Genomic DNA, 115,343 nt, shown 5'->3' with positions numbered 1-115,343 from the left:
GGCTTCCTGCCGGTGGCGACGTCACGATTGAAACCCATGGTTACCTCGTCTTTCGAGAACTCGTTGTGTTGTCCTGTCCGGGCCCTGCTCAGGGCGTGGAAGTCGGCCTCGGTGTACGCGTCGATCCGCGGCGTGCGCCTAGAACATGGCCAGACCGCCGGTCACCGGCAGGATGGCGCCGGTGATGTTCCTGGCGCGTTCGGAGGCGAGGAAGGCGACGGCTTCGCCAATGTCCTCGGGTGTCTGACCGCGGCGGAGGGGGATGCTCTGTTCGTTCTTGCGCCACACCGCCGGGTCGAGCGTGTCCCAGATGGCGGTCCTCACGATGCCGGGGCAGACCGCGTTCACGTTCACGTTGAAGGGGCCCAGCTCGAGGGCCATGACCTGGGTGATCATGATCGCGGCCGCTTTGGTGGCGTTGTAGGTCAGGTACTCCTCGACGGCCTGGTGGCCGGCGAAGGAGCTGATGTTGACGATCTTTCCGGAACCCTGCTGCTTGAAGTGGATGCCGGCTGCCTGGGCGGCGAAGAAGAGGCCTCGCTGATTGATGCTGTTCAGCCGGTCCCACTCCTCCTCGGTGATCTTGTCGAAGGGCATCTGGGCCGCGACTCCGGCGTTGTTGACGAGAATGTCGAACCCGCCGAACTCCCGGACCGCCGCGTCGATCACGGTCGCCGTACTGGCCGCGTCCGACACGTCCTGCCGTACGGCGAGCGCACGTCCGCCGTGCGCACGGATCCCCTCGGCGGCCGACCGCACTCGGCTGTCGTCGATGTCGGTGAGAACGACGGCGGCACCGTGGTCCGCGAGCGTTTGCGCGATGCCTTTTCCGATGCCCTGTGCGGCACCGGTGATCACCGCCACCTTGTTGGTGAGGTCGTTGAGATCGGCCATGACTGGCCTCCTTGCCAGGCGGGGGACCGTGCGGGCACGGGCGGGTGCAGCACGGAAGTGACATGGTGTTGCCGGGTGCGTACCGGCTCACGTCGCCGGCGCGGCGACGCTCGGAGGGCGCCCGGACGTTATCCGCGGGCGGGATCGCCGGCGCGCTCGCCGGCTGCGTGATGGACGCGGGCGTCGGCGGTGCCGAGTCGGAGACCGGCCAGGTATCCGAACGTGATGATGGGGCCAAGGGTGCCTCCCGCGCCCGGGTAGCCCTGCCCGGTGGGCGAGGCGGCGGCGTTGCCGACGGCGTAGAGGCCCTCGATCACGGCGCCGCGGGCGTTCAGCACCCGGCCGTGGGTGTCGGTGAGGGGGCCTCCCTTGGTGTCCAGCAGGCCGGGGCCGAGGATCGTCGCGTACAGGCGGGTGTTGAGGTTGAGGCGCCTGAGCAGGGGGTTGGGGCCGTCACCGTCGCCGAAGCGGGAGCTGACGTAGCGTTCGAAGCGGCTCTCGCCCCGGTGGAAGTCGGTGTCCGCGCCGGCGTCGGCCAGGTCGCCGAAGCGGTCGAGCGTCGCCTTCAACTCGGTGACGAAGCCGTCGTGGAGCCGACCGTGCCCGACGTGCGCGCCGAGGGTCTGCAGACGGTCGTCGACGGCCGCGGCCAGTTCCTCCAGGGAGTCACCGGGCACGACCCAGTAGGCACTGTCGATGTCCACGGGAATCGGGTTACCGAGCCGGTCGATGGCCCAGCGGTCGGCGACCTCCTGGTCCCAGATGGTGATGAGCGGGAAGTTCGCGTAACGAAGCGTCTCGGGATCCCAGGCCGCCATGACCCGTGCGGCTTCGTTGTAGGGAGCCTTCTCGTTCAGCACGCGCCGACCGGAACAGTTCACGGAGAGCAGCCCGTCGCCGAGTGTGTAGAAGGAGCAGAAGACGTCCTGCGGATCCTTCAGGAGCCTTTCCACCACGACGGGACCGCACCAACCCTGGTTCATGTTGGCGAACCGCGCTCCCAGTTCGCCCGCGAGAGCGATGAAGTCCCCGGTGTTGGTCGGGGCGGCACAGCCTCCGATGTAGGGACCGTCGAGGTACTGGAGTCGCAGGTCGGCATTGTGGGTGAAGCCTCCCGTGGCGAAGACGACTCCGACCCGGGCGTGGATGTGCAGCCGGTGCCCGTCCTCGGTCTCCGCCACCACGCCGACGACCCGCCCGCGGTCCAGGATCGTGTCGACGACCCGGTGGCCGGTGAGCAGGCGGACGCCCAGACGTTCGGCTGCGGCGACGAAGTCGTCGATCAGCAGCCGGCCGCCTTCGGCTCCGCCCATGGAGCGTGAGTGGTAGAGCCCGCGGCCCTGGGGTGTGAGGTTCTCCGGGACCTTTTCGAGGTAGTCGTACAGGCCGTTGGACGCCTGTGCCAGGTGCAAGGCGTCAAGTGTCTCCAGTTCCTCGTGTGCCTGGGCGCCGTGGTCGTAGAACGCGGCCAGGCCGTCGAACTCCCATTCCGGCAGGCCGAGAGTGGGCGAATGAGGGTCGTACAGCGCGGGACGGCCGATCCTGGCGAGGTATCGGAGGGCTGCTGTCCGGTCATCGGCCACTCCTTGCTCCCGCAGGAACTTGTTGTTGGGGATCCATACCCCTCCGGCCGACTTCCTGGTGGTGCCTCCGAATCGAGCGGCTCGTTCGAGAACGAGTACCGAGCGACCGTGACTGGCTGCGGTGACGGCAGCAGACAGACCTCCCGCACCACTGCCGGCGACGACCACGTCGATGTCCACGTCGTACTGAAGCGGGCGGCTCTCAACATTCAGCATGGTGCTCCTAGCCCAAGCCTGTGTCACGCATGGCGGACATTTCTACTCATATCGTCGATGAACATGTGTGGGCGGCTCCGGTTCTGGCGGTGCACAGGCATTCCGGTGGCGACTCCGAAGTGGAGCGGACGTCGATGAGCTCGGACTGAACCATCCGGTACTCGTGCGTGAGGAGAAGCTGGAGATCCTCCACGCCGAGCGCCTCGGCTGCCCGGCCCGCGATGGAGGACATGGCTTCCCGGCCCTGATGCTCGCTGTTGAAGACAAGCGCGATGACGCCGTCGGGAGCCTCGCTCGGAGCGCTCAGGTGTTCCCGCGTAAGCATCGGGACGGCCATGTCGCGCAACAGGTGCCGTTCGTCCAGCAGGCCCGGCAGTTCCAGGGGGCGAAGGGCGAGCTCGTACTCCAGTAGCGCGGCGAAGTCGTTCGGCGCCGAGGTGGCCAGGTCGGCGTCGCCGCTGGATCGGTAACAGGTCTCGACGACCCCGGCGACCGGGAACGCCGACTCTCCTGTGCTCGCGGTGGCGACGACGTGGTCTGGGCGTAGTGCTCCAGGCCCGGCATGCGCTTGACGATGTCGGCGTGATCGGTCCTCCAGCGCCGACTGAAGGCCGACGGCCACAGCGACGAGTTGCGTTGGAGGAGGGTGATGCGGTGAAGCACGATCGCGACCTTCCGGTAAGTGCAGCGAGCTCGGGAGAACAACCCCGAGAGCCGCCCGGCTCTGTGCACTATGTGCATCGTGTTTCGCCATATTTACACTGGGCTTGCGTGCTGGCAACCCCCGTGTGGCACGAAAGCTCGGTGCGGGGGAGTGAGGAGGAGCTACCTCGCAAGCGCTGAGTAAAGTGCGTGCATGAGCACTCCACCTGCCGATCTGTCCCCCTCGCCCGCGGAGGAGGAAGAGCCGACCAACTCGCGCAACGTCGGCTCGAAGACGCTGGCCAGGGGGCTGCGTGCACTGGAGTTCGTCGCCGGGTCGGAGGGCGGTGCGACCATCCAGGAGCTGGCCGCGGAGCTTCAGGTCCATCGGACGATTGCCTATCGCGTTCTGGCGACGCTGGAGGATTTCAAACTCGTCTTCAAGGACCCCGAGGGGCGGTACCGGGCCGGAGCCGGACTCAGCGCCCTGGCGCATCAGGTTCAGCGCGGTCTCCGCGAGACTCTGGAGCCGTATCTGCGTGACCTCGCCCGTGAGCTGCAGGCAACGGTGGCTCTGTTGGTCGCGGAGGGGGATGAGGCCGTGGCGGTCTCCGTCGTCGAACCGCCCTACTCGTCGTATCACCTGGCCTTCCGGACCGGCAGCCGGCACCCTCTCGACCGGGGTGCCGCGGGTCACGCCCTGCGTGCGGCGATGGAGCGGTCGGTCGGCGAGCCGGAGATCGTCACCAAGGCCCGCGGCGACGGCTACGCCAGCACATGGGGAGAGGTCGAGCCCGGCGCCTACGGCGTCGCCATCCCCCTCCGTCGCGGAGTGGGGCTGCCGGCGGCCTGCGTCAACCTCATCACCAATCGCGCCGAGGTGGCAGAGCGGGCCATCCCCGTCCTCCTGGCGAAGGCCGAGGAAATCAACGCCAGCCTTTCCTGAGTCCGTCTTCAGTCGGCGCCACCGTCGCCACGCCGCGCCCATTCTCTTCACGCGATCATCCGCCGCCTCCCGCAGCTGTCACTGCGGGAGGCGGTTCGCTTTCCAGCCCTCGGACCAGCTTGACACCCACATCCATCGCTGTTCACATAGTGCTATTAAGCGTGTAGATAGTGTTCCTCGGGGTTCCCCACGCCAGCGGCCCCGACCTTTCGAAGGACCGATGGTCATGGCACATCGTGGATACGACAGCGTCTGGTCCGACCTGCAGCAGGTGGAGTTCAGTCAGGGATTCCTGCAGGCCGGCCCCTACCGCACGCGGTACCTGCACACGGGCGACGACTCGAAGCCCCTTCTGCTGCTCCTGCACGGCATCACGGGGCACGCCGAGGCTTACGTCCGCAATCTCCGCAGCCACGGAGAGCACTTCAACACGTACGCCCTCGACTTCATCGGCCATGGCTACTCGTCCAAGCCGGACCACCCCTTGGAAATCAGGCACTACCTGGACCAGATCCAGCACGTTCTGGACACTCTCGGCGCCGAACGGGCCTACTTCTCGGGCGAGTCGCTGGGCGGCTGGGTCACGGCACGGATGGCGCAGCAGCACCCGGACCGTGTGGAGCGCATCGTGCTCAACACGATGGGTGGAACCATGGCGAACCCCAAGGTGATGGAGCGGCTGTACACCCTTTCCATGGAAGCGGCCGAGGACCCGTCATGGGACAGGGTGCGCGCCCGCCTGGAATGGCTGATGGCCGACCCGATCATGGTGACCGACGACCTGATCCGCACCCGTCAGGCCATCTTCGAGCAGCCCGACTGGAAGGCGGCCTGCGAGATGAACATGGCTCTGCAGAACCTGGAGGTCCGCAAGCGCAACATGATCTCCGACGATGATCTGCGCTCCATCGCCGCGGATGCCCTGGTGATCTGGACGACCAAGGATCCCTCCGGTCCCGTCGACGAGGGGCGGCGTATCGCCCAGCTCATTCCGAAGGGACGGCTGGCCGTCATCGAGAACGCCGGGCACTGGCCGCAGTACGAGCAGACGGACGAGTTCGACCGCATTCACCTCGATTTCCTGCTGGGCGGCTGATCGATGCGCGGCATGGCGAAGGGAGGAGGGACTCTCGTGAGCAGCAGGGTGGACACCGACGTCCTCGTGATCGGAGCAGGCCCGGTCGGACTCACGCTCGCGAACCTGCTCGGGGGCTATGGACAGCGGGTCACCGTGGTCGAAGCCCGCGCGGAACTCATCGACTACCCGCGAGGTGTGGGGCTGGACGACGAGTCCTTCCGCACCATCCAGACGATGGGCCTCGTCGACGAGATCGGCCGGCACACGGTCCCGCACCACATCATGCGCCTGGTCAACGGCAAGGGGCAGGTGCTGGTGACCAACGATCCGGCCACCGAGGAGTTCGGCTGGCCGCGCAAGAGCGGATTCGTACAGCCTCTGGTCGACAGGGAGCTGCTCGCGGGCCTCGACCGCTTCGACACCGTCGACGTCCGCTTCAGGCACCAGCTGGAGGACCTGACCGAGGGCGACGACCACGTCGTGGCGACCGTCCGCGCGGGCGGGCCCGGCGAGGACAGCGCCCTGCATCAGCTCAGGGCCCGGTACGTCGTGGGCTGCGAGGGCGGACGTTCCTTCACCCGCAACTGGATGGGCGTCGGCTTCGAGGGCAAGTCCCCCTCGACCCGCTGGCTCGTCATCGATGTCGACAACGATCCGCTGGGCACTCCCAACGTCTACCTCGGAGCCGATCCGAAGCGCCCCTACGTGTCCATCGGCCTCCCGCACGCCATTCGGCGCTGGGAGTTCATGCTCTTCGACCATGAACCCGCCGAGTTGGTCGACGACCCTTCCTTCATGGCCCGACTGCTCGCCGACCACGTCCCCGACCCGTCGCGACTGGACGTCATCGGCCAACGTGTCTTCACCCATCACGGCCGTATCGCCGGCAGCTTCCGCAAGGGTCGTGTCCTGATCGCCGGCGACGCGGCCCATCTGATGCCGGTCTGGCTCGGGCAGGGATGGAACTCCGGCATCCGCGACGCCACCAACCTGGCCTGGAAACTCACCTCCGTCCTGCGGGGGCAGGCTTCTCCGGCACTGCTCGACACCTACGACGTGGAACGCAGGAATCACGCGCAGGCCATGATCGACCTGAACCTGACCGCGGGCTCGATCATGAAGTCCGACCGCAAGGCCGCCACGGTCCGCGACGCGGCGGCCGCCGTGCTGAACCTGGTGCCGTCGGCCAAGAGCTACTTCACAGACATGCGTTTCAAGCCGATGCCGCGCTACGACCGCGGGGTGGTTGTCGACGTCACGAGCCGCACACCCGGCCGGGCGGCCGAGCGCATTGCGCGCAAGCTGCTCCCCATGGTCGACGCCCCCGACGACAGGTCGCCCGTGGGCACCCAGTTCATCCAGCCCCGGGTGAACACCCAGGACGGCCCCGGTCTCCTCCTCGACGACGTACTCGGCCCGTGGTGGACCATCGCCGCCTGGGGCAACAGCCCCGCCCGCCTGCTGAGCCCCGACGACCTGGAGCGGGTACGCGAACTCGGCGCCACCCTGGCGTGCTTCGTCCCCGAAAGACAGCGCGCCTGGGCCGAGAAGGAATACACGGACGCTTCGGTCCCGGTCGTGGTGGTAGGAGACGCGGACGGTTCCGTCAAGCGGTGGTTCGACAATCGGCCGGTCGGAGTGCTCTTCCTGCGCCCGGACCGGTTCGTGGCCGCGGCGTGCCTCGCGCAGGAGGCGTCCGCCGCTTTCGCCAGTGCGCTGACGGCCATGTCCTTCAGCCAGCGGGAGGTCTGACTGTGTCCGTTGCCCTGGTGTGCATGTCGCACAGCCCTCTGCTCGAGTTCGGTGAACCGCCGGCGGATGTCCGCGAAGCCGTCGACAGAGCCTTCGCCGACGCACGGGACTTCGTCAAGGACTTCGACCCCACCCTGGTCGTCTCGTTCGCACCCGACCACTACAACGGCTTCTTCTACGAACTCATGCCGCCGTTCTGCATCGGCTACGCCGCCCACGCTGTCGGCGACTACGACACCCGGTCCGGCCCTCTGGACGTTCCCGCCGACCGTGCCGAGGCACTGGCCCAGCATGTGCTCGACCAGGACATCGACATGGCGATCTCCCGCCGTATGGAGATCGACCACGGAGCGGTCCAGCCACTGGAGATCCTCTTCGGTGGGATCGATGAGCGGCCTGTCATCCCGGTCTTCGTCAACGGCGTGGCCCGGCCTTTCACCTCCATGCGCCGCGTCCGCCGTATGGGAGAGGCCGTCGGCAGCCACCTGCGCGAGCTGTCCGAGCGGGTTCTGGTGATCGGTTCCGGCGGGCTGTCCCACGATCCGCCGGTGCCGCAGTGGGCGTCGGCGACGCCGGCGCAGCGGGACATGCTGCTGAACGGCCGGCACCCGACGGCCGCCGCCCGGGCCGCGCGTCAGCAACGCGTGATCGACACCGCGAAGCAGTTCGCCCGCGGCGAGGCGGGCATCAAGGATCTCAACCCGCGGTGGGACGAGCGGTTCCTCGACATCTGTGGCTCGGGCGACCTGAGTCCCTGTGACGTGCTCACTCCCGATGCCATGGCGGCCGATGCCGGCAACTCCGCGCACGAGGTACGGACCTGGCTCGCCGCCTTCGCCGCACTTGGCGCCGCCGGCCCTTACGAGGTCACCTCGCGCTTCTACCGCCCCATCCCTGAATACATCGCCGGATTCGGGGTGATGACGGCACGCGGGAGCCAGTGACCGCACGGACTCTTCCCGGTCGGGCCGTTCGGCCCGTCCGGGCTCAGGCGACGGTGGACGGCCGAGGGCTCATCCTCGTTCTCACGCTGTGCGAGACGACGAGTTCTCCTGAGTCGAGTTGCCCTGTGACCCGCCGCTGGGGCGGAAAGTGACCGACTTGCCGGAGAAGCGAGCGCTGAGTCCGCTCGCCGTGGGGGTGACCGAGCGCAGGTGCAGGCCCTCGGGGATGTTCCGTAGCTGGATCGGCTTCTCGAAGATCTTGTCGAGCAGCGCTTGGGTGGTGGCCAGTGCGCCGCCCGTGACCTCGAAGTCCTTGAAGGCGACACGGTTGCCGGAGACCGCCGAGACGGTGGCCGTCACGGTGACCTCGCTGCCAAGGGGGAGCGGGACGCTCGCATTGATCCGGCCCGGGCGGGTGCCCTGGGAGACCTCCAGGCCGATGGCGTGGGCCACGTCCGTGTACGACAGGTAGGCGGTCGCCTCCGCCGAGTGTGCCAGTGCCTCGGTGTCGTCGTCGGGCTTCGACAGTCCGTCCAGTGCGAGGTCGAGTCGGGAGACCGGAAGTGGGCGGTCGGGTCCGTCGGCGGGTATGTCGTGCGCGGTGATGTCCACGTGCCGCAGGGTGCCGGAGGCCAGTTGGGCCAGCACGGGGAAGCCGCGGACGTGGACCTCGGGCCGTTCGGGTGTGTCCATGCCCTGCTGGAATGCCTTCGCCGTGCGCGACTCCACGCGGGCCGTCGCGACCCGGTCGACCACGAGGGGCACGAGGGTCAGCGCGACCAGGACGACGCCGACGACGACCGGCCGTCGGGCTCTGCGGGGCGCCGCGGGTGGCTCGAATGACGCGTACGGGACGTCGTCGTCCTCATATCCGTACCGGGGCTGGCGCATGAGACTCCTTCAGAGGGGTGACTGTGCCCGGCGCCGTGCAGACGCTGGACCGTGGAAGCTGCGTCGTCCTGGTCGACGCCTGCGGCGATCAGCGCGGCGGTGGCGGTGCCGGTGCCGTCGTCGGCCCAGGTTCCGGAGTTGACGCTGTCCAGGAGTGCCAGCAGGTGTGCTTCGAGGGCTCTGCTGAGGGGGCCAGGCGGAACGCTGGTGTGGAAGACGCCCTGCCGCTGGCCGCGGGCGAGGATCCCGGCGACCGTGTCGCGGGCGGGGGAGAGGAGTTCGCTCACCCGATCGGCCCCCAGATCCCGGCAGGCGAGGGCGATGAGTGTGCGGTAGCGATCGCCGACAGGCCACAGGGTAAGGACGAAGCGCGCCAGGGCACTCGCCGGGTCGGGGGACGGCGTTCTCCCGACGGTGACCGCGAGGCGTATCGCTTCCGCCGCGTCCGCGGCGAGTCCCTCGATGAGCGCGGCCCGACCGGCGAAGTGCATGTAGACGGTGCGACGTGCCACGCCGGCGGCCTGGGCGATGTCGGCGAGGCTGCTGTCGGGGTTGCGGCCCAGTTCTTGCCGGGCCGCTTCCAGGATGCGGGTGCGGGTTGCACGCGTTGGGCGACGCTGTGGCGCGTACGGGGCTGGTCGGCTGGTCACGTCGGCACCTCTGGCGTGGAGCGGGCGGGGGTCCCCGAGATATTTGCACAGTAGTGAGCAATAAACTAGCCTACTCATCGATGTGCAATTAACTCGTCCTCGGGAGTCCCGATGCCTTTGATCACCACCACGCCCGTCGAGAAGATGACCGGGTCCTACCCCCGGCGCTGGTGGGCTCTGATCGTCCTCTGCCTGAGCCTGTTGATCGTGGTCATGGCGAACACCTCGCTGATCGTGGCGGCGCCCGACATGACTACGGACCTGGGCCTGTCCAGCAGTGACCTGCAGTGGGTCATCGACGGCTACACCGTCCCGTACGCCGCGCTGATGCTGGTGCTGGGCTCGATCGGCGACAAGTACAGCCGCCGCGGCGCGCTCGTCGCCGGGCTGGTGATCTTCGCGGGCGGCTCGGTGATGGGCAGCCTGGTCGACGAGACCGTACTGGTCATCACGGCCCGCGCGATCATGGGTGCGGGCGCCGCCGTCGTCATGCCCGCCACGCTGTCCCTACTGGTCGCGACCTTCCCCAAGAGCGAGCGGACCCGGGCCATCACGGCCTGGACCGCCACCTCCGGTCTCGCCATCGCCGTGGGCCCGCTGGTCGCCGGGTGGCTGCTGGAGGACCACGCGTGGGGCTCGACCTTCCTGATCAACGTCCCCATCGCGGTCGTCGCCGTCATCGGCGCGCTGGTCCTGATCCCGCCGTCCAAGGCCGAGGGCATGGGCCGGATCGACTACGTGGGCGGTCTGCTCTCCATCATTTCCGTCGGCTGCCTGGTGTACGCGACCATCGAGGGCCCGCACTTCGGCTGGGGCACCGGCCCGATCGCCGCCGCGGTGGTCGCCGGTTTCGGCCTGGTCGCCTTCGTCGCCTGGGAGCTGCGTCACCCGCACCCCATGCTGGACGTGCGCAAGTTCAGGCTGCGCCCCTTCAGCGGGGCGATGCTCGCGGTGCTGTTCTTCTTCTTCGGTACCTTCGGCGCGATCTACTACTCCACCCAGTACCTGCAGTTCGTCCTCGGCTACGACGCCCTGGCAACCGGCGTACGCCTGCTGCCGCTGGCCGGTGCCGTCTTCCTCGGCGCCGCGGTGACCGGGCAGCTGACCCCGAAGCTGGGCATGAAGCCGATGGTCGTGGCCGGCATGCTGATCGGCACCACCGGCGTCTTCCTGCTCACTCAGGTCGACAAGAGCTCCACGTACACCGACTTCCTGACACCGATGATGCTGCTCGGCTTCGCGATCGGCCTGAGCGTGTCCCCGGCCACCGACACCATCATGGGCTCCTTCCCCGAGTCCGAACTCGGCGTCGGCGGTGGCGCCAACGACACCTCCATGGAGCTCGGCGGCTCCCTCGGCATCGCGATCCTCGGCTCGCTGCTGGGCACGGCCTACCAGGACAAGCTGACCGACCTGGTCGGCGGACAGCTCCCGGCCGACGCGCTGGAGACCGCCAAGGAATCCGTGGGCGGCGGCCTTGCGGTCGCCGAGCAGCTCGCGAAGACCCCCTCGACGGGTGCCCAGCAGGCGCAGGCCCTGGTGGACGCTGTGAATGAGTCCTTCGCGCACAGCGTCGCGCACACCAGCCTCATCGGCGGCATCATCATGGCCGCCGGGACGCTGATCGTCCTCGCCGTCCTGCCGGGGCGCACGCGCGCCGGAAAGCCTGTTCAGGAGGATGCGGTGGAGGCGGAGGCGGAGGCGGAGGCGGAGGCGGAGCGCGCGGGCGTCGTCTGAGGCTCCCGGCGGGACGGTTCAGGAGGAGGCCGCCCGCCGTGGATCCGCCGTAGTTCTCCATCCCAGGACGGTCGTGCCTGAGCGGCGCACGGCCGGGGGCGGTGCCGGGAGGGACAGTCGGCACCGCCCCTCTTCCGGTCCTCAGCCGAGGTCGGGCAACGGGCCCCGAGCGACCTCGCGGGTGCGGCTGACCGGCGGTGCCCAGGACCAGGGCGATGTCGACCCTCGGGCCGCCCGACACGCGCAGCACCATCTTGGCGAGGTTCGAGGCGGCCTCGTCACCGTCGAGGTCGTGGCGGGAGAACCTCAGCTCTGCCAGGGACAGCTGAGTGCCGTCGAGGGTGGAGAGGGCGGCGATGGGTTCGAGGGCCGGTGAAGCGGTCGGGACGATCCCGACCTTGAGATTGCCCAGGGCTCGAGCGGCGACGCCGTTGTCCGAGCGGGACATGTTCGAGGCAGCGGCGTCGCAGGACCTGCACGAGTTCCGGGCGTGGCTCGGGAATCCGAGTGCTGAGCGGGATGCCTGCCGCGCCGAGTTCCGCCGGGTCGTTGAGCCCGGCCAGAGGCGCTGTCAGGCGGTCAGGGTCATCCCCCGCGCTTGGCTGCCATACGGGTGGCCGCTTCGTAGACCAACTCCGCATGCAGCTCGAACATCGCCACGAGGTCGACGGCGTCGCCGTTGACCTCCCGTTGGACGAAGAGGCCGTCTGCTCCGGCGACGGCATAGATGGAGAGCGTGCGTACGGCGTCCTCGTTCAGGTCGGGGACCAGGACCTCGATCACCTCGGAGATCTTCCGGCGGGCGATGTCGCGGACCTGGAGGAACACCGTCCGGCCCCGGGGCTCGGTGGGTCGGCGCTCCAGGGCGAGCATGAGGCCCAAGCGCAGGAAGTCCGGTGCGTCGACGAGCGACTTCGCCACGTTCGCCGCCATGCTCGTGACCCGCTCCAGCGCCGTGCCCGTTTCTTCCCCCGGCAGCTCGACGGCGGTGAGCCACGTTTCGAAGCTGCGCTCGATGACGGCGGCGATCAGGTCGTCCTTGTCCTTGAAGTGCCAGTAGATCGAGCTCGCGGGCAGCCCGCACTTGGCGCTGACCGCCGCGATCGAGGTGCCCTCGTACCCGCGCTCACCGGCGATCTCCACCGCGGCGTCGAGGATTCGCTGTCGCGACTCCACCCCGTTCGCGCGCTTCCTGCGCTCCATCTGCGGCCTGGTCATCGAATCCGTCCTTCCTCATCCAGCCCTTGACCTCGTCGTGCGGCCACTTTACCGTAGCGATGATTCCAATTGGAGTAAACGCTACAACAAGAGCCGACGCAGTTCAGGGACGACAAGTGAGGTGGCCTGGTGAGCGGTATCCGTGCCAGGGGCAGAGCCGAAGACGAGGCGTATGACGTAGCCGTGATCGGCTACGGGCCTACAGGAGTGACCGCGGCGAACCTGCTGGGGGCGATGGGCCTCAGGGTCGTCGTACTCGAGCGCGACGCCGAGATCTTCTCCCGGGCCCGGGCGATCTCCACGGACGAGGAGGTCATGCGGATCTGGCAGCGCGCCGATCTGGCCGAGCGGCTGAAGCTGGACATGCTGGCCGAGCGGCCGCTGGACTTCGTCGACGCGAAGGGCCGTGCTTTCATCAGCGCTCACCCGAGCCCGCGCGGCCATGGCCATCCGCCGCAGATGTTCATCTATCAGCCGGCGCTGGAACAGGTCCTGCGAGAGGGGGTCGGCCGCTACCCGAACGTGGAGATACTGCTGCGGCACGAGTGCCTGCGGCTGCGACAGGACGGCGGCGGGGTCGAGCTCACGGTGGTGGGTGCAGACGATTCGGTACGACGGCTGCACGCGAAGTACGTCATCGCTGCCGACGGTGGCTCCAGCCTCACCCGTGCCCAGCTCAACATCGGCTACGAGGGCAAGACGTACGAGGACCGCTGGGTGGTCATCGACACCCAGATGCTGAAGCCCTGGCCGGACCACGACCGGCTGCGCTTCCGCTGCGACCCGGCCCGGCCGGCGGTGGACTGCCCGACCCCGCTCGGTCACCACCGCTGGGAGTTTCCGATCCTGCCCGGCGACGACGAGACGTACCTGACCACCGACGAGGCCATCTACTCGATGGTGTCCCGGTACGGGATCGGCCGGGACCAGATCAAGATCCTGCGGGCCACCGTCTACAGCCACCACGTCCGCTTCGCCGCCCGCTTCCGCATGGGCCGCGTCTTCCTCGCCGGCGACGCTGCCCACGCGATGCCGCCGTGGATCGGCCAGGGCATGGCCGCTGGCGTGCGCGACGTGGCCAACCTGTGCTGGAAACTGGCCGCCGTACTGCGCGGCGAACTGCCCGAGACGGTGCTGGACAGCTACGAGGCCGAACGTAAGCCGCACGTCAAGGAGATCACCAAGCGTGCGGTGTTCGTCGGCCGGATCATCACCGAACGGCGCCTCCCGGTCACCCGGCTCCGCAACACCGCACTACGTGCCCTCAACCGCATACCGGGCTTCAGCAACTGGCTCCAGGACTCCAACTGGATACCCGTCGCCCACTACGCCGACGGCTTCCAGGCCCGCCCCCGCACCAAGGCGTCCGGCCACCAGCTCCCCCAGCCCTGGGTGACCGGCGCCGACGGCGAACGCCTACGGCTGGACGACGTACTCGGCGGCCGCTGGCTGCTCCTGCACGCCCGCTCGGCGGTACCCCAGCCCTCGTGGGACCGCGCCGGTGTTCCCTCGCTGACCGTCACGCCCGCCGGCTCCGAGCCGGCCGAGGGCACGGTCGTCGACAGCGAGGGCGTGCTGCTGCCCTGGATGGCCGAGCACCGCGTGGCCACCCTCGCACTGCGCCCGGACGCCTACGTCTACGCAGCCGCACCCGCCGGCGCCCCACTCCCGCCGGCTCCCGCCGGCTTCGCCCCGGCGCCGCGCGCGACCGCTTCGATCGCCCTGTAAGGACTGCCATGACCACGCACACCGAACTGCCGTCGATGCAGGAGTCCATGCTCGACGTCGCCGGTAAGAAGATCTTCGTCGCGGAGACGGGAGAGGGCCCGCCCGTCCTGCTGCTGCACGGCGGCGGCCCTGGTGCCTCCGGCGTCTCCAACTACCACCGCAACATCGCGGAGTTGGCCAAGGAGTACCGGGTCATCGTGCCCGACCTGCCCGGCTACGGACGCAGCACCAAGGGTGTCGACGGCGCCGACCCCTTCGGGTACCTGGCCGACACGATCCGCGGCCTGCTCGACGCACTCGGCCTGGACAAGGCCCACATGGTCGGCAACTCCTACGGCGGCGCCTGCGCTCTGCGCCTCGCCCTGGACACTCCCGACCGGGTCGACCGCATGGTCCTCATGGGCCCCGGCGGTATCGGCACCACGCGCGCGCTGCCCACCCCGGGCCTCAACAGCCTGCTCAACTACTACTCCGGGGACGGACCTTCCCAGCTGAAGCTGGAGAAGTTCATCCGCAACTACCTGGTCTTCAACGCCGCCGATGTGCCGGACAGTGTCATCGACGCGCGCTATCGCGACAGCATCGATCCGGAGGTCGTCGCGGCTCCGCCGCTGAGGCGCCCGAAGTCCCTGCGCGCCTTGTGGAAGATGGACTTCACCCGCGACGCCCGGCTGTCCCGGCTGCCCGTGCCGACCCTGGTGCTCTGGGGCGCTGCGGACAAGGTCAACCGGCCCGCGGGCGGACGCATGCTGTCCGAGCGGATGCCCAACTGCGATCTGTACGAGGTCGCCAACACCGGTCACTGGGTCCAGTTCGAACGCGCCGAGCTGTTCAACCGGCTGTGTGCCGACTTCCTGGCAGGCCGCCGATGAATCCCACCGCCTCGGTCTTCGGTGCCGTCCACCTCGGCTACCTCGTTATCGAGACCAACCGCTTCGCCGACTGGCGCCGTTTCGGCACCGACGCCATCGGCATGCACCACGACGACCTCGACGCCGGCCTGATGCGGTTCCGTCTCGACGACCAGGAGTGCCGCTTCCTGCTCCGGCGCGGCCCGGCCGAGGACGTCGTCGCCACCGGCTGGCACCTCGACGACCACTCGACCTTCGAGCAGATCGAGGCCCGTATACGCGCCCACGGCGTACCCGTCGTCGAAGGCACTCCGGAGGAGGCCGCCCTGCGGGGCGTCGAGCGCCTGCTGCGATTCCCCGGCCCCAAGGGCATCACGCAGGAGATCTACACGACGCCCGTGAAGTCGGTCGAACCTCTGCGGATGCTCGCGTCCGGATGGGTTACTGGTGACTCCGGCATGGGCCACATCGCCATCACCTCCACCAAGCCCACTCAGCTGCGGGGCTACTTCAACACCGTCTTCGACGCCCGCCTGACCGACTACATCGACGAGACGATCAGCGGCGTCAAACTCAAGATCCGCTTCCTGCGGGTCAACGAACGCCACCACTCCATCGCGATCGCCGCCGTCCGGGGCCTGCCGATCGACCCGATACGCACCCGGGTTCAGCACCTCAACATCCAGGCCGCGTCTCTCGACGACGTGGCGCAGAGCTATCAGCGGGTGTGCGAACTCGGCTTCGACATGGCTCTGTCCGTCGGCCAGCACACCAACGACAAGGAACTGTCCTACTACGCCCGTACCCCCTCGGGCTTCGAGTGGGAGGTGGGCTGGAACCCGATCGTCATCGACGAGTCCACGTGGGAACCCACCACCCACCAGGGCATCAGCATCTGGGGCCACACCCCGGTCGGCCGGACCATCGTGGACAAACTCGACCAGTTCCGGCTCGGCGCTCTCTCCCTCGCCCGCCAGGAGAACACCGTCCCGGCCCTCAGCGGTGCCGGTATCCCCGACGACTGACGGTGCCTGCGTACGGACCGGTGTCGGCGCCGGTCCGGATCGGCGCGTGCGGGGCACTTCCTCTTGCCCGGCGTCACTCTGCCTGCCTGGCGCGCCGCGCTGCGCTGCTGAACAGCGTCTTAACTGGCTGCTTGCTGAGGGGCTGCCCGCGGCTGGGCTTCCGCGCTGTCAACGACGAAACCATCGGCGGGGGCATGTCGGCCATCACGATGACGATCACCTCGAGGATCCGCAGCAACAATCGCCCTGGCCCGCTCACGTAGGTCGACGTCATCGACGACTTGGTGCTCTCGCGCTGCTGTCCCGGGGGATCAACTTGCGGCTCAACGGCAGCGGTGAGCCCCGGCCGAGCGTCGGCCGGGGCTCACTTCCCTGTCGCCCGCGATCAGGATATGCTCCCCGTCCGCGCCACCAGGTCGAGGGCGATGTCGGTGATCATGTCCTCCTGGCCGCCGACCATGCCGCGCTGGCCGACCTCGACGAGGATGCTGCGGGTGTCCAGGCCGTACCGCGCGGCGGCGGTTTCGGCGTGGCGCAGGAAGCTGGAGTAGACGCCCGCGTAGCCGAGGCTGAGGGTCTCGCGGTCCACCCGCACCTCGCGGTCCTGGAGCGGTCGTACGAGGTCGTCGGCGGCGTCCATGAGCGGGAACAGATCGCAGGCGTGCTGCCAGCCCATCAGGTCGGCGACCGCGACGAACGCCTCCAGCGGACAGTTGCCCGCCCCCGCGCCCTGCCCCGCGAGCGAGGCATCGACCCGTACGGCGCCGCTCTCCACGGCGACCACGCTGTTGGCGACGCCGAGGGCGAGGTTGTGGTGGGCGTGGATGCCGAGCTCGGTGGCCGGGTCCAGGACATCCCGGTAGGCGCGGAAGCGGTCGCGGACGCCGTCCATGGTGAGGCGGCCGCCGGAGTCGGTGACGTAGACGCAGTGGGCGCCGTAGGACTCCATCAGCTTGGCTTGGCGGGCGAGTTCGGCGGGTTCGGCCAGGTGGGACATCATCAGGAAGCCGGCGACGTCCATGCCCAGGTCGCGGGCGGCGGCGATGTGCTGGGCGGAGATGTCGGCCTCGGTGCAGTGGGTGGCGACCCGCACCGAGCGGATGCCCAAGGCGTGGGCCTGCCTGAGGTCGTGCAGGGTGCCGATGCCGGGCAGCAGCAGGGTGGTGGGCGCGGCGTGCTGAGTGGCGTCCACCACCGCCTCGATCCACTCCCAGTCGGTGTGGGCGCCCACGCCGTAGTTGATGCTGGAGCCGGACAGTCCGTCGCCGTGGGCGATCTCGATCGCGGCCACGCCGGCGGCGTCCAGGGCGGCGGCGATGGCGCGGGCCTGGTCGACGGTGTAGCGGTGGCGGACGGCGTGCATGCCGTCCCGCAGGGTGACGTCCTGGACGTAGAGAGCGGTTCCGGTGCCGGTCATCGTGCGGCCCTCTCGGTGGAGCGGTGGGCGGCCATGCGTTCGGCGGTGCGCAGCGCGGCCGAGGTCATGATGTCGAGGTTTCCGGCGTAGGCCGGCAGGTAGTGGGCGGCGCCCTCGACCTCCAGGAAGACCGACACCTTCAGCGCCTCGTCGGTGCCGGGAGCGAGAGTGCGCAGCGGGTCGTCCGCCGCCACCCGGTCGAACTGCACCTTCTGCTTGAGCCGGTAGCCGGGCACGTACGCCTGGACCCTTCCGACCATCTCCGCAATGGACGCGGTGACGGCCTCGGTGGCGCAGTCGGACACCAGGCAGTGCACCGTGTCCCGCATGATCAGGGGCGGCTCGGCCGGGTTGAGCACGATGATCGCCTTGCCGCGCGCGGCGCCGCCGACCTGCTCGATGGCCGACGAGGTGGTCTCGGTGAACTCGTCGATGTTCGCCCGGGTGCCGGGTCCGGCCGAGCGGGAGGCAATGGACGCGACGATCTCGCCGTAGTGGACCGGGGTGACCGCGTTCACGGCGGCGACGATCGGGATGGTGGCCTGGCCGCCGCAGGTGACCATGTTGACGTTCGGGGCGTCGAGGTGGGCGTCGCCGTTGACGGGCGGGACGACGTAGGGGCCGAGGGCGGCGGGGGTGAGGTCGACGAGGGTGCGGCCCAGCGGGCGGAGCACGTCCTCGTGGTGGCGGTGGGCGCCGGCCGAGGTCGCGTCGAAGACGATCTCGACGTCGGCGAATTCGTCCAGGGCCACCAGGCCCTCGACACCGTCGTGGGTGGTGGCCACCTTCAGGCGGCGGGCACGGGCCAGCCCGTCGGAGTCCGGGTCGATACCGGCCATCGCGGCGATCTCCAGGCTCTCGGAGAGCCGCAGGATCTTGATCAAGAGGTCGGTGCCGATGTTGCCGGAGCCGATGACGCCGACCTTGGTCCTGCTGCTCACTGGTCGTCTCCTTCTGCCGCGACTGTTGTCGTGGCGTCTTTGGCGAATCCGACGCGTACGGAGCCCAGCTCGGATATGTGGGCCTCGAAGTAGTCACCAGGGGTGGCGGGGGCCATCGGGCCCAGCGCCCCGGTCAGCACCACATCGCCCGCGCGCAGCGGGTCGCCCCGCTCGGCGAGCGCGGAGGCCAGCCAGACCGCCGCGTTGAGGGGGCTGCCGAGGCAGGCGGCACCGGTGCCCTCGGAGACGGCTGCCCCGTTGCGGGCCATGGTCATCGTCACGGCGCTGAGGTTGACCCTGGTGAGGGGTACGGGCGTGGCGCCCAGGACGTACAGACCGCAGGAGGCGTTGTCGGCCACCGTGTCGACGAGGGAGATGTCCCAGTTCGCGATACGGCTGTCGACGATCTCCAGCGCGGGCAGCGCGAAGTCGACCGCTCGCAGAAGGTCGACGACCGTGCACTCCCGGTGCGGAAGATCGCGACCGAGGACGAGAGCGACCTCGGCCTCCACCTTGGGTTGCAGCAGCCGCCCGACCGGCACCTCGCCGCCGTAGGGCACGGCCATGTCCGCGAACAGCGCGCCGAAGTCGGGCTGGTCCACACCGAGTTGACGCTGCACGGCAGGCGAGGTCAGGCCGATCTTGCGGCCGACGATCCGTCGTCCGGCGTCCAGGCCGCGCCGGACGTTCAGCTGCTGCACGGCGTACGCGGTCTCCAGGTCGCCGCCTTCGTCGAGCAGGGTCCGCACCGGTGGGCAGGCGACCCCGGTGCGGGTGGCCTCCGCTAGGATGTCGGCGGCCTTGACCACGGCCGGTGGAACGGCGTCCGGACGGACGCTGTCGAGCACGGTCGACACGGGATACCTCCAGAGGGGGGAGTGGCGGTCCGGGCGCGGGCCCCGGTACAGGTACCGATATAGACAGCTCGCCGTTGATGGGACAACATTTGTTCCGTGGCACGGAACATTGTCGGCGGCAGCATGCTGGAAAAGGCCGCACTCATCCTTGAATCCTTCAGTCCGAGTGGCGGGACGTACCGCCTGTCGGAACTTTCGGAGCGTACGGGCCTTCCCAAGCCGACCGTGCATCGGCTGGCGGCGGACCTGGTCCGGCTGGGCTGGCTGGAGCGCTCGGGCGCCCAGTACCGGCTCGGCGCGAAGCTCTTCGAACTCGGCTCACTCGTCCCGCACCGGCTGGATCTGCGGGAGACTGCCCTGCCCTTCCTCCAGGACCTGTTCGAGGCCACTCGCGAGACCGTCCACCTCGGCGTCCGCGAGGGACTGGACGTGGTCTACCTCGAACGTATCCACGGCCACGAGGCCCTGCAACTGCCCTCACGCATCGGCGGCAGCCTGCCCCTGACTTGCACCGGCGTTGGCAAGGCCCTGCTGGCCTTCTCCGGCGCCGAGCTGACCGAGGAGGTGCTGTCCCGCCCGCTGCCCAGCCTCACGCCATACTCCATCACCGACCCGGCCCGCCTGCGCATGGCCCTGGAGAAGACCCAGGTCTCCGGCCTCGCCTACGAGGAACAGGAGGCCGCCCTCGGCGTCAGCTGCATCGCCGCCCCCGTCTTCGCTGGCGACGCCACGGTCGCCGCCCTCTCGGTGGCCGTCCCCCGCACCCGCTTCAGCCCCGCCCAACTCGCCCCCGCCGTACGGACGGCGGCCCTGGGCCTGTCCCGTGTGCTGCGCGGGGGCGGCTGATCGAACTGGGGTGTATCGACGACCAGTAGAAGGAGAGGACCGGCGTGGTGTTCGGGGCGTCAGTGAGCAGGCCGGTGTCGCCGCACCACCGCTGCGTCAGCGTTTGTCCGGCCGTCTGCGGGGCCTGCGTCGGCACCGGGTGCCTTGCCGGCTGGTGCTATGGACGTGGACACCGGACTCGCGCTGCTGCGCGAGGTCCTCGCCCAGGTGCCGACCTCGTTAAAGCCCTTTGCGCCGTCTCCGCACGAAATCCGCTCTCAGGCGTCGTCCGAGGCGCCGGCCAGAACTCCCCGCGCGAACCGTGACCTCCCGAACCCCGGCCGCAGCGGCGACGAGCCTGATCCCGCCATGTCCCAGCGGCCGAGCCTCCGCCTCTGTGGCCAGCCGACGTTGGCGCTCCCCCAGATGCGGCAACAACGCCTGAAAGCTCGCAACCACGACCGCCTCGGTACCCTCCAGACTCCCGACACCGCAGCAGCGATCCCCGGAGTCGGAAGCGGGACGTGTTTCCCGGCAAGTCCTTAGCCCCGCCCAACTCGGCCCGCCATATGGGGGGGGGCTGACCGCGCCAGGCGTATTGATCACGAGCGTCGTTGACACTGGCTGGGGCTTGATCATGACGAAGACCTCCGGTGCGCTTCGCGCCCACCCGGCAGCAAGCCATACGACATGAAGGCGGATGTGCTTGCACACGTGCCGGATCGGTGGTGACGAGGCAGGTCAGGACGTCTTTCGTCCTTGCTCTGGGCGTTGAGTATCCAGATGTCGCTGCAGCGGACTGTGAGCACCGTCATTTAGATAATTGCTCGCATGTGTGCAAGTGTGGTCTCGCTGCTCCAGTTGAAAGGGATAGTGCGGTGCCGATATTCGTCACGTGCACACGCGGAAGGCGATTCACCCAGGTGTGCCGTCCTTGTTGCGCTGAGAGCCTCGGCCGCCGGGGGCGGTCCCTGTCCCATGCCGGGCGGATGACGCTATTGCACAGGTCGAGGGGCAGATGCCTCGGCTGGGTCCGAGGCCGCGGGGGCAACGGTGTGCTGCGGCCGCACCGCGCCGATGGTGCTTCGGTACGTCGTCCACACGATTGCCGGGGAAAGTGAACATGGTTGTCCCGACCAGTGTGATATCCGGAGCGGGGAATTTGCCCGTGGCCTTGACCCCTTTCGTGGGCCGGAAGCGTGAGGTCGCCGAGGTCCGGCATGCGGTGGCCACGGCGCGGCTGCTGACCCTGACCGGGGTGGGTGGGATGGGCAAGACCCGGCTGGCCCTGGAGGTGGCTGCGGAGTTCTGCGAGGAGTTCGCGGACGGGGTGTGGGTCGTGGACCTGGCCCCGGTGCGGGTGTCGTCGGCGGTGGCTGATGCGGTGGCGGCCGCGCTGGGGGTGCCGGACACGGGCACCCGGCCCGTCCTGGAGCAGCTCGCGGGATATCTCGCCGGGCGGCAAGCGCTGATCGTGCTGGACAACTGCGAGCATCTCGTCGACGCCTGCGCTGAGTTGGCGATGCTTTTGCTGTCGGCCGCCGCAGGGCTGCGCATGGTGGCGACCAGTCGGCAGACGCTGGGTATCACCGGCGAGCATGTCTTCGACGTGCCCCCGCTGGCCCCGGACGAGGCGGTCGAGCTCCTGCAGGCCAGGACGTCAGCCGTCCGGCCGGAGTTCCGGGTGACCGACGCGAACCGGGCACAGGTTTTCCGGCTGTGCGCCGATCTGGACGGGTTGCCGCTGGCCATCGAGCTGGCCTCGGCCCGGCTGCGCACCCTCACCGTCGATCAGGTGGCGGACCGGCTGGAGGACCGGTTCACGCTGCTCACCAATGGCTGCCGGATCGCGCCGCCACGGCAGCGCACACTGCGCGCGCTGGTCGACTGGAGCTGGGAGCTGTGCTCTCCCGTCGAGCGGCTGCTGTGGAACCGTCTGTCGGTCTTCGCCGGGACCTTCGGCCTGGACGCGGCCGAGGAGGTCTGCGCGGGCGAGGGTATCGAAGCGTACGAGGTGCTGGACCTCCTGGACCGGCTGGTCGCCCAGTCTGTGGTGCTGATCGGTGAGGTCGAGGGGCTGCCGCGCTACCGGCTGCTGGAGACCGTCCGGCAGTACGGACGGGAGCGACTCGCCGCGTCCGGAGGAGAGGAGAAGCGGCTGCGGCGGCATCGCGACTTCGTCCTCGCCCTTGCCGAGCGCGTCGACAAGGGCTGGTACGGCCCCGGACAGGTCGAGAACCTGACCAGGCTACGCGCCGAGCATGGCAACCTGCTGGTCGCTCTGGACTGTGATGCCGACCCCCAGGCCAGGCTCAGGCTGGCCGCCGCGCTGGCCTTCCACTGGTGCGTCGGCGGCTTCCTCGGCGAGGGGCGCCGTCAGTTCGACCGGGCTCTGGCGGGGGCGTTCGAGCCTACTCAGGTTCGGGCCCGCGCTCTGGTGTGCGCTGCCTGGGTGGCGCTGTCGCAAGGCGATCTGGCCGTGGCCGATCAGTGGCTGGACGAGGCCGACGAGATCGGCGAGCAGCTGGGCGACCCGGCCCTGCTGGCCGACGTGAGGGGCTTTCGCGGGGTGTCGGCGCACTTCCGGGGGCAGGTGGGGGAAGCCATGACCCGGTACGAGGGCACGCTGGCCACCCTGACTGCGCTGGGCGACGAGCGTGGAGCGGCCGGCTGGCTGCTCGCGCTGGCCTGCCTCCAGGCTTATGTCGGGGATCCGCGTGCGGCGGAGACCGGCCGGCACCTGATCACCGCCGCCGAGGCGACCGGGGAGCGGTGGGGACGCGCGCAGGTGCTGCTGGCACTGGGCTTCGACGCCTGGCAGCGGGATGACCAGGAGGAGACCAGGGCACGCGCCCGGGCCGCACTGGAGAGTATGCGGGGCTTCAACGATCACTCGGCGGTCGCGAGGATGCTGGAGGTGCTCGCCTGGGCCACCGCCTCGGCGGGCGACCGTGAGCAGGCCGCCCGGCTCCTGGGCACCGCGGGCACCATGTGGCGGGACGCCGGCACCGCCATCACCGCGTTCGACCCGCGGATGGCCGAGCACCACACGCGCTGCGAGGCAGAGGTCATCGCCGCCCTGGGCCCGGCCGCGTACGAGAAGGCGTTCGCGGAAGGCGGCATGCACGACAGCCCCGACCGGGCCATCGCCTTTGCCCTGGATCCCCACGCATACGCCCACGCCAACTCCGACACCAGCCCGGTTGCCCTGAACCCCCTGACCCGCCGCGAGCGGGAGGTCGCCGCACTCGTGGCCAAGGGCATGAGCAACCGGCAGATGGGCTCCGCACTCGGCCGCTCTCCGCGCACGATCGAGGGCCACGTCGAAAATATCCTGGCCAAGCTGGAATTCGGCTCCCGCGCACAGATCGCGTCTTGGTGGACAGCGAACCAGCCGCTCACCCCGTAGGACAACCCCGTAGAACCACGCGGTTTCAAAGCGGGCCCCGCCGCGTAGAAGTACGCATGGTCCAGGGGCCGGTCCCGCGCTGATCCTTTCCCCGATGGCGCACTTCCCAGCGGACAAAGGAACCCACATGACCAGCACGAAGCAGGGTGGACTCTCCCGTAGATCATTTCTCGGCGCTGCGGCAGTGGTCAGCGCGGTGGTCGGCGCCGGCCTCGGCGCGATGATCGGTGCCGCTCCCAGCGCCGTCGCCGCCGCCGGCGCGGACTTCACCTGGAAGATCACCCACGAGGCCGACCAGGACGTGGAGAACTACGTCAAGATGCTCAAGGCGATCCGCCAGGCGACCAGCTCCCACCAGATCGATCCGCCGAACGGCCGTACCGTCTACGTCACCGATGAGGCAGGCACCAACGCCTTCACTACCGTCGACATACACCCCAGCGAGGGCGGGAACTTCGTCCGGCTGTTCCTGCGCCGGTCGGACGTCTATCTCATGGGCTGGCGCGTCGGCTCCACGGACAGTGACGGCACTGTCCACTTGGGCAGCATCTTCACGCTGGACGCGAATGTGCAGCTGCCGGGATCGATCCGGACCACCACCGCTACCGCAGAGGCGAACACGGACCCCCGGTACGAGGGGCTGGAGAACTACAGTGCCCTGGCGCAGCAAGGCGCCAGCCGCACCAACCTGCACATCAGCCCTTCCAGCCTCGAAGGTGCTGTGAACAGGCTCATTCAAGGTCGGGGTACGGGCGCGAACGCGACCGCCACCGCAGCTGCGGCGATCCTTCAGATAATCGTGGCGCTCGCCGAAGCTGCCCGGTTCCGGGTTCAGGCGGTCCAGACCGTGCAGGCGTGGCTCGTCGGCAGTGACTTCGTCCTCAGCCCAACACACATCGCGCACCACAACTTCTGGGCCACTCTGAGCAACACAGTGATCGCCATGTGGCTCGGCGGTGCCATCCTCCTCTCACCGGAACTCGAGGTCGGCACCGTCGTCTACCTGGTCATCGCGGACATCGCGCAGAACGTCATGTTGGCCCACCACTCGGGCCTGCACAGCAAGGACGCCGGCGGCAAACTCGAGGTGGGGAAGACGTTTCTCGTCGCGGGCGACAGCTCCGGCGATTTCGAAACCGTGCAGGCCGCGATCGACGCTGTTCCCAAGGATGACGCCGGGTACCAGATCTTCATCGACAAGGGTTTTTACAACGAGGCCATCAGCGTCGGGTCGCACCAGACCTGGCTGACGATGAAGGGGGTCAGCGGCGACGCCAAGGAGGTCGTCATCTCGCACAATGCGGCCCACGGGATGATCAACCCGGCGACCGGCTTGCAGTACGGCACCCAGGGCAGCGCCACGGCGACCTTCACTGCGCCCGACCTACGCGTCCAGGACCTCACGATCCAGAACACGTTCGACCCCGCGTACCAAACGGAGATCGATCCCTTCGAGACCCAGGCCGTAGCGTTGGCCGCCATGGGTGACCGGCAGATCTACAGCAACATCCGACTCCTCGGCCGCCAGGACACCCTGCTCGTCAAGGCGCCGACCGCCACCGACCAGGTCCGGCAGTACTTCGTCGCCAGTTACATCGAGGGCTCGATCGACTTCATCTTCGGCAACGCCACGGCGGTGATCGACCGGTCCAAGATCGCCATGCAGAACTGGGTCGGCGGGACGGTGCTGGCGCCGAACACCGACTGGCGGAAGAAGTACGGCATCCTGATCACGCACAGCGAGATCTTCACCAACGGTGTTCCGGAGAAGACGATGTATCTCGGCCGGCCGTGGCACAACGTGCAGGAGGCCTGGCCCCAGGCGCTGGTCCGCGACACCGTGATCCACTCGGGCATCAAGTCCGAGCAGCCCTGGACCAACATGGTCCCTGAGTACCCCTGGGACTGGGCCCGGTTCAAGGAGTACAACAACACCGGAGCGGGGGCCGGTACCGGCACGAACGCCCCGAAACTGACCGCCACCGAGGCGGCCGACTACACCGCCCAGAAGTACCTGGCCGGCACTGACGGCTGGAACCCAGTCTTCTGACCGCGGCCCTCGCGGCACGGTGAAGCGACGGCGGGGCCGGGACAGCACGACTTGTCCCGGCCCCGGCACCAGGTTCCAAGGTGTGCCGACAGGCAGCCCATGGCTACTCTTGCGGCATGACGACGTCTCTGATCACGGAGACGGAGGTGGCCCCACTCCTTCGGTAGGAGAAGGATGGCTGCGCGATCCGTTCAGGCCGGAAGAGCCAGGCGGCGATGATCTTGCGCCCGATGCCAGTCGCGGCATCTTGTTGCCATCACGTCTGTCCGGAGCCGAACCCCAGCTCCAGGGGCAGGAGTTGCCAGGCTATGCCGCTGTGGAACACGTACAGGATGCCCTGCAGACACAGCCGATCCGGCACCGGCCGCGGGCCCGGCAACTTCTCGGGCCAGGGCGGCGGCAGCGACTCGATCAGCGCCCACAAGTCGTCCTCCACGATCCACAGCCGAGAACTCACACCCTCCCGAACCGTCACATCAGTTACGCCCGACCAGGGCGCCTCTAGCGAGCTCGTAGTGGGCGTACGCCGTGCCATGGTTGGGGAAGTCGCGTGGGACGCATTTCCAGGGGATTTCCGTGCGATTGACGTAGAGGAGCGCGTCGGAGACGTCGCGCAGTTCGCCCGACGCCGGTTTGTCGGTGGGTCTGCGGTCAAGCCGGGCTTGTCTCCGAGCCGTCAAGTCGGCTCGGTCAAGGCCCATCGGGCGTCGGACAGGTCGCTGGGATACGGCTTCCGGTGACTCACGGCACAGCGTGATCATGGACGTATCGGAGGGCTCCGTTCCACTGCCCCTCGGGCGTTTCTGCGCCCGGATCCGAAGCCACAATCACCGGAGGCTCGCTCACGTCGGTCGACGTCCGTCGACGACTTGGCGCTCTCGCGCTACTGGCCCAGAGGAATCGGCTTCCGGCTTACCTGGCAGCGGTGAGCCCCGGCCGGGCGTCGACCGAGGCTCACTTCTTTGCCGCGCCTCGTCGGTGCCGGGAGCGAGGGTGCGCAGCGGGTCGTCCGCCGCCACGCGCTCGGAGTGCACCTTCTGCTTGAGCCGGTAGCCGGGCACGTACGCCTGGACCCTTCCGACCATCTCCGCAATGGACGCGGTGACGGCCTCGGTGGCGCAGTCGGCGACCAGGCAGTGCACGGTGTCCCGCATGATCAGGGGCGGCTCGGCCGGGTTGAGCACGATGATCGCCTTGCCGCGCGCGGTGCCGCCGACCTTCTCGATGGCCGAGGACGTGGTCTCGGTGAACTTGTGGATGTTGGCCCGGGTGCCGGGGTCCGCGGAGTGGGAGGCGACGATCTCGCCGTAGTGGACCGGGGTGACCGCGTTCACGGCGGCGACGATCGGGATGGTGGCCTGTCCGCCGCAGGTTGCCATGTTGACGTTCGGGGCGTCGAGGCGATCCTCACCCTTGACCGACGGGACTTACGTGCCATACGTCCTCTGGGCCGGCACAAGGCGTTCCGGGTCCTGCCCGACGACCTGCCGCTGAGACGAAGGCTTTCGGGTGCGAAGTGCCCACTGCAGAAATGGACTTCGGCAGCAGCTCACCTGCGTGGATCCTTTGGGGCGAGGCGTTCGAGTTCGGCGGAGGTGGAGTTCAGCAACTCGTTCCACGCCTGCTCGAACTTCTGCACGCCCTCGTCTTCCAGGAGCTGGACGACGTAGTCGTAGTCGATGCCGACGGCAGCCAGCGCGTCGAGCTCGGCCTTCGCCTGCTCGTACGTGTTCCGGATGGTGTCGCCGGTGACTTCACCGTGGTCGCCGGTGGCGGTCAGGGTTGCCTCGGGCATGGTGTTGACGGTGCCGGGGGCGACCAGTTCGGTGACGTACATGGTGTCGGGGTAGGCCGGGTCCTTCACGCCGGTGGAGGCCCACAGGGGGCGCTGCCTGTGCCGCCGTGGTTCTCCAGTGCGGTCCAGCGGTCGGAGGAGAAGACCTCCTCGTACGTCTGGTAGGCGAGCCGGGCGTTGGCGAGGGCGGCCTTGCCCTTGAGGGCCAGGGCCTCGTCGGTGCCGGTCTTCTCCAGCCGCTTGTCGATCTCGGTGTCCACGCGGGAGACGAAGAAGGAGGCGACCGAGCGGATCCGGGACAGGTCCAGGCCCGCCGCCTTGGCCGTCTCCAGGCCGGTGAGGTAGGCGTTCATGACCTCGCGGTAGCGGTCGAGGGAGAAGATCAGGGTGACGTTGACGCTGATGCCCCGGCCGGTGGTCTCGGCGATCGCCGGGAGACCGGCCCGGGTCGCCGGGATCTTGATCAAGGTGTTGGGACGGTCGACCAGCCAGGCGAGCTGCTTGGCCTCGGCGACGGTGGCACGGGTGTTGTGGGCCAGGCGCGGGTCGACCTCGATGGAGACCCGGCCGTCCTGACCGCCTGTGGCGTCGTACACCGAGCGCAGCACGTCCGCCGCGTCGCGTACGTCGGCCGTGGTGATCATGCGGATCGCCTCGTCGACGGTGACTCCGCGCGCCGCGAGCTCGGCGAGCTGCTGCTCGTAGCCTCCCCCACTCTCGGCTTCGCTCGAGCGGGGGTACCCCCATCCGCCGGAAATGGCCTTCTGGAAGATCGAGGGGTTGGTGATGACACCCACGACGTGCTTCCGGAGGATCAGCTCGCCAGGTTGCCGGAGGCGATCCGCCCGCGGGAAAGGTCGTCGAGCCAGATCGCGACGCCTCCTTCGGAGAGTCACTCGAGTGCGTCGTCTGTCGTTGGAGTCGTATCTCCTCGTAGTCGTGTGCGTCGTCGGATACGGCGTCCCCGTGCGCCGGGTCCGACGCATGCGTCCACGACACCACGGTCATACGGCGGGCGCGGGGGCCGGGTTGCCGTAGTAGGCGTCGGGGCCGTGCTTGCGGGTGTAGTGGCGGTTCAGCAGGTGTGGGGGCGGCGGGGGGCTGGTGGGGGCCAGGGCGAAGGTGTGCAGGGCGATGTCGGCGACGGCTTCGCAGATGATGGCGTGTTCGAGGGACTTGCGGGCGGTGGCGCCCCAGGTGAAGGGGCCGTGGCCCGCCACCAGTGCCGCGGGCACCTCGACGGCCTTCTGGTCGTCCTCCTCGAGCATGTCCACGATGACGCGGCCGGTGTTGTACTCGTAGTCCTTGGCGCACTGTTCGGCGGTCAGGTCGGGGGTGCTGGGGATGGGGCCGTTGAAGGTGTCGGCGTGGGTGGTGCCCAGGACGGGGATCTCACGGCGGGCCTGGGCGAAGGCGACGGCGTGGGTGGAGTGGGTGTGGGTGACGCCGCCGATGGAGGGGAAGGCGAGGTAGAGGCAGCGGTGGGTCTCGGTGTCGGTGGAGGGCCGCAGGTCGCCTCCGACGACCTTTCCGTCGGAGAGGCGTACGGTCACCAGATGGTCGAGGGCGAGGTCGTCGTAGGGGACGCCGGAGGGCTTGATGACGAAGACCCCCGCCTCGCGGTCGACGCCACTGACGTTGCCCCAGGTGAGCGTGGCCAGGCCGACCTGGGGGATGGCCAGGTTGGCGTCCAGTACCTCTTGCCGCAGGCCGTCGCGGACTCGTGCGGTCACTGGTCGTTCTCCTTACGTGAGCAGACAGGTCGTCACAGGGCCTGGGCGAGGCGGTGGTAGGCGGCGTTCCAGCGGACTTCCTTGGTGAACTGGTCGATGCTGGTGTTCTCGTCGATGGTGAGCAGCTCGACGCCGGTCATGGCGGCGTAGTCGGTGAGGGTTTCGAGGTCGACGGCGGAGCTGAGCACGGTGTGGTGCGGGGCGCCGGCGAGCAGCCAGCTCTCGGCGGACTCCGCGAGAGAGGGGCGCGGCTTCCAGACCGCCCGCGCCACCGGCAGACGCCGCAGCGGCTCGCTGGGGGTGATGACGTCCACGGCGTTCGCGGTGAGCCGGAAGCGGTCGCCGAGGTCGGAGAGGCCGACGACGACGGCGGGACCCTCGGCGGCGTCGAAGACCAGGCGGACGGGGTCCTCACGGCCGCCGATGGAGAGGGGGTGGATCTCGCAGCGGGGGCGGGCGGCGGCGATGGAAGGGCAGACCTCCAGCATGTGGGCGCCGAGGACGCGGGGGGTGCCGGGGCCGAGGTGGTAGGTGTAGTCCTCCATGAAGCTGGTGCCGCCGGGGAGGCCGGTCCCCATGACCTTCATTGTGCGCAGCAGGGCGGAGGTCTTCCAGTCGCCTTCGCCGCCGAAGCCGTAGCCGTCGGCCATCAGGCGCTGCACGGCGAGGCCGGGGAGTTGGCGCAGGCCGCCGAGGTCTTCGAAGTTGGTGGTGAAGGCGGTGAAGCCGCCCTCGGTGAGGAAGGCGCGCAGGCCGAGTTCGAGACGGGCCGCGTACAGCAGGGAGTCGTGGCGGATGTTGCCGGGGCGCAGCGCGGACGCCATGTCGTACGACGCGATGTATACGTCGGCGAGTTCGGCGGCGGCCTTGTCCTCGACGTCGTCGACGACGGCGACCAGGTCGTTGACGGCGTAGGTGTTGACGGAGAAGCCGAAGCGGAGCTGGGCTTCCACCTTGTCGCCCTCGGTGACGGCGACGTCGCGCATGTTGTCGCCGAAGCGCGCCAGGCGCAGGCTGCGCGCAGTGTGGCGGCCGACGGCGGCGCGCGCCCAGGCCGCGATGCGCCTAACGACGCGGGGGTCGGTGGCGTGACCGGCGACGATCTTGCGGTCGACGCCCACACGGGACTCGATGTGGCCGAACTCGCGGTCGCCGTGGGCGGCCTGGTTGAGGTTCATGAAGTCCATGTCGATGCTCGGCCAGGGCAGCGACAGGTTGTACTGGGTGTGCAGGTGCAGCAGGGGCCGGTCCAGGGCGCTGAGTCCGGCGATCCACATCTTGGCGGGGGAGAAGGTGTGCATCCACACGATCACGCCCACGCAGGTTTCGGAGGCGCTGGCTTCCTGGCACATTCTTCGGATGGAGTCGGCGTCGGCGAGGACCGGCTTCCACACGATGCGGACCGGGACCTTGCCGGGGCGGCCGAGGGTCTCGGAGATGTTCCTCGACTGCTCGGCGACCTGACGCAGGACGTCGTCGCCGTACAGGCCCTGGCTGCCGGTGAGGAACCAGATCTCGTGGCCGGGGTAGGGCGTGGTGGTCGTTTCCATGGGAGTTTTCCTGTTCAGGAGTGGACGGCAGTTTCGGCGCGCAGGCCGCGCAGGCGGTGCATGACCTCGTTCGCGCCACGGCCGAAGTAGTCGTGCAGAAGCCGGTACTCGGCGTACAGACGGTCGTAGGCCGCGGCCCGCTCGGGGTCGGGCAGGTAGACGCCCGGACGGGCCTTGCCCATGGCCTGGGCGGCAGCCCGGATGTCCGGGTACGCGCCGGCGGCGACCGCGGCGTGCATGGCCGCGCCCAGAGCCGGACCCTGCGCGGAGTCGATGACGCCGAGGGGGAGACGGGTGACGTCGGCGTAGATCTGCATCAGCAGCGCGTTCTTCATCAGGCCGCCCGCGATGATGAGCTCCTTCACCGGCACACCGGAGGTCTCGAACGCCTCGATGATGGTGCGGGTGCCGAACGCGGTCGCTTCAAGCAGCGCCCGGTACACGTCCTCGGGGCTCGTGGCCAGTGTCAGGCCCACCAGGACGCCGCTGAGGTCGTGGTCGACCAGGACGGAGCGGTTGCCACTGTGCCAGTCGAGGGCGATCAGTCCGTGCTCGCCGATCGCCTGCTCCGCCGCCAGGGCGGTGAGGTGTTCGTGCGCGTCGCGTCCCAGGGCGGCGGCTTCCTCGGCGTACGACGTGGGGAACCCGGTGCGCACGAACCAGCCGAAGATGTCGCCGACGCCGCTCTGCCCGGCCTCGTAGCCCCACAGGCCCGGTAGGATGCCGCCGTCGACGACCCCGCACATGCCCGGGACCTCGGCCCACTGGTCGGAGCTCATGACGTGGCAGGTGGAGGTGCCCATGATGGCCACCATCCGACCTGGCTCGACCGCGGTGGCCGCGGGCGCGGTGACATGCGCGTCGACGTTGCCGACGCAGACGGCGATGCCTTCCGGCAGGCCCGTCCACGCCGCCGCCTCGGCCGTCAATCTCCCTGCGGGGTCGCCGAGTTGGCCGATCGGCTGGTCCACCTTCTCCGCCACGAAGTCCGCGAAACCGGGGTTGAGCGCGGCCAGATAGTCGGGAGAGGGATAGGTGCCGTCCTGGTACTGGCCCTTGTATCCGGCAGTGCAGGCGTTGCGGACGTACGTGCCGCACAGCCGCCACACGATCCAGTCCGCCACCTCCACCCACCGCTCAGTGCGGTGGTAGAGCTCCGGATCCTCCTCCAGCAGCTGCAGCCCCTTGGCGAACTCCCACTCCGAGGAGATCTTCCCGCCGTACCGCTTCAGCCACGGCTCCGCGCGCTCCTCGGCGAGAGCCGTGATGCGGTCGGCCTGGGCCTGGGCGGCGTGGTGGCGCCACAGCTTCACGTAGGCGTGCGGGCGGCCGCCGTACTCGGGGAGTTCACACAGCGGGGTGCCGTCGGCCAGCGTCGGCACCATCGTGCAGGCGGTGAAGTCCGTACCGATGCCGATGACCTGCTCCGGCCGTACGCCGGCCCGGGCCAGGGCCTCGGGTACGGCGATCCGCAGGACGTCGATGTAGTCCGAGGGCACCTGCAGCGCCCAGTCGGGCGGCAGCGGCGTCCCGTCGGGCAGCGCCCGGTCGAGGACGGCGTGCGTGTAGGGGTGCTCGGCGGAAGCCACTTCGGTGCCGTCGGCGACGCGGACCACCACGGCCCGTCCGGAAAGCGTCCCGTAGTCGACTCCGATGACGTAGGTGCCGGGAGAGGTGTGTTCGCTGTGCTCGGCGTTCACCACCGGGCCGCCCTTCTGATCGAGATCTCGTGCGTTGTTCGAAGCCATGGATGAGGTGGGGAGGGAAGGCTGTGGCAAGAGGGGCGGGCGTGGACTGGCTCAGGCTCCGCCCGGCGGCGACGTCAGCCGTTGATGTCGCGGCGGTTACCCGTCGAGACCGGGGGTCCATGGAGGAGCCGCTGCAGGTGCCTCGCCTGTGTGGTCGACGTGTCCGCCATGTCGTCGCCGACCGCCGCTGTCCTCGCGAGGGGGGCGTCCGCGGTCGCGTGGGTGGTGACGGCCGAGGTGTGGTGCCCGGGACGCGCAAGTCGTGCTGGGGGAGGCTGCCGTTGCCCGACGAGCGCGGCGGCGATGCGGTTGTCGCCCGACGACGGGAGAGTGCTGCTCGCGGTGGAGGCATGGGGTGAGTCGCTGATGCCGACGGCCATCCGCTGCCCCCTGGAGGGCGCGGCGCGGCTGCCGCGGTGAATGTGACCGGTCACGGACATGGGAGGATTGTGAGCGGTCACAGCGTGGGCGTCAAGAGAGCGTGACCCGGGCTCTGCGCCTCGAACACATCCATCGGTGCGGCACACTCCTCACTCGCTGAGCGGTCCCCGGGGTAGACCCGACCGGGACGGCCGACGGGGCCACTCCGAGGCGCCGCGCCGCCGGTACATGGAGGTGGGGCCTGGTGCGGGGCACGTCCTCTCGGGTGACGACCACGTCGAACGCGTCGCGCAGCCCGATGCTGTGGGTGGGGCAGCACGGAGGCCGCCCGGGAGCTGGACGCGACCGCGAGCGGCAGACCGCGCCGCTTCGCGTCCGCCACCAGCAGCCGTACGCCGGCGAAAAAGACTGGTCGCCGTCGGCGAGACCCTGGTCGAGAGCCTGGCCGCAGCCACGCGGCTTCTGGTCGTGCACGGTCGTCACGGTGACCTCGTCGGCCCGCTCCCCTTTGACCTTCCGGGCGGACTCTGCGACCAGTTCGCTCACTTCGGCCCCGGAACCGTCGTTGACCAGGATCAAAGTGTGTCCGGCTCGACGATCAGCCCCAGCGACTTCAGGAACAGTGAGAAAACGCTCTGGGCCTGGAACATGGGCACGATGACTCCCTGCAGCGCCCCTGCGCGGCCGTGTCGGCCAGGCAGGGGCTGTGGAGGAGTCGGCCCGGCGCCAAGAGAATTCCCGGCGCCGAACCCGTGGATCGATTGCCGCGACCCGCTACTGCGGGACGATGCGGAACTGCTGGTTGCTGCTGGTGCTGCCGCTCCACTGGCCGAGGTCGGAACCGCTGGTGGTTCGGTTCAAACCGTCGGCGTACAGCCCCGTCGCGCGGTTCTTGAGGCGAACGTACGAGCCCGCCGTCACCTCCATCCAGTCCTGGGACGTGGCACTGCTGTCGGTCGTCTGACCGGCGGTGGCGCCGTTGGCGGTGGCTCCCAGGCCGTCGAGGAACAGCCCGGTGGCATGGTTCTTGAGGCGGATGTAGCTGCCGTCGGGGACGATCGACCACTCCTGGTTCGTGGTCGAGCCCAGCGGCCACTGTCCGACGGCGGAGCCGCTGGTCGTGCGCCCGCCGCCGTCGATCATCAGCCCGGTCGACCGGTTCGCCAGCTTGATGTACGAGGTGCCGCTGCCGGCGATGGCGGAGGAGACCTGGATCCTGTCGATGTTGGGGGCGTAGGCCGAGCTGTTGCCGAACTTGATGGTGTTCGAGCCGGCGGTCAGGTTCACGTCGACGGTGGTGGTCCAGTAGTTGGTCCAGCCGCGGGTGTTGCGGAAGTACACGCGCTGCGGGGTGCCGCCGTTTACCGTGATGTCCGCGTAGCGGTTGATGATGTTGTAGTCGTTGCCGCCGTCGCCGCGGTTGTCGCCGTTGGCATAGCTGACGACCAGGCGGTGCAGGCCGGAGGACGCCGCGGTGACGTTGTTGAACTGCAGGGTGTTGGCCGCGCCGTTGCCGAGCATGTCGACGTACTTGCCGCCGGAGGCCGTGGTACCGGACTCGATCGCGGCTGTGCCGGCGAGGGTGTTGGCCGTGTCCTCCGCCTCGTAGCTCGCGGTCGTGCCGGACGTCGAGTGGGTCACGTCGATGGAGTCGACGCTGATGTTGTCGCTGTTGTCAGTGGTGTAGGCGCCGTAGTTGATCCGGTTGATGCCCTGGGAGAGGTACATCGTGACCGTCTTGGTGGCGAAGGTGTTCCAGTTCGCCGTGCCCGGCAGGGCGAGGTCGGTCAGTTTGGAGCCGTTCACCGTGACGCGGGTGCTGCGGTCGGTGGGGGCGCCAGTGTGCGGACCGGCCGAGTAGCGGAGGGTGACGTCGTAGTAGCCGTTGTTGGGGGCGGAGACGACGAAGTTGGTGCTCGCGTTGCTCGAGTTCAGGTACCCGTCCACGAAGTACGTGCCGGTGTAGCCCGTGTTGGAGCCGTAGGTCACCCGGGCGCTGCCGCTGAGATCCGCGTTCTCCGCCTGGTACCGGGTCGGCACGTCCGCCGAGGAGAGGCTGGTGGCGGGAGTGATGGTCATCTGGTAGGCGGACGTCGCGCTCATGCCCGGAACGGTCACGGTGATCTTGCCGTCGGTGACCGGGAAGTCACCCTCCAGCACAACCGCGGGTCGGCCCGCCGCGTCCTCCGTGCCGGTGCTGGCCGTGGCCTGGACGACGGCGTGGACGGTGCTGCCGAAGCCCGAGGTGGCGCCGAAGCCCTGGACGGTGACGTCCGTGTCGCCCGACGCGCCGCCGAAGATGACCCGGGACTGCTTCTTCGCGGCGTCGAGCGTCGCGATGCCCTGGAGCGCGCCGTTCTGGGTCGGCGGCGTGACGGTGACGGTCCTGCCCGTCATCTCGCCGTACCAGTTGTACAGCCACCACGCGCCAGTCGGCTCGTTGTTGCGGGTCGTCAGGCCGTTGAGCGTGCCCTCGGTGACCCAGTACGCCAGGTCACCGCTCACCTTGGTGTTCTCCAGCCGGGTCATCCACTGGATGAGCTGCCCGGGGATGCCGAGGTCACCCGTGGCGCGGGTGTACTCGTTGATGACGATCGGGATCTTGGAGAGGCCGAGGCTGGTCTCCACACCACGCCAGTGGTTGTAGTGGTTGTAGTAGTCGGTGAAGAAGTTGTTCTGGAGCTCGTGCCAGGTGACGACGTCCGGGACGACGTTGTTCGCCTTGGCGTACGTCAGGAAGTCGGCCATCGTCTGGTTGTCGTAGACGCTGAAGCCCGGGCCGGCGATCTTGGCTGTCGGGTCCGACGCGCGGATGCGGTTGTAGACCGTCTTCCAGTCGTCGAAGAACTTCGCCTTCGTCGTGGCGTTGGTGAACATCCCGCCGTACCAGATCCAGTCCGGCTCGTTGAACGGGACGTACACGTACTTGCCGTAGTTGGGGTCGGCCTTCACGGCGGCGACCATGTCGTCGACCTTGCCGAGGTAGTCTGTCAGGCCCTGGTTCTCATAGGGCCAGTACCGGTAGATGTCCTGCATGTAGATCTGGATCTCCTTGGCACCTGCGTTCAGGTACTGCGGAGCCACATCGAACACGTCGCCACTGGGGTGCTGCAGACCGCCCTGCGGCTTCTGCGCGGCCTGCTGCGGGTGCAGTGGCTGGAGCACGTTGTCGGTCGTGACGCCCGGGTTGCCCAGACCGTAGAGGAAACCCGACGCGCCGTGCGCGATGTCGCCGGTGTCCTGCGACAGGTCAACCGTCAGCTGGGCGTTGGCCGCGTAGCTCGTACTGGGGAACAGCGCTCCGCCGACCGCGAGCGCGACGGACAGTAGTCCGATGGTGATTCTGCGACTCATGCTTGTGAACCTTTCCGGCCGCTGGCTGATCGGCCGACGGAGGCCGCTCCCGAGCCGGGAACGCCGCGACGTTCGACCCTGCGGGCCCTGTTCGCCGCCGACAGGACATGGAGGGTCTCCTCATGTCCGTGCCTCGCTTCTCTGGGAACCCTCACCGCCGCCTAGACCGACGATGAAGGAGCTTGCGGAGCGCCTCCCCCGGTGCTCCTGCACGCGGCGGCGCCCGGCGATGAGCCCCGGCTCCGGAAAGACGGGTGTCCGGGTTACATCAGGGGCGCCAGTTGTGACCGCTCTCATGTACGGGAGGAGTGTGAGCGGTCACAACGGTGGTGCGCAAGAGTGTCGCCGAAAAACGGTCGGTGACTACACCCGTGGGAGGGCCTGACCCGAGGGGGTGGCGCTTCCCGAACAGGGGCACGGGAGCCAGTCACGCCGAACGGCGTTCGACTGGAGTGGGACCGCGGACTGCAGGGCGCGCGGGGAAGGTGCCGGCGGGGTCGATCTGCCGTTCGGGTCGGTGGCTTCGGTGGCTTCGGTGGCTTCGGTGGCTTCGGTGGGGTTGGTGGGCTTCGCACCGCGGTCTCCGTGCGCGCGGCTGTCTCCGGGCATGCGGCGCTCTCGGCCGCCTGGAGTCCTCGTCGCCGGAGGAGGCGACGTCTCGCCGGCAGAGGGGGCGGCTTGGGCGTCGTCGAGAGAGGCTGGAGTTGGGCGAGGCCGAGAGTGGGCGCAGTCGGGTGAGTCAGGGAAAACGGCGCTGGCGGCGGGGCGCCGTCGCCGCTCTCCCTGCACCGCTCTCCCCGCGTCGCGGACCGCCGTCGCCGTTTCGCAACCTGAGCCAGGCATGAACGCGCGGAGGGTCGAAGGGGCCTCCCCGGGGACATCAACCCGACTACCGGGCAAGTCAGTTGTGCGATTTCCAGGCCGTGGCGGACAGGGGCGCCGGACATCCGGGGCAGTCGCCACCATCGGCGGGTGTTCAGAAAATCTTCACTTCTCACTTGCGTGATGACGCCGAGACTGCTCAGACTACCGGCACGTGACCGGTCACAATGTGACTGAAACAACCGCGAAACTTGTTCCCCCCCTCTTGTGCGGCGGTGGAGGGGCGCTAAAACTGACCCCACGCCTGTGACCGGTCACACCATCCAGCCAGGCAAACCGGACTAGGGAGAACTCGTGCTCAAGACCCGCTCATTCCCAGCGGCGGCGGCCACGCTGACGGCCACCGCCCTCCTGCTCACCGCCTGCGGGGGCGGCTCCACCTCGGACAGCGGTTCGTCGAGTGGATCTCCCAAGACGGTCACCCAGGCCGAGTTCGACAAGGCGATGTCCACGCCGACGAACCTCACCTTCTGGACGTGGGTGCCGGACATCGACAAGGAGATCGCCCTCTTCGAGAAGAAGTACCCGGCGATCAAGGTGAAGGCGGTCAACATCGGCTCCAGCACCGATCAGTACAAGGCGATGCGCACCTCGCTGCGCGCCGGCAAGGGTGCCCCGGACGTCGCCCAGGTGGAGTACCAGTTCCTGAGCAGCTTCACCCTGACGAAGAACCTGCTTGACCTGTCGCCGTACCACGGCATCAAGGATATGAAGAGCGAGTTCCCGACCTGGGTCTGGAACCAGGTGAGCTCCGACGGTGCGGTCTACGCCGTTCCGCAGGACACGGCCCCGATGGGCATGATCTACCGCAACGACATCCTCGCCAAGTACGGCATCAAGACGCCGACGACCTGGGAGGAGTTCGCCACCGCGGCGAAGACGCTCCACGAGAAGAACCCCAAGGCCTACATCACCAACCTGCCGGGCAGCGACCCCGGCCAGTTCGTGGGTCTGCTGTGGCAGAACGGCGCCAACCCCTTCGGCTTCGACGGCAAGAAGACCGTCACCATCGATCTCGACAGCCCCGAGGTCACTCAGGTCGTGGACTACTGGCAGAAGCTGATCCAGGCGGGCGAGGTCTCCACCGACGCCGACTTCAACGACCAGTGGTACAAGGGCCTGTCCAGCGGCAAGTATGCCTCGTGGCTCGCGGCCGCGTGGGGCCGTACGTTCCTCGAGGGGGCGGCCAAGACCACCTCTGGGAAGTGGCGGACGACGGAACTGCCGCAGTGGAACGCCGGTGACCACGCGACCGGCAACTGGGGCGGCTCGACCAACGCCGTGATGAACACCACCAAGAACCCCATCGCCGCCGCCGAGCTCGCTCGATACATCAACGTCGAGGAGGAGCCCGCGAACCTGTTCGTCACGAAGCAGCAGTTCTTCCCGTCCAAGACGAGCATCCTGAACAGCAGCGAGTTCGCCGACGCGAAGTCCGACTTCTATGGCGGCCAGCAGGCCAACAAGACCTTCGTCGACGCGTCCCAGAACGTGACCACCTCCTTCGGCTGGCTGCCCTTCATGGACTACGCGTACACGACCTTCAACGACACGCTCGGCAAGGCCATCGCCGACAAGGGCGACATGGAGGCAGGTCTGAAGGCTTGGCAGGAGAAGCTCGTCGCCTACGCCAAGCAGCAGGGGTTGACCGTCAAGTGAGTTCTCTCCCGTCCTCCGCGGTGCCGGTGCCCAGCGCGCCGGCGCCGCGGCGAGCGCGCCGCTCCTCCGCGGCCCGGCGCCAGCACACGGCGGCCTACCTGCTCGTCGCACCGTTCATGGTGATCTTCATCGCCATGATGGTGATCCCGCTGTGCTATGCCGCCTACCTGTCGCTCTTCCGTGAGCAGTTGATCGGCGGCACGACCTTCGTGGGCCTGGACAACTACGGGCGCGCCTTCGGCGACAGCGCCTTGGCGCAGGGGCTGCTGAGGGTCGGGCTCTACCTCGTCATCCAGGTCCCGGTCATGCTGGGTGCGGCGCTGCTGTTCGCGCTCGCCCTGGATTCCGGCAAGCTCTACCTGCAACGTCTCGTCCGCCTGTCGATCTTCCTGCCCTACGCGATTCCCGGCGTCGTCGCCACCCTCATGTGGGGATACCTGTACGGTCACGACTTCGGCCCCTTCGCCCAGATCGCCAGGGCGCTGTCGCTGCCCGTGCCGCCCTTCCTATCGCAGTCCTGGATGCTGGGTTCAATCATGAACATCACCACCTGGGCGTTCGTGGGATACAACATGATCATCATGTTCGCGGCGCTGCAGGCGGTCCCGACAGAGATGTACGAGGCAGCCAGGCTCGACGGCGCCGGCGAGTTCCGCATCGCCTGGCACATCAAGATCCCGTCCATCCGCAACGCGATCGTCCTCACGCTGATCTTCTCGATCATCGGAAGCTTCCAGCTCTTCAACGAGCCACAGCTTCTGCAGAAGCTGGCGCCCAACTCGATCGACTCCGCCTTTACACCGAACCTCTACGCCTACAACCTGGCCTTCACCAGCCAGGACATCAACTACGCGGCGGCGGTGGCCTTCCTCCTGGCGGGTGCCATCGCCATCACGTCCTACGCCGTCCAGCTCACCCAGCAGCGTCGGGAGCGCCGCCGATGACCGCTCTGACACCTTCCCCCGCAACCTCGACGGCACCCGCCTCCCGCAAGGCGCGAGGTAACCGTCCCCGCCGCAGCCCCCTGCTGACCGTGCTCGTTCTGCTGACGCTGCCGTACTTCCTCCTTCCGCTGTTCTGGCTCATCGTGTCGTCGACGAAGACCAACGGTGAGCTGTTCTCGACGTTCGGCCTGTGGTTCAGCGACTTCCACCTGTGGTCGAACGTGGTGGACGTCTTCACCGCTCAGGACGGCATCTTCTGGACCTGGAGCGGCAACACCATCCTCTACGCGGTCGTCAGCGCGGTGGGGGCGTCCGTCCTGGCGACCGCCGCCGGCTACGCGTTCGCGAAGTACGACTTCCCGGGCGGGAAGGCCCTCTTCTCCGTCGTCCTCGGGTCCATCATGGTGCCGACCACGGCGCTGGCGATCCCCACCTACCTCGTCTTCGCGCAGGTGAACCTGACGGACACCCGCTGGGCGGTCATCCTGCCGAGCCTCGTCAGCCCGTTCGGTGTCTACCTCATGCGCGTCTACGCAGCCGACACGATCGACAGCCAGATGCTGGAGGCCGCCCGTGTCGACGGCGCGAGTGAGATGCGGATCTTCTTCTCCGTGGCGCTGCGCCTCCTGGTGCCCGGCGCGGTCACGGTGCTGCTGTTCACGCTCGTCGCCACGTGGAACAACTACTTCCTGCCGCTCATCATGCTGCGGTCGAACGACCTGCTGCCGCTGACCGTGGGACTGGCGCAGTGGCAGACGGCCGCCAGCGGCCAGTCGGGAGCGCAGGCGCTGTTCTCGCGGGTCATCACGGGGTCGTTCATCTCGGTCCTGCCGCTGATGGCCGCGTTCCTCTATCTGCAGAAGTACTGGCAGTCGGGCCTGACCAGCGGAGGAGTCAAGGGATGAGCAGCGAACCGCAGGCGTCGAGCACGCCCCCCGGGCTGCCTGAGCACGTCCTGTTCGGCGCGGCCTACTACCCGGAGTACTCGCCGAACCGGAGCGTCGACACCGATCTCGACCTCATGGCCGAGGCCGGGATGAACGTCGTCCGGGTCGGCGAGTCGGTGTGGTCGACGTGGGAGCCCGAGGACGGCCGCTTCGAACTGGACTGGCTCCAGGAGGTGTTCGATGGCTGCCAGGCGCGGAACATGTCCGTGATCCTCGGCACGCCGACGTACGCGGTGCCGATGTGGCTGGCGCGCAAGCACCCCGACATCGCCGCCGAGCAGCCGGACGGGCGCCGGGTGCCCTGGGGCGGCCGCCAGGAGATGGACCTTACGCATCCCGCGTACCGGTTCCACGCCGAGCGCGTCATCCGCGCGGTCATCGGCAGGTACGCCTCCCACCCGGCCCTGATCGGCTACCAGGTCGACAACGAACCGGGCCTGCGCCTGCTGCACAACCCGGGCGTCGTCGAGGCGTTCACGGAGGAACTGCGCAAGACCTACGGCGATGTCGACACCCTGAACGAGGAGTGGGGGCTGGCGCACTGGTCCCACTGCCTGTCGGGCTGGGAGGACCTCTGGGCGCCGCACGGCAACCTGCACCCCCAGTACGACCAGGCGTGGCGCGCCTTCCAGACGCGGCTGGTGAACGACTTCATCGCCTGGCAGGCCGGCATCGTGCGGGAGGTGGCCACCGCCGCGGGGCGCGCCGACCAGTTCGTCATGACCTGCGTCGCCTACGACGTCCCCGCCGTCGACGACCTGGCGGTCAACCGCCCGCTGGACGTCGCCGGTGGCAACCCGTACTACCCCATGCAGGACCATCTGGCGCTGCCCGCGCCGGACGAGCTGCCCGACACGGCGTGGATGGTGACGGGCACCTGGAACCTCATCCACCTCGCCGACCGCATGTACGCCTCGAAGCGGGCCCCCTTCCTGGTCACCGAGACCAACGCCGGCGCCACCGGCGACTCCTCGGTCAACCTCCCCGCCTGGGACGGCCAGTGGCGCCAGGCGGCCTGGGCGATGGTCGCGCGCGGCGCACAGATGATCGAGTACTGGCAGTGGCACTCGATGCACACCGGCATCGAGATGCACTACGCCGGAGTCCTCCCGCACGACATGCGCCCGGGCCGCGTCTACGCCGAAGTGGCGCGGATCGGCGCCGAGTTCCACCGCGCGGGCGGCGCCGTGGCGGCGCTGCGCCCGGACGCCGACGTCGGTCTGCTGTACTCCGTGCCGTCCAAGTGGGCGCTCGCCTTCCAGCCTCCCTGGACGCCGCCCGGGCCGTACTCCTTCTTCACCAGAGTCGAGCGGGCGTACGACCGCATGGTGGGGACGTGGGCGCGCGGCGCGTTCGACGCGGCCCTCAGCAGCCGGGTCGTCCACGAGCGCCAGGTGCTCCCCGACGGCGACAACCCGGCCCAGAACACGGAAGGCCAGGATCCCGCGGCCCTCGCACAGGAGCTGCCGGTCCTGCTCGTCCCCGCGCTGTACGCCGCGAGCGACCGTCTGCTGGACTGGCTGGTGTCCTACGCCGAGGCCGGCGGCCACCTGCTGGTCGGTGTACGCACCGGCTACGCCGACGAGTTCGCCCGGGCCCGCTCGGAGGTCAAGCCGGGGCGCCTGGCGGATGCGGCGGGAGTCTCCTACCAGGAGTCCTCCAACCTCGACTCACCCGTGCCGCTCCGTGCGGGACCGGAGCCGAGGGGTCTGCCGGCACTGGAGTTGCCCGAGGGCGCCACCGGGAAGGCGTGGGCCGACTGCCTGGAACCGTGCGCGGAGAACGGCGCGGACGCGCTGGTCTCCTACCTCCACCCGCACTTCGGCCGTTTCGCGGCCGTCACCACGCGGGCGCACGGCGCGGGCCGCATCACCGTCGTGGGCACCGAGCCCGATCCGGCCACCGGCGCGGCGCTCGTCGACTGGGCGGTGCGGGTCGCCGGTGCGGCGAGGCCGGACCACCGGGCGACGCCGTCGGCACGCCGGTGGGGCGGACCCGGGTCCGTCCGTGTCAGCTCCGCGGTCGCGCGGGACGGGGCGCGGGTGCACATCGTCCACAACTGGTCCTGGGACCCGGCGACCGTCACCGTCCCCACCGCGATGCGTGACCTGTTGTCGCCCCGGAGCTACTCGGCCGGCGATTGCGTCGAACTCGGACCGTGGGACGTCCAGGTGCTCGCCGAGACGAGCCAGGGGCCGACCTTCCGCGGCTGAAGCAACGGGGCTTGCACAACGGGCGTCGCCCCGGCGGTGACGTCCCGTTTGCGTCCTGCCCCACCCATGGGTTCCAGGGGTGGGGCAGGGGCCGTTTACGGGGCCCACCGACTTCACGGCGGTGGCATGTCCGGCCGGGAGCCGTTCGAGAGCCCCCGGGACACAGGGGTGGACTTCATCCGTTCCAGTCCGTCGAGTGGCGGCCGCACGCGGTGTTCCGGGCGGGGATGCAACCGCTCCCGCAGCCTGCGGCGGTCCCGGGGGAAGGACGAAACACCTCGTCAGGTGGGCGACGCACCAACGGGTTCACACGGCGGCGCCCGCTGAGCTTTCGCGGATGATCAGGTCCGTGCCGGCGAAGGTCGGAGCGAGAGGCTGGAAGCCACTCTCCAACTGGCTGCGCAGGAGACCGAAGGCATCGCGGCCCAGGCCCTGGAAGTCCATGCGGACCGTGCTCAGTGCCGGCGTGAGGAATTCCGCGTGCGGGGCGTCGTCGAAACCGATGACGCTGACGTCTTCCGGGACCGACCGTCCGGCGTGGTGCAGGGCGCGCAGCACGCCCAGCGCGAGGTCGTCGTTGCCGCACAGGATCGCGGTGACGTCCGGGGCGTCGGCCAACCTTCGGCCCTCCTCGTAGCCGGCCTGCGCGCCCCAGCCCTTCCCGCCGTGCGGCTCGGGCGGGGTGATGCCGGCCGCCTCCAGGGCCGCACGCCAGCCCTGGGCACGCGGCCCCTCCGAGCGCCGGGTGCCCACCGACGTGGGGATCGCGACGTAGTGGACGGTCCGGTGTCCGAGCTGAAGCAGGTACTCCGTGGCGGCGCGGGCCGCCTCGCGGTCATCGGCCCACACGGCCGGCCGGGGAGGGGTCCGGCCGTGTGGGGGCGCTTCGACGACCGCGGCACACGGCACATCCGCCGGGATACGGCGCAGTGCCGAAGCGGCGAGCTGGTCGAAGCCGATGACCATCAGACCGCCGCCTCCGGCTACGGCCGAGGAGACCGCGCGGTCGAGGTCGTCGTCGGGCGTGAGCACCTTCACGCCCAGGGAGTAGCCCGCGGCGCGGGCCGCTTCCTCCAGACCCTGCAGGGTGGTGGCGTAGCCGTAGAGGGTCGTGTTGGACGTCAGGACGGTGATGGACCGGGTCACGCCGCTGGCCAGGGCGAACGCGGTGGCGTTGCGCCGGAATCCCAGCGTCTCGATGGCCGCCTCGACCCGCTTGCGTGTCTCCTTGCGGACGTTCGGATGCCCGTTGATGACCCTCGAGACGGTCTGGTAGGAGACGCCCGCCGCCTGAGCGACGTCTCGAATACTGGCGGCCTTGCGCGGTCCCTGTTCAGGGTCTGGCTCATCACCGGGGCTTGTGTGACCGATCACATCCATGTAAGGATTGTGAGCGGTCACAACACTGCCCGTCAAGAGATGGGAGTTGGCGTCGTCCGGCATTTATAGCAGGGACACGCAATGCGCTGTGGGGTGCGGCATCGGGCGAATGCCGGCGCGAGACCCGCGGAACGCCGCGAACGAGCGGAACACCCGCGAAAGACCCGCGAGAGATCGCACCCCCTGGAAGGGATATCGCGTTGATTACCGCTGTCGAAGCAGCTGAGAAGTCTCTTCTCTGGTCCCACGACGTCCTCGGGCTGCACGCCGTCGCGGATTCCAGCGGGGCGGTCAGGCTGGGGGCACCAGGCCAGAACTGGGACTCCTTGCTCCCCCTCGTCGAGGTCACCGCGACCGGCCATGGCCGCATATGGTCAGGGGAACGTTTCATCGACAGCGCCATCGGCGAGCGCCTGGCCTACCGCAGCCACGAGACGGCCGCGGACGGCGACTGGCAGCGCACGACCATCCGGCTGGCGGACCCTGTGACCGGCCTGGCCGCCGACATCGCGCTGTGGACCTGTCCTGGCGCGGGCTTCCTCCGCTCGCAGGTGCGCCTGGTCAACGAGGGGACCGCCCCCCTGCGGCTGGAGGGTGTGTCGACGCTGACGCTCGGCGGCATCCTGGACGGCCAGGGCGCGCTCGACGGCCTGACCCTCCACTGGGCGGACAACGACTGGCTTGCCGAGTGCCGTTGGCGGCAGGCTCCCTTCCGCGACCACGTCGTCCCGCTGAGCCGGTCCGCCCACGGCCACGAAGGACGCGGCTGCTTCGAGCGGTTCTCGCAGGGAAGCTGGTCCACGGGGCGGCATCTGCCGATGGCTGCGCTCACCGACCGGGCGGGCCGCGCCTGGCTCTGGCAGATCGAGTCCAGCGCGGGCTGGCGCTACGAGACCGGCGAACGGGAAGGCGCCGCCTACCTCGCCCTCTTCGGCCCCGACGACGCCCACCACCAGTGGCACCAGACCCTCGCGCCGGGCGAGGAGTTCACCACCGTCCCGGCCGTCCTCGTCGGGACCGAGGCCGGCGGCCTGGACGCCGCGTTCGGCGAACTCACCGCCTACCGCCGCCGTATGCGCCGTAGCCACCCGGACCACACGGCGCTCCCGGTGATCTACAACGACTACATGAACACCCTGATGGGCGACCCCACCACCGACAAGCTGCTGCCGCTCATCGCGGCGGCGGGGGCCGCCGGTGCCGAGGTCTTCGTCATCGACGCCGGCTGGTACGACGACGATGCCCAGGGCTGGTGGGACGCCGTCGGTGCCTGGGAGGCCTCCGACAGCCGCTTTCCCGGCGGCATCCAGCAGGTCCTGGACGCCATCAGGAACCACGGGATGACCCCGGGACTGTGGCTGGAGCCGGAAGTGATCGGCGTGCGCAGCCCGTTGGCTCGCAGCCTGCCGGCGGAGGCGTTCTTCCGCCGGGGCGGCGTCCGCGTCACCGAGCACGGCCGCCACCACTTGGACCTGCGCCACCCGGCGGCCCGCGCCCACCTCGACCGGGTCGTCGACCGGATCGTGGGCGAGTGGGGGGTGGGATACATCAAGTTCGACTACAACATCAACATCGGCCCCGGCACGGAGAACGGTACCGAGAGCGCGGGCGCCGGCCTGCTCGGACACCACCGCGCCCACCTCGACTGGCTCTCCTCCCTCCTCGACCGGCACCCCGGCCTCATCCTGGAGAACTGCGCGTCGGGCGGACTGCGCATGGACTACGCGCAACTCGCGGTTGTCCAGTTGCAGTCCACCAGCGACCAGCAGGACCCCCTGCGTTATCCGCCCATCGCGGCGGCGGCCGCCACTGCGGCCACCCCCGAGCAGGCCGCCGTATGGGCGTACCCTCAGCCGCAGTTCAGCCCCGACGAGATCGCCTTCACCCTCGTCGGCGCGCTGCCGAACCGTGTCCACCTCTCCGGGTTCCTCGACCGCATGAACCCGGAGCAGTTCTCACTTGTCCGCTCCGGCATCTCCGCCTACAAGGCCATCCGCGCGGAGATCCCCGAGAGCCTGCCCTTCTGGCCGCTCGGGCTTCCCTCGTGGGAGGACACCTGGATCGCCTCCGGCCTGCGCGGCCAGGCCGCCAGCTGGCTCGCACTGTGGCGACGCGAGCCGGCCGCCGACGAGCGAGCGGAAGTTCCGCGTCTAATGAACCAGCGCAGATCCGACGACGCCACCCGCACGCTCACGATCCCCCACCTGCGCGGCACCGGCCTTCGTCCCACGGTGCTCTACCCCGCCACCGCCGACGCCACCGCGGCCTGGGACGTCGCCGCCGGACAGCTCACCGTCCGCCTGCCTCGCCCGAACACCGCCGTTCTCCTGCACCTCGGCTCGGAGTCTCCGGTACCGGACCTGTAGGACCAAGGGGCCGGCCGCCGCTCCCACCCCCGACCGTCGCCGCGGCAGCGGGCACGTTCTCGCTGCCGCTTCCGGGTCCACGCCTGTCGTGAGCCCCGAAGTCGGCAGAAATCAGTCTGGGCAGTAGGACGAAGGCCGTCCCGCGGCCATGGTCGTGCGGAGCAGTAAGGGGTCATGGCCGCGGGCGACGGTTCGCCCGCGTCGGCCGCGCCGGCCGTCCCGGAAAGCGGTCCGGCATGGATGGCCCGTCCATGTCCCGCGTCCTCGTTGCCGTCCGCCGGCGACTCCGGACCCACGTGATCCGTCGATGGCTCGGCTTTCTGGATGAGATCGGACACCGTCATGTCCTCGGCGAGCACGGCCTCGGCACGCGCCGTACAGCAGTGCCTTCGTGCCCGCGGGAAGCCGTATCGGTGGACACATCACGGTCGGTGCGCCGCCCACCTGGGCGCGTTGCCCCGTACGGCGCAGCACACCGAGGGGCCGATCAGGTAGGGGACGGGGTGCGCGACCCGCGGGGTGAGCTGCCCTCCTCCGCCAGTTCGCGCAGGCGGTCGAGCTTGGCGTGCTCGCTTGCGTACTGCGGAACGAAGGTGTTCCGGGTCTCGATGCCGCGTTCGGCGGGCACCTGGATGCCGCCGACCGACGTTGCCACGTGGCCTCCGTCGCGTACCGCGCGCATGAGGGCGGCGATGCCCGCGGTGTCGACGAGGCCGCCGACTCCGTCGGGTGTCTCCTTGCGCACCAGATGCCGCACCGGTCGTGGAGCAACCTGAACGAAGGTGTCGGCCTGTGTGCCGTATGACGATCGGCCGGAGTCAGATCCGGGATGTCTCTAGGAGCTTGCAGATCATCAACATGTCGTCTTGATCTTGTTGTTGGGGTCGTTGTTCAGGGCGGTGACCCGGGCCTGGAGGGCCCCCAGGACGGCGGGTGGGCTGGTCGCTGGTGAGACGCTGATGCCGTGTGCCTCGAGCAGTCTCCTGATCTTCAGCAGGGTGCGGTGCATGGCGGTCCGGCTGCTGCCAAACAGTACGGCGAGGGGTTCCGCGGCCAGGTTGACGCGCAGGTGGAGCACGGTGGCGAGGACCTGGTCGGGGAAAGTGAGCCGGGGCGGGCGGCCACGTCGAGTATCGCCGTCCGTGGCCAGGGTCTGAGTCGGATCGTCCAGTTGGTGGGGGGATAGTCCGGTCAGGGCAGGGTCGGACATCAGGGCCGGGTCCCGTGCCGGCGTCTGCGAGGCTCGGGGTGTCGGGATGGCCGGGGTCGGCTGGGAGTGCAGGGCATAGTTCCAGTCGCCGTGGAAGGCATGGCGGGTCAGGGGCAGGGCTGCCATCTCCGCGTCGTCGATGGCGACTCCGGTCGGGTAGGTGTTGGTGTCCAGTTCGGCCGTGACGTGCAGTCCGGTGCGGGTGGTGGTCGCGGCGATGGACTCGACGATGACTTCGTGGCTGGTCAGCGGTCGGCCGCGCCAGTTCATGGTGATGTGGGAGAAGAGCCGGTGCTCGATCTTGTTCCACTTCGATGTGCTGGGCGGCAGATGGCAGACCGTGATGATCAGGTGCGTCTCGGCAGCGAGCCGGGCGAGTTTGAGCTTCCAGGCCCGGGTGCGGTAGCCGTTGGATCCGCCCGCGTCGGCGGTGATCAGCAGCCGTGTCGCCTGCGGGTAGGCGGCCTTGCCCTGACCGTGCCACCAGCGGCGGATCGATTCCACTGCGAATGCCGCGGTGTCGTGATCGGTGCCGACGTTGACCCAGCCGGTGTCCGCCGCCAGGTCGTAGATGCCGTACGGGATCGCCTTGCCCAGCTTGGGGTCGGCGAAGTCGTGGATGTGCACCGGGATCGGGTCACCCGCAGGCCGCCACGAACGACCACTGTTTTTGAACTCTCCGACGAGTTCCTTCTTCTTGGTGTCCACGCTGATCACGGGCTGGCCGGCGTCCCGGTGCTCGCGCGCCTGCTCGTTGAGATAGCGGAACTGGGCGTCGCGGTCCGGGTGCTGGCTGCCCTCAATGGTCTTGGCGTTGGCCTGCAGGCTGAAGCCTTCCTCCCGCAGCAGAGCGGAGACGGTGTCGGCGCTGACCTTGTGCCCGGCCCCGGTCAGCTCACGGGCGAGGATCCGGGTCGATTTCACCGTCCATCGCAGCGGCGACATCGGATCACCCCGCTCGTCCGGTTCGACCAATGCCAGCAGCGCGGGTCGCAGCCCCGGATCGAGGTCCGCGACCCGCTTTCGTCCTCCGCCGGGCCGCCGCACCCGCTCTAACGGGGCTTCGCCGGCCTCCAGCTCGAACACGCCCTTGCGTACTGTCGTCTCACTCACCCCGGCCGCCTGGGCGACGGCCCGGATGCCGCCGTGTCCCAGCAGCCGGGCCTCCGCTCCCATCAGCAAGCGTCGCTGCCGCTCGTCGAGATGCGGGAACAACACCTCAAACTTCATAGCGAGCTGGGCACGAGCCTCGTCCGGGATGCGCGTACCACACCAACGAGCTCCAGCGCGGGAAGCAACACGTTGATGATCTGCAAGCTCTTAGGTGGTCGGCGAGGTCATGGAACAGGGCAGGCGCTTAGAAGGCGCCTGGCGCATCTCGTCGGCAGGTGCTTTGACCTGCCACCGTCTTCCTCACTGACACGCTGTCAGGGGTTTTGTGGGACGTATGTGGGACGAGGGCACCTCTGGGACGGATGGGGTGCAGGGGTTCCCGACTGTGCCAGGTGGTCACCGTCACATCTCCTTACCTGTTCGGTGCGCCCGCGCGGAAATAGATCTACCCCTCTCCTGCGTTCTCGATCTTCGAGCCGAGGAGGGGAAGGTGTCGGGCCTGAAGCTGTTCCACACGACGAATGGCGGCGTGACGGAGGTCGCGCCGCGCCTTGCCGAGATCGAGGCGGATGTGCAGGGCCTCGTCGAGGCGCACATGGAGACGATGCTGGGGGTGCGGTTCCTGGCGAGCGAGTACGTCATCGACTGTGCTGACGGCGGCCGAATCGATTCGCTGGGGCTCGATGAGAACGGGGCGCCGGTGGTCGTGGAGTTCAAGCGCGGCACCTCGGCCAGCGTGATCAATCAGGGTCTGTATTACATGGCGTGGCTGATGGCGCACAAGGACGCCTTCCGGGACCTGGTCCGCGACCGGCTCGGGGTATCGGCCGCGTCCCAGGTGCTGTGGAGCGCACCCCGGCTCATCTGTGTCGCCGGCGATTTCACCCGCTACGACGGGCACGCCGTACGCGAGCACAGGCGCAGCATCGACCTGGTCCGCTACCGATTCTTCGGCACGGACCTGATTGGACTTGAGACCGTGGCGTCCGTCACCGGGCGGACGCCGGCCGCGCGGCCGGTTCGCCGGAGCGCGGCCGGGCTGCTGCCCGCCCGAGAGCAGGGCGGTGCGCTGGCGCAGCTGGCGGAGGCGGTTGATGAGGTGCTGCTTGGCCTCGGGGACGGCGTCAGCCGGGTGCAGCGTAAGCAGTACCGGGCGTATCAGCGCCTGCGGAACTTCGCCTGCGTCTGCCCGCCGCAGAAGACCAAGCTCCTCATCTATCTCAAGGCCGACCCGAAGGAGGTCGACCTCATGCCTGGCTTCACTCGGGATGTGACGGGGCTGGGCCACCACGGCACGGGCGACCTTGAGGTGCAGTTGCGCTCCGAGCGGGACATGGAGCGGGCCGTAGACCTCTTCCGCGCCAGCTACGCGGCGGCGTAGCCGGCCGGTGTGTTTGTGACGTGAGGGCGTACGGGGCTGGGCTGCTGCGGATGTTGTGGTGATCGTGCCTTCCGACGTACGGGCAGGTAATGGCGGTGGTCCACCAATGATGCGCGGGATCGCCGGTTTGGCCAACCGGCGATCCCGCGCTATGTTGCCCCGTTTCGAAGCAGGCTGCGTTCACCTGCCCGAGCCGTCATCAGCTCGCCGCAATCGTCAGCGGTGCTTCGGGTGCCGGGCGGCCTGCGATGCTAGCCCGCATCCTCCCTGAGCCATCGGGGGAACGGAGGAGACCGAAGCCGTCACTGACAGCGCCGACTGATGCGGGTCAGTTGACGGTGCGCCGGCTAGGTCGTACTCGTCGAGTAGGCTCCGGGACGGAGTGCTCATCGTGTGCGCCTACTCGTGGATGCCTGGCTCTTGCACTGACGTCGGTCCGGTTCGAAGGCAAGTCCGGGCGCGATCAGTTCGTCGGCCACCGCTTCAGCGGGGACCCGACGCGCGAACCCGTTGGAGTCGAGGGCCGTGGGCGGGGCACGACTTCAGGTGTCGTCCCGAGGGAACTTGTGGTCTCTGCCGCAGCGCAGTGTGATGTCCCCGCTCGTCTTGTCGAACTTGTGGAACAGGAACAGCTCCCGTGCGTCGCAGTCCTCGCAGACCTCGGCCCGTGCGACGGGCCACAACGGCAACGGTCGCGGGGATGAGGGGCCCTCCACGTAGATGCGGTCCGGGTCGAGGGTGTCGGGGAACGAGCGCTCGAAAGGCTCCCAGTCAGGATGGCTTCCTTGGAGACGTCGCCCGATCAGGGTGAATCCGCCGTTGCCGGCGTACGCACAGGTGTCGACCAGTTCCCAGCGGAGGGCGGACAGCCAGCCCACCGATTCCAGGGCCGCCACGACCAGCGGCTGAAGCGTCTCGACCTCCCGCTCCAGCTTGTGTTCCGGCTGCACCCTGCTCGCGTGGCTGGAGTCGTTCCGCATCCCGCGCAGTTCGCGCAGCGTTCCGAGCACCCCACCAGGGTCCAGGGAGCCCTCCAGCTCCGGAAGTTCGGGGATAGGCCCGGCCTTGACCAGGGCTTCGATCTGTTTCTCCCATGTCCCGAAGGTCGCACCGCCCTGCGAGAGGGATCTGTTTCTACGAAGGGTGTCGACGTAGCCCTGGTCACGGTGTATCTGGACCGCGACGGCAAGCACCCCGACACAGCGCGCCACGCCTTCCGCGAGTTTCAGGAGAGCGTCCTTGCGATGGGCCGACGTCGTGGCGATGCGGTACTGCCGGGCCAGGGCCGCGACGTGGTACGGGTAGGTCCACTCGGCCCGCCGGACCGGGTCCCCGAGCGGCTTGACGAGTTCTTCGATGATGCGCGCCTCGTACGCGGATGTCTTGGCGACTCGGCGCATCTCGTCGAGGCCGGCCTGCACGCCCTGGAACACGTTCGGCAGGATTCTTGAGGTCGTGACCGCGAGCGCCGCTCTGCCGTGGTCGAGTTCGTCCAGATGCGCGTTGAACTCAGGGTCCTTGATCAGCTCGACGGGCACGGGCGAGTTCATGGACACGCGCGAGTAAGGGCCGTCCTCTTCGCTCGCCCGGGTCCGCATCCACTCACACAGGGCTCGGCCGTCGTTGCCGATCGGGCGCAGCACGGTCAGACCGGTCACGGCGTCCCCGAACTCCGCAGGCAGCACACGCCAGTTGCCCCCGAGTCCCACCACGTCACCGCCGGTACAGACGGCCACAGCCTGCCCCGGCCGGGGAGGCTCCGAGAGTTCCGCCGCGGTCGCCACCGTCTGGAGGTCTCGGCCGCTCAGAAGAGGGAGGCCCGTGGGCCGCCTACCGGGGGAGCCGGTTCCCACGCGCCGTGCCACCGTGGAGAGCGGACCGAAGCCCGTACCGGGCCCGCCGAACAGGAAGGGGGCCTGGGGCAACGCGTAGCCGGTCTCGACGCCGATCTGATCGCGCAACAGGTTCGGGTACTCGGGCGCGATCTCCTGCTCGATGAACTCGTCCACATCCTGTCCCAACGGCACCCGCACCTTGTGCCGCAGCTCGGGATCCGGCAGCGGACGCCCCCGCGTGTCCTTCTGGAGCTCCCCCTCCGGGGCCGATATGGCCACCGCCTGTCGTACCCGGCGCGACAGTGAGCGCGGGAGCTCCGCCGACAGACCCGCGTTCTTCAAGGCCGTGGAGAAGTCGCCCTCGAACGCGTTCCAGGTGGACCAGTTCTGCCCGTTCAACGCACGAAGCGCTCCCACCAGGGCATCCGTTCCGTCGAAGGATGCACGTGTCGGCCAGGATTCCGCATCGCTGACGGTGTCGTCGCTCACCACGAAGTACTGCCGCAGCTGCTGCTCGACCGTGACCTCCTGATAGCCGAGGTCATCGACGTCGAGCAGCAAAGCCCCGTCCTCACCGTCGGCTTCTTGCCGCTCCCCCGAGTTGCCGGCGTATGCGGCCTCGTAGTGCTCGCCGAGGCGGGCGATGTGCTGGTCCGTCAGATAGTGCCGTTTACTCGCCTGCGTCCCGCGCAGGGTCGCGAAGTGGCCCCGGGCATCCAACGCGATGACTTTGCCCCGCAGTCGGGGCGGCTTGTGGTTGGACAGCAGCCACAGAGACGCGGAGAGACCGGTGTTGACGAACAGATGCGTGGGCAGGGCGACCACACCCTCCAACAGGTCGTTCTGCACCAGCCACTGCCGGAGCTTCGCCTCGTCCGATCCGGTACTGCCCCGGTTCAGCGTCATGGCGGGCAACAGGATGGCTGCCCGGCCGCCGCCCTCGGCCGGAGGCCGCATACGGGCGACCATGTGCTGCACGAAGAGCCAGGAACCGTCATTGATACGCGGCAGCCCCGCCCCGAAGCGGCCGTCGTGGCACAACTCCTCAGCCTCGCGCTTCACTTTGCTGTGTGTCCGTCGCCACTCCACCCCCCACGGAGGGTTCGACAGCAGATAGTCGAACGTCTCGCCTCGGTGCCTGTCGTCGCTGAGGACGTTCCCGAAGCAGATGCCTGTCGGATCCGTGCCTCTCATGATGCGTTCGGAGCGGGCGATCGCATAAGTCTCCGGGTTGATCTCCTGGCCGAAGAACCTCACCTCGGGGGGACTGTCCAGGCCGCGCAGGTAGTCCTCGACGGCGGTGAACATGCCCCCGGTGCCGCAGCACGGATCATGGACGGCGATGGGCTGGCCCGCCCGGTCAAGCGTCGCCGCGTCTGGGCCGAGCAGCAGTCTGGCGGCCAGCGTGGTCACGTCGCGGGGGCTCGCGTGCTCGCCCGATCGCTCCGGCGCTGCCTCGACGAGACGCCATACCAGTTCTTCGTACGCCGACCCCATCTCCTGGTCGGAGACGGCATCAGGACTCAGATCGAGCTCGGCGAAGCCGGACACCACGCCCCGCAGCACACTCGCGTTCGCCAACCTCCTTACCTCAGTGGCGAATTGAAACGCGTCCAGTACTTCCACGACCTCGGCGGAGAACACTCGCGCAAAGCGCTCCAGTGCTTCGGCGAGCAGCTTCTCGGCATCCGGTGACGCCTCGTCAACCGTCGTGAGTAATCCGCCGAGGCTGTCCCGAGTGTCCGTAGCTCCGCCTGTCTTGTCCGGTCTGGCCTGCGCCGAGTCCGAGCTTGCGGCCGCGACGCCGCCTTCCTCCTCCGTGGCCGCCACCTTCAGCCCCAGGTCCACCTCATGCCGGCGCAGGCAGTCCATCCGGCGCAGAAAGGTGAACGGGAGTATCACGTTGCGGTACTGATGGGCTGGCATGCTGCTCCGCAGTAGATCCGCTACAGCCCAGCAGGCATCCACCAGTGCTCGGCTTTCGACCCCAGCCACTTGCCCTCCTCGTCCCGGCGGCCACCCACCAGCCGGGCGCCGGTCATCATTTCACCCCGTGACCAAACGTGATGATGATTGGTGCGCCAAGGGCAGAGAGCTCGGTGATATGGGCCATGGCGTCCGTCCCAACGGCGCTGATGCGGTGGTTCGGCAGGAAGACCTGGCACTAGGCTTGCACCTACGTGCTGTCGGACGGCCGGGTAAAGCCTTGATCAGGGCAGACGTGTCGCTTCGCCAGCACGTTGATCGGTGCAACCGCCCACCATGCCGACGATGTGCCCAGCTCGGACGAACGCGCGGAAACGACTGGCACCTTATCGCCGAGTTGTGCCGTCCCATGACATCGGCTCCTCGCGTTCAGGCTTGGCGGGCGTAGGACGCGCGGCGAGCGCGATGATGAGGTCGCGCAGTACATACATCTGGGCGCTCGATTGAGGCGAGTGCCGGCGGCAGCCGGTCGAGCCGCTCCGCCCGCAACCAGCGCTCGGTCGCCAGGTCCTCGCCCCCCTCGGGCGCGCATTCAGGTGTAGCCCAGGCTGGCCCTCCCGGCGTGCAGCTGGACGACCCGCCCTGCACGCCCGCTATCGTCGCGCATAGCGCGTGCGGTTCTGACCGAACAGACCATGAATCAAGGGGAGTTCGAGTGGAGGAACTGAGGCCCGGCGAGCAGACGCGCACCTGACCCGGAGCTCCCAGTGCCCATGGCAGACCTGGGCGGCGAGGACCCTCAATGACGTGCGACGATCTGTGTCCGCTGTCCGCGACGTGGATGCATGGCCGCTGCGGTTCGTACGGTGACGACAACGGCCGCCGAAGAATCGGCCATTGCTACCTGGGCGGCGTGCGGCGGAATCTACCTGGGTGCGGTGACGCGTAGCCGGATGGCCTCCTACCCATCCGGCTAGCGCGTGTGACCTGACCAGTCAGCAGTGGCATGGGCTGGCCGATCAGACGATGTATTCCTCCATCAGTTCGGCGAGGTGGACGATGGCGGGCCAGGTGGTGGCGATGTTGGTGTGGGCGTGGAATCGCCGTTGGGCGTGGACGTACATGGCCCAGTCGGCCGGGTTGTCGCCGTCCTGGAGGAAGGCGGGCACGATCTCCAGGGAGGTGGGGTTGGAGCAGGTCCAGGTCCGGTTACCGGTCTGGGCCGGGTCGAACTTGGTGAGCGTGAGAGGGGTCTGGTTCTGATCTGAGCGCGGGTTGATGCCCCAGAAGGCGCGTTCCCCGACTTCGACCAGGCCGGAGAATCGTCCGTGCCGGGTGACGGAGATCAGTTCGTCGGTGTCTTCGCCGGTGCTGGCCATTTCCTGGGTGACACCGAAAGCTCTGGGCGCTGCAGAGCGATCGCTGCGCTCGCGTAGCCGGATGATGCGGAGGCCCGGCTGGTCGCCGGGCTTACGGCGGTCTGGATCCGCGTTGGGGGCCGTGAGGTCGATGCCCGGCAGCACGAGCTGGTCGAAGGTGAGGCGGCTGTCCTGTAGCCAGGGCCAGATGTCCTTGTCGCTCGTCCGGGCGCGGCGTACGAGCAACAGGCGGTTGGCTGTGGAGTCGAGCGACAGGGCGTTGGTGAGGAATTCGGCGAGGGCAGCGCGAGCGGTACGGGGCACGCGTCCGCGGCCGGCCACGAGTGCTTCCGGCAGGGTGGTCAGTGGCATGGGGCGCTCGGTGGGGCTGCCCGGTGTCGTCATGAGCTGTGCCGTGGACTCCTCGTGGGTGTGCTGACGGATCAGCATGGGTGCGAGCATCCGCTCGCCGGCGGGGGCGAGCCAGACGGTGATCAGCTCGAAGGGGCCTTCGACTCCGGGTGGGGCGGGGAGTTTGGGCAGGTGACCGGCTTGGCGGAGGGCGTCCCGGAGGGCGGACGTGGCGCGCTCGATGTCGGTGGTCGCGAAGTCGGTGCCGGGGAAGCGTTTAGCGAGGGCTGCTTTGCTGGGATTGGGGTTGGCCGGCGGGATGGGGCGTAGGCCCTGGACGTTGCGGCGCAGGCTCGGGAGGACTTTCTTGAAGAGGGTTTTGGGGTCGCGCTGGTGTGTGCGGGAGAAGTAGGCCGCGCCTTCCATCTCCACGATGCAGGCGGTGGGGTGGGCGAGGCGGGGGAATGCGCGGGTGATTCGCGCCGTGCGTTCGGCCTCGCTGGCTTCGTAGGCGGCCCGCCGGGCTGCCGGGTCTGACTCGGTGGAGCGTGGCAGGCCGGCGGTCAGGTCTTGCGGGTCGTGGCGGTGGAGGGTGAGGTTGATCGGTCCGGTGAAGCTGGCGCACGCCGCTGTTTGGGTCGCGGGGGTCAGGCCGAGTTTGTCGGCGGCGGCTGTCTGTAGACCTTGCCAGGTGCGGTCGGAGGAGGCCCAGACTTCGAGTTCGTAGGTGGGGGAGCCGGGCAGCTGCATCGGCAGGCGTGTCTTCGAACGGGTCCGTGCCTTGGGGTTGGGCGTCAGGGGGACCAGCCCCTTGTCCTCCAGCTGTCGGGCGACCTGAGTGAGTGCCTCCATGTGGTCTCGGGGCTGGTAGCCGTGGCCGACGGGGTGGTCGTGGGTGGCACGAGCTGGCGGGGCGCCGTCCTGGTCCGGATGGCGGTAGGTCATGCCGCTGCTGTGGACGAGGTGGGCGGCGAAGGGCTGACCTGCTGAAGTGCCAGGGGCGGCGCGCAGTTCGTCGAGGCTGGGTGGCTCGTGGTGGGTGAGGCGGGCGAGGATGCTGGTGACGCCCGGCTGCCAGGTCCAGGAGGTGTCCTGTCCGCGTCGGCGGATGGTGACGGAGCTCTGCAGGAGCATGGGACGTTCGCGGTGGTGGATGAAGCCTTCCTTGGCGGAGAGCAGGACGCTGGCGGTGGGGTCGCCGTTTCCGCGGCGGGGGATGTAGTCGAGCGCGTTCGTCGCGAAGCGGGTCATACCCAGGTCGACGTGGAGGTGGACTTCGGGAACGCCCGGCACAGTTTCCACGTGGAAGGTGAGGACATCCACGCTGGCTCCGACTGCGCCGTCTTCATCGATGAGAGGCTCCGGTTGGCCGAGGTGCAGGGTGCGGCGGCCGTCGGCTCGGGTGGGGCCGAGGCGCAGGTCACGGTGGTGGCCCAGGAGCTGAAGCCCGGTGGTGGTGAGATGTTCGGCGACGAGGCTGGGCAGGAGGTCGAAGACGTGCGCGGGAGGGTTGGCGGTGCCGTTGGGGTGGAGGCCGTGCTGGGCGAGGTCGAGGTCTTCAGGGATCCATTCGAACTGGCCGGCGCCTTCGAGACGGCCGTACCAGTTGGTGTCCGGCACCTGGGGCGCCACGTGAGCGGCGGCCCATGCCGACAGCGCGATCAGCAGCAGGTCCGGGTCGATCTCGGTTCGCGCGCGCAGCCAGGCCGGATGGCGAGGGTCCCAGTGCACGGAGGTGATGTCCGGGTCGATGAGGGTGATCAAGTCCTTCAGTGACTTGGTGGGCAGGTTGTCGGGTCCGTTGCGCTTTCGGCGGCCGGGGCGTGCCTCCCAGGCGGCCTGAAGGACGTTGAGCATCCCGGGCGGGCAGGTCGCTCGGTAGCCGGTGACGGGCCAGCTGGCCCCGGGGGTGAAGGTGAGCACGGTGGCCTGGGTGGCGCGGTAGGCGGGCATCAGCGGTGACCCCAGTCGATGTTGTCGAGGAGATGGGAAGCCAGGCCCCAGCAGGCGTGGGCGAGTTCATGGTCGAGGCGCTGTGCCGCGGTGGCGGTCGGGCCTGGATCGGTGAGCCAGCCGTGCAGGAGTTGCTGGGCGGCGACGATCACGCTCGTGCGGGGAGTGTCGGCAGCGGTTTCGTCGAGCGTGGCGGTGCGGGGCGCGAAGGCGGCGTCGCAGAGGTACACCAGCACCGGTTCGTTGCCGCGGATGCCGCGGCCGATCGTCTGGTGGAGCGGGACGAGGAAGTTGCCGACGAACGCCGCGTGTTCGACCGGGTCGGTCAGGCGGGAGAACAGCACCGGCTCTCCGACCCGCTGCTGCCAGCGGCGGCGTTCGCCGTGGCGGAGTTTGCGCGCGAGGTCGACGGGATCGACCGAGGGGTCGGCCAGCTCGATCGGGTTGCGGAGGCGGCGCATCGCCTCGCGGCTGAGCAGGGACAGCGGGAAGGTGGCATCGTCGGCGGGTGGGTGGATGCGGGCCAGGTAGAACACCGCGCCCAGGGCGGCGACGCGGCGGGCGTTGAGGATGTTGTGGCCGCGTTGGACGGCGCCTTCGGCAGCAACCAGGATGTCGGCGCCGGAAGCGGCAAAGGTGGGCAGTCGGCGCCTTGGGATGCTGTGCCGGGTGGGCGGGTCGTCGTCGCGGATGACGTGGAGGGCCGTGTAGGGCGTCTTGTGGTTGATGTAGTCGGCGACCGTCTGGGCATCGCGGGTGCTCTGCACGGTGAACAGGACCTGCTGACGGTCGTCGGCCAGCCGCAGACGGGCCTGCTGGAGCAGGGACTCGCGCGCACCGGGAGCTGGGTTGCAGATCCAGTCGGCGGCCGTGCACAGGGCGTGGGCGTGTCGAGTGGGGTCGCCGCCGGTGCCCGAGGTGAAGACGGGGCGGCCGTCGACGTAGCGCGGCGGCCGGAAGAACATCTTGCTCTCCTTCAGCGCCGCTCTGGCTTTGGCCGGCTCCCGTAGTACCAGGTTCGGGGCGACGTCCAGGTGGAAGCGGGGCGAGGCGGGCATCCAGCTGGTGGCGGAGGCAAGGACGACATGTGGTCCCTCGATGCCCTCGGCTGTCAGGAGATCATGGAGGTGGTAGAGCAGCCAGCGGCCGACCCCGCGCAGCCACAGGATGCTGAACGATCCGCTGTCACCACCGGGGTTGGGCTGCCACTGAAGTGCCATCAGGTTCCCGGCAGCCTGTTCGGGCACGAACGGCATCAGGTCACGTGGCGGCTGCCGGCTCCAGAAGTCCTCCCCGTCGCCGATCGGGGAGGAGCTGATGGCGTGCAGCCGTTGGGCAACTTCGAAGAAAGAGGTTGTGATTCGCGCGGCCCACACCCCGGCCTGCAGCAGTTGTGCGTACTCCGCCAGCGTGCCTCGGACCTTCGCCTCGTCGATGGCGGGCTGGTGCGTCGTGATCCATGCCTCTGCGGCCTCCTGGGCCGAGACACGAGTGTCGTGGGCTGCCGTCATCGCCTCGATCAGCTCGGCCCAGTTCGTCGCAGGAGCCTGGAACGGGGCGGAGAGCAGCGAGGCGAAGTGCTCTTCGAAGTAGTAGTCGGCGGCTTCTTCCTGCTCCGCCTTGTCCGTGAAGTCAGTCCGTTCACCAAGTCCGTGAAGGCTGCGGGCCAAGCGCCGCAAGAGGCTGTAGCCGGTGAACGGTCCCTCGGCGATGACGTCGCGCAGGGCGTCCGCACCAGAGGCGATGACCAGCCGGTACAGCTCGGTCAGTGCCTGATCGTGCCGACGGAAGTGTTTGTCGCCGGCCGTCACCTCCGGGTTGAGCAGATCGAGGAACCAGGAGTGCTCCAGCCGCTGCCCGATGCGGTCGCCTACCCGGTGACTCCAGCCCCTGCCGGGTTGGGAAAGGATTTCGTGCAGCAGGAACCGGTCGTCGAATTGCTGCTGCACGGTGTCGGCTTCGTCGACAAGCAGGACGGACAGGTGGTGCTGTGCCGCTTCGGCGACGCGGACCTCGATGTGGGACTGAGGCATCCTCGTCGAGGCCAGGCCCGCCGAGGTCGTTACCCACACCTGTGCTTCGGCAACCTTGCGTGCCGCGGTATGCGAAGGACACTGGGACAGAAGCGGGCAGTCTCGACGCCCGCTCTCGCCGGCGGCGGTGAGGCGGCCTGTGCAGGGCCGCTCCTCGCGGGGCAGCGGGGCCCGGTCGGTCCTGCTGGTCAGCCGCAGCTCCTCCAGGTAGCACTGGTCGTCGGCGAACGCCGCGGCGGGGTCCAGACCCGTGGGGAAGGTCGTCTCGCCGTCGTGGAGGAGCGAGCGCCAGAACCGGTCCTTGTGGATGCCTTCCCGGGTGCGTCCGAAGATGGGCACGGCATCGATGCCCAGGGCCTGCAGGAAGCTGACTTTGGCGAACACGTCGCTGCCGGAGGCGAGGACGAACCCGACCTTTTCGCCGCGGCGGGCGACGATGAAGGCGATCAGGTCCAGCAGGGTGGACTTGCCGCTGTTCATCAGGCCGACCACGTGCCACAGGCGGTCAATGGTCATCCGCCACTGCTGATCGAGGAGATGACCTTCGGTGTGGTCGGCCAGCAGGGCTTCCATCTGCCCGAACCGTTTGACGAAGTCCCGGTTTTCGATCTCCGGATGGGCTTCCAGGAGTTTATCGATCTGTTCGGCAGCCCACTGGAAGTCATCGCGTGTGAGGGGGATGGGCTCCTGCACTCGGGAGGCTGCTGCGGGCAGCACCGCGGGTGCCGGCGCCTGGATGAGAGTCTCAGGGACGCGGATCTGTTCCCGCCTGCCGTCGGCCCGCTCGAAAGAACACACCGAACCCGGCGGCGCCGGCCGGTACGAAGACGCCGTCTGATAGGGGGCGATCTTCTGCAGCGTCTGACGGTAGAGGTCATGACGGGCCGCGGCGTACGGGGTGGACCGCCGGATGAACACGGTCGACAACTCCGGCTTGTGGCCTCGCATGTCGCAGGGTTCGAACCCCCGCACCTGTACCGGCAGCTTCACGTACTGATCGAGCTTCTCCCGCATGGTCCCGGTTTTGGCAAGCGGGCCCATCACTTCCCGCAGGGTCCGGAGATGCGGGCCCAGGTCCTCTTCCAGGCGCATGTACCCGGACAGAACCGGCCACAGCGCGCCGACGCCCTGGCCGGGCAGATGGTCGTCCAGGAACGACAGGCCCACTTCCAGCGCGCAGATCTCCCACGGCCTGAGGGGTCCGAGCAGGGGCCGTACGTTGTCGTCCGCCAGTTCCTTCACCAGTTGCTTGCTCCAGGCGCGGGTGTCCCTCATTGCGTTCCTCCTGCCTGACGTGCACGGACGGTGGCCTGCCGCAGGAACGCCTTCTCGTCGAGGACTTCGACGCCGGAAACGCGGCCCTGCAGTTCACGCAGGCTTGCCACCTGCACAAACGCACAGGGCAAGGAGAACGGATTGAACGTGTACTGCGGGATCGACTGGGCCGAACGCCACCACGACATTGCGTTGATCAACGAGGCCGGCACGCTGCTGGCCAAGCGGCGGATCACTGACGACGCGGCCGGCTACCGGGTGCTGCTGGAGCTGCTCGCCGAGCACGGCGACACCCCCGAGGACCCGATACCCGTCGCGATCGAGACCAGCCACGGCCTGCTGGCTGCCGCCCTGCGCACCGGCAACCGCCGGATCTACGCGGTCAACCCGCTCTCCGCCGCCCGCTACCGCGACCGCCACGGCGTCAGCCGCAAGAAGTCCGACCCCGGCGACGCCCTGGTCCTGGCGAACATCCTGCGCACCGACATGCACGCGCACCGGCCCCTGTCCAACGACAGCGACCTGGCCCGGGCCATCACCGTGCTCGCCCGCGCCCAGCAGGACGCTGTCTGGCACCGCCAGCAGCTGGTCAACCAGGTCCGCTCGTTGCTGAAAGCGTTCTATCCGGCTGCGCTGGACGCCTTCTTGGGCAAGCAGCACGGCCTCGCCCGCCCCGAGGCCCGCGCGGTCCTGGCCACGGCGCCGACCCCGGCCCGCGCGGCGAAGCTCTCGCTCCCGCAGTTCCAGGCCGCGCTGCGGCGCGCCGGCCGTGTCCGCGGTATCGAGGCCGAGGCCCGGCGCCTCAAAGAGATCTTCCGCAGCGACTACGCCCGCCAACCGCAGGCCGTCGAGGATGCGATGGGGCGCCAACTCGCCGCATTGCTTGTGCAGTTGGATGCAGCTTGCCGAGCAGCTGGGGAACTGGCCGAGGCGGTGGAGGAGTCTTTTCGCCAGCACCCGGATGCTGAGATCCTGCTCAGCTTCCCCGGCCTCGGTGTCCAGCTCGGCGCCCGGGTGCTCGCCGAGATCGGAGACGACCGCGACCGCTTCGCCGACGCCCGCGCACTGAAGGCATACGCCGGCTCGGCCCCCATCACCAGAGCCTCGGGCAGGAAGAAGTTCGTCGGTCGCCGCTTCATCAAGAACGACCGGCTGATCGCCGCGGGATTCCTGTGGGCCTTCGCCGCTCTGACCACCTCGCCGGGGGCCGACGCACACTACCGCCGTCGACGCGAGGCCGGGGACTGGCATGCCCAGGCGCAGCGGCACCTGTTCAACCGGCTGCTCGGCCAGCTCTACCACTGCCTGCAGACCCGGCAACACTTCGATGAGCAACATGCGTTCACCCCCCTCTCAGCAGATCTGGTCGTCGCGGCTTGACTTCTTAAGCACGTGAGATGTCTTTCGTGAGACCGGAAGGGAACCTTCCGCTCCTGACCGAGCAGGCCCCAACCGTGTGCAAGGACCATCAAGTGGACGGCGTCGTCGGCACCCGTGCCGGCGACGAGCGCCTCGACGTTGGCGCGGACGTCGGCAGGCACGATCTGCGCGGCCTCAGCGATGTCATACGCACCGGTCCGGTGGGCGACCGCCCGGAGCAACAGCCGCTGTTCGGGGCCGAGGTCAGGTACTGACTCCACTGGAGTGGGCGGAGCGATCTGCCGCGAGGTGAGGAGAGCGTGTACGAGGACCGGCAGGGAACAGCGGTGAGGGCAGCGGACTTTCCTGCGCAGTACGCGGAGGTGGTTCTTGACCGTGTGCGGGGACAGATGCGTCTGGGCGGCTATTTCCCCGGGCCTGGCGCCGCCGATCAGGTATTCGGCGATGCGCTTTTCGGCTGGGGAGAGCGGAATGGTTGCTGTGGTGGTCATGAAGGGTCCAGTGGTGGCCGGCTAGTTGGCGTGCAGGCGGACGGGAAGGGTCTGGTGACCGTTGCTGATGAGGGAGGGCACGGGCTTCAGTTCGGCGGCGGGGACCGCGAGCCGGATGTGGGGAAACCGCTCGAAGAGCATCTTCAAGGTGGTGGCGACCTCGAGGCGGGCCAAGGGCGCGCCGAGGCAGTAGTGGACGCCGTGGCCGAACGCCAGGTGGTCCTTGTCGGCGCGGATGGCATCGAAGGTGTCCGCGCGAGGGTGCCATTCGGGGTGGCGGTTGGCTGCGGCGTAGGAGGCGAGAATCGCCTCGCCGCGCGCGATGGTCTGGCCGTCGGGCAGGGGGATGTCGTTGACGGCGTAGCGCAAGGGGAGGTGCTTGACGGCCGGCTCGTGACGCAGGGTTTCCTCGACGACGTCGTCCCAGTCGATGACTCCCGTGCGGACCAGCTGCAGTTGGTCGGGGAGTACCAGCATGGTGAAGACGCTTTGGTCGATGACGTTGACGGTCGTCTCGTAGCCGGCGCTGATCATCAACAACAGGGTGTCGCGGAGTTCTTGGTGTGCGAGCCCGCCGCCGATCTCGTCGTCTCGTGCGGCGATCAGCAGGGAAGTCATGTCGTCGCCCGGGGCGTGGCGCTTGGCGGCGATGAGTTGGTCCAGGTGCTCGTACAGCCGGGCGGTGTTGGCCCGGGCCTCGTCCGGGTTCAGCGTGGTGTCGAAGACGCCGTCCACGACGTGGCGGAAGTCGTCGCGCTGGCTGTCGGGTACGCCCATGAGGTGGCCGATCACCGCGATGGGCAGCGGGTAGGCCAGGCGTTCGCGCAGGTCCACCACCTCATCGGCGGGCACCGTGGCCAGGTCGTCGAGCAGGGTGGTCACTATCTCGTCGATGGCCGGCTGCATGCGGGCGATACGGCGTGCGCTGAAGGCGGGCGCGATGAGGTGCCGCAGCCTGGTGTGGTCGGGGCCGTAGGCGGTGAACATGTTCTGCACCGCGATCCACAGTGCGAGCGGCCAGCGCATGACGGTCTCGGCGTGTGCCGGCCAGTGCGTGCGGCCGTCCTTGGAGACGTCGGGGCTGGTCAGCAGGCGCTTGAGGAGGAAGGGGTCGGTGACGGCCCACGCCTGGACGCCGACGATGTCCACTCGGGCCGCAGGACCCTGCGCGCGCAGCGCCAGATGTTCGGTGTGGTGGTCGGATCCGGTGGGGTCAAGGACGAGTACCGGCTGCTCAGGCATGAACGATCTCCTTAGGGACGGCGGGGAAGAGAACCGGGAGGGATTCAAGGGCACGGTGAAAGGGGCCGGGGCGCCACCTCAGGTCGGCCGCGGGAACGGCGAGGTCTATCTCCGGCAGGGCGTCGAGGAGATAGGTGATCGCGGTCTCCGCGATGAGGTAGGCGTGGGAGCGGGCGGGGCAGGTGTGAGGGCCGATGCTCCAGGCGAGGTGGGCGCGATTGCCGGTGAGAGCGTTCTTGGGGATTCCGAGAGTGAGAGTGGGATCGTTGTTGCAGGCCGCCATGGAGATCAGCACCGGCTGATGGGCGGGGAGCAGGACACCGTCGATGTCGACCGGGTAGGGCGGGTAGGGCGGGTAGGTGATGCAGTAGTTCGCCAGCGGTGGATCGGTGTACAGGACGGTGTCGAGGGCGTCGCGCACGGTGGACTGGCCCGCGTGCAGGGTGTCGGAGAAGTCCTCGTCGGTGAGGATCTTCAGGATTGCGTTGCTGATCAGGTTGGTCAGCGGTTCGATGCCGGCGCCGTAGAGGGTGACGAGCTGGTGGGCCATCTCCATGTCACTGAGGTGGGCTGGGTGCGAGAGAAGACGGGACGTGACGTCGTCGCAAGGCTGTTGCTGGCGCAGGGCGACGAGTTCGGCGACGGCCTGGCCGAGGACCTGGTTGCCGAGCGCGGCCTCCGTGGCCTTTGCTTCGAAGATCTTGGCCATGCCTTCAGCGATGCGCGCCCCGATGTCGTCGGGGCAGCCGAGCAGCGCACTGAGGACACGGAAGGCGATCGGCCAGGCGTAGTGGGTGAGCAGGTCGGCGCGGCCGACGGTGCGGAAGTCGCCGATCGTGCCGGACGCGATCCTCTCGACCAGACTCCGAAGCTCGTGCTGGTCGACCGCGCTGAGGGCGGCCGTGTTGGCGGCCCGGTAGCGGGCATGCTCGGCGCCGGCGGACCGAAGCGCGTTGGGGCGCCACTCCATCATCGGCCGTACCGGGCAGGAATCCGGCACGAACTGCTGCCAGACCCGTGGGTCCGCGGGGAAGCGGAGCGGGTCGTTGAGGATCTGGCGGGCCTGCTGGTATCCGATCACCAGTGTCGCCGGGATTCCGGGGGACAGCTCGACGGGCACCAGGGCACCGTGTCGGCACCGCATGCGTTCGTAGGCGGCGTGTGGATCGGCGGCGAAATCCGGTTCGTACAGGGCGATCAGGTCCGGTGATGCTGCTGGGCCGGGGAAGGGCGGGGTCATCGCAGGGGCTCCAGAGGGGTGGCTGCGCGGAGCGCGGCGAGGTGTTCGGTGAGCGTGATCAGGGCGTGCACGCAGTCGGTGCGGTCACGGGCGTCGCAGGTGATCAGCGGGGTGCGGGCATCCAGGGCGAGGGCGTGACGGAGTTCGTCTTCCTCGTACATGGGGGCATGGGGGAAGACGTTGATGACGACGGCGTACGGGATCGCCCGGGCTTCCAGGAGGCTGAGCGCGCCGTGGCAGGCGTCGAGGTTGCGTGTGTCGACGAGGACCAGGCACCCGAGTGCGCCTTCGGTCAGGTCTTCCCACAGCAGCTGGAATCGGAGCTGGCCCGGCAGACCGAACAGGTAGAGCACGAGACGCCCGCCGGACATGTGGATTCGCCCGAAGTCCATGCCGACGGTCGTGGTGGTCTTCTCCGGGGTTCCGCGCAAGTTGTCCACGCCGACGCTGTCGGCGGTGATGGGCTCCTCCATCCGCAGCGGCGTCACCTCCGACACGCTGCCGATGAACGTCGTCTTGCCCACGCCGAAGCCGCCGGCGACCACGATCTTTACGGACCGGGTCACCGCGGCGGGCACGTAGGTGACGGGCGGGTCAGACCATGGCGCGCAGTCCACGGAGCACCTCCTGCAGCAGGTCGAGGTCGGGCTGGTCGGCTACGGCGGCGACCGGGCTGGTCAGATGACCGCTGTCCATCAGGGCGGAGACGAGGATCCGCACGGTCGAGGGCGGCAGTTCCAGCGCGGCGGCGATATCGGCGACCGCCAGGCCACCTCGGCCGGAAGAGAACAGCCGCATCACCCGGACGGCATCCGGAACCAGGCTCTCGGCAGGACCGCTCGCGGCGATGACCACGCTCTCCAGGCGCACATCCCGGCGCGGGCGGACCCGCCCGACCGTACGGACGTAGGGCCTGACCATGTCGGGGTCCCGCCGCGGCCCGGTCATGCCGGCGAGCCGTTTTCCACACTGGTACGGCGCTCCGCAGTGCCCAACTGCGTGCCCAGCCGGACGGCCAGTTGCGCCATCTGATGGCTGATCAAGCCGATGTCCGCGTCAGGGTCGGTGCAGACCGACAGCATCGTCATGTCCCCTGCCGAGGTCGTCAGGCCGAAGCACTGGTTCGACTCGATCAGCACCTGGCGCAGACTCTGGCCACCGGCGAATTCGTCCCACGCCTTGCCCGCGGCCCGCAGTGCGGCGGTCAGTGCGGCGAACTTCTCCCCGTCGTCCTGGCCGATGGTCTCGGTACGGGCCTTCAGCAGGCCGTCGCCGCTCATCAGCACGGCGTAGCGGACGCCCGGAACGGAGCCGAGCTGTTCGTCGAGCAGCCATCCAAGATCGTTGGAGGTCGTGTCAGCCATGATCCATGTCCTTCGTCGATACGGGAGTGCTCTGGCCCTCACGTCCGCGCCGCGACCCGGCGACCCAGGCGGCCGCAACCTCGGGACGGCCCGGTTCCACCACGTCGCCGGACAGCGCGCGGACGGCAGGGGCAGGACGTGTGGCACGCTGGCGGACGGTGAGCCCGCTCGCCGTCGTCGACGCCGAACCCGGCTCCGGCAGCGCTGTACCGGGGGCGTCGACCGGTACGGTCACCGGCTGGCTCGGTACGGGAGCGGCCAGCAGGGCCGGCGGCAGCACGATCACCGCGCGCGTGCCCTGGTAGAGGTTGGGCGCGGTCACCTCGACGCGGAAGCCGTAACTCTCGGCAAGCCGGGACGCCACACGCAGACCGGTCTGCGGATAGGCCCCGAGCTGCCTGATGTCGTCACGCCGCTTGCCCGACATCACGTCCCGGGCCCAGACCAGCCGCTCGTCCTCCATCCGCAGCCCGGCGTCGTCCACGATCAGGAAGCTGGCGCTGTGGCCCTGCTGCAACGTGACGTACACGCCGGCAGCCGGGGGCGAGTAGCGCAGCGCGTTGTCCAGCAGCACGGCCAGGGTGTGCACCACCGCCTCCACCGCCCGGCCCTCGACGGCGACCAGGTCCATGGACGGGTGCTGGACACGCTCGTAGCCCTCGATCCGCCCCATCGCGCTGCGCACGATCTCGGTCAACGTGGTGGCCGGCCAGCGACGGGACAACTTGTCCCCGGCGAGCACGGCGTAGCCAGAGGCAGTCAGCAACATCTGCTGCGCCAGGTGATCGATCTCGACCAGCGTCGCGTACGCCTCGTCCGACACATGCCGGCGCACGCCGGCGCTGATCAGACTGCTCAGCTTCGCGGCCCGCTGCACCACAGTCTTGGCGAAGGACCGTACCGAGGCTCGGGCGACGTCCACCGACTCATGCCGCGCCTGCGCAACCTGGCGTTCCGTCTCCAAGCGGACGTGCGTGATCTGCTGAGCAGACGCAATCTGCGCCTGCTGGCCTACCTGGACGATGCTGGCCCCGAGTCGCTCACCGAGCTCGTGGAGCCGGTCGGCCAATGGGGTGTTCCTGAGCTGGTCAGGCGCTGCCAGATCGAGCTGTGGCCCGCGACCGTTCTTTACGGCGGTGTCGACGGTTGGGATGACCGTGTCGGACAACTGCCCCACGTATATCTCCGCGGAGCGCAACTGCTGAGTGAGCCTTTGGCAGTGCGCGTGGAGACGGTCGGCGCGGCACTGCGAGGCACGTTGCTTTTTCCAGTAATGCCATGCTGCCCAGGCCTCGGCCACCGCCAGCAGCGCGGCGATCGTCAGTATCAGGTCAGTCATCAGATCCTCGTTGGTGTGGGCTCGAAGGCCTGCGAAGAGCCGCGGAGTGGCTGGCAGCAATGCGGATGAGCTGAGGCTGGCGAGTCGAACCTCGGGAGGCAGAGCCACGAGGCTTTGCCGCCGTGATCGACAAGGCACGCGGTGCACTGGTCTCTCACGAGGGTGTGGTCCACGATCAGCGACACGGTGGGGTTCTTCGATCTGGAGTAGTGGGTCAGGGGCAGGCCGAGCAGCTGCATGAGCGGGCCTGTCCGAGTAGGCGGAGGCGGTGGTCGTTCGCCTGGCCAAGCGGCGGTATCCCGACCGCTTGCTGTTGCGGATCGACCGCCGCGGTCACGTCCTGAGGAACTCGACCCACACGTCCTTGCCGTCATGGCGCGGCGCAGCACCCCACGCGTCTGCTTGCGAGCAGAGGAGCAAGAGTCCGCGACCACTCTCTGCGAGGTCGTCGGGCTCGCCAACGACGGGAAGCAGCGGGCTGCAATCCCGTACCACGATTCGGAGGCGGGACGGAGAGCAGCGCAAGACAAGGAGACAGACGTCTGACTCGACATGCCGATGAACGTTGGTCAGCATCTCCGTGACACACAGGGTCGCAGGGCTGATGAACTCGTCCCAGCCCCAACACTGCATGCGCTCTACGACGATCCTTCGAACAGGGCCGACGATTTCCGGAGTGGCATTGAGGTGTTGCCGGAACTCTCGGACACCCGTTCCTGATGAGGTGATCATGACTCGCTCCCTGGGCCACCTGGTCTGCGCTGCGATCGGACGGCGATGCTCCGCGTCGACCATGCGAAGCGTGGAAGGGCTGCCGCACGAGATTGCTAAGGGAGGTGGTCAGAGTCCGGGCCATCGCGGGCGTCCTTGTGTCGTGGGGTGTGACGCGCTGCTCCGGATGAATCGGAGTTGCGCTTGAACCGCCGTCGGCTGCGATCGAGTTGGAGTATGTCCCTGCGTCTCTCGCCGTGTAACGCTCGCAGCGAAAGTGTCCGCATGAGCGTTGCGGGCATATGCAGGGGGCCGCGACGCCAGGCTTGTTCCGCCGTGTAACTTCCTTGTGGCGGCTACAAGCCAGCAGGGAGACTGGCAGTACTCGTCCGAGGGAGCATCATGACGACAAGGCCGACGACGCCGGCCGCAACGAACGAGCTAGCCGAAGAGGCTGGTCCGACGACACGTCGTCGGCAACTCGGGCTTCGTTTGCTGGCTTTGAGGGAAGTGGCCGGCTTGTCGGCCGAGGAAGCCGGCGAGCGGGCAGGCGTTTCCAAAGCCACCGTCAGCCGGTACGAGCGCGCCAAGGGCAACGTTCGCTGGAATCAGGTCGACCAGCTGTGCAGGGTCTACGGGGCCACAGACGATGAGCGCGACGCCCTGGTGGACCTGGCGAAGAACAGCAGGGCCACGGAGGCCTGGTGGGTACCCTTCGCCGGGAAACTGCCTGGCCCGATGCGGATGCTTCTCGCTCTTGAGAACGAGGCGACACGCATCAGCCACCACACGGTGGGCGTTGTCCCAGGCCTCCTGCAGACGCTGGAGTACGCGCAGGCGATCCAGTCGACGCCGGAGAAGGCCCTGCCGCCGGAGGAACTCCAGGACTATCTGGCGATGAGGATGCAGAGGCAGCGGATCCTCGATCGGCCTACCCCTCCCTCCTACCACGTGATCTTGGACGAGGCGGTGCTTCGCCGGCAGGTGGGAGGCCCTGAGATCATGTCTGGTCAACTGGATCACTTGCTGGCACGTGGGCAGGAGCCGAACGTCACCATTCAGGTGCTGCCTTTCAGCGCCGGCGCGTACAGCGCGGCGCTCAACAGCTTCATCGTCTTCGGTGGTTTCGGTGGTCCTGACCCCTCCTTGGACGTCGTCTTCCTTGAGCACCAGGTTGGCTCGCTGTTCCTGGAGGAGACGCCCGCTCTGGAGGAGTACGCCGCAGGCTTCTCCTTCCTGCGTCAAGTGGCGCTGGACAAGGACTCTTCGGCGGAGCTGATCGCCGAAGCCGGCAAGACGCACCTGCGAAACCGAAAGTAGCGAGGACAAGTCGTGGCCGAACAGCCCCAGCCCGAATGGTTCAAGAGCACGTACAGCGGCTCGCCCACGAATGAGTGCGTGGAGTGTGCGGCGCAGCCGCACGCTGTCCTTGTCCGTGACTCGAAGAATCCGCAGCGGGCGACCCTTACCTTTCCGCGCGCCGCGTGGGTCACCTTTACTTCAGCGCTGCGGCTCGACGATCTTGCAGAGCTCTGACCTGTCCTGACCTGCCGTGCCGGCCCGAAACCCGTAGGCAAGGGGTCCGGGCCGTAGTACGTGTGCAGTGGCCCCTGGCGGACGGGCAATCCCCACGGGTGGAGTGTCCTGATCTGTATCGAGGACCTGAACTGACCTCGTTTTATACGGTATTGAGGAAGGGAAGCACCGTAGCTGGGCCACGAAGATTCCCGCCCCCGACCGGTGACGCGGACAGCCGCGAGTCGCCGACGTTGTCCGCATCAGGGCTTCGAAGGGAGAAGTCATGCCGCAGAAACCGAGGCCCTTGGACGAGAGCAGGTCGGTTCGAGACTGGTGGGGGAAGGAGCTCAGGAACTGGCGCAATGTCAGGGGTTTGTCCACGAGGGCACTGGGGTTGAAAGTGCACGTCAGTGGCTCCACGATCGAGCGCATCGAGAAGAACGAGCGGCCGTGCGATGCCGCTTTGGCGGGGCGGTTCGACGACGCTTTGGAGGCTGGCGGAGCCTTGCGGAGGCTGTGGTGCCTCGTAGAAGAGGATGCGGACAAGAGGAGCCCCGATGATGCGGACAAGCCGTCCGCTCCGCTTGCAGAGGACATCCTCGCTGAGCCGTCAACGGACACGTTCAAGGCTGCTGCACGCACCCTTCGGGATCGGAGCCAGTCACCTGTGAAGCGTCGCGCGATCATGGCCATCGGTGGCCTCGTGACTGTTGCTCCTGGTGCGTTCGCCGACCTCATTCCACCCCTCAACCAGCCATCGCTGCCCGAGGTCGTCCGGCCCGAGGACGTAGAGCAGGTACGAGTCGCCGCGACCACACTCGCGGGATGGGACAACCTGTACGGAGGCGGCGGCCTCGTACGCAGTTCGCTGATGGGACAGCTTGCGTGGGCCAGTGGACTTCTCGATGCTGCTTACGCCCCAGAACTGGAGGCGGACCTCTTCACCGCGGTGGGACGCTTGGCCATCGTCATGGGCTCCAGCGCCTTCGATGCCTACGCCCATGACGATGCGGCGCACCTTCTGACATTCGGTCGGAGATGCGCGGAACAGGCCGACAACTGGCATCTCCGGGCAAACGCTCTGAACTGGCTAGCCAGACAGGCCATTTGGTGTGGAGACCCAGACGCCGGCCTGACTTATGCCGAGAACGGTCTGGTGCGCGCCGATCGGCTCACCCCACGTGAGCAAGCGATGCTCCATAACGCCAGAGCACGGGCACTCGCGAAAATGCAGCGGCCTCAGGAGGCGCTGGCGGCGATCGGCCTCTCCGACGAGGTTTTCAGCCTTGCGCGGGCCGACGAGGACGAGTCATGGATGGCCTACTACGACAACGCCCAGCATCACGGCGACACGGGGCACGCGGCGTTCGACGTCGCGCTCATGCCTGGTCAGCCGTCCCTGATGGCCGTGCGTCGGCTCCAGACCGCGATCGACGAGCACACAGACGCATATGTGCGCTCACGCGCGATCTCCGGTACGAAACTTGCAACGCTGATCATGGCCTTGGGGGATCGCCAGCAAGCCGTTTCGATCGCCCATCGTGCCCTGGACGAAGTCGGTCGTCTGAGGTCCAGACGGGCCATCGACGACGTCAGGGCTTTGTCGAAGGCGTCCGCACGCTACTCCCAGAACCCGGAGGTCGCTGCGCTGCGGGAACGCATCGCCATTACGGTTGACGCATGACCACCACCCGGATTGAGGAGTCGCTCGCTGTACTGAAGGAGATCGCCGTTGCTGCGGGACTCTCGGCGGCTCAAGCAGAGCCCATTCGCCTCGCCGAGAACGACTTGTGGCGGCTGCCGGACGGGGTCGTAGTTCGAATCGCGCGAGTTGGGCAAGAGAGTGCTGCGGCCCGAGAGGTGGCAGTGGCGCGCTGGCTCGCCGAGAACGAGGTGCCGGCCGTTCGGGCCCTGCCCATGAACCAACCCGTCGAGGCAGGTGGCCGGACAGCGACCTTCTGGGAGCTTCTTCCGCCTCATCGGCACGGCTCGGAAGCCGATCTGGCCCCCCTCCTACGTCAGTTGCATGACCTGCCCAAGCCGGAGTTCCCTATCGGCAGGCTGGATCCCTTCGTCCGAATCGCTGAGCGCCTGCAATCTGCGCTTTCAGTGGAAGAGGATGATCGACAGTGGTTGCTCCGGCGCCTGTCAGATCTGCAGGCGGAGTGGGCGGACCTTCCGGGAGGTCGTCCCGAGTGCGTGATCCATGGGGATGCCTGGTCAGGCAATTGCGCCGTGATCGAAAAGCCCAACCGGCTTGCCCTGCTCTTGGATTTCGAGCGGACCTCCGTCGGCCCTCCTGAGTGGGACCTCACTTCGACCGCGGTCGCATACGACACCTTCGGCAAGCTGTCGCAGGAGGAGTATCGAAGGTATTGCGAACTGTACGGATACGACGTGATGCGTTGGCCGGGGTATCCGATACTGCGTGGCATCCGTGAGCTGAGACTGACCACCTTCGCCCTGCAGACTGCCGACCAGAACCCCCGTGCGCTGAGCCAGGCACGCTACCGCGTGGACTGTGTCCGGGGGCGTCGTGGATCACGCCCTTGGGAGTGGGAAGCGGTCGCGTAGCGACTGGTGCGCGGAGGGGCAGGGGTACCAGTGCGTTCGGTGGGCCGGTCGAGCGCTCAATTGCCCGACGGCCCGTTCTCGCAGCCCGGCGGCGATTACGCCGGCACTTTCAGAACCATCACACCGGGCCTGTATACCGGCCTCGGGACTGGTAGGCCCGCATGTTCCGGTGTTGCGTATTCGGGGCTGATGCTTGCGAGTTATGACGGGCCAGGTGCCCACGGAAACGTGAATCGGCGGCCCACCGTCACGGCTTTGTTGCTGTATTACCCCTCAAGGCTATTTGCTCTGCGACCATTTTTCGAACCCAACTCCGCAGGTTGGGTAGAAACTTACTCGTACGTAGCTCCAGGTGTCGATCATCCGGTGGGCGAGGTTCGCCCACGGCAGACGCGAAAGCGTCTTGAAGGACTGGAACTCTATGCAGGGCTATGCCAACGTATAACAACCCGGTGCTATTTGGTCGATGAGTGGCCACGTGGTGATTCAATGAGGAGTTCCTTCTGTCGATACAATCCTTTCGACCTGTTCGGCTGGTCTCTTTCTGTTGTTCCGTCTGGGGTGGTCTCGGCGAGTGGAATGCTCACATGCGGTTCATTTAGGAGGTATTAACTTCAGTTCCGGGGCTTCCTGTATCTACGAGTTTTGGTTAGTGCTCACCTGTCGAGAGGAATGTGTACCGAAGGGTCTGCCAGCGATGGGCGGTAACAGACGCCGAGGCTAAATCTTCGCGAACGCGGGCGCAACATAGACCACGATCGCCGGTCATGCAAACCGGCGATCGTGAAGACCATTGGGTTGTTCGCAGCGGCTGTGCTTGGCGGTGGAGCCACGCGAACGTCGTGATGCGCCAAGCAGATCGAAGGCAAGGACGAGGCGGCCCCGCCGGTGGGCGCTCGCCGATCTGCAGCCGCCGCTGCACGGATCGCGACGACACGGATACGTCACATCACCTCGGTGTGGCGGGGCTCTCCACTCTGTGGGCCCGGGGCGAGAGCGGAGCGCTGTCCATCGTCGAGCAGTCAATCACCCCCTACTCGCGCGAGATGACTCCCATGCCACGTCCACCTGCACTCAAGCTAACCGAAGTCCTAGCGGAGATCCGCATGAGCCCGTCCGCCTTCTATCGTCTTCGAGCTCGAGGCAAAGCACCGCGGATGACCAAGCTGCCGAATGGAGAACTGCGCTGTCGCCGCGCCGATTTGGACGCGTGGTGGGAAGCGTGCGAAAGGGATACACCTGAGTGGTACTGAGCTACAAGGTCAGATTCTGGGAGATACGCCAGCGGTCCGGCCGAGCCAAGGCATTCGATGTGCGTTGGACCGTCAATGGACGCGAAAAATCTGAGTCCTTCCTGACCTATGGCCTTGCGGACAGCCGCAGAGCGAAGCTCATGACTGCCGCGCGTGAGGGCGAGCCATTCGACCTCAAAACGGGCCTGCCGGCATCCGAGCTGCGCGAGTTGCGGCAGCGCACCACGTGGTACGCCGTGGCCCGGGAGTACATGGACTCGCGCTGGGAACGTACTCCCGGCAACACTCGCCGCACTATTGCCGAGGCTCTGGCCACGATCACCGTCGCCTTCGTGGACAAGGGGGCCGTCTATCACGAACCCCGTGTCCTGCGCAGGGCGGTGTACTCGTGGGCGCTCAACAAAAGTGCCTGGGTGCACGAGCCGTGCGAAGAGTGGGGGACCGCACTGGCTTGGCTGGAGCGTAAGTCACTGCCCCTGGCTGAAGTTGGCGACCCTGATGTGCTGCGTCGGGGGCTCGACGCACTGTGCCGGAAACTGGATGGGACCGCCGCCGCGGCCAAGACGGTGAAGCGCAAGAAGGCCGCCCTCAACGAGGTCTTCGTTGGCGCTGTGGAGAAGGGCTATTTCACCCACAACCCGCTCGTCGGCCTGCGGTGGACGGCTCCTGAGGTGGACGACGCCGTCGATCCCGACTGCGTGCCCAACCCTGCCCAGGTGGCACGGCTGCTTGAGGGCGTCCAACGATTGCCGGGGCGCGGACCACACCTGTACGCATTCTTCGGCTGCATGTACTACGCCGCCATGCGACCGTCGGAGGTGATCCACCTCAAGAAGTCCCAGTGTCGCCTCCCTATGACCGGCTGGGGGCTGCTCAACCTCAAGGGCGGGGTCGTCACGGCGGGAAAGGAATGGACAGACGAAGGCACTGTCCACGAGATCCACTCTCTGAAGCGTCGAGCTGCCAAGGCCACGCGCCCTGTCCCCATCCCCCCTGTGCTTGTGCGGATGCTGCGCGATCACATTGCCCGCTTCGGAGTGGCGCCCGACGGTCGGATCTTTCAGAACGCGGCGGGCAACTACATCGACACTTCCGCCTACAACATCACGTGGAACCGTGCCCGAGAAGCGGTCTTCACCGTGAACGAACACGCGTTGGACCTCGCGAAGCGGCCCTATGACCTGCGCCACGCCGGCATCTCGTTCTGGCTGGCCTCCGGAGTGGATCCCGCCGAATGCGCACGCAGGGCGGGGCAGGGCATCCAGGTGCTCTTCCGCTACTACGCGAAGTTCCTGGCTGGAGCACGCGACCGCGCCAACCAGTTGATCGAGCAGTCGATGAGCCAGTGGGAGGTGCCTGGGCCCCCGGGCTAGAGGCAGGCTGGTCCGGAAATATTCCGGACCAGCTGGTCAGGACTGGGATGGCGGTGGGACGAACTGGGATCAAGAGGCCATTTCGCTTCGCCGCTTCAATGTGGGCACGAAGGGCGTCCGAGTGGGAGTTTTCCCAGCTCAGACGCCCTTTTCTCATGCCTTAGAAGAAGCCAAGCTTCTTCGGCGAGTACGACACCAGGAGGTTCTTCGTCTGCTGGTAGTGCTCCAGCATCATCTTGTGCGTCTCGCGGCCGATCCCGGACTGCTTGTAGCCGCCGAAGGCGGCGTGCGCCGGGTACGCGTGGTAGCAGTTCGTCCACACGCGGCCCGCCTGGATCGCCCGGCCCGCGCGGTACGCCGTGTTGATGTCCCGCGTCCACACCCCGGCCCCGAGGCCGTACGCCGTGTCGTTGGCGATCTTGATGGCGTCGTCGAAGTCGTCGAACGAGGCCACCGAGACGACCGGACCGAAGATCTCCTCCTGGAAGATCCGCATACGGTTGTCGCCCTCGAAGATCGTCGGCTGGACGTAGTACCCGCCCTTCAACTCGCCGTCGTACTCGGCGCGTTCGCCGCCGGTGAGGATCCTGGCGCCTTCGTTCCGGCCGATGTCGATGTAGGAGAGGATCTTCGTGAGCTGCTCGCCGGACGCCTGCGCGCCGATCATCGTGTCCGTGTCGAGGGGGTGGCCGGGCTTGATGAGCTCGGTGCGTGCGACGGCCGCCTGGAGGAAGTCCCCGTAGTTGCCGCGCTGGATCAGACCGCGCGACGGGCAGGTGCACACCTCGCCCTGGTTCAGCGCGAACATGGTGAAGCCCTCGAGGGCCTTGTCGCGCAGGTCGTCGTCCTTGTCCCACACGTCGTCGAAGAAGATGTTCGGCGACTTGCCGCCCAGTTCCAGCGTGACGGGCTTCAGGTTCTCGGCCGCGTACTGCATGATCAGCCGGCCTGTGGACGTCTCGCCCGTGAACGCCACCTTCGCCACCCGCGCACTGGACGCGAGCGGCTTGCCCGCCTCCTCGCCGAAGCCGTTGACGATGTTCACCACGCCCGGCGGCAGCAGGTCCGCGACCAGGCTCATCCAGTAGTGCAGCGAGACCGGGGTCTGCTCGGCGGGCTTGATGACCACCGCGTTGCCCGCCGCCAGGGCCGGCGCGAGCTTCCACGTGGCCATCAGGATCGGGAAGTTCCACGGGATGATCTGCGCGACGACGCCCAGCGGCTCGTGGAAGTGGTAGGCGACGGTGTCGTCGTCGACCTCGCTGAGTGCGCCCTCCTGGGCGCGGACCGCGCCGGCGAAGTAGCGGAAGTGGTCGATGGCCAGCGGGATGTCCGCGGCCAGCGTCTCCCGCACCGGTTTGCCGTTCTCCCAGCTCTCCGCGACCGCCAGGGGCTCCAGGTACGCCTCCATCCGGTCGGCGATCTTCAGCAGGATGTCGGAGCGTTCGGTCGCCGAGGTGCGGCCCCAGCTCGGCGCGGCCGCGTGCGCCGCGTCGAGCGCCCGCTCCACGTCCTCCGCCGTGCCGCGCGCCACCTCGGTGAACGTCTCCCCGTTCACCGGAGACGGGTTCTCGAAGTACTGCCCGCGAGCCGGAGGCACGTACTCGCCGCCGATGAAGTGGTCGTAGCGCGTCTGGTAGGAGACGATCGCGCCCTCGGTTCCGGGCGCCGTGTAACGGGTCATCCTGCTCTGCCTCCCTCAGCAGCGCTGCCCGCCGTTGGGCAGCTCTCCGCGGGAGGCTAGGGAAGCGGACGTTGCAGGTACGTTGCAGCGCTGGTCGGACCCGTCGGTGGACGGGTCGCTCATACCCACGCCCACGCCTACAGGTGCGGGTGCGGGTGCGGATGCGAGTGTGGGCGTGGGTGAGGCCATCCGGCCGGTGCCGCCAGCTCCGACTCCAACGATGTGAGCCGCGCCCGTGTCGCAGCCGTCGGGCGAGCAGCCGCCAGCGCCCGCCACACGTCGACGTCGTCCTCGCCCCATGCCGAGTGGGCCCAGTCCGCCAGCAGATCGGGGTCGCCGCAGGCGATCAGCGCGGCGCGCAGGCCGTCGGCGAGACGGCTTCTGAGCCGCACCACCGCCGGTGCCTGCGACGTCGGCAGCGGCGGCCCGGTGTACGCGCTCACGGCCGCCGTCACCGCGCCGGCTGCCAGCCGTCGTTCGACGACGGCCACGTCCGACTCGAATCCCACGGTGAGCCGGTAGGGACGCGAAGCCAGCAGTCCCGGGCCGAGCACCCCGCGCAGCCGCGCGAGTTCGGCCCGCAGCGTCACCGGGGGCACCGACTCGTCCTCGTACAGCGCGCACAGCAGCTCTTCACCCGTCAGACCTTCGGGGTGACGGGCCAGCAGCACGAGTATCTCGCTGTGCCGACGGCTCAGCCTGATCCGCCGACCGCCGGTGACCAGACACGCCTCGTCCCGGCCGAGCACGGTCAGCCGCGGTGTCTCGGCGGCGGCCCGCTCCGGGGCGAGCAGGGCCAGATGTGCCTCCGCGGCCCGCGCGACCGCCTGCACGAACCCCAGGCTGTGCGGATGCGCCAGCCCGTTCCCGCCCGTGATGTCCACGGCGCCCAGCACGCGCCCGGTGCGCGGATCGTGCACCGGGGCGGCCGCGCACGTCCATGGCTGAACCCGCCGGATGAAGTGCTCGGCCGCGAACACCTGCACCGGCCGGTCCAGGGCGACCGCCGTGCCCGGCGCGTTCGTCCCCACCGCGTTCTCCGCCCACCGCGCACCCGGCACGAAGTTCATCCGCCCCGCCTGCCGGCGCGTCGCCGCGTGACCCTCGACCCACAGGAGCCTGCCGCGCGCGTCGCACACGGCCAGTAGATGCTCGCCGTCCGCGGCGAACGTGCCCATCAGCTCACGGAACAGGGGCATCACCCGCGCCAGCGGATGCTCGGACCGGTAGGCGCCGAGCTCGCCGTCGGTCAGCTCCACGTTCGCGGTGCCGTCGGGGCCGACGCCGGCCCGCGCGGAACGCCGCCAGGAGTCGGCCACGACGGCACGCACCGGCCGCGGCACGGTGCCCGCCTCGGTGAACGTCTGGTGCGCCCGTCGTAGGATCCGTACACGCTCGGCGGGGTCGGCCCCCGGTTCCAGGGCCACCCAGGGATCGGTCAACTCGTCCTCCCGGAAGGCGAAACGGCTGGGGTACGGCTTGGGGTGCGGCTGGGGACATCGTCACTCCGGGTGCGCGGGCCGACAACCGTTTGGACGATGGTCACCCGAAAGACGAGCATCCGGTTTCGATCCGGTTCGGGTCGAACGGAGTCGACGAGCCTCAGGTGCCGGTTTCGGTGCCGGTGCCGGTGCCGGTCGACTCAGCCGCGCAACGCCGCCGCCGTCTCGCGCAACCGCGCGTGCACGCCCCGGTGGGTCTCGCGGGCGGGCAGCCATTCCTTGCGGAGTTTCGCCACGCACGTGTAGTTCGTGTCGCACACGTTGGCCAACGGTGACTCCACGGTCTGGGTCGCGAACTGGTACGCGTCCAACTCGCCGAACCCGTAGTCCCGCACCAGCCACTGGACCAGGTCGAGCTGGGATATGCGGAACGCGTCCTCGAGGGGCCGGGCCGAACCGGTCGAGACGATGTGCGTGTCCGACTCGATGCGCGGCCAGGGCGTGGCCAGTCCCTTGAGCAGTTCGACGATCACCACCGTGTTCATGGCGCACTCCACGGCGACCCCACAGGTCTCGCCCTCCCCCTGCCGAGCATGCCCGTCGCCCAGGCTCAGCAGCGCCCCCTCGACGTTCACCCCCAGGTAGCAGGTCACCCCGGCCCGCATCTCGGGCGTGTCCATGTTCCCGCCGTGCGCGTCGGGCACCAGCGCCGAGCGCACCTCCAGGTTGGCCGGCGCCACTCCCACCGTGCCGTGCATCGGGTCGAGGGGCAGTTCTCTCTCGAACTCGCTGTCCTGCGCCCGGAACAGCGCCGTACGCCGGGTGCGGTCCAGCGGCCAGATCCACACCCGCTCCGGGAGCGGGGGCTGCAGTGTGGCCGTGGTGTGCGTGGAGGTCAGTGCGCCGAAGAGGGGGACCGTGGTCGAGGCGGCCCAGTCGCGGGCCGGTTCGATCGACACGAAGTGCACGGCGACCGTGTCGCCCGGTTCGGCTCCCTCGATGTGGAAGGGACCTGTCTGCGGGTTGAGGAAGGGGAACTCGCACACCTCGGACACCAGGTCCTTCTCGGACCGCACCCGCCCGGCGAAGCAGTCCTCCGTGTACAGGTCCAGGACGGTGCCCGGGGCGATGCGGGCCACAGGCGGCGCACCGCCGAACGTCCAGGCGTACTCACCCTGCTTCGGACGCACAGTCAGGATTCGAGGGTCGCTCATCGCTGTAGGGCTCCGTTCTGTGGAAGGCCGGCGGATGCGTTGGAGGACGTGCACGAGCGCTCGCACGGATCACGTTACGGTGCCTGCCGGACGGGCAATGGGAACGCTTGAGATCGGTGGACGAGCATGCGCTTGTGGACAACTCGCTCACCCGAACGGGGAGTTCCGCCGGTGCCGGTGCCGGTGCCGGTGGCATTGGCATTGGCATTGGCAGTATCAGTATCAGTGGCAGTGCCAGCGCGAGTCCCAGTGCAAGTCCCAGTGCGCGTTCTGAACTGCCAGTGCTGGCGCCTCAGCGGACATCGGCCGGGAGCGCGACCCCTGCACGGTCCGAGCCGCTCAGGCCCGTTCCGCCCCCGCCACGCCCAACGCCCCCGCCGCACCCACCGCCGCCGGATCGTCCAGCACGGCCCGCACCACCGAGTGCGCGGCCCCCAGCAACGGTCCCTCGGGGCCGAGCCGTGAGACGGACACGGGGCAGGCGGGGCCCGCCGTACGCCGGGAGAGTTCGGTCTCGAGGGACGGCAGCAGCCACGGCGCGAGCGCGGCCAGCGCCCCGCCGAGCACGACACCTTCCGGATCCAGCAGATTGAGCGCCCCGGTCAGCGCGATCCCCAGGGCTGTTCCCGCTTCGTGCAGAGCGCGCCGCACGTCGGGATCGCCGTCCGCCGCGCGTCCCGCCAGGAGTCCGACGCGGTCCTCGCCCGGTTCCAGCCCGGCTGCCCGCAGCACCGCCTCCTCGCCGGCGTACTGCTCCAGACAACCCCGTCCGCCGCACACGCACTCCGGCCCGTCCGGGTGGACCGGCACATGGCCCAGCTCGCCGGCGAAGCCGCGGGTGCCGCGCAGCAGGTTGCCGTCCATGACCAGGGCCGCGCCGATGCCGATCTCCGCCGACACATGGAGGAAGTTCCCCGGGGTGTCCGCGCCGAGCCAGAGTTCGGCCAGTCCGCCGAAATTGGCCTCGTTGTCCACGGTCAGCGGGAACTCGTCGGGCAACAGCGTGCCGAGGTCGACGTCCTGCCAGTCGAGGTTCGGCGCGCGGACGACCGTACGGCCGTCCCGGGCGACCAGGCCGGGGACGGCCACGGCGAGCCCGGCCGGCCACAGCCCTTCGCGCTCCGCCTCGGCGACGATCCGGCGTACGAGCGCGGTCAGCTCCCCGACCACCGGCTCGGGGGAGCGGCCGCGGTTCGTGCCGTGCCGCACGGCACGCGCGCGTACCTCGCCGCGCAGGTCGACGGCGCAGACGGCAAGGTGGTCGACGCCGATCTCGGCGCCTATGCCCGACGGGCCGCGCCCGCTGACCGCCAGCGCCGAACCGGGCCGCCCGACCCGGCCGGGTCGCTCGGGGCCCAGCTCCTCGAGCAGTCCGGTGCGTATGAGTTCGTCGACGAGGGTCGAGACCGCCGCGCGGGTCAGGCCGATGCGTGAGGCGACCGCCGCCCGCGAGAGCTGGCCCTCGGCGCTGACGGCGTGCATCACCCGGGCCAGGTTGCGGCGGCGCATGCCCTGCTGGGTGTCGGGCAGTGCGCGCCCCGGGCCGGCCGGCCGGGCTTCGTGCAGCGGTGCGGTCATGCCTCCGTCGATTCGTCGATGCTCAGTGGGCGTCCGTGCTCCGTTCCAGCAGCGGGGCCGCGTCGGAGAGTACCCCGGCGATCCTGGCCAGGGTCGTGTCGTCCCGTTCGACGGCGTCGAGCACCGGGCCCCGCGCGGTGTTCCAGCGGCGGGCGACGGCGGCCGGGTCCTCGCCGGTCAGCAGGCCCGCCGCCTGCGCTGCGGCGCCCAGCGCGACGAGCTCCTTGGCCTCGGGCACCTGTACCGGCCGCCCGGACAGTCGGCGCACGGTCTGCTGCCAGGCCGTGCCGCGGGCGCCTCCGCCGATCAGCAGGAGCGGGGCCGAGCGGTCCGCGTCCTCGTCGAGGACCAGGTCGAGCGCGCCCAGCAGGGAGTGCACGGCGCCGTCGTAGGCGGCCTGCAGCAGCTGACCGGCGGTCGTGTCGTGGCGCAGGCCGTGCAGCAGGCCGGAGGCGTTCGGCAGGTTCGGGGTGCGCTCGCCGTCCAGGTAGGGCAGCAGCGTGAGGTGCGCGGTGGGTTCCACCGCCTCGCGGTCCAGGCCGAGCAGGGCGGCGACGCGGTCGACGGCGAGCGTGCAGTTCAGGGTGCAGGCCAGGGGCAGCCAGTCGCCGTGCGCGTCGGCGAAGCCGGCCACGGTGCCGGTGGGGTCGGTGGGCCGGTGCTTCGCCACCGCGTACACCGTGCCCGAGGTGCCGAGGCTCAGCACGGGCGTGCCGGGGCGCAGCCCGAGGCCGAGCGCCGCCGCGGCGTTGTCACCGGTGCCCGGGGCGACCAGCGTCCCCTTGGCGAAGGGCAGGTCGTGGCTGTCGCGCACGGTGCCCGCCACCTCGCCGGGCCGTACCACGCGCGGGAGCAGCGCGGGGTCGAGCCCTACATGGGCGAGGATCTCCTGGTCGTACGACTCGGTCCCGGACGCCCACCAGCCGGTGCCGGAGACATCGCCGCGGTCGGTGGTGCCCTCGCCGGTGAGGCGCTCGGTGAGGTAGTCGTGGGGGAGGCGCACGGCCTTGGTCGCGCGCAGGGCCTCCGGCTCGTTCTCCGCCAGCCAGGCCCACTTCGTGACCGTGAAGGACGCCGCCGGAACGGACCCGGTGCGCTCCGCCCAGAACTTCGCGCCGCCGAGCTCCTCGGTCAGCCGACGGGCCTGCGGGGCCGAGCGCACGTCGTTCCACAGCAGCGCCGGACGTACCGGCTCGCCGCGCTCGTCCAGCGTGACGAGCCCGTGCTGCTGCCCGCCGATCGACACCGCGGCGGCCTCGCGCGCCGCGTCACCGCACTGGTGCAGCGCCTCGCGCAGCGCGTCCCACCACTGGCGCGGGTCGCTCTCGCGGCCGGCCCCGGAGGACACGGTGTGCGGTGCCTGACCGCTCGCGACGACCTCGCCGGTGGCCGCGTCGACGACGAGGACCTTGGTGGACTGGGTGGACGTGTCCACGCCGACGACGAGCGGACCCTCGGCTGCTGACATCGGGCTCTCCCTCAAGTTTTTCCGCGGCTCTGCGGGATCTGTCTTCCCAGAGATGCTTCCGCATACTAATTTGTAAACGGCCATGACGAAATAGTCAGCAGGACAAGTCAGCAAGACAGACTTCAAGCAAGGAGCCGCGGCATGAGCTACCAGCCCACCCCCGATGACAGGTTCACCTTCGGCCTGTGGACCGTCGGCTGGCAGGGACGAGACCCGTTCGGCGACGCCACCCGGCGTGCCCTGGACCCGGTCGAGACGGTGCAGCGCCTGGCCGAGCTGGGCGCCTACGGCGTGACCTTCCACGACGACGACCTGATCCCCTTCGGGTCCTCCGACAGCGAGCGCGAGGAGCACGTCAAGCGCTTCCGCCAGGCCCTGGACACCACCGGTATGACCGTGCCGATGGCCACCACCAACCTCTTCACGCACCCCGTCTTCAAGGACGGCGCGTTCACCGCGAACGACCGCGACGTGCGCCGTTACGCCCTGCGCAAGACGATCCGCAACATCGATCTGGCCGTCGAGCTCGGCGCGAAGATCTACGTCGCCTGGGGCGGCCGTGAGGGCGCGGAGTCGGGTGCCGCCAAGGACGTGCGCGTGGCTCTCGACCGCATGAAGGAGGCCTTCGACCTCCTCGGCGAGTACGTGACCTCCCAGGGCTACGACCTGAAGTTCGCGATCGAGCCCAAGCCGAACGAGCCGCGCGGCGACATCCTGCTGCCCACCGTCGGCCACGCCCTGGCCTTCATCGAGCGCCTGGAGCGCCCGGAGATGTACGGCGTCAACCCCGAGGTCGGCCACGAGCAGATGGCCGGGCTGAACTTCCCGCACGGCATCGCGCAGGCGCTGTGGGCGGGCAAGCTCTTCCACATCGACCTCAACGGCCAGTCCGGCATCAAGTACGACCAGGACCTGCGCTTCGGAGCCGGCGACCTCCGTTCCGCGTTCTGGCTGGTCGACCTGCTGGAGAGCGCCGGTTACGCGGGCCCGAAGCACTTCGACTTCAAGCCGCCGCGCACCGAGGACCTCGACGGCGTGTGGGCGTCCGCCGCGGGCTGCATGCGCAACTACCTGATCCTCAAGGAGCGCGCCGCCGCGTTCCGCAGCGACCCGGAGGTCCAGGAGGCCCTGCGCGCCTCCCGCCTGGACGAGCTCGCCCAGGCCACCGCCGCCGACGGCCTGCAGGGCCTGCTCGCCGACCGCGGCGCCTTCGAGGACTTCGACGCGGAGGCGGCCGCCGCCCGGGGCATGGCGTTCGAGCGCCTCGACCAGCTCGCCATGGACCACCTTCTGGCCGCCCGGGGCTGAACCCGCGCACGCGTGTGTGCACCGATGAGCGTGCACACACGCGTGCCACAGAACGACTTCTGTTCGAGCGATCTTCGTACGGAGTGCGCCGGAACCATGCCGTCCATGCCATGGGTCGGTATCAACTTCCGTGCGGGGGTCGCGCTGTGAGCGCTCCACCGCGACGCTGGACCGTATGGCCATGCCGCCCGTACCGCCCCAGCCGCCCGGACCGCCGGGTGACACCCCGCCGCCCGGCGGATTCGGACCGCCTCACTCTGGCTTCGGACAAGACGACGGGACGGGAGGAGGGGGCGACTGGTCGCCTCCGCCGCCTTCTCGGCCGCCGGGCGGCTCCGGACGGCGCCGGAACCCCCTCTTCGTCGTGCTCGCCCTGCTGGCCGTCGCCGGGGCCGTCCTCGTCGTCGTGCTGATGTCCTCGGGAGGCGACGACTCGCCGGACGACGGGCCGACCGGCGGCAGCAGCAAGGGCTCCACTCCCGCCCCGTCCTTCAGCCTTCCGGTCGAACTGCCCAGCGGTTTGCCGACCGAGCTGCCGTCGCAGTTCCCCACCGAACTGCCCAGCGAACTGCCGACCGAGATCCCGAGCGAGCTCGAGTCGCTGCTGCCGTCCCTGAGCGAGCTGCTGCCCTAGCCTGCACACGCGCGCGTGCCCCACACGGGGTCACGCGCGCGTGCCGAGGCGCCGTCTCTCAGATGCCCCGCGGCAGCCGCACGTAGGTGACGGTCGTCTCGATGCCGCTGTCGACCAGTCGGCCCTGCGCGTCGAACGCCCCGGTGCCGTCCGTCATCCCGAAGTCGTTGTCGTTGATGAGCGCCAGCGTGTCGTCGTCCACGCGCGCGACGCCCTCGATCTTCCCGGGCACCCCGGCGACCTTGCCCAGGTCGACGACCAGCCGCTTGGACAGCACCGGGACTCCTGCGGCGGCGGGGTCGTCCAGCTGCTCCAGCGACGGCGTCGTCGCGTCGTCGTCCCAGCTGCTGCCCAGGATGTTCGCCGACCGGCTCAGCCGCACCAGCTGCAGCCGTGCGGCCTTGTCCGTGCGCTCCTCCACCAGCAGCCGGTCACCGCCCACGGAGACCACCGAGGAGATCTTGAGCTCGGACGTGTCGTCCTCGCTCGGGTCGACCACCTCGACCGGGTCGAAGCGGTACGCGTACTCGGCGGTGACCGCCTTCTTCTTCGGCGAGAAACGCAGCAGTCGCGTGGTCCGCGAGCCCTCTCCCGCTGCCGTGTCCGGGAGCGACAGCGGGCTCTGCACCGCCAGCACGAGGTCGCCGCCCGGGAGTTGGGCGAGCCCCTCGAAGCCACGGTTGACCTTCCGGTGCAGCAGAACCGCGGGCAGCGCCTCCATCACCGGGTAGTCCGTGCCGGTCAGCTTCAGCCCCTCGGGCACGTAACGCGTCAGCACCTTCCCGCGCGCGGAGACGTGCACCAGCGAAGGACCGTACTCGTCGACGAGCCAGAAACTCCCGTCCGCCGCCCGCACGATGCCCTCGGTGTCCAGCCCGTTCGGGTTGTAGGACAGGGGCGTCTGGGCGTTGTACGAGTACGGCGCCTCATCGCGTCCCTCCTGGTTCGACAGCCCCGTCACGGGCTTCCCCGACGACGTGGTGACCGGGATCGCCTGCAACACCTTCACGGTGTCTCCCGACACCCGGATCCGCACGATGGCCGGGTCGAACCCCGGCACGGGGAACGTGCGGCGCTTGGTGCCGCCGACCTTGATCTGGCCGTTGGGTCCGCGGTCGGTGACCGTCCAGAACTCGCCCTTGCGGCCCGTGGGATAGATGTCGCTGCCGATGCCGCCGAGGTCCACGCCCCGGTCGTCGGCCACCGTGCCGGGCAGCAGGGCGTTGCTGAACTCCCCGAGCGGGATGTCGCCGAGCGTCGCGGTCCGGGTGACATGTGCCGTGTGGGACGACGTACCCGCCGCGGCCGGTCCGGCGGTGGCGAGCGCGGCCAGTACGGCGAGGGGTACACCCGCCGCGACGGAACGGTGGACGCGGCGCCTGCCGGTGGCGTGCGGGGACATCGGGCCTCCTGAGGGGCGGTTCGGCAAGTTCGTTGACAGCGGCCAGAGTTGGCGCACGCGCCGAACGCCGTGCGGCCTGCGGGTGAACGCGGGGCGTCGGCCGCCCATCGGGCCGACGCCCGGTCCGGAGCAGGGTGTCGCTGCCGGTCCGGACCGGAGGCGAACCGAGCCTAGGAAAGCGCTTCCTCGCTGTCGGATCGAGCCACCGCCAAGGCCGTCGCCGGATCGTGCGCCGCGTCCCCCGCCGCCGTCCAGCGGCCCCGCTCCTTGCGGTACGGCCACCAACGGCCGTCCTGCCCGAGGCGCAGCTGGCAGGCCGCTCCTTCGCCGACCACCGTCCACCGGTTCCCCCGCGCCCGCAGCACGGGCCGTTCGTCGTCCTCCCAGGCCGAGTCCAGTGCGGCACGCGCGCGTGCGAGCGCCTCGCCCGCTACGGTCCACTCCTCCTCGAGCACGGACAGCGCGGCCGCCCCTCCGAGCCGCCAGGCACGCACGGCCGCCGCCAGCTGCTCCCGGCTGCGCCCCGACCCGGCGGCAAGACGGCCCACCACGTCGGCGGTGGGTCCGTCCACTGCCTGCGGGCCCTCGAGAACGCCCGCCGCCAGCCGGACCGCGTCCTGGCCGAGCGTCAACTCGGCTCGGGCCTGGGCCTGGGCTGGGGGTGCGGCCTGGGGTGCATGTCGTCCGGCCCCCTCACGGAGTGCCTCCGCCAGCAGCAGATGCGCCGCGACGGCCGTCCGGGCGGCCAGGATCGCCAGCGCCGCCGGTTCCACCCCCGACGGGGGCGGCGCATCCGTGTCCAACGAGGGCGGGACGCCCGGTTCCCCCGGGAGCCCGGGCGCGTCGGGCAGCGGAGGCAGGATGCTCCCGGCCGCGTACGCCTGCGCCGCGTCCACCCCTTCGGACCGGGTCGGCTCGGATCCCGCCCGAGCAGCCGTGCCACGCGCCTGGAGGTCGTCCAGCAGGGCCTGCTCGGCGCGCCCCCGAAGCAGCAGCAGGACGAACGGATCCTGGTCGAGCAACCTCGCCATCTGATAGCAGACCGCAGCCGTGTGACCGCACTGGTCCCACGCGCCGCAGTCGCACTCCGCCTCCAGGTCTCCCAGTCCCGGGAGCAGGTCGACGCCGGCCGCCCCGGCGTCCTCGACCAGGTGGGGCGGCATCTCGCGGTCGAGCAGCGCGGCCACGTGCCCGGCCCGCTCGGCCGCCAGGTCCAGGAACCGGTCCCACTGCGCGTCCGAGAGCCGGTCGAGCAGTACGTCGGCCCGGTGCGACGTGCGATCGCGGTCCTGGACGACGGCCGTGACGCGCCCCGGCCGCACCGACACCGCGCCCACGGCGCCCGCGCGTGCGAGCAGGCGGCCCGTCCGCACCTGCTCCCCGTCCAACGCGCCGTCCTCCAACGCGGCCAGCCACGCCCGACCCCACCACGTCTGCGCGAATCCCTTCCCGCGCGCGGGAGGCAACGCGGCGAAGGTTCGTTCCTCGGCGCTGTCGTGCCGGTTCATCGCAGCTCCACCAGGTCGGCCAGCTCGGCGTCCGTCAGTTCCGTGAGCGCCGTCTCGCCGGCCCCGAGAACGGCGTCGGCGAGGTCCCGTTTGCGGCGCAGCATGTCGGCGATGCGGTCCTCGATCGTGCCCTCGGCGATCAGCCGGTGCACCTGCACCGGCCGGGTCTGGCCGATGCGGTACGCCCGGTCCGTGGCCTGCGCCTCGACGGCCGGGTTCCACCAGCGGTCGTAGTGCACGACATGCTCCGCGCGCGTGAGGTTGAGGCCGGTGCCGGCCGCCCGGAGCGACAGCAGGAACACCGGGACCTCACCGTCCTGGAAGCGCTGGACCATGGCCTCGCGCTCGGCGACGGGCGTGCCGCCGTGCAGGAACTGAGTGGGCACGCCGCGTGCTGCCAGATGCTGTTCGAGGAGACGCGCCAAGCGCACGTACTGTGTGAAGATCAGCACGCTCGCCCCCTCGGAGAGGAGAGTGTCGAGCAGTTCGTCCAGGAGCTCCAGTTTCCCGGAGCGTCCGGCCGTCGTCGGCTGTTCCTCCTTCAGGTACTGCGCCGGATGGTTGCAGATCTGTTTGAGGCCGGTCAGCAGCTTCACGATCAGCCCGCGTCGCGCCATGTCGTCGGCCTCGGCGATCGCCGCGAGAGTCTCGCGCACCACGGCCTCGTACAGGCCCGCTTGCTCCATGGTGAGGGAGACGGGACGATCGGTCTCGGTCTTGGGCGGCAGCTCGGGGGCGATCCCCGGGTCCGACTTGCGGCGGCGCAGCAGGAACGGTCCCACCAGCCTGGCCAGTCGCTCCGCTGCTGCCGGATCCCCGCCGGCCTCGACGGCGCGCGCGTACCGCGTACGAAAGGCCCCGAGCCGGCCCAACAGGCCCGGCGTCGTCCAGTCCAGGATCGCCCACAGTTCCGACAGATTGTTCTCCACCGGGGTGCCCGTGAGCGCCACGCGCGCGCGTGAGCCGATGGTGCGCAGCGCCCGCGCGGTCGCCGAGTACGGGTTCTTCACATGCTGCGCCTCGTCCGCCACGACCAGACCCCATGGCTCCTCGCCCAGCCGGCCCGCGTCCAGCCGCAGCGTGCCGTAGGTGGTGAGCACGACCTCCCCGTCGGCCAGGGCCTCCAGGTCACGTCGTGGCCCGTGGAAGCGGCGCACCGGCGTGCCCGGCGCGAACCTCTCGATCTCCCGCTGCCAGTTGCCCATCAGGGACGTCGGACAGACCACGAGGGTGGGTCCCGCCGTCTCGGCGTCCGTCTGGCGGTGCAGGTGCAGGGCGATCAACGTGATCGTCTTGCCGAGCCCCATGTCGTCCGCCAGACAGCAGCCCAGTCCGAGGGCCGTGCTCCGGGCCAGCCAGTCCAGGCCGCGCCGTTGGTAGTCCCGCAGTGTCGCCTTGAGCGCGGCGGGCTGCTCGATCGGCTCCCGCGCCTCAGGCCCCGTCAGGCGCTCCCGCAGGGCCGCCAGCCAGCCGGTGGGCTGCACGTCGACCCGGCGGCCGTCCACCTCGGCGGAGCCCGTCAGAGCCGCGCCCAGCGCGTCCACGGGCGTCATCTTGCGGTCCTGCTGACTGCGGGCACGGCGCAGTTCCCGGGGGTCGATCAGGACCCACTGGTCACGCAGCCGAACCAGAGGCCGGTTGGCCTCGGCCAGCCGGTCCAGTTCCTCGCGCGTCAGTTGCTGGTCGCCCAGCCCGAACCACCAGGTGAAGGTCACCAGCGCGTCCGCCGACAGGAAGGACGGCGTGTCCGATCCGGCGCGATCCGGCCCCGTTCCGTGCTCCGGCGGCCCGACGACCGCGCGGGCGGTGAGCGTGCGGGCCAACTCCCGCGGCCAGTGCACCTCCACCCCCGCGCCGGCCAGTGCTCGCGAACCCTCCCCCAGCAGTTCGGTGACCTCCTCGTCGAGGAGATCGACGGCGTCCGGGACGGCAGCCGACAACAGGGGGGTGAGCGCGGGCCAGGCGCGGGCCGCACGGCGCAGCGCGAGCAGGGCGTCCATCCGCGCGCGCGGGCCGAACCGCTCGATCGCGGCACCGGACCCGCCCCAGATCTCGGTGGCGTCCGCGACCAGCGCGGGATCGCTCACACTGTGCACCTGCGGCACGGCCCGGAACCGGGGCGCCGGTTGCCCGGCGGCAGAGGGACCGATCCCGCCGACGGGTGCGTCGCTGCCGGTCAAGTCGGCCCAGGAGCCGTCGACGTCGATCCCGGACAGGTCGATGCCCGAGACCTCGATCCGCAGCGAGATCCGTACGCCGGCGTCGTGGCCCGCGGCGACGTCGGCCGTCCACGTGCGCAGTTCCGGCGTACGCAGTGGCGGATGGGCCGCGTAGGCAGGTCCGCCCGTCACGAGGGCCGCGGCGGGCGTGCGGGGCAGTGCGTCCGCGACGGCGTCCAGGAAGGAGCGCAGCAGCCGCTCGGGATCGGTCAGTCTCAGCGGCGGGCTCTCGTCCACCGGCACGGCGTGCGCCTCGGGTGGCATCGAGGCGGCCAGCCTGCGCACCTGCTCGACGTCGTCCGGACCCAGCGGGCCGACCCGCCAGGCGTCGTGGTCGTCCGGGGAGAGGCCGGGCAGCAGCAGGCCACGGGCGACGCACCGCAGGGCCAGCAGGGCGGCCGCACCCCAGAAGGCGGTGGCCCGGTGCGCCTCCGGAGCGACACGCGCGCGTGTGAGGACGGGAAGCGCGTCCGGCACCGGCAACAGCAGGGCCGGCACGCGCGCGAGGGCCACACCACTTGCGGCCGGCCGGACGACGGACAGATCCTGCACGGACGCCGACGGGACGACGGGAGGCGCGTCGCCGCCGGGGTGCCAGAAGGCGACGCTGCCGGTACGGGCCGGGGCACCGGGCACGAACACGGCACTGAAAGAGGCCAGCTCAGAGATCTCGGTCGATGTTTCCACGGGGAACCTCGGCGCGGCGATGAACCTTCTCCTCAAACTTGACTACTGGAGGCGGAGTCGCCGAGGTTACAACACTTCGCCGGGGAACGCGCACTACCACTGGGACAGGCTTCGGCAGGGCTCGCCCGAGAACCGACGCGAAGCGTTCTCAGGGGCTCTCAGGGGCGTCTCGGGGGTGTAGCTCAGGGAGGTCTCAGGGTCGGGTCCGGAACCGCGGACGGCGTGGAGCCGTTTTCATGGCAGAGAGCGGCAATGGCCGCGAAGGAGGCGACGCACATGTCGAAGAACGCGAAGATCGCCGCAGGAGGTGTGGCGGTAGGGCTCCTCCTGTTGATCTGGCTGCCCTGGTGGGCGGCCTTCTTGATCATTGTGGGGGTGCCGGTGGCGGCCTACCTCACGCTGGATCCGTCTCAGCGGCGCAGGCTGCGCCGTGTCACCCGCAAGGAGCTCGGTCGGTGAGCGACGGGGACCGAGCCTCGGTCCCCGTCGTCCGGCGGCCCGAGCCGGCGTGGTCGGCGAGGTAAGGCCTCATTCGACTCAGAGCGGCCGTACCGCCATCTTGTCGAGCGCCTCCAGGAGTCCGGGCAGTTCGGGACCGCGGCCGACCGGCAGCACCTCGCCCGGCTCATCGTCGAGCAGGACGAACGCGATGTCGTCGGTCCTGGCCACCAGCGACCAGCCGGGGCCGTCGGCGCGCAGAGTACGCGCATCACCGGGAGCGAAGGAGGAGCGCACGCGACCGAGCGGAGGCGGGGTGTCCACATAGGCGCGCACCTCCGCCAGGACGCGTCGGATACCGCGGTGGCCCTTGGGCGCGCCCTTCTCGACCCCATGGCCGCCATCGACCTCGTCGGCGGCGTCGGCCTTCCTGGATCCGCCGTCGGCCTTCCCGGAGCCGTCGGCGGCCTGGTCGGCCCCGTCGCCCCGGTCCTCCTCGTCCGTGCCCGAGCCCGAGTCCGCCCCGGCGGCCTGCCGCGGGGGAGCGAACTCCGTGTCGTCGATCTGCTCACGCCACAGGGCCCACTGGAGCGCGATCTCGTCGGCCCCCAGCCGCCGCTGGGCCGGGCCCCAGGTGCTCGTGTCCGGAGGGCACAGCGCGGGGCTGTCGGTCACCTCCGGGGCGGGATCGTGCGGCGCGGGCACGCCGGGAGCCGCGACGGCGACCGCCAGCGGCCAGCCGGGCAGCGCGGCGACGACCGTCCGCTCGCCGGGCGACAGGTCGTACTCCATGCCGCAGTCCCACGACGCGATGGCGACCGCGACCAGTGACACGTCGTCGATGACGACGGTCCATCGCGCGCCTTCGCCGTCCTGGCCCAGCACCAGGCCGTACCCGTCGGCGAGCGGCGCGAGGCCGAGCGCCGCACAGGCCTCCGGGTAGTCGTCGCCCAGCGCGCTCGGGAACTTCGCAGGCGTCAACAACACCGCCGTGAGCACATAGAGCGCATCGTCCGCGGCGGCGACGGCGTCCTCGTCCGTCCCTGCCATCCCAGCCTCCCCATCGGTTCGTCCACCGGCGCGCACCCTAGTGCGGCGGGAAGGCCCTTGTCACGACTCCCCGACATACCCGGAGCTGCAGTTTTCCGTCCGGACGGGGCGAATCGACCACCTTCGACCGTTGGACAGGTCACCCCGCAGGCAGTCCGAGCAGCGCGCGGGCCACCGCCCGCGGCGACTCGTCGCGCTCCCGCGCGAGCGCGATGACGGCGCGACAGGCCAGTTCGTTGACCCCGAAGGACAGCGCCTCCGGAGACACCCAGCCCGCCGCTTCGTCGATTCTGTCCTGGTCGTCCTCGGCGCAGGCCGAGACGTACGCGGCGGCCGCCTCGAACAGGTTGGGGGTGCGCTTCCCGGCGGCACGCGACGCCCCGTTCGGACGCCCTTCCCCGTCCGGACGCGACCGCGCGCGCCTCGCGTCGCGGAATCTGCGGAATCTCCCGTGGGCCTCGCGGATCCTGCCGAACATGCCGACCGCCTTCCCCCTGCGCTGTCGCGCAACTGATCGTTCATCTCCTGCTGTTCAACCTAGAGTTGGAGTCACGGCGGCAGAAGGGGGACGCAGCGGTGAAGCGCTTCGAGCGGCTCGAGCAGATCCGGCGGATGGACCCGTACGAGGACGCGTTGGAGATCTACCGGCTCACGTCGGCGTACGAGTTCCCGTGGGACTTCACCCGCGCCCTGGAACTGGCCCTGTACCGCACGTACGCGGTACCGGGCATCGGGCGTCTGCTCGCACAGACGGCGGAGCTTACGGACCGCGCCCAGAAGCGCTACGACGACACCGTGCTCCTGCTGGACGCCGTCGTCGAGCACGGCTTCGACAGCGAACAGGGGCGTACGGCAGTCCGACGCATGAACGAGATGCACCGCAGTTACGACATCGGCAACGACGACATGCGGTACGTGCTGTGCACCTTCGTCGTGATGCCCAAGCGGTGGATCGACGCCTACGGGTGGCGCAGGCTGTCACGCCACGAGATCGTCGCCTGCACCGAGTACTACCGCGCCCTGGGGCACCGCATGGGCATCAAGGACATCCCCGGGACCTACGAGGAGTTCGAGACCTGCCTCGACGCCTACGAGGAGGTCCACTTCGCCTGGGACGAGGATGCGCGACGGGTGTCGGACGCCACCCTCACCCTGATGGCCTCCTGGTATCCGAAGCCGCTGGCACCCGTCCTGCGTACCGCCACGCTCGCCCTGCTCGACGAACCGCTCCTCAAGGCCTTCCGGTACACCCCGCCGGGCCCCGTCACCCGCACGCTGGTGCGTGGAGCGGTACGCGCGCGTGGACGCGCGGTGCGGCTGCTGCCGCCGCGCCGGACGCCCCACCACGCGCGCCAGAACTGGGAGATCAAGGGCTACCCGAACGGCTACCGGCTCGCCGAACTGGGCACCCGCCCGGTGCCCGGCGTGGGCGGCTGCCCCGTACGGCACGCGGACGACTGAGCCGCTCGGTGATCAGCCGCTCGGTGATCGCCCGCCCGGCGATCCGGACGTCACGTGTCGGACCCCCGCCGTGCCCCGACGCGTTCGTGCGTGCGGTCGCCGGAGAGGCGTGAGCCTCAGGCCCTCGACGAGCCTCAGCCCATTCGGCGAGTCTCAGCCTTCGCGGACAGCCAGGGCCAGGAAGCGGGCGTCCTCGTCCGCGTAGGACGTCATGCGCCACCCCGAACCGGCCAGCAGCGGGCGGAGGTTGGGCTCCGCCCGCTGGTCCTCCGGCGTGATCTGCCGACCCTGGCGGGCCGCGAGCGCCGCCCTGCCGATCGGGTGGAACAGCGCCAGAGTGCCGCCGGGGCGCACCACCCGCGCCAGTTCCCGCAGGTTCTCCGCCGGGCGCGGCAGATGGGCGATCAGGCCTGCCGCGAACACGGCGTCCAGCGATTCCGAGCGCAGGGGGAGCGCGGCGACGTCGGCGACCACCAGCCGTCCGTCGCGGTCGCGTCCCGCCCGTACGGCGGCCGCCAGCATGGCTGGGGTCAGATCGGCTCCCACGACCACTCCCGAGCGTCCCACGGCTGCCCGCAGCGGCGTCAGGGCACGTCCTGTGCCGCAGCCCGCGTCCAGGACGCGGTCCCCTTCGCGCAGACCGAGTTCGCCGACCGCGGAGGCGTAGGCGGGGCCGTCGTCGGGGAACCGGCGGTCCCAGTCCGCGGCGCGCGCGGTGAAGAACTCCTGAACGTGTGTGTGGTCGTCGCTCATGCTCCGCATGATCTCTCACCGGCATGGATGACGCCCCGGCGCGCATGTTCGAGCGTGACCCGATCGTTCCGGCGTACTTCTGCGCCACTTTCCAACACCTTTCGAAATGCGCCCCCTTTGTGCTCCCGTGCCCCGGCTAGCGTCCCGTGGCCATGGGACACCTGGACCACGCAGCCTTCGGCTGGCTGACCCCCGCGCTGTCGTACGTGATGGCCTGTATCGGCGCCGCCCTCGGGCTGCGCTGCACCGTGCGCGCGCTGGGCGCCACCGGACGCTCACGCCGCAACTGGCTGATCACCGCGGCCTCGGCGATCGGCACCGGCATCTGGACCATGCACTTCGTGGCCATGCTCGGCTTCGGCGTCAGCGGAACCGACATCCGCTACGACGTTCCGCTGACCGTGCTCAGCCTCCTCGTCGCCATGATCGTCGTCTGCGCCGGCGTCTTTGCCGTCGGCTACAGCCGCGAACGCACGCGCGCGTTGCTGATCGGCGGGCTCACCACCGGCCTGGGCGTGGCGAGCATGCACTACCTGGGCATGGCCGCGGTTCGGCTGCACGGTGACGTGACCTACGACCCGGTGCGCGTCGCCCTCTCCGTCCTGATCGCGGTCGTCGCGGCGACCGCCGCCCTCTGGGCGGCCCTCAACATCAAGTCGCCGATCGCGGTCACCCTCGCCTCCCTCGTCATGGGGGCGGCGGTGAGCAGCATGCACTACACCGGGATGTTCGCGGTGAGCGTCCATGTCACGCCCTCCGGCGACGCGCTGCCCGGGGCCACGGCGATGCAGTTCATCTTCCCCCTCGCCGTCGGCCTCGGGTCCTACCTCTTTCTGACCTCGGCCTTCGTCGCACTGTCGCCCACCACGGGAGAGCGCGAGGCGTCCGCCTCGGCACAGCAACCGATGGAGAGCCGCGTCGGCCGACAGCAGGCCCGGACCGTCTGACGACACCGGCCGCCCGGCACGTCCCCCGTACCCCTTCCGACGTACCCCTTCCGACGTACCACTTCCGAGCGAGGAGGCCATGCGTACACCCCGTAGGACCCCGACGGCAGGCGCCGACGCGCCGCCCCCCACGCGCGGGCGCCGCGCCCACGCCGGACCCCCCGCCGACGAGGGGCCGGACGAGCAGGCGGACGCCTCGGCGGACGCGATACCCCCGCGCGCGGAACGCCTGCGGCTCCGGCCGCGCACCGTGCGTGCCAAGATCGTCTGTCTGTTGATGGTGCCCGTTGTCTCCCTGCTGGCGCTGTGGGCGTACGCCACCGTCACCACCGCGCAGGACGTCTCCCGGCTCCGCCAGCTGCAGCGCGTGGACTCCCAGGTCCGTGCCCCCGTCGCGGCCGCGGTGGCCGCCCTGCAGACCGAGCGCGCGGCCGCCGTCCGGTACGCCACCCATCCCGCCCCCGGGCAGGACGGCGACCTGAGGGCGCTCGCCGAACGCACCGACCGCGCGGTGGCCGCACTGCGGCTCGGCGACGACAGCACCGTCGCCGACGGCCAGGACCTGCCCGCAGGAGTCGCCCAGCGGCTCGAGACGTTCGTGTCCGGAGCCGAAGGCCTCCTCTCGATGCGGACCGCGGTGCTCGACGGCAGCGCCGGCTGGGAGGAGACGTACGGCCGGTACACGAGCACGATCTCGGCGGCCTTCTCGGTCGGCGGAGCCCTCTCCGGCATCCAGGATGCCGAACTCGGCTCGGACGCGCGCGTGTTGCTCGAGTTCTCCCGCGCGGGAGAAGCACTGGCCCAGGAGGACGTCGTGCTCGCCGGCGCCCGCCTGGCCGGGGGCCTCGACGGAGAGCGCCTGCGGCTGTTCACCGGCGCGGTCGACACACGTCGTGCCCTGACCGAGTCGGCCGTCGCGGACCTGCGTGGCCCCGAAGGCGCCGCCTGGCAGCGACTTGCCGCCGGCAGCGCCTACGCCGCCCTGTACGCCGCCGAGGACAAGGTGCTCGCAGGCCGGGCGGGTGCGAAGGCGATCGCGGCTGCTCCGGCGAGCACATGGGACACAGCCCACACGCGCGTGCAGAACGGGATGCGGACCATCGAGGCGGACGCCGGACACGGTGTCGCCGACCGAGCCGACCCGCTCACCCGCGGTCTGCTCACCACGGCCGGCGCGGCGGTCCTGCTGGGCCTCGCCGCCGTCGTCGCCTCGCTCGTCATCTCCGTGCGCATCGGCCGCGGACTCGTCGTCGAACTGGTCAGCCTGCGCAACAGCGCCCTGGAGATCGCCAGGCGCAAGCTCCCCGAGGCCATGCGGAAACTGCGCGCCGGGGAGGAGATCGACGTCCGCGCCGAGGCCCCGCCCGGACCTCCCTCGGAGGACGAGACCGGCCAGGTCGCCGAGGCTCTGGGCACCGTGCACCGCGCCGCGCTGCGGGCCGCCGTGGAGCGGGCCGAGCTCGCCAGCGGCATCTCCGGGGTGTTCGTCAACCTCGCCCGCCGCAGCCAGGTCCTCGTCCACCGCCAGTTGAGCCTTCTGGACAGCATGGAACGCCGCTCCGACGACCCGAACGAACTGAGCGACCTCTTCCGGCTCGACCACCTCACCACGCGCATGCGACGCCATGCGGAGAGCCTGATCATCCTCTCCGGGGCGGCGCCCGGCCGGGCCTGGCGCATGCCGGTCTCCCTCACCAACGTGATCCGCGCGGCCGTCTCCGAGGTCGAGGACTACGCGCGCGTGGAGGTGCGCCAGCTCCCGGAGGCGGCCGTCATCGGCACCGCCGTCGCCGACCTGACCCACCTGCTCGCCGAACTCGTCGAGAACGCCGCCCAGTTCTCACCCCCGCACACACGTGTGCGGGTCACCGGTGAACCCGTCGGCAACGGATACGCCGTCGAGGTCGAGGACCGAGGCCTCGGCATGGGCAAGGAAACCCTGACCGAGGCCAACCGGCGCATCGCGCAGTCCGAGGCCCTGGACCTGTTCGACAGCGACCGACTCGGCCTGTTCGTGGTCAGCAGGCTCGCCGCCCGCCACGGCATCAAGGTGCACCTGCGGACCTCGCCCTACGGCGGCACCACAGCGGTCGTCCTGCTGCCGACCGCCCTGCTGCACAACGGAAAGCCGGAACGTTCCGCCCGTGAGACGGCGGAGATCCAACAGCAGTCTTCAGAACGCGAGTACGCGCGCGTGCCCGCAGCCGACCGGAACGCCGACGGTCGCAACGCCGACGGTCGCAACGCCGCTGACCGCCATGCCCACGACCGCCATGCCCACGACCGGAATGCCCCCGACCGATACGCCTCCGACCGGCGCCAGGAGGCCGTCCCCGCCGCCGCCGACCGCCCCGCGCTGGTGGCGCCCGTCCGAGCCGCCGCCGAACCCGTGGCGGCCGACCCCCCGCCACCCGGAGTGACCGCCTTGCGCCTGCACCGCCCCCCGGACGACTCCGAAGGATCGGACGACCTTCCGCGCCGGGTACGCCAGGCCAGTCTCGCCCCTCAGCTGCGCCACCGACTCTCCGAGGAGCCTGCCAAGGCGAGCTCCCCGCGCGGGGACGAAGGGCGTACCCCCGAGGTCGTACGAGACCGGATGACCGCCTACCGGGACGGCTGGGCCCGGGGCGGCGGCAGACAGTCCGGCCGTCGAGTCATCCCGGATCCCGCACCGGGCAGTGAGAGCAGTGAAGGAGACCCCGCATGATCCAGGACCCGAGCACGAGGCCGGCCCAGCGGTCCGGCGAACTCGACTGGCTGCTGGACGACTTGGTGATGCGCGTGAGCGAGGTGCGGCACGCCGTGGTGCTGTCCAACGACGGCCTGGCCGTCGGCGCGTCGAGCGACCTCAGACGGGAGGACGCCGAACACCTCGCCGCCGTCGCCTCCGGCTTCCACAGCCTCGCCAAGGGCGCGGGCCGGCACTTCGGCGTCGGCGGTGTCCGCCAGACCATGGTGGAGATGGACGACGGCTTCCTCTTCGTGGCCGCAGCGGGCGACGGCTCCTGCCTGGCCGTCCTCACCGCGGTGACCGCCGACATAGGTCTGGTCGCGTACGAGATGGCGCGGCTGGTCAAGCGGGTCGGAGAACACCTCTACACGCCGACCCGCCTCGCCGCGCGGCCGCCCGTCACCGGATGACGCGAGAGAGCGGCCCGTGCAGATGACCGAGGACATGACCAGCGCCCCGCGTGAGCTGGGCAGCCAGTGGTACGACAGCGAGGCCGGCCCGCTCGTCCGCCCCTACGCCATGACGGGCGGACGGACGAAACCCGGCCCCAGCGGAGTGCGCTTCGACCTGATCGCCCTGGTCACCCTGGACCCGGGCGCGCCCGGCACGGGCGGCATGGCCATCGGGCCGGAACACCGCACCCTCATCGACCTGTGCCGCACGGAGACGCAGTCCGTCGCCGAACTCTCGGCGGGCTCGGACCTTCCCGTGGGCGTGGTCAGGGTGCTCCTCGGAGACCTGCTGGAACTCGGCTGCGTCACCGTCAGCCGTCCGGTCCCGCCCGCGCAGTTGCCCGACGAACGGATTCTGCGCGAAGTGATCGAGGGGCTGCGAGCGCTGTAGATGAACGTTCAGACCCGACTTGTGCATGCCTTCTGCCGTTGCCGACACGACCGAGAGAAGTGATCCATGGCCTCCGAGCACTCCGACGCCACGGGCGGGGAGACGGCCCCCCTGGCGTTGAAGATTCTGGTCGCCGGCGGGTTCGGCGTGGGCAAGACCACCATGGTGGGCGCGGTCAGCGAGATCAAGCCGCTGCGCACCGAGGAACTGCTCAGCGAAGCCGGTCAGTTGGTCGACGACACCGACGGCGTGGACCAGAAGGTCACGACGACCGTCGCGATGGACTTCGGCCGCATCACCATCCGCTCCGGTCTCTCCCTCTACCTGTTCGGAACCCCGGGCCAGGACCGCTTCTGGTTCCTGTGGGACGAGTTGTCACAGGGAGCCCTGGGCGCGGTGGTCCTGGCCGACACCAGACGCCTCGAGGACTGTTTTCCCGCGGTCGACTACTTCGAGCATCGCCACATCCCGTTCGTGGTGGCGGTCAACTGCTTCGCGGGCACACGGACATACGGCGCTCAGGACGTCTCGCGCGCCCTCGACCTCGACGGGGGCACCCCCGTCGTCCTGTGCGACGCCCGTGACCGTGACTCGGGGAAGGAAGTGCTGATCCGGCTGGTCGAGTACGCCGGGCGGATGCACACCGCCCGGCTGCTCGACTCCGTGAGCTGACGTCGCCGTCCGCGGCCCGCTCAGGTCGTCCTCCACGCCATGCCGCCGTCCTCCTTGCTCCGGCGGCAGGGACTGGGGAAGGCTTGCGGTCAGATTCTCCGGCGAGGTGGAGGATCACACGGGGAATCGTCACACGGGGAATCGTCACACGGGGAGTGGGACATGGCGCAGAACCAGGGGCTGGGCTGGCTGCTGGACGATCTGACCGAGCGCGTCGACCACGTGCGGCACGCGCTGGTCCTGTCCAACGACGGGCTGGTGGCGGGCGCGAGCACGGGACTGGGCAGGGAGGACGCGGAGCACCTCGCCGCCGTCTCGTCCGGGCTGCACAGCCTGGCCAAGGGATCCGGCCGGCACTTCGGCGCGGGCCAAGTGCGCCAGACGATGATCGAGTTCGACGACGCGGTGCTCTTCGTCACCGCCGCGGGGACCGGCAGTTGTCTGTGCGTGCTCAGCGGGGCCGAGGCCGACATGGGCCACATCGCCTACGAGATGACCCTGCTCGTCAACCGCGTCGGCGAACACCTCACCGTGGACCCCCGACATCCTGAGCGTGCTCCGCTGACAGACCTCTGACCTGCATTTTTGTTCTTCTCCGTGGAGTTATCCACAGGCTCGCCACGAAATCGGCGATTCCGGCTACGGTTTTTTCCGAGGCCACCGCGGACAGCGCGGGCCTGTTTCACTCCACTTCACTCCACGGGGGAGTTCGACCATGTCCGGCAACACCGTCACGCCATCACACGCCGATTCCTTCGCGCCGAGCCGAGCGGCGCGGGAACTCGATCTGAAACGGAGCGAGTTCGACCTCGCCGTGCACCTCGGGCGCATCAGGACCGTGCCCGACGAAGGAGGAGGGGGCCGCCGGGTGGTCCGGGCGGAGATCGACCGGCTGCGTTCGGAACCCGGCTTCCCCGAGGCGCTGCGCGAGCGCGTGCTGGTCGTGGGCACCGGCGAAGGCGCCGCCATCCTGGAGGTGCCCCCCACCCGGTTCACCCGCCTCGCACGGCTGGGACTGGTGGTGCCCGTCAAGTTCTATCTGAACCGGTACCGGGCCGTCGTCTGGCTCTATCTCGCGGACGAACTACGGCAGTTCGCCTCCGAGAAGACCAACGGTTTCCTGCTCACCGGCCGGACCCCCGAGGTGCTGCGGAGCCAGCTGGCCGCGGGTGTCGACCTGCGGTCGAGGAACTGGCGGGGACGCCACCTGGGCTATCTGCTCCGCCAGACCGACGGCCCCTGGCAGCGCGCCGGAGCTCTCGCCGGATTCCTCGACCCCCTCCAGGTGGCCGAGATCGTCAAGGACCCCTACGAGCGTGCCCACCTGAACAGGTTCCGGCCGGGACCGCCGGCCCACGGCGCCCCCGGAACACCCGCCGCACACCTCGTCGAGAAGATCATGACGGCCGACGACCCCGACGAGCTCGCCTGGCTCAGGTCCGACCTGGCAAACACCCTGGACGAGGCCCGCGCCGACCAACCCGCACCCCGCCCCGCCCCGCGCCCCGCACCGAAACCGGCCGTGTCCGGTCCCGCACCGCACACCGCCCCGCCGCACAGGCCGAAGCACCCGCCCACGCCCGACGTGCCGGACGCACCCGAAGAGCCGGACCGGCCGGCGCGCGGCCTGCTCAGCCGGCTGCTCCGTCGGAACGCGTGAAGCACGGGCCCTAGAGCGCCCGGAACAGTCCCTCCTGGACGACCGACACCAGCAGACGCCCCTCGATGTCGTAGATGCGTCCGCGGGCCAGACCGCGTCCGCCCGTGGCGATCGGCGACTCCTGGTCGTACAGGAACCACTCGTCCGCGCGGAACGGCCGATGGAACCACATCGCATGGTCCAAGGACGCCATGTCGAAGTTCCGCGGCCCCCACAAGGGCTCGACCGGCAGGCGGACGGCGTCCAGGAGGGTCATGTCGCTGGCGTAGGTGAGGGCACAGGTGTGGACGAGCGGGTCGTCGCCGAGCGGCCCGACCGCGCGCATCCACACGGCGCTGCGCGGCTCGGCTTCCTTGACGTCCTCGGCGCTCCAGCGCAGCCGGTCCGCGTACCGGATGTCGAAGGGCTGACGGCGCGCCATGCGCTCCAACTGCTCGGGCAACGCGCCCAGATGCTCCCGGACCTCCTCCGCCACCGTCGGCAGGGACTCCGGGTCCGGGACCTCGCGGGCCGGCGGCAGCTGGTGCTCGAAAGGACCTACCTCAGGCTTGTGAAAGGAGGCGGTGAGATTGAAGATCGTGCGCCCCTGCTGCACGGCGGTGACCCGGCGGGTCGTGAACGACCGCCCGTCCCGCACCCGTTCGACCTGGTACACGATCGGCACACCCGGCCGGCCCGGGCGAAGGAAGTACGCGTGCAGCGAGTGCACGGGCCGGTCGCCGTCGGTGGTCCGGCCGGCCGCGACCAACGCCTGGCCCGCCACCTGGCCGCCGAAGACGCGCTGCAGGGACTCCTGCGGGCTGCGGCCCCGGAAGATGTTGACCTCGATCTGCTCCAGGTCGAGCAGGTCGACGAGCCTCTCAGCCGGATTCGTCATCGGTGCGCTTCTCCTGTGCCTGCTTCGCTGTCTGTTCCTGTACTGCCGGTTCCTGCGTTTCCTGCGCTCACAACTGGCCGACGGCCGTGACGCGGACGACCGCGCGGCCCTCGGCGTCGGAGGCCGTGAGGTCGACCTCCGCACTGATGCCCCAGTCGTGGTCGTCGTTGGGGTCGTCGAAGATCTGACGGACGCGCCACAGCGCGTTCTGCGGCTCCTCCTGGATGACGAGCAGCTTGGGTCCCCGGGCGTCCGGGCCGGTACCGAGGTCGTCGTACTCGTCCCAGTACTTGTCCATCGCCTCGCCCCACGCGTCGGCGTCCCAACCGGCCTCCGCGTCCATCTCGCCGAGTTGCTCCACATGATCGAGAGCGGCGAGCTCGACACGGCGGAACATCGCGTTGCGGACCAGGACCCGGAAGGCCCGCGAGTTGGCCGTGACCGGCTTGACCTCGTCGGCCTTCTCCTGGGCCTCCTCGGCCGTCATCTCCGCCGGGTTGGCGAGCTGCTCCCACTCGTCCAGCAGGCTCGAGTCCACCTGCCGCACCATCTCGCCCAGCCACTGGACGAGGTCCTGCAGATCCTCGGACTTCAGGTCGTCCGGGACGGTGTGATCGAGGGCTTTGTAGGCGCTGGCGAGGTAGCGCAGCACGATGCCCTCGGTACGGGCCAGTTCGTAGTGCGAGACCAGCTCGGTGAAGGTCATCGCCCGCTCGTACATGTCGCGGATGACGGACTTCGGCGACAACGGATGGTCACCGACCCACGGGTGGCTCTTGCGGTACGTGTTGTACGCGTGGAAGAGCAGCTCCTCCAGCGGCTTCGGGTACGAGACGTCCTGGAGACGCTCCATGCGCTCCTCGTACTCGACGCCGTCCGCCTTCATCGCGGCCACCGCCTCGCCGCGCGCCTTGTTCTGCTGGGCGGCCAGGATCTGGCGCGGGTCGTCCAGCGTGGACTCCACGACGGAGACCATGTCGAGAGCGTAGGAGGGCGACTCCGGGTCCAGCAGCTCGAACGCGGCCAGCGCGAAGGTGGACAGCGGCTGGTTCAGCGCGAAGTCCTGCTGCAGGTCCACGGTGAGGCGGACGATGCGGCCGGTGGCGTCCGGCTCGTCGAGCTTCTCGACGATGCCGCCGTCCAGCAGCGAGCGGTAGATCGCGATCGCCCGGCGGATGTGCCGCAGCTGCTGCTTGCGCGGCTCGTGGTTGTCCTCCAGCAGGTGCCGCATCGCCTCGAAGGCGTTTCCGGGGCGGGCGATCACCGACAGCAGCATGGTGTGCGTCACCCGGAAGCGGGAGGCCAGCGGCTCCGGCTCGGACTCGATGAGCTTGTCGAAGGTGTTCTCCGTCCAGCCCACGAAGCCCTCCGGCGCCTTCTTGCGCACCACCTTGCGGCGCTTCTTCGGGTCGTCGCCCGCCTTGGAGAGGGCCTTCTCGTTCTCGATGACATGCTCGGGAGCCTGCGCGACCACCAGGCCCGCCGTGTCGAAACCGGCCCGGCCGGCCCGGCCCGCGATCTGGTGGAACTCACGGGCCCGCAGGGTGCGCACCCGGTTGCCGTCGTACTTGGTCAGCGCCGTGAACAGCACCGTGCGGATCGGCACGTTGACGCCGACGCCGAGCGTGTCCGTACCGCAGATCACCTTCAACAGGCCGGCCTGGGCGAGCTTCTCCACCAGGCGCCGGTACTTGGGCAGCATGCCGGCGTGGTGGACGCCGATGCCGTGCCGCACGTAACGCGAGAGGTTCTGGCCGAACTTCGTGGTGAAGCGGAAGTTGCCGATCAGGTCGGCGATGCGCTCCTTCTCCTCGCGCGAGCACATGTTGATGCTCATCAGCGCCTGCGCCCGCTCCACCGCCTGCGCCTGCGTGAAGTGCACGATGTAGACGGGCGCCTGCCTGGTGTCCAGCAGGTCGGTGAGGGTCTCCGTCATCGGGGTGTACCGGTACTCGTAGGACAGCGGCACGGGCCGGGTCGCCGAGCGGACCACCGCCGTGGGCCGGCCGGTGCGCCGGGTGAGGTCCTTCTCGAAGAAGGACATGTCGCCGAGCGTCGCCGACATGAGCACGAACTGTGCCTGCGGCAGCTCCAGGATGGGGATCTGCCACGCCCAGCCGCGGTCGCCCTCCGCGTAGAAGTGGAACTCGTCCATGACGACCTGGCCGACGTCCGCGTGCTTGCCGTCGCGCAACGCGATCGACGCGAGCACCTCGGCGGTGCAGCAGATGACCGGGGCGTCGGAGTTCACGGAGGCGTCGCCGGTCAGCATGCCGACGTTCTCCGTGCCGAAGATCTTGCACAGCTCGAAGAACTTCTCCGACACCAGGGCCTTGATCGGAGCCGTGTAGAAGGTGACCTCGTCGCGGGCGAGAGCCGCCAGGTGGGCAGCCGCCGCGATCATGCTCTTGCCGGAACCGGTGGGCGTCGACACGATCACGTTCGCGCCGGAGACCACCTCGATCAGCGCCTCCTCCTGGTGGGGGTAGAGCGTCAGACCGCGCTCCTGCGCCCAGGACTCGAAGGCTTCGTACAGGGCGTCGGGATCTGCGGTCGGAGGCAGCTGATCGATGAGGGTCACGACCCCATCTTGCCTGCCCTCGCCCTTGATGGGGGAATCGGCTGCCGGCCCGAAGATCACGGCCGCTACGCTGTGTCGCCGACGGAGCGTCATCGCACCCGGTCAACTGGACAGCGGCACACGAGGAATAGGGCGGGCAACGGCCATGATGGGACCAGCACACTCACTGTCGGGGGCCGCCGCCTGGCTCGGCGTCGGTGCGGCGGCCGCCGCGGCCGGGCACACGATGCCCTGGCCGGTTCTGCTCGTCGGTGCGCTGATCTGCGCCGGGGCCGCGCTCGCCCCGGATCTCGATCACAAGGCCGCCACCATCTCCCGGGCCTTCGGCCCCCTCTCGCGCTGGCTGTGCGAGGTCGTCGACAAGCTCTCCTACGCCGTCTACAAGGCCACGAAGAAGCAGGGCGACCCGCGCCGCTCCGGAGGGCACCGCACGCTCACCCACACCTGGCTGTGGGCGGTCATGATCGGCGGTGGCACCTCGGCGCTGGCGCTCACCGGCGGCCGCTGGGCGGTGCTCGTGATCCTCTTCGTGCACATGGTGCTGGCGATCGAGGGGCTGCTGTGGCGGGCGGCCCGGGGCTCCAGCAGCGACGTGCTCGTGTGGCTGCTCGCCGCGACCAGCGCCTGGATCCTCGCCGGAGTCCTGGACAAGGCCGGCAACGGCTCGGACTGGCTGTTCACCCAGCCCGGCCAGGAGTACCTGTGGCTGGGGCTGCCCGTGGTGCTGGGCGCCCTGGTGCACGACATCGGGGACTCGCTGACCGTCTCGGGCTGCCCGGTCCTGTGGCCCATTCCGATCGGGCGCAAGCGCTGGTACCCGATCGGTCCGCCCAAGGCGTTGCGGTTCCGGGCGGGCAGCTGGGTCGAGCTCAAGGTGCTGATGCCCGTGTTCATGGTGCTCGGGGGAGTGGGCGGGGCGGCCGCCCTCAACTACATCTGACGGTCGGCGCGCACCGCGCCGGTTCAGGTCATCTCACCGCCGTCGCCGTAGCGGCGCTCGAAGCGGGCGACGCGGCCCTCCGTGTCCACGGTGCGCGCCTTGCCCGTGTAGAAGGGGTGGCTCTCCGAGGAGATCTCCACGTCCACGACCGGGTAGGTCTCGCCGTCGTCCCACTCGATGGTCCGGTCGCTGGTCGCGGTGGACCGGGTCAGGAAGGCGTAACCGGCGGTGCGGTCGCGGAAGACGACCGGGTGGTAGTCGGGCTGCTTGTCCTGCTGCATGAGCACTCCTCGTGCGGTGGAGGTGGTGGCGACGGGCCGGGAGCGGTCGGGTCGGCCACCGGGGGGTCAACCGGACAGGGCGTCCTCGTCGACGATGTGCATCGCGGCCTCCTCGGCGGAGGCGGCCGCGCCGTCGATCCCCACGTCCGTGGCGACCAGCGCGCTCTCCTCGTCCTCGTGGACGCCCTCGTCAGGCGCCACGAGCCGGCCGGAGCGGGCGGCGCCGACCTCGTTGTCGAGGAGTTCCCCGTCGGTGCCGTCGCAGTCGCCGATGCCGTCGCCGTCGGGCACGTCCAGATCCGGCACCTCCTCGGCGAGCCGCTGGTCCAGGCTCTCCCCCTGTCGGCGCTCCGCGGCGGTCACACCGTCGTGTTCCACGGCCCAGGGGCGGTCCGGTGGGGACCAGCCGCGGTCGAGGGGGTCCCCGACGCCGTCGTTGTCCAGCGTGTCCTCCGCGTCGAGCAGTCCCGTGTCCTCCTGGATGTCGGAAGAGTCGGGCTGGTAGACGTCGTCTCCCCATCCGTCGGCGCTGTTCACGGCTACCTCCAGTGGGTGACCGGCCGGTTCTCCCCGCGGTCGGCGGTGGGATGCCGCCGCACGGGGCACCGGCCGGGCGCGGCGTGTTCCGGATGGATTCCGACGGTCTCCCGCGCGGGTGCCGCTTTCCAGCGTTCCACCCCGCTTCGGTACCGCGCAACGCCAGAGGACGCACGGAGTCCGGTCCGGGCCGCCTCGCTCAGGGCGTCGGCACCGCGACCTGGGGCGGCCCGGACCGCCCCCTGTGTCGCCCCGGGCGCGGGGAGCGGCGCGGACACGGGCGCCTGCTCGGCTCCCGGCACGTGCCCCGCAGCCGACGGCGGTTCCGCCGAAGGCGCAGGCAGCAGGTCCCGTAGCCGCACCGGCACCGGCTGCGACATCTCCACCGGCACCGGTCGTGACACCTGCACCGGCACCGATCGAGACACCGGCGTGGGTGCAGGTTCAGGTGCCCGCACGCCTCTCACCGGCCCCGGCTCCCCGCGACCGCCGCGTCCCTCCTCACCCGTGCCACGACCGCCAGAGCGCCGCGTACGCCCCGTCCGCCGCGACGAGCTCGGCGTGGCTGCCCAGCTCGCTGATGCGGCCGTTCTCGACGACGGCGATGACGTCGGCGTCATGAGCGGTGTGCAGCCGGTGCGCGATGGCGACGACGGTGCGGCCGTCCAGGACACGGGCGAGGGAGCGCTCGAGGTGGCGCGCGGCGCGCGGGTCGAGCAGCGAGGTCGCCTCGTCCAGGACCAGCGTGTGCGGGTCGGCCAGCACCAGACGGGCCAGCGCGATCTGCTGGGCCTGTGCTGGGGTGAGCGTGACGCCGCCGGAGCCGACCTCGGTGTCGAGGCCGTCGGCGAGCGCCTGCGCCCAGGCCTCCGCGTCGACCGCGCCCAGGGCCGCCCACAGCTCGGCGTCCTGCGCACCCGTGCGGGCGAGCCGGAGGTTGTCGCGCAGGGAGCCGACGAAGACGTGGTGCTCCTGGTTGACGAGCGCCACATGGGAGCGGACGCGTTCGGCGGTCATCCGCGACAGCTCGGCACCGCCGAGGGTGATCCGGCCGTCGCGCGGCGCGTAGATCCCCGCGAGCAGTCGTCCCAGCGTGGACTTGCCCGCGCCGGAGGGGCCGACGAGGGCCAGTCTGGTCCCGGGGGAGACCTCGAGCGACACCTTGCGCAGCACGTCGACGCCCTCGCGGTAGCCGAAGTGGACCTGGTCGGCGAGCACGTCGCGCCCGTCCGGCGCCAGCCCGGACTCCCCGCTGTCCGGCTCGATGTCGCGCACCCCGACGAGCCGGGCCAGCGACACTTGGGCCACCTGCAGCTCGTCGTACCAGCGCAGGATGAGGTTCACGGGGTCGACGAGCATCTGTGCCAGAAGCGCGCCCGTCGTCAGCTGACCGACCCCGATCCAGCCCTGCAGGACGAACGCCCCGCCGAGCATGAGCACGGAACCGAGCACCGTGACGTGCACCATGTTGATCACCGGGAAGAGCACCGAGCGCAGCCACAGCGTGTAGCGCTCCCAGGCGGTCCACTGCTGGATGCGCTGCTCCGAGATCGCGATGCGGCGCTCGCCGAGGCGGTGGGCCTCGACGGTGCGGCCGGCGTCCACGGTCTCGGCGAGGGCGGCGGCCACGGCGGCGTAGCCGGCGGCCTCCGAGCGGTAGCCGGCGGGCGCCCGCTTGAAGTACCAGCGGCAGCCGACCACCAGCAGCGGCACCGCGACGAGGACGGCCGGCGCCAGCGGCGGCGCCGTGACGACGAGCCCGCCGAGCAGCAGCACGGCCCACATCACGCCGATCGTCAGCTGGGGCACGGCCTCCCGCATCGCGTTGGCCAGCCGGTCGATGTCCGTGGTGATGCGGGACAGCAGATCGCCCGTCCCGGCCCGCTCCAGCACGCCCGGCGGCAGCCGCACCGACCGTACGAGGAAGTCCTCGCGCAGGTCGGCCAGCATCCGCTCGCCGAGCATCGCGCCGCGCAGCCGCACCTGCCGTACGAACGCGGCCTGGACGACCAGGGCGACGACGAACAGCGTTGCGGTGAGTCCGAGGTGGAGCTCGCGCGCTCCGTCCGACAGCCGTTCCACCAGGTCACCGAGCAGCCAGGGGCCCACCATCGAGGCGACGGTGGCGACCGTGTTGACGAGGAGGAGGAGCAGGAAGGCGCGGCGGTGCCGGCGCAGGAGTTCGGCCACGTAGGCGCGTACGGTCGCCGGTGCGCCGACGGGCAGGGTGTTCGCCGTCTTCGGTGCCGCCGGGTCGTAGGCGGGTGGCGCCACGCCGATCATGCCGTCTCCTCGATCTCTTCGCGTTCGATCTCTTCCAGCCGCTTCTCTTCCAGGTCCTTCAACACACCGCTCAGAGAACGCTCTTCGGACTCCTCCTCGGTCTCCCTGGTCACCACGGCCCGGTATCGGGGTTCGGAGTGCAGGAGTTCGCGGTGCGTGCCGACCGCCACGGCCTCGCCCTCGTGCACGAGCACGACCCGGTCGGCGCGGTCCAGCAGCAGCGGGGACGAGGTGAACACGACCGTCGTGCGCCCGTCCCTCAGTTCCCGCAGGCCCTCGGCGATCCGTGCCTCGGTGTGCGAGTCGACGGCCGAGGTGGGCTCGTCCAGCACGAGGACCTCGGGGTCCGTGTACAGGGAGCGGGCCAGCGCGAGCCGTTGCCGCTGGCCGCCGGACAGGGACCGGCCGCGTTCGGTGATGCGCGCGTCCATCGGGTCGTCGGCGTCCAACGAGCCCTGGACGAGCGCTTCGAGGACGTCTGCGCACCGGGCGGCGGCCAGCGCCGCATCCGCGTCGACCGCTCCCGAGGCGGGCACGTCGAGCAGATCGCGCAGGGAACCGGAGAGCAGCACCGGGTCCTTGTCCTGGACGAGGACGGCCGCGCGAGCGGAGTCCAGCGGCAGTTCGTCCAGCGGGACGCCGCCGAGCAGGACCGACGGGCCGTCCTCCGGAGGGTGTCCGCCCAGCCGTTCCGCCAGCCGTCCGGCCGCGTCCGGGTCGCCGCACACCACGGCGGTCAGCCGGGCGGCCGGCGCGAGCAGGCCGGTGGCGGGGTCGTACAGGTCGCCCGAGGGAGCGTCGGCCGCGCGCGATCCGCCGATGTCGGTGACGCGCTCCAGGGACAGCACACCTGCGGCCCGTTTGGCCGAGGGACGGGAGAAGGAGTAGGCCATCGCGATCTCCTCGAAATGCCTGAGGGGATAGGTCATGACCATGACGGAGCTGTAGACCGTGACGAGTTCGCCCACGGTGATGCGGCCCTCGCGGGCCAGGTGGACGCCGTAGCAGACGACCACGATCAGCAGCAGGCCGGGCAGCAGCACCTGGATGGCGCTGATCAGGGACCACATGCGCGCGCTGCGCACGGCCGCGTGCCGGACCTCCTGCGAGGCGCTGCGGTAGCGGTCGAGGAACAGTTCCTCGCCGCCGATCCCGCGCAGCACCCGCAGGCCGGCCACGGTGTCGGAGGCGAGTTCGGTGGCGCGTCCGGCCTTCTCGCGCTGGAAGTCGGCCCGTCGCGTCGCCCGCGGCAGCAGGGGCAGCACCGACAGCGCGAGGGCGGGCAGGCCGAGGGCGACGACGATGCCGAGCGCCGGCTGGTAGACGACCAGGCCCACGCAGACCAGCACGATCGTGAGGGCCGCGGCGGTGAAGCGGGACACGGCCTCCACGAACCAGCCGATCTTCTCCACGTCGCCGGTGGAGACGGCCACGACCTCGCCGGCCGCGACCCGCCGGGTCAGCGCGGAGCCCAGCTGTGAGGCCTTGCGGGCGAGCAGTTGCTGGACCCGGGCGGCAGCGGTGATCCAGTTGGTGACGGCGGCCCGGTGCAGGAAGGTGTCGCCGATCGCGGTGGCGGCGCCGCACAGGGCCATCACGCCGCCGGTGAGGGCGAGCCGGGTACCGGAGCGGTCCACGACGGCCTCGATGGCGAAACCCACGCAGAACGGCTGCGCGGAGACGGCGACGAAGTGCAGCAGCCCCCAGGCCAGGGCCTTGAGCTGGCCGCCGAACTGGTTGCGGCCGAGCCACCACAGGAAGTGGCGCCCTGAGCGTACGTCCGGCACACCCGGGTCGGGGTACGGAAGGTCTTGGATCTGCATGACGTCCCAGTGGCTCGAATCAGGGGAGGGGGGAAGGGCGGGGCAGGGGAGGGGTGGGGAGCGGCAACAAACCGTGCAAGGTTCGCTTCGCAGGGTGGTCAGAATCAACCGGTTTTCCATGGCGGCGACGAGATCCGGAAGCCGACCGATGCGACCTTGATGTCCGTAACCTGCCGCAAACATCCGGAAAGCGATGCGAGCATGGCCCGATGCGAGACGGCGATGTGCGGCGAGCGGTAGCCTCCGTGGTGACCTGCGGCCTCCTGCTCACGGCCCTGGCCGCGTGCGGTGGCGCGAGCGGGGACCACGGGCGGGACGGCACCACGGGGGCGGGTGCCGAGGGCGGCAGAACCTCGCCGAGAGCGGCCGCGGCGACCCGCGTCCCGGGGGTCGGGGACCGGCTGCAACGGCGGATTCCCGCCGCTTCGCGCCAGGTCGTGGCGGTGTACGGGGACGGAAAGGACTCCGCGGACGCCACCGTCGTGCTCTACGCCAAGCATGGCGCGATCTGGGAGCGGGTCCGCAGCTGGCGGGGGCACAACGGCAAGAAGGGCTGGACCGCCGAGCACCACGCAGGCGACAACCGCAGCCCCGTCGGAGTGTTCACCCTCACCGACGCGGGCGGCGTCCTGGCCGACCCCGGGACCAGGCTGCCGTACGCGCGGTCCGCCGACCTCGCGGCGCCGCGCTGGTGGGCGAGGTCGCACCGGCACGACTTCGACTACGTCATCGCCATCGACTACAACCGGGTCAGGGGCACCCCGCCCGACGACCCCGCACGGCCCGAAGGTGAGGAGAAGGGCGGCGGGATCTGGCTCCACCTGGACCACGGCAGCGGCACATCGGCCTGCGTCAGCCTGTCCAGGACGGCGATGGAGCACCTGCTGCGCACGCTCGATCCGGATCGGCGTCCGGTGGTGGTCATGGGGGACCGGGCCGCGCTGAAGGCCTAGTACTCCCGGCGGAGGCGTCATTGCGGGACCGGGGCGACTGCCCGTAGAACACCGGCCATGAGAAGTCGGATCATCATGTCCATGCTCACCGGAGCGATCCTCCTGGCGGGCACCGTCCTCGGAAGCGGCGCGGCGCAGGCCGCGGCTTCCACCCCTGAGGTCCCCGCCGAATTCGGCGCCGACTGGCACGATCCGGTGACCGCGGCCCCGCCCGTGGACCGGCCTTCGGGGAAGTCCTGCGAAGTGACCGTCGCCGAGGCGCAGTTCCGGGACTTCACCCCCTACCGGGGCACGTACACCCCGCCGGACGGCTGCGGAGACCGCTGGAGCAAGGTGGTGCTGCGGCTCGACGGCAAGGTCAAGGGGCGGCAGTTCGACCGGCTCGGCTATCTGCACGTCGGCGGCGTCGAGATATTCCGCACCTCGACGCCGGAGCCGTCGCCCGACGGCATCGAGTGGTCCGTCGAGAAGGACGTCACGCGCTACACCGACACCTTCCGTCGTGGCCAGGACGTCGAGATGCTCATCGGGAACGTCGTCGACGACACGTACACGGGCGTGCTCGACGTCAAGGTCACATTGACGTTCTACGCTGGGAGAACCGCCGGAAAGCCTGCCGGGAAACCCGCCGGGAATCCGGAGGTGACAGCGGCCGCGAACGCGACCCCGACCCCGGCCGCGATCCCGGACCGCGTCCTCACCCTCGGCGCGGACAACACCCTCACCACGCCCCGCAACAGCGAGCGCATCCTCGCCGAGGTGTACGCCACCGGCTCGGGCGGCGGCTGCGAGGAGTACTGGTACCTCAGCGTGCCCGACTCCGCCCCGTACTCCTGCCAGGCCGACGACGGCCCCTACCGCGAGGTGCAGATCAAGGTCGACGGGCAACTCGCCGGCATCGCCGCGCCGTTCCCGAACGTCTGGACCGGCGGCTGGTCCAACCCGTTCCTCTGGTACGTCGTCCCGGGCCCGCGCGCCTTCGACGTCAAGCCGATCGAATACGACCTGACCCCCTTCGCCGGGATCCTCAACGACGGCCGCCCGCACCGGATCGAGGTCTCCGTCGTCGGCGTCCCCGAGGGACAGAGCGGCTGGAGCGCCCCCGTGAACGTCCTCGTCTGGCAGGACGCCCACCGCGCCCGGGTCACCGGGAAGCTGACCCGCCTCGAAGCCGGTGAGCTCGTCAACTCCTCGACGTACACGCCCGGCACGGAACACCGCGTCGACACCGAGGGCGGGCACCGGCTGGCCGTCGCCGGGTATGTCGACACCTCGCACGGCCGGGTCACGACCTCCGTCACCCGCACCCTGGCCACGACCTCGGCGCACCGCTGGACCGACGGTGAGAACACGGACGGCCTGGACGCCCGTTGGGCGGACGACGAGACGGTCACCGTCGACGGCCGCGCCACCCGGGTCGACCGCGTCCACACGATGAACGGGACCACCACCGTCGGCGCGGACGACCGGCTGCGCACCGTCCTGACGCTCGGTGACCGGGCTGATGCCGTGACGACCCGGCACGGCCGACGGACGTCCTGGTCGACGCTCGACGACACCTACACGGGGGATGCCACCTTCACCCTCAACGTGCCCCGGGATCAGCGTCATGCCGTCGGCACCACGAGCGAGCGCTACCGGCTGTACGGCTCGGACGGCTGCCACGACCGCCGACTGACCACGGTTCAGGGGGTGCTGACCGAGGACCAAAGCGGCTGCTGAGCCCCGTATGCGTGCGATGCGTCACTCCCCGCGGGGATTTACACAGCGGAAACGCGGAAGTCTTGTGCGCGATCAACGACGCCTTCAAAGTGATCGCTACGGAAGCCGCTTTCCGTATCGCAGAAGTCCTGTCCCCGGTTTCTGTGTTCCACCATCCCCCCAAGGAGTGCCCGTGCCGCCGTCCGTCCCGTCCCCGTCGCGACGCGTCGCACGCATACTGCGTACCTCACTCTTCGCGCAGGTCGCCTGCGCCCTCGTCCTCGGCATCCTGGTGGGAAAGCTGTGGCCCGACGTGGCCACGGACCTCCAGCCGCTCGGCGACGGCTTCACCCGGCTCATCAAGACGATCATCTCGCCGCTGGTGTTCTGCGTGGTCGTCGTCGGCATCGCCAAGGCCGGTGATCTGAAGGCCTTCGGCCGGATCGGGCTCAAGGCCCTGATCTGGTTCGAGGTCGCGAGCACGCTCGCCCTGCTCATCGGGCTCCTCGCCGCCAACATCGTCCAGCCCGGCTCCGGGATGAACGTCGACCCGGCCACGCTCGACACCTCGGCGGTCGACGCGAAGACGGGCGGCGGTTCGCTGCCCACGACGACCGAGTTCATCGTGAACGCGCTGCCCACCAGTTTCGTGGGCGCCTTCGCGGAGAACTCCCTGCTCCAGGTGCTCATCCTGGCCTGTCTCGTGGGCGCCGCGCTGCTGCATCTCGGCCACACCAAGGTGCCGAAGGTGCTGCCGGCCATCGAGCAGGCCCAGGAGATCATCTTCGCGATCGTCGGCTTCGTCATGCGGCTGGCGCCGATCGCGGTGTTCGGCGCCATGGCCGTCCTGATCGGCAACTACGGCCTCGGCGTGATCGAGACCTACGGCAAGCTGATCGCCCTGTGCTACGCGGCCGCGGCCCTGTTCGTCGCGCTGCTCGGCCTCGCCCTGCGGCTGGTCACCGGGCTGAGTCTGTGGAAGTTCCTGCGCTACATCCGCGAGGAGATGCTGCTCGCGCTCGGCACCGCCTCCACCGAGTCCGTCATGCCGCGCGTGATGCTGAAGCTGCGCAGGGCCGGAGCCCGGGACGACGCCGTGGGCCTGGTGCTGCCCACGGGCTACTCCTTCAACCTCGACGGCGCCTCGCTCTACCTGTCCATCGGCACCCTGTTCATCGCCCAGGCCGTGGGCGTGGACCTCAGCCTCGGCCAGCAGATCACCGTGATCCTGGTGCTCATGCTCACCAGCAAGGGCATGGCCGGCATCCCCGGTTCGGCCTTCCTCGCCCTGTCCGCGACCGCCTCCTCGCTGGGGGCCATCCCCGCCGGCGCGGTGGCCCTGCTGCTGGGCGTGGACCGCATCATGGACTCGATGCGCGTCGTCACCAACCTCCTCGGCAACTGTGTGGCGGTCTTCGCGGTCTCCCGCTGGGAGGGTGCGCTGGACCTGGAGCGGGCCAGGAAGGTCCTGGACGGCGAGGCCGTCGCCGATGCGGAGCAGGAGCCGGAGGCCGCGGCCCGTTCTCGCGTTCAGCAGGTCCGCCCCTGCTTCTGCTGCGGTTGCTGCTCACCCTCCGAAGACCCGCCCACCAGCGCGTCCAGCAGCCCGCCGAGCACCTGGCGCTCCAGGTCCGTCAGCGGATCCAGAATCTCCTCCGCGGCGGACACCCGCGCGCCCCGCAACTCCCGAAGGGCCGTGCGGCCGGCCTCGGTGAGCTCGATCCGTATCACCCGCCGATTGGTGGGATCCGGCATCCGCCGCACCTTGCCGCTCGCCTCCAGCCCGTCCACCAGAGTCGTCACGGCCCGGGGCACCACCTCCAGGCGCTCGGCGAGGTCGGCCATGCGCGGCGGCGACTCGCAGTGCGCCAGCGTGCGCAGGAGCCGGGCCTGTGCGGGCGTGACGCCGAGCCCGCTCTGCTGCAGATGGCGCTTCTGGATGCGGTGCACCCGGCGCGTGAGCTGCAGCAGCTGCTCGGCGAGCAGGCTGTCGGAATCGGGGGTGGTCATGCGGGAACAATATCAGGATGCCATTCATTGTGAGTATAGGTAACAATGAGCTATGCTCCGTCAATCCTCACCGTCTCACACTCCGTAGGAGCCATGCCCCGCGACAACATCGACTGGACCCCCTCGCCCGGC

General features: G+C 69.5%; 88 protein-coding genes and 7 pseudogenes (2 of these 95 running past the window's edge). 42 read left to right on the top strand and 53 right to left on the bottom strand.

Annotated features, from left to right (window positions below):
• The 4 genes from ACWD4O_RS12005 to ACWD4O_RS11990 all read right to left on the bottom strand — a co-directional run.
• Positions 1–38 carry the 5' end (the start) of an SDR family NAD(P)-dependent oxidoreductase gene (locus ACWD4O_RS12005; RefSeq protein ID WP_351902424.1) on the bottom strand. 760 nt of this gene lie to the left of the window's left edge, so the window shows 38 of its 798 coding nt (coding positions 1–38); the start codon lies at positions 36–38; its stop codon lies off the left edge, out of view.
• 100 nt (positions 39–138) lie between these two features.
• Entirely contained in the window at positions 139–894 is a 756-nt protein-coding gene (locus ACWD4O_RS12000) for an SDR family NAD(P)-dependent oxidoreductase (protein WP_351902427.1), read from the bottom strand.
• A gap of 128 nt (positions 895–1,022) precedes the next feature.
• Positions 1,023–2,693 carry an FAD-dependent oxidoreductase gene (locus ACWD4O_RS11995; protein ID WP_451279622.1) on the bottom strand — a complete coding sequence of 557 codons (1,671 nt, stop codon included), beginning with the start codon at positions 2,691–2,693 and terminating at the stop codon, positions 1,023–1,025.
• A gap of 46 nt (positions 2,694–2,739) precedes the next feature.
• Positions 2,740–3,315: a hypothetical protein gene (locus ACWD4O_RS11990; protein WP_451279621.1), complete on the bottom strand. Its 576-nt coding sequence runs from the start codon at positions 3,313–3,315 to the stop codon at positions 2,740–2,742.
• Positions 3,316–3,549: 234 nt separating this feature from the next.
• Here ACWD4O_RS11990 and ACWD4O_RS11985 point away from each other — a divergent pair, with 234 nt between their 5' ends.
• From ACWD4O_RS11985 to ACWD4O_RS11970, 4 genes are all read left to right on the top strand, one after another.
• On the top strand, positions 3,550–4,281 hold the full coding sequence (locus ACWD4O_RS11985; protein ID WP_451279620.1) for an IclR family transcriptional regulator: 732 nt from the start codon (positions 3,550–3,552) through the stop codon (positions 4,279–4,281).
• 226 nt (positions 4,282–4,507) lie between these two features.
• Positions 4,508–5,377: an alpha/beta fold hydrolase gene (locus ACWD4O_RS11980; protein WP_351902438.1), complete on the top strand. Its 870-nt coding sequence runs from the start codon at positions 4,508–4,510 to the stop codon at positions 5,375–5,377.
• 36 nt (positions 5,378–5,413) lie between these two features.
• Positions 5,414–7,111 carry a bifunctional 3-(3-hydroxy-phenyl)propionate/3-hydroxycinnamic acid hydroxylase MhpA gene (gene mhpA / locus ACWD4O_RS11975; protein WP_451279619.1) on the top strand — a complete coding sequence of 566 codons (1,698 nt, stop codon included), beginning with the start codon at positions 5,414–5,416 and terminating at the stop codon, positions 7,109–7,111.
• 2 nt (positions 7,112–7,113) lie between these two features.
• Entirely contained in the window at positions 7,114–8,055 is a 942-nt protein-coding gene (locus tag ACWD4O_RS11970) for a 3-carboxyethylcatechol 2,3-dioxygenase (RefSeq protein WP_451279618.1), read from the top strand.
• Between the two features lie 81 nt (positions 8,056–8,136).
• Here ACWD4O_RS11970 and ACWD4O_RS11965 read toward each other — a convergent pair whose 3' ends face one another.
• Both ACWD4O_RS11965 and ACWD4O_RS11960 read right to left on the bottom strand, forming a co-directional pair.
• Positions 8,137–8,811 carry an LmeA family phospholipid-binding protein gene (locus tag ACWD4O_RS11965; RefSeq protein WP_451279663.1) on the bottom strand — a complete coding sequence of 225 codons (675 nt, stop codon included), beginning with the start codon at positions 8,809–8,811 and terminating at the stop codon, positions 8,137–8,139.
• 14 nt (positions 8,812–8,825) lie between these two features.
• Positions 8,826–9,596, bottom strand: a complete 771-nt coding sequence (locus ACWD4O_RS11960; RefSeq protein ID WP_451279617.1) for a TetR/AcrR family transcriptional regulator — start codon at positions 9,594–9,596, stop codon at positions 8,826–8,828.
• Between the two features lie 111 nt (positions 9,597–9,707).
• On the opposite strand from ACWD4O_RS11960, the gene ACWD4O_RS11955 reads away from it, so the two are divergent.
• On the top strand, positions 9,708–11,333 hold the full coding sequence (locus tag ACWD4O_RS11955) for an MFS transporter (protein WP_451279616.1): 1,626 nt from the start codon (positions 9,708–9,710) through the stop codon (positions 11,331–11,333).
• A 585-nt stretch (positions 11,334–11,918) separates the two neighbouring features.
• On the opposite strand, the gene ACWD4O_RS11950 is transcribed toward ACWD4O_RS11955, so the two are convergent.
• Entirely contained in the window at positions 11,919–12,551 is a 633-nt protein-coding gene (locus ACWD4O_RS11950) for a TetR/AcrR family transcriptional regulator (protein WP_351902451.1), read from the bottom strand.
• A gap of 129 nt (positions 12,552–12,680) precedes the next feature.
• Between ACWD4O_RS11950 and ACWD4O_RS11945 the strand changes: the two genes are divergently transcribed.
• The 3 genes from ACWD4O_RS11945 to ACWD4O_RS11935 are packed head-to-tail and all read left to right on the top strand — an operon-like array spanning position 12,681 to position 16,155.
• Positions 12,681–14,279, top strand: coding sequence for a bifunctional 3-(3-hydroxy-phenyl)propionate/3-hydroxycinnamic acid hydroxylase (locus tag ACWD4O_RS11945; protein ID WP_451279615.1), 1,599 nt, complete (start codon positions 12,681–12,683; stop codon positions 14,277–14,279).
• Positions 14,280–14,287: 8 nt separating this feature from the next.
• Positions 14,288–15,151, top strand: a complete 864-nt coding sequence (locus ACWD4O_RS11940) for an alpha/beta fold hydrolase (RefSeq protein ID WP_451279614.1) — start codon at positions 14,288–14,290, stop codon at positions 15,149–15,151.
• A complete protein-coding gene (locus ACWD4O_RS11935) occupies positions 15,148–16,155 on the top strand; it encodes a VOC family protein (protein WP_351902457.1) in 1,008 nt (335 codons plus the stop codon). The genes ACWD4O_RS11940 and ACWD4O_RS11935 overlap by 4 nt, the downstream gene beginning before the upstream one ends.
• Before the next feature lie 73 nt (positions 16,156–16,228).
• Here the strand turns inward: ACWD4O_RS11935 and ACWD4O_RS11930 are convergent, their stop codons facing one another.
• The 4 genes from ACWD4O_RS11930 to ACWD4O_RS11915 all read right to left on the bottom strand — a co-directional run bounded on the left by ACWD4O_RS11930 (position 16,229) and on the right by ACWD4O_RS11915 (position 19,370).
• Positions 16,229–16,429 carry a hypothetical protein gene (locus tag ACWD4O_RS11930; protein ID WP_351902460.1) on the bottom strand — a complete coding sequence of 67 codons (201 nt, stop codon included), beginning with the start codon at positions 16,427–16,429 and terminating at the stop codon, positions 16,229–16,231.
• A gap of 111 nt (positions 16,430–16,540) precedes the next feature.
• A complete protein-coding gene (gene dmpG / locus ACWD4O_RS11925) occupies positions 16,541–17,572 on the bottom strand; it encodes a 4-hydroxy-2-oxovalerate aldolase (RefSeq protein WP_351902463.1) in 1,032 nt (343 codons plus the stop codon).
• The gene (locus ACWD4O_RS11920; protein ID WP_351902466.1) at positions 17,569–18,513 is read right to left on the bottom strand and encodes an acetaldehyde dehydrogenase (acetylating); all 945 of its coding nucleotides are present in this window, start codon (positions 18,511–18,513) and stop codon (positions 17,569–17,571) included. The genes dmpG and ACWD4O_RS11920 overlap by 4 nt, the downstream gene beginning before the upstream one ends.
• The gene (locus ACWD4O_RS11915; protein ID WP_451279613.1) at positions 18,510–19,370 is read right to left on the bottom strand and encodes a 2-keto-4-pentenoate hydratase; all 861 of its coding nucleotides are present in this window, start codon (positions 19,368–19,370) and stop codon (positions 18,510–18,512) included. The genes ACWD4O_RS11920 and ACWD4O_RS11915 overlap by 4 nt, the downstream gene beginning before the upstream one ends.
• Before the next feature lie 123 nt (positions 19,371–19,493).
• Here ACWD4O_RS11915 and ACWD4O_RS11910 point away from each other — a divergent pair, with 123 nt between their 5' ends.
• Positions 19,494–20,216: an IclR family transcriptional regulator gene (locus ACWD4O_RS11910; RefSeq protein ID WP_351902992.1), complete on the top strand. Its 723-nt coding sequence runs from the start codon at positions 19,494–19,496 to the stop codon at positions 20,214–20,216.
• A gap of 288 nt (positions 20,217–20,504) precedes the next feature.
• Here the strand turns inward: ACWD4O_RS11910 and ACWD4O_RS11905 are convergent.
• Positions 20,505–20,675 (bottom strand): annotated as a pseudogene (locus tag ACWD4O_RS11905) (ISAzo13 family transposase); the annotation flags it as partial.
• A 688-nt stretch (positions 20,676–21,363) separates the two neighbouring features.
• Here ACWD4O_RS11905 and ACWD4O_RS11900 point away from each other — a divergent pair.
• Positions 21,364–23,604 (top strand): LuxR C-terminal-related transcriptional regulator, encoded by a 2,241-nt coding sequence (locus ACWD4O_RS11900; protein ID WP_451279612.1) that lies wholly within the window; start codon positions 21,364–21,366, stop codon positions 23,602–23,604.
• A 94-nt stretch (positions 23,605–23,698) separates the two neighbouring features.
• Entirely contained in the window at positions 23,699–25,654 is a 1,956-nt protein-coding gene (locus ACWD4O_RS11895) for a pectinesterase family protein (RefSeq protein ID WP_451279611.1), read from the top strand.
• A gap of 256 nt (positions 25,655–25,910) precedes the next feature.
• On the opposite strand, the gene ACWD4O_RS11890 is transcribed toward ACWD4O_RS11895, so the two are convergent.
• From ACWD4O_RS11890 to ACWD4O_RS11880, 3 genes and pseudogenes are all read right to left on the bottom strand, one after another.
• On the bottom strand, positions 25,911–26,111 hold the full coding sequence (locus tag ACWD4O_RS11890; protein ID WP_451279610.1) for a transposase: 201 nt from the start codon (positions 26,109–26,111) through the stop codon (positions 25,911–25,913).
• Positions 26,112–26,166: 55 nt separating this feature from the next.
• Positions 26,167–26,399, bottom strand: a pseudogene (locus tag ACWD4O_RS11885) (transposase); the annotation flags it as partial.
• 238 nt (positions 26,400–26,637) lie between these two features.
• Positions 26,638–27,081 (bottom strand): annotated as a pseudogene (locus ACWD4O_RS11880) (acetaldehyde dehydrogenase (acetylating)); the annotation flags it as partial.
• Between ACWD4O_RS11880 and ACWD4O_RS11875 the strand changes: the two are divergent.
• Positions 27,052–27,147: pseudogene (locus ACWD4O_RS11875) on the top strand (VapC toxin family PIN domain ribonuclease); the annotation flags it as partial. The pseudogenes ACWD4O_RS11880 and ACWD4O_RS11875 sit on opposite strands and share 30 nt — an antisense overlap.
• A 56-nt stretch (positions 27,148–27,203) precedes the next feature.
• Here the strand turns inward: ACWD4O_RS11875 and tal are convergent.
• The 6 genes and pseudogenes from tal to ACWD4O_RS11845 form a co-directional block, all read right to left on the bottom strand.
• Positions 27,204–28,320, bottom strand: a pseudogene (gene tal, locus ACWD4O_RS11870) (transaldolase).
• 133 nt (positions 28,321–28,453) lie between these two features.
• A complete protein-coding gene (gene araD, locus ACWD4O_RS11865; RefSeq protein WP_351902477.1) occupies positions 28,454–29,182 on the bottom strand; it encodes an L-ribulose-5-phosphate 4-epimerase AraD in 729 nt (242 codons plus the stop codon).
• Between the two features lie 32 nt (positions 29,183–29,214).
• Positions 29,215–30,732, bottom strand: coding sequence for an L-arabinose isomerase (gene araA / locus ACWD4O_RS11860; protein WP_351902480.1), 1,518 nt, complete (start codon positions 30,730–30,732; stop codon positions 29,215–29,217).
• Positions 30,733–30,746: 14 nt separating this feature from the next.
• The gene (gene araB, locus ACWD4O_RS11855; protein WP_351902483.1) at positions 30,747–32,480 is read right to left on the bottom strand and encodes a ribulokinase; all 1,734 of its coding nucleotides are present in this window, start codon (positions 32,478–32,480) and stop codon (positions 30,747–30,749) included.
• A 74-nt stretch (positions 32,481–32,554) separates the two neighbouring features.
• Complete coding sequence (locus tag ACWD4O_RS11850) at positions 32,555–32,920, bottom strand: hypothetical protein (RefSeq protein ID WP_351902486.1); 366 nt, start codon at positions 32,918–32,920, stop codon at positions 32,555–32,557.
• A gap of 715 nt (positions 32,921–33,635) precedes the next feature.
• Positions 33,636–36,215 carry an RICIN domain-containing protein gene (locus ACWD4O_RS11845; protein WP_451279609.1) on the bottom strand — a complete coding sequence of 860 codons (2,580 nt, stop codon included), beginning with the start codon at positions 36,213–36,215 and terminating at the stop codon, positions 33,636–33,638.
• Positions 36,216–37,391: 1,176 nt separating this feature from the next.
• On the opposite strand from ACWD4O_RS11845, the gene ACWD4O_RS11840 reads away from it, so the two are divergent.
• Genes ACWD4O_RS11840 through ACWD4O_RS11825 form a run of 4 tightly spaced genes read left to right on the top strand, consistent with a single transcriptional unit; the run spans position 37,392 to position 42,860 of the window.
• Positions 37,392–38,756: an ABC transporter substrate-binding protein gene (locus ACWD4O_RS11840; RefSeq protein WP_351902492.1), complete on the top strand. Its 1,365-nt coding sequence runs from the start codon at positions 37,392–37,394 to the stop codon at positions 38,754–38,756.
• Positions 38,753–39,700, top strand: a complete 948-nt coding sequence (locus tag ACWD4O_RS11835) for a carbohydrate ABC transporter permease (protein ID WP_398426616.1) — start codon at positions 38,753–38,755, stop codon at positions 39,698–39,700. The genes ACWD4O_RS11840 and ACWD4O_RS11835 overlap by 4 nt, the downstream gene beginning before the upstream one ends.
• Entirely contained in the window at positions 39,697–40,605 is a 909-nt protein-coding gene (locus ACWD4O_RS11830) for a carbohydrate ABC transporter permease (RefSeq protein ID WP_351902495.1), read from the top strand. The genes ACWD4O_RS11835 and ACWD4O_RS11830 overlap by 4 nt, the downstream gene beginning before the upstream one ends.
• Positions 40,602–42,860 (top strand): beta-galactosidase, encoded by a 2,259-nt coding sequence (locus ACWD4O_RS11825; RefSeq protein ID WP_451279608.1) that lies wholly within the window; start codon positions 40,602–40,604, stop codon positions 42,858–42,860. The genes ACWD4O_RS11830 and ACWD4O_RS11825 overlap by 4 nt, the downstream gene beginning before the upstream one ends.
• A 306-nt stretch (positions 42,861–43,166) precedes the next feature.
• Here ACWD4O_RS11825 and ACWD4O_RS11820 read toward each other — a convergent pair whose 3' ends face one another.
• Positions 43,167–44,240, bottom strand: coding sequence for a LacI family DNA-binding transcriptional regulator (locus ACWD4O_RS11820; RefSeq protein WP_351902500.1), 1,074 nt, complete (start codon positions 44,238–44,240; stop codon positions 43,167–43,169).
• A 200-nt stretch (positions 44,241–44,440) separates the two neighbouring features.
• Here ACWD4O_RS11820 and ACWD4O_RS11815 point away from each other — a divergent pair, with 200 nt between their 5' ends.
• Positions 44,441–46,606, top strand: a complete 2,166-nt coding sequence (locus ACWD4O_RS11815) for a glycoside hydrolase family 36 protein (protein WP_451279607.1) — start codon at positions 44,441–44,443, stop codon at positions 46,604–46,606.
• Positions 46,607–47,093: 487 nt separating this feature from the next.
• On the opposite strand, the gene ACWD4O_RS11810 is transcribed toward ACWD4O_RS11815, so the two are convergent.
• Together ACWD4O_RS11810 and ACWD4O_RS11805 are read right to left on the bottom strand one after the other, a co-directional pair.
• A complete protein-coding gene (locus tag ACWD4O_RS11810; protein WP_451279606.1) occupies positions 47,094–47,351 on the bottom strand; it encodes a hypothetical protein in 258 nt (85 codons plus the stop codon).
• 108 nt (positions 47,352–47,459) lie between these two features.
• A complete protein-coding gene (locus ACWD4O_RS11805) occupies positions 47,460–49,046 on the bottom strand; it encodes an ISAzo13 family transposase (RefSeq protein WP_451279605.1) in 1,587 nt (528 codons plus the stop codon).
• Positions 49,047–49,419: 373 nt separating this feature from the next.
• Here ACWD4O_RS11805 and ACWD4O_RS11800 point away from each other — a divergent pair, with 373 nt between their 5' ends.
• Positions 49,420–50,310, top strand: a complete 891-nt coding sequence (locus ACWD4O_RS11800; RefSeq protein ID WP_351902512.1) for a DUF5655 domain-containing protein — start codon at positions 49,420–49,422, stop codon at positions 50,308–50,310.
• 542 nt (positions 50,311–50,852) lie between these two features.
• On the opposite strand, the gene ACWD4O_RS11795 is transcribed toward ACWD4O_RS11800, so the two are convergent.
• From ACWD4O_RS11795 to ACWD4O_RS11785, 3 genes are all read right to left on the bottom strand, one after another.
• Positions 50,853–54,113, bottom strand: coding sequence for an N-6 DNA methylase (locus ACWD4O_RS11795; RefSeq protein ID WP_451279662.1), 3,261 nt, complete (start codon positions 54,111–54,113; stop codon positions 50,853–50,855).
• A 977-nt stretch (positions 54,114–55,090) separates the two neighbouring features.
• On the bottom strand, positions 55,091–57,733 hold the full coding sequence (locus ACWD4O_RS11790) for a pPIWI_RE module domain-containing protein (protein WP_351902518.1): 2,643 nt from the start codon (positions 57,731–57,733) through the stop codon (positions 55,091–55,093).
• A complete protein-coding gene (locus ACWD4O_RS11785) occupies positions 57,733–61,041 on the bottom strand; it encodes a pPIWI_RE_Z domain-containing protein (RefSeq protein WP_451279604.1) in 3,309 nt (1,102 codons plus the stop codon). Before ACWD4O_RS11785 ends, ACWD4O_RS11790 begins: the two co-directional genes overlap by 1 nt.
• 141 nt (positions 61,042–61,182) lie before the next feature.
• On the opposite strand from ACWD4O_RS11785, the gene ACWD4O_RS11780 reads away from it, so the two are divergent.
• Both ACWD4O_RS11780 and ACWD4O_RS11775 read left to right on the top strand, forming a co-directional pair.
• The gene (locus tag ACWD4O_RS11780; RefSeq protein WP_451279603.1) at positions 61,183–62,421 is read left to right on the top strand and encodes an IS110 family transposase; all 1,239 of its coding nucleotides are present in this window, start codon (positions 61,183–61,185) and stop codon (positions 62,419–62,421) included.
• A 92-nt stretch (positions 62,422–62,513) separates the two neighbouring features.
• Positions 62,514–62,675 carry a hypothetical protein gene (locus ACWD4O_RS11775; RefSeq protein WP_451279665.1) on the top strand — a complete coding sequence of 54 codons (162 nt, stop codon included), beginning with the start codon at positions 62,514–62,516 and terminating at the stop codon, positions 62,673–62,675.
• Positions 62,676–62,747: 72 nt separating this feature from the next.
• Here ACWD4O_RS11775 and ACWD4O_RS11770 read toward each other — a convergent pair.
• From ACWD4O_RS11770 to ACWD4O_RS11735, 8 genes and pseudogenes are all read right to left on the bottom strand, one after another.
• Positions 62,748–62,912, bottom strand: a pseudogene (locus ACWD4O_RS11770) (LuxR C-terminal-related transcriptional regulator); the annotation flags it as partial.
• Positions 62,913–62,933: 21 nt separating this feature from the next.
• Positions 62,934–64,154: a cytochrome P450 family protein gene (locus tag ACWD4O_RS11765; RefSeq protein ID WP_451279602.1), complete on the bottom strand. Its 1,221-nt coding sequence runs from the start codon at positions 64,152–64,154 to the stop codon at positions 62,934–62,936.
• Positions 64,147–65,394, bottom strand: coding sequence for a cytochrome P450 (locus ACWD4O_RS11760; protein WP_451279601.1), 1,248 nt, complete (start codon positions 65,392–65,394; stop codon positions 64,147–64,149). The genes ACWD4O_RS11765 and ACWD4O_RS11760 overlap by 8 nt, the downstream gene beginning before the upstream one ends.
• On the bottom strand, positions 65,391–66,011 hold the full coding sequence (locus ACWD4O_RS11755; protein WP_451279600.1) for a GTP-binding protein: 621 nt from the start codon (positions 66,009–66,011) through the stop codon (positions 65,391–65,393). Before ACWD4O_RS11755 ends, ACWD4O_RS11760 begins: the two co-directional genes overlap by 4 nt.
• Positions 65,989–66,342 carry a DUF742 domain-containing protein gene (locus ACWD4O_RS11750; protein WP_351902845.1) on the bottom strand — a complete coding sequence of 118 codons (354 nt, stop codon included), beginning with the start codon at positions 66,340–66,342 and terminating at the stop codon, positions 65,989–65,991. Before ACWD4O_RS11750 ends, ACWD4O_RS11755 begins: the two co-directional genes overlap by 23 nt.
• On the bottom strand, positions 66,339–66,758 hold the full coding sequence (locus ACWD4O_RS11745; protein ID WP_351902848.1) for a roadblock/LC7 domain-containing protein: 420 nt from the start codon (positions 66,756–66,758) through the stop codon (positions 66,339–66,341). Before ACWD4O_RS11745 ends, ACWD4O_RS11750 begins: the two co-directional genes overlap by 4 nt.
• On the bottom strand, positions 66,751–68,205 hold the full coding sequence (locus ACWD4O_RS11740; RefSeq protein ID WP_451279599.1) for an ATP-binding protein: 1,455 nt from the start codon (positions 68,203–68,205) through the stop codon (positions 66,751–66,753). Before ACWD4O_RS11740 ends, ACWD4O_RS11745 begins: the two co-directional genes overlap by 8 nt.
• 225 nt (positions 68,206–68,430) lie before the next feature.
• Positions 68,431–68,829, bottom strand: coding sequence for an ATP-binding protein (locus tag ACWD4O_RS11735; RefSeq protein WP_451279598.1), 399 nt, complete (start codon positions 68,827–68,829; stop codon positions 68,431–68,433).
• Positions 68,830–69,210: 381 nt separating this feature from the next.
• Here ACWD4O_RS11735 and ACWD4O_RS11730 point away from each other — a divergent pair, with 381 nt between their 5' ends.
• The 6 genes from ACWD4O_RS11730 (at position 69,211) to ACWD4O_RS11705 (ending at position 75,526) form a co-directional block, all read left to right on the top strand.
• Positions 69,211–70,128: a helix-turn-helix domain-containing protein gene (locus tag ACWD4O_RS11730; protein ID WP_351902857.1), complete on the top strand. Its 918-nt coding sequence runs from the start codon at positions 69,211–69,213 to the stop codon at positions 70,126–70,128.
• A gap of 12 nt (positions 70,129–70,140) precedes the next feature.
• The gene (locus tag ACWD4O_RS11725; protein ID WP_351902861.1) at positions 70,141–70,344 is read left to right on the top strand and encodes a DUF397 domain-containing protein; all 204 of its coding nucleotides are present in this window, start codon (positions 70,141–70,143) and stop codon (positions 70,342–70,344) included.
• A 265-nt stretch (positions 70,345–70,609) separates the two neighbouring features.
• Positions 70,610–72,010: a helix-turn-helix domain-containing protein gene (locus tag ACWD4O_RS11720; protein ID WP_451279597.1), complete on the top strand. Its 1,401-nt coding sequence runs from the start codon at positions 70,610–70,612 to the stop codon at positions 72,008–72,010.
• The gene (locus tag ACWD4O_RS11715; protein ID WP_351902867.1) at positions 72,007–72,900 is read left to right on the top strand and encodes a phosphotransferase family protein; all 894 of its coding nucleotides are present in this window, start codon (positions 72,007–72,009) and stop codon (positions 72,898–72,900) included. Before ACWD4O_RS11720 ends, ACWD4O_RS11715 begins: the two co-directional genes overlap by 4 nt.
• Before the next feature lie 1,055 nt (positions 72,901–73,955).
• Positions 73,956–74,153 carry a helix-turn-helix transcriptional regulator gene (locus ACWD4O_RS11710; RefSeq protein ID WP_351903026.1) on the top strand — a complete coding sequence of 66 codons (198 nt, stop codon included), beginning with the start codon at positions 73,956–73,958 and terminating at the stop codon, positions 74,151–74,153.
• The gene (locus ACWD4O_RS11705; protein ID WP_351902870.1) at positions 74,144–75,526 is read left to right on the top strand and encodes a tyrosine-type recombinase/integrase; all 1,383 of its coding nucleotides are present in this window, start codon (positions 74,144–74,146) and stop codon (positions 75,524–75,526) included. Before ACWD4O_RS11710 ends, ACWD4O_RS11705 begins: the two co-directional genes overlap by 10 nt.
• A gap of 160 nt (positions 75,527–75,686) precedes the next feature.
• Here ACWD4O_RS11705 and exaC read toward each other — a convergent pair whose 3' ends face one another.
• The 5 genes from exaC to xylB form a co-directional block, all read right to left on the bottom strand.
• On the bottom strand, positions 75,687–77,210 hold the full coding sequence (gene exaC / locus ACWD4O_RS11700) for an acetaldehyde dehydrogenase ExaC (RefSeq protein WP_451279596.1): 1,524 nt from the start codon (positions 77,208–77,210) through the stop codon (positions 75,687–75,689).
• A gap of 137 nt (positions 77,211–77,347) precedes the next feature.
• Positions 77,348–78,652 (bottom strand): GAF domain-containing protein, encoded by a 1,305-nt coding sequence (locus ACWD4O_RS11695; protein WP_451279595.1) that lies wholly within the window; start codon positions 78,650–78,652, stop codon positions 77,348–77,350.
• 200 nt (positions 78,653–78,852) lie between these two features.
• A complete protein-coding gene (locus ACWD4O_RS11690; RefSeq protein ID WP_451279594.1) occupies positions 78,853–79,866 on the bottom strand; it encodes an acetamidase/formamidase family protein in 1,014 nt (337 codons plus the stop codon).
• 339 nt (positions 79,867–80,205) lie between these two features.
• Positions 80,206–81,444, bottom strand: coding sequence for an ROK family protein (locus ACWD4O_RS11685; RefSeq protein WP_451279593.1), 1,239 nt, complete (start codon positions 81,442–81,444; stop codon positions 80,206–80,208).
• A 22-nt stretch (positions 81,445–81,466) separates the two neighbouring features.
• Complete coding sequence (gene xylB / locus ACWD4O_RS11680; protein WP_451279592.1) at positions 81,467–82,912, bottom strand: xylulokinase; 1,446 nt, start codon at positions 82,910–82,912, stop codon at positions 81,467–81,469.
• 141 nt (positions 82,913–83,053) lie between these two features.
• Between xylB and xylA the strand changes: the two genes are divergently transcribed.
• Complete coding sequence (gene xylA / locus ACWD4O_RS11675) at positions 83,054–84,220, top strand: xylose isomerase (protein ID WP_451279591.1); 1,167 nt, start codon at positions 83,054–83,056, stop codon at positions 84,218–84,220.
• A gap of 364 nt (positions 84,221–84,584) precedes the next feature.
• Positions 84,585–84,854, top strand: a complete 270-nt coding sequence (locus ACWD4O_RS11670) for a hypothetical protein (RefSeq protein WP_451279590.1) — start codon at positions 84,585–84,587, stop codon at positions 84,852–84,854.
• Between the two features lie 58 nt (positions 84,855–84,912).
• Here ACWD4O_RS11670 and ACWD4O_RS11665 read toward each other — a convergent pair whose 3' ends face one another.
• The 3 genes from ACWD4O_RS11665 to ACWD4O_RS11655 form a co-directional block, all read right to left on the bottom strand.
• Positions 84,913–86,256, bottom strand: a complete 1,344-nt coding sequence (locus tag ACWD4O_RS11665; protein ID WP_451279589.1) for an esterase-like activity of phytase family protein — start codon at positions 86,254–86,256, stop codon at positions 84,913–84,915.
• 170 nt (positions 86,257–86,426) lie between these two features.
• Positions 86,427–87,764: an SWIM zinc finger family protein gene (locus tag ACWD4O_RS11660; protein ID WP_451279588.1), complete on the bottom strand. Its 1,338-nt coding sequence runs from the start codon at positions 87,762–87,764 to the stop codon at positions 86,427–86,429.
• A complete protein-coding gene (locus ACWD4O_RS11655) occupies positions 87,761–90,670 on the bottom strand; it encodes an SNF2-related protein (protein ID WP_451279587.1) in 2,910 nt (969 codons plus the stop codon). The genes ACWD4O_RS11660 and ACWD4O_RS11655 overlap by 4 nt, the downstream gene beginning before the upstream one ends.
• A gap of 276 nt (positions 90,671–90,946) precedes the next feature.
• Here ACWD4O_RS11655 and ACWD4O_RS11650 point away from each other — a divergent pair, with 276 nt between their 5' ends.
• Positions 90,947–91,129 (top strand): hypothetical protein, encoded by a 183-nt coding sequence (locus tag ACWD4O_RS11650; protein ID WP_451279586.1) that lies wholly within the window; start codon positions 90,947–90,949, stop codon positions 91,127–91,129.
• 78 nt (positions 91,130–91,207) lie between these two features.
• Here ACWD4O_RS11650 and ACWD4O_RS11645 read toward each other — a convergent pair whose 3' ends face one another.
• Both ACWD4O_RS11645 and ACWD4O_RS11640 read right to left on the bottom strand, forming a co-directional pair.
• Positions 91,208–92,158 (bottom strand): hypothetical protein, encoded by a 951-nt coding sequence (locus ACWD4O_RS11645; protein WP_451279585.1) that lies wholly within the window; start codon positions 92,156–92,158, stop codon positions 91,208–91,210.
• A 139-nt stretch (positions 92,159–92,297) separates the two neighbouring features.
• Positions 92,298–92,636: a hypothetical protein gene (locus tag ACWD4O_RS11640; RefSeq protein ID WP_451279584.1), complete on the bottom strand. Its 339-nt coding sequence runs from the start codon at positions 92,634–92,636 to the stop codon at positions 92,298–92,300.
• A gap of 98 nt (positions 92,637–92,734) precedes the next feature.
• Between ACWD4O_RS11640 and ACWD4O_RS11635 the strand changes: the two genes are divergently transcribed.
• A complete protein-coding gene (locus ACWD4O_RS11635) occupies positions 92,735–93,619 on the top strand; it encodes an oxygenase MpaB family protein (protein ID WP_451279583.1) in 885 nt (294 codons plus the stop codon).
• A gap of 153 nt (positions 93,620–93,772) precedes the next feature.
• Here ACWD4O_RS11635 and ACWD4O_RS11630 read toward each other — a convergent pair whose 3' ends face one another.
• Positions 93,773–94,372 carry a class I SAM-dependent methyltransferase gene (locus tag ACWD4O_RS11630; protein ID WP_451279582.1) on the bottom strand — a complete coding sequence of 200 codons (600 nt, stop codon included), beginning with the start codon at positions 94,370–94,372 and terminating at the stop codon, positions 93,773–93,775.
• A 152-nt stretch (positions 94,373–94,524) separates the two neighbouring features.
• On the opposite strand from ACWD4O_RS11630, the gene ACWD4O_RS11625 reads away from it, so the two are divergent.
• The 7 genes from ACWD4O_RS11625 to ACWD4O_RS11595 all read left to right on the top strand — a co-directional run bounded on the left by ACWD4O_RS11625 (position 94,525) and on the right by ACWD4O_RS11595 (position 101,225).
• Positions 94,525–95,319, top strand: coding sequence for an MHYT domain-containing protein (locus tag ACWD4O_RS11625; RefSeq protein WP_451279581.1), 795 nt, complete (start codon positions 94,525–94,527; stop codon positions 95,317–95,319).
• 79 nt (positions 95,320–95,398) lie between these two features.
• Positions 95,399–98,026 carry a sensor histidine kinase gene (locus tag ACWD4O_RS11620; protein WP_451279580.1) on the top strand — a complete coding sequence of 876 codons (2,628 nt, stop codon included), beginning with the start codon at positions 95,399–95,401 and terminating at the stop codon, positions 98,024–98,026.
• Positions 98,023–98,460, top strand: a complete 438-nt coding sequence (locus tag ACWD4O_RS11615) for a roadblock/LC7 domain-containing protein (RefSeq protein ID WP_398425570.1) — start codon at positions 98,023–98,025, stop codon at positions 98,458–98,460. The genes ACWD4O_RS11620 and ACWD4O_RS11615 overlap by 4 nt, the downstream gene beginning before the upstream one ends.
• Positions 98,461–98,482: 22 nt before the next feature.
• Positions 98,483–98,893 (top strand): DUF742 domain-containing protein, encoded by a 411-nt coding sequence (locus ACWD4O_RS11610; RefSeq protein WP_451279661.1) that lies wholly within the window; start codon positions 98,483–98,485, stop codon positions 98,891–98,893.
• 66 nt (positions 98,894–98,959) lie between these two features.
• Positions 98,960–99,565, top strand: a complete 606-nt coding sequence (locus ACWD4O_RS11605; RefSeq protein ID WP_451279579.1) for a GTP-binding protein — start codon at positions 98,960–98,962, stop codon at positions 99,563–99,565.
• A gap of 162 nt (positions 99,566–99,727) precedes the next feature.
• The gene (locus ACWD4O_RS11600; RefSeq protein WP_450947463.1) at positions 99,728–100,141 is read left to right on the top strand and encodes a roadblock/LC7 domain-containing protein; all 414 of its coding nucleotides are present in this window, start codon (positions 99,728–99,730) and stop codon (positions 100,139–100,141) included.
• 139 nt (positions 100,142–100,280) lie between these two features.
• Positions 100,281–101,225, top strand: a complete 945-nt coding sequence (locus ACWD4O_RS11595) for a DUF6397 family protein (RefSeq protein ID WP_451279578.1) — start codon at positions 100,281–100,283, stop codon at positions 101,223–101,225.
• Between the two features lie 10 nt (positions 101,226–101,235).
• Here ACWD4O_RS11595 and ACWD4O_RS11590 read toward each other — a convergent pair whose 3' ends face one another.
• Positions 101,236–102,102 carry an acyl-CoA thioesterase gene (locus ACWD4O_RS11590; protein ID WP_451279577.1) on the bottom strand — a complete coding sequence of 289 codons (867 nt, stop codon included), beginning with the start codon at positions 102,100–102,102 and terminating at the stop codon, positions 101,236–101,238.
• 67 nt (positions 102,103–102,169) lie between these two features.
• Positions 102,170–104,683, bottom strand: coding sequence for a DEAD/DEAH box helicase (locus ACWD4O_RS11585; RefSeq protein ID WP_451279576.1), 2,514 nt, complete (start codon positions 104,681–104,683; stop codon positions 102,170–102,172).
• A 145-nt stretch (positions 104,684–104,828) separates the two neighbouring features.
• Between ACWD4O_RS11585 and ACWD4O_RS11580 the strand changes: the two genes are divergently transcribed.
• Positions 104,829–105,623, top strand: coding sequence for a metal-dependent hydrolase (locus ACWD4O_RS11580; RefSeq protein ID WP_450947467.1), 795 nt, complete (start codon positions 104,829–104,831; stop codon positions 105,621–105,623).
• A 23-nt stretch (positions 105,624–105,646) separates the two neighbouring features.
• On the opposite strand, the gene ACWD4O_RS11575 is transcribed toward ACWD4O_RS11580, so the two are convergent.
• The 4 genes from ACWD4O_RS11575 to ACWD4O_RS11560 all read right to left on the bottom strand — a co-directional run bounded on the left by ACWD4O_RS11575 (position 105,647) and on the right by ACWD4O_RS11560 (position 110,547).
• Positions 105,647–105,904, bottom strand: a complete 258-nt coding sequence (locus ACWD4O_RS11575; protein WP_451279575.1) for a type B 50S ribosomal protein L31 — start codon at positions 105,902–105,904, stop codon at positions 105,647–105,649.
• 66 nt (positions 105,905–105,970) lie between these two features.
• Positions 105,971–106,441 carry a DUF5709 domain-containing protein gene (locus ACWD4O_RS11570; RefSeq protein WP_451279574.1) on the bottom strand — a complete coding sequence of 157 codons (471 nt, stop codon included), beginning with the start codon at positions 106,439–106,441 and terminating at the stop codon, positions 105,971–105,973.
• Between the two features lie 501 nt (positions 106,442–106,942).
• Positions 106,943–108,724, bottom strand: coding sequence for an ABC transporter ATP-binding protein (locus tag ACWD4O_RS11565; RefSeq protein WP_450947470.1), 1,782 nt, complete (start codon positions 108,722–108,724; stop codon positions 106,943–106,945).
• Positions 108,721–110,547: an ABC transporter ATP-binding protein gene (locus ACWD4O_RS11560; RefSeq protein ID WP_451279573.1), complete on the bottom strand. Its 1,827-nt coding sequence runs from the start codon at positions 110,545–110,547 to the stop codon at positions 108,721–108,723. Before ACWD4O_RS11560 ends, ACWD4O_RS11565 begins: the two co-directional genes overlap by 4 nt.
• A gap of 209 nt (positions 110,548–110,756) precedes the next feature.
• Between ACWD4O_RS11560 and ACWD4O_RS11555 the strand changes: the two genes are divergently transcribed.
• From ACWD4O_RS11555 to ACWD4O_RS11545, 3 genes and pseudogenes are all read left to right on the top strand, one after another.
• Positions 110,757–111,500, top strand: coding sequence for a L,D-transpeptidase family protein (locus tag ACWD4O_RS11555; protein WP_451279572.1), 744 nt, complete (start codon positions 110,757–110,759; stop codon positions 111,498–111,500).
• Between the two features lie 57 nt (positions 111,501–111,557).
• Positions 111,558–113,222, top strand: coding sequence for a peptide-N4-asparagine amidase (locus tag ACWD4O_RS11550; protein ID WP_451279571.1), 1,665 nt, complete (start codon positions 111,558–111,560; stop codon positions 113,220–113,222).
• Between the two features lie 172 nt (positions 113,223–113,394).
• Positions 113,395–114,705, top strand: a pseudogene (locus ACWD4O_RS11545) (cation:dicarboxylate symporter family transporter); the annotation flags it as partial.
• A 26-nt stretch (positions 114,706–114,731) separates the two neighbouring features.
• Here ACWD4O_RS11545 and ACWD4O_RS11540 read toward each other — a convergent pair.
• The gene (locus tag ACWD4O_RS11540) at positions 114,732–115,211 is read right to left on the bottom strand and encodes a MarR family winged helix-turn-helix transcriptional regulator (protein WP_351916371.1); all 480 of its coding nucleotides are present in this window, start codon (positions 115,209–115,211) and stop codon (positions 114,732–114,734) included.
• Between the two features lie 93 nt (positions 115,212–115,304).
• On the opposite strand from ACWD4O_RS11540, the gene ACWD4O_RS11535 reads away from it, so the two are divergent.
• Positions 115,305–115,343, top strand: partial view of an ABC transporter ATP-binding protein gene (locus ACWD4O_RS11535; protein WP_451279570.1) — the beginning only. It continues 1,764 nt past the right edge of the window; 39 of the gene's 1,803 nt are visible here — the first part of the coding sequence; the start codon lies at positions 115,305–115,307; the stop codon falls past the right edge of the window.

The sequence above is a fragment of the Streptomyces sp. NPDC002623 genome, from assembly GCF_053592635.1.
The sequence above is the reverse complement of the archived record's forward strand: the minus strand, read 5'-3'. Positions and strand labels throughout refer to the sequence as shown.

Coding starts and splice junctions, on each gene's coding strand:
- ACWD4O_RS11715 (WP_351902867.1), top strand. CDS start 72,007: ATGACCACCACCCGGATTGAGGAGTCGCTCGCTGTACTGAAGGAGATC.
- ACWD4O_RS11610 (WP_451279661.1), top strand. CDS start 98,483: ATGACCGAGGACATGACCAGCGCCCCGCGTGAGCTGGGCAGCCAGTGG.
- ACWD4O_RS11575 (WP_451279575.1), bottom strand. CDS start 105,904: ATGCAGCAGGACAAGCAGCCCGACTACCACCCGGTCGTCTTCCGCGAC.
- ACWD4O_RS11830 (WP_351902495.1), top strand. CDS start 39,697: ATGACCGCTCTGACACCTTCCCCCGCAACCTCGACGGCACCCGCCTCC.
- ACWD4O_RS11750 (WP_351902845.1), bottom strand. CDS start 66,342: ATGACCGGGCCGCGGCGGGACCCCGACATGGTCAGGCCCTACGTCCGT.
- ACWD4O_RS11910 (WP_351902992.1), top strand. CDS start 19,494: ATGCTGGAAAAGGCCGCACTCATCCTTGAATCCTTCAGTCCGAGTGGC.
- ACWD4O_RS11630 (WP_451279582.1), bottom strand. CDS start 94,372: ATGAGCGACGACCACACACACGTTCAGGAGTTCTTCACCGCGCGCGCC.
- ACWD4O_RS11950 (WP_351902451.1), bottom strand. CDS start 12,551: ATGACCAGGCCGCAGATGGAGCGCAGGAAGCGCGCGAACGGGGTGGAG.
- ACWD4O_RS11540 (WP_351916371.1), bottom strand. CDS start 115,211: ATGACCACCCCCGATTCCGACAGCCTGCTCGCCGAGCAGCTGCTGCAG.
- ACWD4O_RS11685 (WP_451279593.1), bottom strand. CDS start 81,444: ATGACCGCACCGCTGCACGAAGCCCGGCCGGCCGGCCCGGGGCGCGCA.
- ACWD4O_RS11565 (WP_450947470.1), bottom strand. CDS start 108,724: ATGATCGGCGTGGCGCCACCCGCCTACGACCCGGCGGCACCGAAGACG.
- ACWD4O_RS11985 (WP_451279620.1), top strand. CDS start 3,550: ATGAGCACTCCACCTGCCGATCTGTCCCCCTCGCCCGCGGAGGAGGAA.
- xylB (WP_451279592.1), bottom strand. CDS start 82,912: ATGTCAGCAGCCGAGGGTCCGCTCGTCGTCGGCGTGGACACGTCCACC.
- ACWD4O_RS11745 (WP_351902848.1), bottom strand. CDS start 66,758: ATGGCTGACACGACCTCCAACGATCTTGGATGGCTGCTCGACGAACAG.
- ACWD4O_RS11930 (WP_351902460.1), bottom strand. CDS start 16,429: ATGACGTCGACCTACGTGAGCGGGCCAGGGCGATTGTTGCTGCGGATC.
- ACWD4O_RS11730 (WP_351902857.1), top strand. CDS start 69,211: ATGACGACAAGGCCGACGACGCCGGCCGCAACGAACGAGCTAGCCGAA.
- ACWD4O_RS11650 (WP_451279586.1), top strand. CDS start 90,947: ATGTCGAAGAACGCGAAGATCGCCGCAGGAGGTGTGGCGGTAGGGCTC.
- ACWD4O_RS11560 (WP_451279573.1), bottom strand. CDS start 110,547: ATGCAGATCCAAGACCTTCCGTACCCCGACCCGGGTGTGCCGGACGTA.
- ACWD4O_RS11595 (WP_451279578.1), top strand. CDS start 100,281: ATGTCCGGCAACACCGTCACGCCATCACACGCCGATTCCTTCGCGCCG.
- ACWD4O_RS11790 (WP_351902518.1), bottom strand. CDS start 57,733: ATGCCCGCCTACCGCGCCACCCAGGCCACCGTGCTCACCTTCACCCCC.
- ACWD4O_RS11995 (WP_451279622.1), bottom strand. CDS start 2,693: ATGCTGAATGTTGAGAGCCGCCCGCTTCAGTACGACGTGGACATCGAC.
- ACWD4O_RS11605 (WP_451279579.1), top strand. CDS start 98,960: ATGGCCTCCGAGCACTCCGACGCCACGGGCGGGGAGACGGCCCCCCTG.
- ACWD4O_RS11660 (WP_451279588.1), bottom strand. CDS start 87,764: ATGAACCGGCACGACAGCGCCGAGGAACGAACCTTCGCCGCGTTGCCT.
- ACWD4O_RS11805 (WP_451279605.1), bottom strand. CDS start 49,046: ATGAAGTTTGAGGTGTTGTTCCCGCATCTCGACGAGCGGCAGCGACGC.
- ACWD4O_RS11665 (WP_451279589.1), bottom strand. CDS start 86,256: ATGTCCCCGCACGCCACCGGCAGGCGCCGCGTCCACCGTTCCGTCGCG.
- ACWD4O_RS11895 (WP_451279611.1), top strand. CDS start 23,699: ATGGCGCACTTCCCAGCGGACAAAGGAACCCACATGACCAGCACGAAG.
- ACWD4O_RS11940 (WP_451279614.1), top strand. CDS start 14,288: ATGACCACGCACACCGAACTGCCGTCGATGCAGGAGTCCATGCTCGAC.
- ACWD4O_RS11735 (WP_451279598.1), bottom strand. CDS start 68,829: ATGATCACCTCATCAGGAACGGGTGTCCGAGAGTTCCGGCAACACCTC.
- ACWD4O_RS11980 (WP_351902438.1), top strand. CDS start 4,508: ATGGCACATCGTGGATACGACAGCGTCTGGTCCGACCTGCAGCAGGTG.
- araA (WP_351902480.1), bottom strand. CDS start 30,732: ATGGAAACGACCACCACGCCCTACCCCGGCCACGAGATCTGGTTCCTC.
- ACWD4O_RS11640 (WP_451279584.1), bottom strand. CDS start 92,636: ATGTTCGGCAGGATCCGCGAGGCCCACGGGAGATTCCGCAGATTCCGC.
- dmpG (WP_351902463.1), bottom strand. CDS start 17,572: ATGACCGGCACCGGAACCGCTCTCTACGTCCAGGACGTCACCCTGCGG.
- ACWD4O_RS12000 (WP_351902427.1), bottom strand. CDS start 894: ATGGCCGATCTCAACGACCTCACCAACAAGGTGGCGGTGATCACCGGT.
- xylA (WP_451279591.1), top strand. CDS start 83,054: ATGAGCTACCAGCCCACCCCCGATGACAGGTTCACCTTCGGCCTGTGG.
- ACWD4O_RS11690 (WP_451279594.1), bottom strand. CDS start 79,866: ATGAGCGACCCTCGAATCCTGACTGTGCGTCCGAAGCAGGGTGAGTAC.
- ACWD4O_RS11825 (WP_451279608.1), top strand. CDS start 40,602: ATGAGCAGCGAACCGCAGGCGTCGAGCACGCCCCCCGGGCTGCCTGAG.
- ACWD4O_RS11625 (WP_451279581.1), top strand. CDS start 94,525: ATGGGACACCTGGACCACGCAGCCTTCGGCTGGCTGACCCCCGCGCTG.
- exaC (WP_451279596.1), bottom strand. CDS start 77,210: ATGACCCGTTACACGGCGCCCGGAACCGAGGGCGCGATCGTCTCCTAC.
- ACWD4O_RS11955 (WP_451279616.1), top strand. CDS start 9,708: ATGCCTTTGATCACCACCACGCCCGTCGAGAAGATGACCGGGTCCTAC.
- ACWD4O_RS11850 (WP_351902486.1), bottom strand. CDS start 32,920: ATGTCCGTGACCGGTCACATTCACCGCGGCAGCCGCGCCGCGCCCTCC.
- ACWD4O_RS11615 (WP_398425570.1), top strand. CDS start 98,023: ATGATCCAGGACCCGAGCACGAGGCCGGCCCAGCGGTCCGGCGAACTC.
- ACWD4O_RS11935 (WP_351902457.1), top strand. CDS start 15,148: ATGAATCCCACCGCCTCGGTCTTCGGTGCCGTCCACCTCGGCTACCTC.
- ACWD4O_RS11550 (WP_451279571.1), top strand. CDS start 111,558: ATGAGAAGTCGGATCATCATGTCCATGCTCACCGGAGCGATCCTCCTG.
- araB (WP_351902483.1), bottom strand. CDS start 32,480: ATGGCTTCGAACAACGCACGAGATCTCGATCAGAAGGGCGGCCCGGTG.
- ACWD4O_RS11590 (WP_451279577.1), bottom strand. CDS start 102,102: ATGACGAATCCGGCTGAGAGGCTCGTCGACCTGCTCGACCTGGAGCAG.
- ACWD4O_RS11765 (WP_451279602.1), bottom strand. CDS start 64,154: ATGCCTGAGCAGCCGGTACTCGTCCTTGACCCCACCGGATCCGACCAC.
- ACWD4O_RS11600 (WP_450947463.1), top strand. CDS start 99,728: ATGGCGCAGAACCAGGGGCTGGGCTGGCTGCTGGACGATCTGACCGAG.
- ACWD4O_RS11845 (WP_451279609.1), bottom strand. CDS start 36,215: ATGAGTCGCAGAATCACCATCGGACTACTGTCCGTCGCGCTCGCGGTC.
- ACWD4O_RS11645 (WP_451279585.1), bottom strand. CDS start 92,158: ATGGCAGGGACGGACGAGGACGCCGTCGCCGCCGCGGACGATGCGCTC.
- ACWD4O_RS11760 (WP_451279601.1), bottom strand. CDS start 65,394: ATGACCCCGCCCTTCCCCGGCCCAGCAGCATCACCGGACCTGATCGCC.
- ACWD4O_RS11710 (WP_351903026.1), top strand. CDS start 73,956: ATGCCACGTCCACCTGCACTCAAGCTAACCGAAGTCCTAGCGGAGATC.
- ACWD4O_RS11820 (WP_351902500.1), bottom strand. CDS start 44,240: ATGGATGTGATCGGTCACACAAGCCCCGGTGATGAGCCAGACCCTGAA.
- ACWD4O_RS11620 (WP_451279580.1), top strand. CDS start 95,399: ATGCGTACACCCCGTAGGACCCCGACGGCAGGCGCCGACGCGCCGCCC.
- ACWD4O_RS11555 (WP_451279572.1), top strand. CDS start 110,757: ATGCGAGACGGCGATGTGCGGCGAGCGGTAGCCTCCGTGGTGACCTGC.
- ACWD4O_RS11580 (WP_450947467.1), top strand. CDS start 104,829: ATGATGGGACCAGCACACTCACTGTCGGGGGCCGCCGCCTGGCTCGGC.
- ACWD4O_RS11720 (WP_451279597.1), top strand. CDS start 70,610: ATGCCGCAGAAACCGAGGCCCTTGGACGAGAGCAGGTCGGTTCGAGAC.
- ACWD4O_RS11785 (WP_451279604.1), bottom strand. CDS start 61,041: ATGAGGGACACCCGCGCCTGGAGCAAGCAACTGGTGAAGGAACTGGCG.